A 94,031-nucleotide genomic window follows, 5' to 3' on the forward strand; every position below is an offset into this window, starting at 1 on the left:
GCGACAGCGCCGAGCTCGTGCTTTGCTGCGAGACGACGTCGGCATCGCCGTCCGTCACCGTCACCGTCGCCACCACGTTGATCAGAGTGCCGAGGTCGAGCGTGTTGTCCTCGTTTGCGCCTTGCGGCGCGTTCGAGTGCTCAAGCGCAACCAGCGACGTCAGCGTCACCGTCGTGCCCGACAGCGTCACCGTGAACGCCGTCGCATCGAGCGAGGCATTGCCGTCGCTGTCGTACTTGCCCGAGATCTGGGTGGCCGAGTCGACCACCAGCGTGATCGCATGGTTGCCGTCCGTCGTCACCAGTCCGGTCGCCGCTGCGCCCGCCAGGGCGAGTGCGTAGCCCACATCCGTCGTGTAGCCATCGACCGCGCTTGCCGTGAAGGACGGCGGCGTGATCGTCACCTGGCTATGCCCGCCAGCCCCGCTCGCCTCGACCACCTCGGCCGCGCCAACTGTCACCGGCGCCGTGATCTCAAGTGTCGGCCCGTCGTCGTCGAAGTTGATGAAGGAGCCGACCTCTTCGGTATGGGCGTTGGTGCTCGTCGTCAAGAAATGGAATTCGGAGATGTCGCACCCTTCATTTGAATCGACACCCTTGACCGTCAACCGGTCCATCGGGCTGCCGGTGGTGACATCGACGGTGGTGGTGTTATCGAGCCCGGTGATGGTAACGGCGTTCCCGGTCCCGCTGAGCCCAGTGATGGTGACGTTGCCGCTGCCTGTGGCATAGGTGCCATCGGCGGTGATGAGGGACGCATACCCCGATGTCCCCGTCAACTTGATGCCGGTGATGTCCACGGGGTTGGTCGTGGTGCCGTCATAGAAATTTGTGCCTTGATCGTTGCCCGTATTGTTGAAGGCGCTGATTTGGACGTCCACACGATCATTCGGATTGGAAGGCGTTACCTGGCTGATCGTGAACCCGGCCTGCGTGATGGTCTCGATATGGCTGCCGTACTGGATTTGCGCGGCACTGCCCGCGGCCAGAGTACCGCCGGTCACAAAATCGACCTGCAGTGTTTCGTTCGGATTGATGCTCTGGTTGCCGACGCCGAAGCCCTGGGTACTGACGTTGGCGGTGCCACCGTTCAAACCGATCACCAGAAGCTGCTTGGAAGCGTCATTGGCCGAATTGATCAGGTAGAAATCATTGTTGCCGGGCGCGGCCGCCGAGCCCAGGAAACTAGCCACGGAGGTCCCGGTGACCGAGGCGAACACCATGTCGGTCAGATCGATGCGGTCGTCCGGGTCGGTCGCGTCCGGATGGAGCAACGGCACATACTGGACCAGGTACAAATCCGCATTGGTGGCGCTCGTGGGATCCAGCCCGAACGAGAAGGCGAGCGCCCCGCCCTCATCGGGCTCGTCTGTCGGGTCGGAGGTACCAATGACGCCGATCACGACGTTTGGATCGGTTGAGTCCTGGAACAGCCAGACATAATTGCCGTCGACCGTCTGAATACCGCTGTTTACGCCGTCGGTGGTGGAAAACGGAGTCCCAGAGGCGCTCTGTGTGAGAACGAGCCCGGTGATGGTTTCCCCTGCGCTCGCTGTGGCATGCACGAAGTCGCCCTGGGAGGCGACCTCCAGCGCGGTGCCGAGAGTCAGGAGATATTGCAGCGTGGTGTTGGTGTTGCCAACCGGCTCAATATCGTCGTCCGTATGACCGATGCTTTCGTCGATGATGATGTCTTGAGCTGTGATGTCGAGTGACATGGAGATTCTCCCCTTTTTCAATACATCGAGAAAAGGGTATTCACCCCCCACCCGATGCCGGATGCACCTACCCCAGGGCATCCGCTGACGCGCAGAATTGCGGCCTTTTATCCTCCATTGTGCCGCTGACGCCGAGCACGCGTCCATTCGCGGTTCGATAGTGTTATGGTGAATGCCCCTACCTGATCGAACGATATACATCCTTCGATAGACCGGGCCGCGACAGGCGCTCGCGGGCAACCGTGTTGGTTTGGTGGATGGATCGATATGCCGTGGGTTTCCGGCCTGTTGCCGGTATCCTGTCGACGCAGTGCCAGCTGACCGAAGGGAGGGATCAAAGCCCGCTTTTGTGGCCTGGTCCCAGATGGTCGGCGCCGTCGCCAAAAGTCGCCCAGGCGAGTTCGGCCCTGCTGCCGAGGCGCAGCTTCTCGTAGACGTGATGCAGGTGCATCTTCACCGTGCCTTCGGATACATGCAGCCGCTGCGCGATGATCTTGTTGCGCAGGCCGCGTGAAACAAGGCCGGCGACTTCCGTCTCGCGTCCGGTAAGCTTCGGCGCGGGGTTAGGCAGCGGTCTTGGCGTCAGCATATGCTGAAGGATGTGGTTGTCGACCCACTTTCGGCCGGCTGCCACCGCATTGACGCATTCGACAAGGTAACCGTGGCTGACGCCGTCCATCAGCAGGCCGTCGGCATCGAGCCCGGGGATTTCGTTGAAGTCGAATCCGCCGTTTGGCTGCAGGATGTAGATGATGCCCAGAGGGCTGCTGGTGGCTCTCAGCCTTGCGGAAAGACCGGCTGCCTGCCGGTCCGCAGCATCCAACCCAATGATGACAAGATCAGGCCGGTGGCGCTCCACCAAGGGGAGAACCTCAATCGTGTGGTGGCATTCTGCGACAACGCTATGTCCCGCCTTACGCAAAACCCACTCAAGACCGGCGAGATAGACCCCCCGCGGGTCCGCTACAACCAGGGCAGACATGTGAACACCGTCCGTAAAAAACGCAACGAACTTTGTTTAATATGTCAAGAAACCAGAGCTTCGGTCGATTGTCAAGGAGTTGCTAATATTGTAGTATATTCAAGGCTATGAATGGCATTTTTTCTGCGTTCGACAGGCCCGCCGAAGCGCTCGTGATCACGCAAGGCGCCTCTGGATTTGCTGGCATCACTGCGTTCGACAGCCGTGATCGGAACTGAGGTCTGTTGTCCTGAGGCGGGGCATCAATGTTCGAGGTCGGCGGATTTTTTCGGCAACGAATGCCGTTCTCAAAGGGCCGGCGCATCGTCGGCGCCCTTGCTCTCGTCGCCGCTGTATTCGGGCTGTTGCTGCTCGCACCGGAAGTGGCGAACGCGCAGCTGAACTGGACGCTCGATCCGGCGAATTCGACACTCACCTATCAATCGGTGAAGAAGAACACCATTGTCGAAACCAACAAGATCAGGAACCTCTCGGGCACGCTGACATCGGATGGCGCCGCCAAGGTCACGTTCGACCTCAACTCGGTCGACACCGGCATAGACCTTCGCAATGTCCGCATGCGCTTCCTGTTCTTCGAAACCTTCAAATTCCCGACGGCGGAAGTGACGGCGAAAGTCGATCCCGCCGCTTTTGCCGATCTCGCCACCAAACGGCGCATGAGCGCGCATATCCCGTTTCGCCTGAGCCTGCACGGCGTCGACAAGGACCTTGAGGCCAATGTCGTGGTCACCATGATCACCGACAGCATGGTGTCGATCGCCTCGGAGGCGCCGGTCGCCGTGCATGTCGAGGATTTCGGCCTGTTGCCCAACATCGAAAAACTCCAGCAGGCGGCCAATGTCAGCAGCATCGTCCCGACGGCTTCGGTGTCGTTCGACTTCGTCTTCACCGCTGATGGGGCCAAGCCGGCGGCGGCGCCTGCCGTCGCGGCCGCAGCCCCAGCCGATGCCGGGCCGGTCGCCACAGATGCAGGCAAGACGTCCTTCAGCGACGATGAATGCCTGAACAGGTTCGAGGTGCTGTCGCGCACCGGCGCCGTCTATTTTCGCCCAGCCAGCGCTCGGCTCGATGAAAAGAGCCGCCCACTGCTGGCCGAGGTGGTCGGCGTCGTCGGCAAATGTCCGAAACTGAAGGTCGAGGTTTCGGGCCATACCGATTCCGACGGGTCGCCGACGGCCAACAAGAACCTGTCGGAACGGCGCGCCAAGGCGGTCGCCGACGCGATCATCGCTGCGGGCATTCCATCGGCGCAGATCACGGCTTCCGGCTATGGCGAGGAAAAGCCGGTGGCGCCGAACGATACGCCGAAGAACAAGGCGCTGAACCGGCGGATCGAGTTCTCCGCCACGCCGCTCGCCAACTGAGCCGGTCCTTAACTGAAAAGGCCCGTCAACCGAAAAGGAATCCGGTGCGTTTGGACATGATTGCAAGTTGCGGCAACTTCATGCGCGGCATCGGCCTCGCGGTGCTGGCGCTTGCGTTGACCATGACCATTACCATGACCGCGGCCAGTGCCGAACGCCGCATCGCCCTGGTGCTCGGCAATTCCCATTACCGGAACGCGCCGGTGCTGCCCAATCCGGTGAACGATGCGCAGGCAATGTCCGATCGCCTGAAGGGGCTGGGCTTCGAAATCGTCTCCGGCCTCGATCTCACCAAGGCGCAGACGCAGGAAAAGATCGCGCAATTCGCCAGGCAGGTGCGTGGCGCCGATATCGCGCTGTTCTTCTATGCCGGTCATGGCCTGCAGGTCTCGGGCAGGAATTACCTGCTGCCTGTCGATGCGGCGCTGGAGGACGAGGCCTCGCTCGACTTCGAAGCCGTGCAGGTGGATTTCATCCTGCGGCAGATGTCGCGCGAGACCAGCATCAGGCTGGTGTTCCTCGACGCCTGCCGCGACAACCCGCTCGCCGATGTGCTTGCCAAGGAGACTGGCGGCGACAGCACGGCAAGCAGCGGCCTTGCCGAAATACCGATCGAGAATGGCGGCGCCGGCACGCTGGTCGCCTTCGCTGCCAGTCCCAACCAGCTCGCCTATGACGGACCGGGCGAGCACTCGCCATTTTCGGCGGCGCTGCTTGCCCATATCGGCGAGGTCAACGTCTCGATCACCGAGGCGATGAACCGGGTTACGTCGGATGTGTTCAAGGCCACAGCCGGACGCCAGCGGCCCTGGATCAACGTTTCGCTGACCACCGATGTCGTGCTTCACAAGGTCGATCTCAAGGCGCCGCTGATCGTCGGCGATTCCGGCGCGGCTGCGCCCGAAGGCGATACGCAGGCGCGCACCGGCGCGGCCGCCAATCCGCCGGGTGCGGACGCCGGCGAGCAGGCGCTGGAACAGCTGCGTGAGGAAATTCCGAAGCTGGGCTCGGACGCGCCAGTCCTTTTCGACGTTCCGGTCAATTTTGGAGACCCGGCGATCGACGGCAAGAGCATCGCCCAGCTCATCCAGGGAAAGCCGCACTTCAGTCCCGTCGAGGGCCTGGAAAAATCCGTCTGGGACAACCAGTGCAGCAACTGTCATCAATGGACCGAGGAGCGGCTGTGCGACCAGGCCAAGACCCACGTCACCAATGACGTCTCGGTGTTGCGCCTGCAACACCCGCTGGGCACGCGCTTCAAGGTGGCGCTCGGCAAATGGGCGCAAAACGGCTGCAAATGAGGCCGCCAACAATGGGTTGGATCAGATTTCAATGAAATCTCATCACGATCCAGAGCAATCAGGCTCGGCGCAGCGCCTCGGTTTCGGCCAGATGGATGCCCATTTCGACAAAGGCGGTGAGCACGGAGAAGCGGTCCGCCACCGCAACCCGCGCCAGTCCGGCCAGTATGCCGGTATTGACGGCATGCGCAGCCGGCAGCGGCCGCAGCCCCGACCCGTTCTGCGCAGCCAGGCCGCTGATATGCCGTTGCGCCGCGAGCGCGATCCAGCCGGCAGGCGTGTGCTGCTGCGTCATCGCCGCCCCGGCGACAGCCTCCCGGCGGGTTGCATTGTTGGGGTCGCCGACCCAGTCCTGGATCAGTGCCAGCGTTGCGAGATCCTGCTCTTCGAGCAGTTCGGTCAGATGCCCAAGGCACTCGTGGCCCCACCAGATTGCGGCCCGGTCAGGCAGGAGATAGGCGCAAAAGGTAATCGCTTCCTCGGGGATGCGCCCGGCCATCAGCCGGCGGCAGAACTCGAGCGAGGGTTGGTCGGTCGGAACGGCCGTCATGTCCCGGGCGACAGCCGTGTTCGCGGCGAAGAGATCGCGTGCGGTCTGGAATCGAAGCCCGTTGGCCATCGCTGCTGTTGTCCTCCCCCAGGCCTCACTCAACCCGCCTGCGAGGCGCGGGTCAAGTCTGTCGACCACCACATGTCCATGACGTTGTTCACAGACAAACGCCTCACGGTTTGGTATATTCCACAGCCGACCGTGATCTCGACAGATCATTGTCGAACAGGAAGAGTTGGCCCGGATCCATGGATCGGGCCTGAGTGAAAATCGGATGCTCGAAACGGGAGTAACCGTTATGCAGCGGCACATTTCAGTCTTGGCATTGGCGACCGTGCTTTTCTCGACTCACGTCTATGCCGACCCACTTCAGAAATCGGAAGACATTGTGAAGTTCTTTGCCGGCGCGATCGATCACGGCGCGGCACGCGGGATCTGCGTCGGCACCGAGGACGAGTGCAAGAGCAAGACCGGCCAGAAAGACAAGCCGCCGGAGAAGACCGGCCTCGACATGCTGATCAATTTCGGCCTGGATTCGTCCGAGCTCGACGCCAAGGCGCGCAGCGAACTCGACGAGTTCGCCAAGGCGCTGAAGGACGATCGGCTGAGCAAGCTGTCCTTCGTCGTCGAAGGCTATACCGACGCATCCGGCTCGGCGACCTACAATGAGGGGCTGTCGCAGCGCAGGGCGCAATCGGTCACCGCCTTCCTCGAATCCAACGGCATCGAATCCACCCGCATCAAGGCGGTCGGTCTCGGCGAGGCCAATCCACGCAATCCCGATCCCTACGATCCCGTCAACCGGCGGGTCGAGATGCGGATCAAGGCGCAGTAGCTTCGCCGGCTGCGTCTTCCGGCCGTCGTCAAACACAACGCCGCGCGTCCAACGGACACGCGGCGCTTTTATTGTTTGACATGATCGATCAGTTCTTGAGCACGCCGCCGACCGCTACGCCGGTGCCGAAGATCAGCGCCTTGGTCAGGAAATCATTATTGTCCCGCGGCGGCGGCTCATCCTCGCGCACGACCTCGCGGTTGCGCCTTTTCTGCACGAACTGCTGTTGTCGGCGCGGCTTCTGGGCGTACTGCTTCTTGCGTGGCTTTTCCGCCACCGGCTTCAGCGTGCGGGCCTTCTGCACCACCTGTTTTTTCGGCTTGTCCACGCCGGCCTGGTCGGCCTCATGCTTGGCACGCACGGCCTCCATCATCGGATCCGTCTGGATAACCAGGAACGCCAGTTGCTCGCGCGTCAGGAAAGTGGTCGGAGGCAGCCCGTTCCCCTCTTGCCAGTCGCCGATCGCTTGCCGGGTCTTGGCGCCGATATTGCCGTCGACGCGGCCAAGCTCGTTGCCCAGCGCCTCGACGCGCAATTGCAGGTCGATGCGGCCCTGGCGATCGAGACCGATCGCGTTCTCCGTCGCCTCGGTGCCCAGCACCTTCTTCATGTCGTCCGAAATGCCTACCGAGGTGCGCACGGCAGAACCCGAGTTCGCTTCTTCGGCAGCAAGCGCGGCGACTTCCCGTTCCTGGGCTTTCGGATCGTTCAGCGCATCGATGTTGAGCCGCGCCACCGTGGCGAAGCGGCCATTCGGGAACTGTTCGAGATAGGCTTCGTAGAATGGCGCGGTGTTGCGCTTCGAGGCCTCGTCCCAAAGCCGCTGCTCGACTTCCCACGAAGGCGGTTCGCTGGTGACGGGGGCAGGGGCGGGCGCTGTCGCGGCGTTCGCGTCATCGGCGGCCGGTCTTACCATCGGCGCGGCTTGGGCGGCCGGTTTGCCAAGGAAGACCTCGCGGCCCAGCGATGCGTTGTGCCATGGCCGCTGGCGGCCTTGCGTGGTCTCGGCCACTTCGCCGCGCACCCGCGTCAGCGCGCTCTGGATCTCGACGCCGGGTTCGGTCAGGTGCCTGGCGAGCGCGGTCGAGTAGGGGCTGTCGACGCCGTTGCCGTCAAAGGCGATGGCGCCCGGGTCGGTGGCATAGGCAATCAGGATGCCGCCGGTGCCGACGCCCTCTGATTTAGGGTCGATCGGCGCCAGGCCGGTGCCCAGCGCGGTGGAGCGGGTCTTCGGCATCGCGACCGCCAGCGTCCGTGCCAGCGGATTGTCGCGGCAGGCATCGAGGATGATGACGCCGACCGCCGGGTCGGGCGGCAGTGCGGCCATGAAGTCGTCGATCTGGACGGTGCGGGTCTTGAGATAGGCAGGTGACGTCAGTTGGGCGTCGACCGGGATCAAAAAGTTCTTGCCGTCCACCTGCATGCCGTGGCCGGCATAGAAAATGACGGCGAGGTCGGCATCGTAGGACTGCTCGGTGAATTTGCTGATCAGGCTGTGCATGCCGGCATTGTCCTGGTCGACGCCCTCGATCACCTCGAAGCCGGCATTGCGCAGCGTCGATGCGATGAGATGCGCGTCATTGGCCGGATTGGGCAATTCGACGGCATGGACGTATTTGCTGTTGCCGATGACCAGCGCGACGCGTTTGACGCCACCGGCATCCGGCGCCGCCGCCTGGACGGTGCCAAGCGCGGTCAGCATTAACAGAAAAAATCCGCTCAAAAGAACGGCAAACGCTTTCATGGGATCGGCCCTCCGCCCCAATGGGGCGCGTTATTGATGGCTGCGCATGCTAAATTTCACCAGCGACTGTATCGCTTCTGCCAAAATGGCTGTTGGGCGTATGTGATCCCAGCCACAGTTTTGGTTCACAAGGACCCAAAAACCTTCCCAAATATCCGCAAACATACCATTCGCCGGCCTCAGAACCAATCGGCTTGGCGAAAGCCGGGGCGAACTGCCAGCTCTAGCCCGGCTCAAGAGTATTTTGGATCGAGCCGACCAGTGCCGTTATCGCCTGCTTGTATTTTTCGAACTCCGGCGATGTCTGGCGGACTTCCGTCGTCGTCTGCTGGCCCGCATCGGTGGTGGTGGGCGTCGGCAATTTGCGGCCCATCTTCCGTTCCGCCCAGTCGACGACGTAGCTGGCGGTCTTGCCGGCAAGAAACGGGTTGGCCTGGATAACGGACGAGCCGAGCACGGCGCTCAACTGCGCCGATCCCGGCGACGCCAGCACCTGATGGGCGCCTTCCATACCGAGGAAATGGCAGAGATAGAGCCGGCCGGCGGTGATCTGGTGGCCACGCGCCTTGAGATAGGCTTCGCCCTCGCGCGCCAGATTGCGCACCATCTCACGCGAGATGGTGGCGTCGTAGCGCAAAGCGAGCAGGTCTGCGGTCGACAGCGAGCGCGCCAGTTCGGGACGATAGGTGTTCATCATCCGGATCCAGGTCTTGGATATGAACTGGCCGGCGCCTGTCGCCGAAGACAGCGGGTTCTTGGCCCGCGCGCTACCGCCCGATTCGACGTGGACGATACGGTCGGTCAGGGTTTCGACGGCGGGATCGCTGGAAGTGACGGCGATTGCAGCGGTCACTGTTCCGAGCGGATCGATCGCCTGACCGCTTTGATAGAGTTCGAAATGCAAATGTGGCCCGGTCGACAGGCCGGTGGTGCCGATATAGCCGATGATGTCGCCGGCCTTCACCTTGGTGCCGACACCGCTGGCGATGGCGAATTTCGACATATGCGCGTAGCGCGTCTCGCGGCCGCCGCCATGGGCGATCTTGACCACATTGCCGTAGCCGCCGCCGTCGCCCTGGAAGATGATCTCGCCGTCGAAGGCTGCGGCGATCGGGGTCCCCACGGGTGCTGCCCAGTCGACGCCTTTGTGGATGCGAACAACGCCCAGGATCGGATGCTTGCGTGGCCCGAAGGTCGACGTCATGACACCGTTGACCGGCGTCACCATGCCGTTGGCCACCGTCAGCGAGCGCACCTGGTCGTCGCCCGAGACGCAGGAAAACTGGCCGTCGCTCTGCTGGAAAACGAAACAATCCAAGCTCTTTTGCGTGCCTTGGATACCGACATAGAGTACCCGTCCGTCGGTCTCGTTCTTGCCGCGCGGCGTCTGCGAATAGATCAGCACAAGACGCTGGTCCTCGCTGGCGAAAGCATCCAGATCCTGTCCCCGCGACAGATACATGATGGCTTCGCCGATGATGCCGCTCGGCACATTGTTGCGGGCCGCCGTCGAATAGATCGCGTCGAGCAGGCGGTATTGCCGTTTCTGCGTGCCTTCGGTCTCGGCGCCCGAATAATTGAACAGGTCCTCGCGCACCCACGGGTCGACGCCCGACACGAAGGCACCGGCCGCGTTGCGTGTCAGCGTGCCGACAAAGACGTTCCTGGCGTAGATCGAGACCTGCATCAGCGACATCGTCGTGGTCTCGCGCGTCGGCCTAAAGCCGCGCATCGCCACGACATAACCAGGCTGCAGGCCGTCCTTGTCGAACAGCGCCTTCAGCGCCTCGCCGGCAAGCTTTGCGTCGTCGGCGGAAAAATGCGCATCGAGCGCCACGCTGTCCAGGCTGCGGTCGTTGAGGATTTTCACGAAAATGTCCTGGGTCGCCTCGAAGCGCTGGTATTCCGAGCTGACGTTGGCAACGCTGGTGTTGTTTTCGACCGGTGTCTTCTGAAAGGCGGGGAGTGCTGCTTCGCCCTCATCGATGGTCTCGCCCCAGCCGGCCTCGGGGTCATCGGCCGCCGCCGATGCACCCGGAGCGACCTGCGGGTCAGGAGCTGGGCCGGAGGCCGCCGGAGCCCCGTCCGCGCCGGGCGATGGTTGAAGATCGTTCTGCAGGTCATTCTGCGGATCGCTGGGTTCGGCGGGTGGCGCGACCGCGGTCTTCCGCTGCGCCTGAAAGAAAGCGAAATCCTCTTGCGTCGAGGGGATCGTCGTCATGAATTTTTCGCTGGCGCTCAGCATCACGTCGGAGAGAACCATGATCTGAGGGGAGATGCCGGCCTGGTCGAGCTCCGCCGGGCGCGGCATCCCGCGGCTCTTGGCAGCGCCCGCCTCCGGCGCCAGTGTGATCCACATCGGGTCGCCGGCAAGGTCGATGATGGCCGGCACGTAGACCGATGCGTCGGCCGGCACGTCGTCCGAGCCTTCGACGGCGTGCAGTTCCTCGTCTTCGTCGCCGAACGACCAGTAGTCGGCGGTAAGATAAAAGCCGGTGGCAATCGCGGCGAGGACGATTGTCGCCAGGCCAGCCGCCAGCCCGAGCCAGATCCTGCGCCTGCGCAGCGCGGCGCGCGCCTGCTTCTTTGCCTTGAAGCTGGTGTCGATGCTGTGCGTCACGGCGCGCTTCCGGTCAGGAAGAAGGTCCAGCGCACCTGTTCCTGGGTGTCGACTTCGAGAAACTTCGCCGCGATATGGCCGCGCTGCCAGCATTCATCGATGCCGCGGATCGAGAACCGCCGCCGCTCGATGCACATGTCGGTGGAGCCTGCCAGAATGGCGTGGCCGAACACATCCGTCGCGTAGATGTAGATGTAGCGGTTGGTCAGCTCCTCGCGGATGACGTTGACGCATTGATTGGCGCCGATGGTCCACCAGCCATCGGTCTGGTCGGCATCGTCGACCTTCTGGCCGACGGCAAGATTGACGACGTCGAGCGTCTGGTTGCAGACGGTGAATTCGGCGCGCGCTTGCCCGGTGGAAAGAATTGCCAGCAACAGCGCCGCGACCGCGCTCGCGGCGAGCTTCACCCGCACGTTCCGGGCAAGCAGGACGGGATCTCGGCGACGACGTTGCATCGGCGTCGGTGCTAGCCGCCGAGGCGGAAATATTTGGCGGTCGCCGAAAATGCCGAACTCCTGGCGCCGATCTCGTCGAGGATCCTGGGCAACAGCACCGAGGCCGGCGTCGGCGTTGTGAAGTCCGCCGCCTTTATGTCCTGCGGCCCGGTGATCACCATGATGATCTGCGGCAACGCCTTGCCTGCCGCCTTGTCGGCGGCGCCGAGCCCGATCGGGATCGAGAAGGTCGCCTTGTCGGCTTGTACGACAACATGATCGTCGAGGTTGAACGCGATGCCCCTGTGGTCGATCAGGAACACGCTCGACACCAGCCCGCCATGCGTCATCAGCGTGCCGTCGATCGGCGAGCCGTCCGGCACCGATGTCTGGTCGAGGACAAGCTGCGGCCTGTCGGCCGTGCTCGCGCCCATGAAACGCAGGAAGCCGGTGATCCCGCATTGCGAGGGCTGGATAAGGCGGACGCTGATATCCGGCTCGACATGGAACTTCGCCTGGAATTCCCCAAGCAACTGTTCGAAGGGTGGCACCGACGTGCCGAAGCCCTCGATCGCGACACCCTTGTCGGCGGCCGACGTCACCGTCGCAAAAAAACAATCACCACCATTGAAGGCGCGTACCCAGGTGACCCGCTCCGCGGCCGCATCGGCCGGTGGCGGCACCTCCGGCTTGGGCACGTTCATGGCAATGTCGGGCTCTGCCGGCTTGTCGGCCTGCTCACCGCTGGCGATATCGGGCTGGCTCGGCTTAGGCTCCGCGGTCGGTTCAGGCGCCCGCGCCTTGGGCTCGGGCGCTTGAGCGGTGGGTTCCAGCGTCGGTGCTGTGGGTTTGGGGGCCTCGGCCGTCGGTTCAGGTGTTTGCGTGGCTGGCGCTGTCGCCTTGGGCTCTACCGGCGGACTGACAGGCTCGGGGTTCTTCGCGGCATCGGGCTTCGACGGGCCGGATGGCGGTTGCAGCGCAACGGTCTTGTCGGTTGGTTCGGCCGGCTGCGGGGCCGTAGCGCTCGACGCGACTGGCGGCGTCGGCTGCGGCTCGACCGGCGCTTTGGCCTGATCTTCAGCCGCAGTCTCCGCTGGTTGCGGCTTTGGCACCGTCTTCTCGACCGGCGGAGTGGCCGGAGCGGGCTTGTCAGCGACGATCGGCTTTGTCAGTTCGGGTTGGAGCGGCTTGCCGGTGTCGGTGACGCGAGGCCGGTCTCCGAATCCCACGATACCCGATGCATAGAGCCCTCCAAGCGATACCATGACCACCGCCGCCAGCACCGCGATCGTCAGATTTCTGCCTGTAGTAGCACGCTTCGGCGGTGTGCTTGCTCGCTTGGGAGTTTCAGCAGCCGGTTTCGGCTGCGACAGGTGCGCCGGGCGCACGTGCGGCACGAAAGACGGCTCCGCCGTGCCGCTTGGCGGGGCCGAACCGAAGCCTTGGGCCGGCGAGTCCCCGATCTTCGAGACAGGCCCTGCGGTCTGCCCGGTTCGCGGCAGACCGGGCCGGGGCGCGAGCGATGCCGGCGGCAAGGTCGCCTCGCTGTCGTCGCGCGTCAACCGGGCGATTTCGGCCATGCTGGCCGGTCGATCATCCGGGTCAGGCTGCAGCATCGCTTCGACGATGTCCCTGAAATCGGCATCGATGCCGGAGAGATCAGGGACGGTCCGCCGTTTTTCGACGATCTCGTATTGCGAGCCGCCCATGTCGATCGGCTTGCCGCGCAGCGCCGCCGCCAGCACCAGCCCCAGGCTGTAGATGTCGGACTGTTCGCTGACCTCGCCGCCATAGAGCCCGAGCTGCTCGGGAGAAACATAGTTGTATTTTCCGGCGAACTTGCCGCCGATCAGCGTCTCGCCACCGACCGCGGCCGATCGCGCAATGCCGAAATCGATGATTTTTGCCCGCTCGACCCGGCCTCCCGGCAGGATGATGTTGTCGGGCGAAAGATCGCGGTGGATGGCGCCGGCCTGGTGCACGGCGCTCAGGCCCGAGGCCAGCCGGTGGCACAGTTTGCGCACATCCGGAGTCGCCATCGCCCCGCCGCGCATGATGTCGTAGAGCGACTGGCCGTCGACGAATTCCATCGCCAGATAGGGCCGCCCGATGCCGGGATCTATGGTGAAGACGTGGTAGCGCACGACCGCGTCATGCGACAGATGGTTGAGGATCGAGGCTTCCTTGCGAAACAGCGACAGGATCGTCTGATCGCGGGCGAATTCCGGCAGCACGATCTTGATCGCGACATGATCGCCGGTCTGGATGTTGTGGCCGCGATAGACTTCGCCCATGCCGCCCGACGCGATGCGTTCGTCGAGCTCGTAGATGCCGCTGAGCTGCGTGCCGACGCTGGTATCCGCCATGTTGGGCAATAGCCGGGTCTTGTCGTCGGAGCTCATCGGTCGTGGCCTCCTGCTCGGGACAGGCCATTGCCTTTGTCTCTGATCTTGACCAGAACGATGGTGACGTTGTCGGTGCCGCCGCGCTCAAGCACCATGGAAAGCAGCTTTTCGCAGGCAGCCTGCGGCGCTGCCGAGAGCACTGCTGCCGCAATTTCCGCGTCGCTGACATGCGCCGTCAGCCCGTCCGTGCTGAGGATGAAGATGTCGCCGGCAAGGGTCTCTCCCTGCTGGAAGTCTATGGCGATTTCGTCGTTGACGCCGATGGCGCGGGTGATGACGTTGCGGCGCGGCCAGTTCTCCGCTTCGGCTGCGCTGATCGCGCCGCTGTCGAGCAGTTCCTGCACCTCGGTGTGGTCGCGCGAAATCTGCGAGATCGCGGCGTTGCGCACGAGATAGACGCGGCTGTCGCCCGACCACAGGCAGGCGAACCTGCCGTCCATGGCCAGCAGTGCGGCAACGGTGGAGCCGATGGTCACGCCGCGTGAGCGCGAAATCCGGCGAATCTCGGCATGCGCCCGGTTCAGCCGATCCTCAAAGCGGGCGCGCAGATCCGGCGCCGAACTGGCGATGCCGATCGTCGCCAGATGCTCGACAATGCTTGCCGAAGCGACTTCTCCGGCCTCGTGCCCGCCCATGCCGTCGGCCACCACCCAGAGGCCGATCCGCGGCTCGACCAGAAAGCTGTCCTCATTGTGGTCGCGCACGCAGCCCTTGTGGCTCACGCCGTAGCTCTCAAAGGCGGCATCGTTCACTTGCCTACGCTCCGCGACGCCTTGGCTGACGTGCCTGGCCAGTCTGCCACAGCCCCATTCATTAGAGTATCGAAATCTAAGCCGCTGATGACGGACGGTGTGGTGCCGCCGCTGTCTCTGCGTCCTGCAATCTTTGGTCCTGCCATGCAATTCCCCATCAGAAAGCCTTCGGACAGCTGAACGCGGAGAGCGCCGGCAGCGTGAACGGATTACCGTCCTTCCCGGTCTTGATCGTGTAGGCGACATCGCGCCCGCCGATGAGGAAATGCGCTTCGAGACTGTCGCCATTGGCGGTGACCTGCCCCTTGTCCAGCAATCGTTTCAACGCCCAGGGACCGTCGAACTTGATTGCGGACTCGCGGCCGGGCAGCTCCGGCGTCAGGCTGAGACTGGCCGAACCGGTCTTGCCCGGCCACGGAATCAGGCCCGGCGTGTTGCCGGCTTGGGTGGCCTGCAGCACCTGGCCGTCGATATTGAGCAGCGCCATGTCGGCATCGCCATGCAGCGACAGCGGCGTGAAGGTGATGTTGATCGACGGCACCGGCCCGCCGAGCGGAAAGAAAGCCGCGCGGATTTGTGCCGCGAGCTGAAAGTTCTTCAGCGTCGATTTCGCCAGATTGCGGCCGAACCTGGTGTCCTGTTTCCAGTCCCAGTCCTGGCCGCTCATGTCGACCAGCGACGCCAGGTTCTGCGCGAAAAACCGGTCGAGAACCCCGCCCGGAGAAAACAATCTGGCAAAATCCGCCATGGCGACATCGTCGGTGCCGGCGGGGGCGAATGGAAAGCGCCCGGCAATCACCTCTTCGCACGGACGGCCGACGGTCTCCTCCAGCATCTCGTTGAGACGCGTGGTCGATGTTTCGGCGACGGTGCCCTCGAAATCGTCCGCCGCCGCGCTCACCATCCTGGCCAGCGCCTTCGGCAGCCGCGAAGCATTGGCGCGCAACGTCGAGATCTGCAGCTGCAGATTGGCGTTGGCCTGGTCCGTCTGGGCGGGGACATCGGCGGCCAGCCGCACGCTCTGATAGATTTCGCGGAAATTCTGGGTGAGGGCGTCGAGCGGCCGCTGCCCCGGCGCCCCGGCCACCAAAGCCTGGAAAGACCGGAACTGGGCTTCGATGTTGGCGCCGGGATCCTGGTTCTGCGTACTGACAAAGGCGGTCCCGGCCCTGCTCTGCGATTTGCGCGCTGCAAGCTCGATGCCGATGCGGGCGAGGCCCTTGGCGCGTGCCGCGATTTCCTGGCCGCTGTCTTGAGACGGCGCAGCCGGATTGCGCTCTTGCGTCAAAGCTGTTTCGCGCGCGATCGCCTCGAACAGCTGCATCAGCGGCGAACTCGGTGATCCCGCTGCGGACAGCGCCAGATATTGCGGTTTGTCGGCGGCCATTGCCTTGAACTTCAACCTGTCGAGCACCTCGTTCCACGCCGCCGCAAAGCCCTTGCCATAGCGATCGAGCAGCTCCGGGCCGAGCTTGAGCAATTCCTGGTCGAAACCGCCTTGCTCGCCGCTCGAGCCGATCACCCATTGATCGTCGACCAGCGCCTGCGCGCTCCTGGCAAGTTGCGTCAGATAGAAGTCGAAGCCGGCATGGGTGTAGAGACCGGGGACGCGAAGGCCGGCGAGATCGTTTCCGTCATTGCGCTCGAACAGCATCGGCGCCTCCGCGCCGGCTTGCGATGACACCGAAAAATCGTCCAGCGCCGCCGCATAGGTGGCCGACTGGATGAGCGCGGTGGCGCGATCGGCAAGGCTCATGCGGCCGAGCGAGCGCTGGGCGGATTCGACCAGCGTGCGGTTGAGTTCGAACGAGGGATCCTGGTCGTTGTCGAGCGCCAGCATGGCGCGCAAATGCTTCTCCAATTGCGCCCGGCCGTCGCGATTGTGGGCGCCGGGATAGCGGTTCTGTTCCCAGTCCCGTTTCAGCCAGGTGACGACCAGCTCGTCATCCACTTTCGGCGCCTTGCCGCCTAGCATCAGGTAAATCTTCAGCGGCTCGTACAGCGCCATCGGATCGGCCATCCTGGCCTCGATCGTGCGTTCGAGCTGGAACAGCAGGCGCGAGCGGAACATCCGCTCCAGCCCCTGCCGGTAGGCGGTCTCGGAGGCCGAAAGGATACGCTCACGCTGGCTGAGGCCGAACGTCGCCGTGGCCGGGGTGGGCTGGTCTCTCGTATCGTAGCCGGCCGGCAGGCCGCGCAGCGCATCGAGCGCGCCGATGACGGTTTCGAGGTCGGCATCCAACACCGTCGTGCTGGCCAGCAGCGGCGCGGCTGTCGCGCGGTATTGGCCTGCCGCCTGGCCGGTCGCGGCGACCAGCGATTTGTTGGTCGTAAAGCTCAGGCCGAGAACGCCAAGCGCGGCGATCGCTATGGCCGCGATCGCTGTCAGGCCGGCGTAGCGGGCGATCGCAACGCGCCTGTCGGCCGCCCTGTCATAGGACACCCAGCCGGACTCGGCGAAAATGACGCGGCTCAACAGATCGTGCAGGAAGAAGCTTTTGCCGGTGCCGGAAAGATGCGCCTGGGCATTCCTGCCGAAACTGCGGCCTATGCTGCCCAGCAACTGGTCGATCGGCGTGCCTTCCTGCGTGCCGGAAGAAAAATACAGGCCGCGCAGGGGGGCGTTCAGCTGCTTGCGCGTCGGCTCGAAAACGCCCTCGAGGAAATTCACGATCCGGCCTTTCAGCGCACCGAGCTGCGCGGCGAAGCCGAAAATGGCGATGCGCGCGACCGGATCGGTCTCCGCCTGCAGCCGCTCGCTCATCTCTTCGGTCAGGCGCTTCACCAGCGCGTCGAATTCGGCTGGCGCTTCTGCGACCATGTTCAGGCCGCGCTCGGCGGTCTGGAAGGTCGCGCCCCACACCTTGCGCCGGCGTGCTTCGTCGAAACCGCCGAAATATTCCATGAATCCGGAGACCAGGTCGGCCTTGGTGAACAGCACGTAGACGGGAAAGCGGACCTTCAGGACCTCGTGGATTTCCTGCAGGCGGCTGCGGATCTCGGCGACACGGGCCGCCTGCTCTCCGTCCGCCATCAGATCGGCAAGGCTGATCGCCAGGATGACGCCATTGATCGGCTGACGCGTCCGGTGCCGCTTGAGCAGCGACAGGAACGCCAGCCAGCTTTTGCTGTCGGTCCGTGCATGGGAATCCTGCGTCGTGTAGCGCCCGGCCGTGTCGATCAGCACCGCCTCGTCGGTGAACCACCAGTCGCAATTGCGCGTACCGCCGACACCCGCCACCGGCTGCGCCTGGCCCGACCCGGCAAGCGGAAAGTTCAGGCCGGAATTGACCAGCGCGGTGGTCTTGCCGGCGCCCGGCGGGCCGATGACGATGTACCAGGGGACGTCGTAGAGGAAGTTGCGCTTGCCGCTCGACTGCCTGAGCGTCGCGACTGCTTCGTTCATGCGAGCTTCCAGCACCTTTGCATCGCTGCCGTCATCCTCGGCGCTGGCCATGGCGGCCTCCAGCGCCTTCTGCGCCTTGCGCCTGCGCCAGAACCGGATTGCATAGATGATCGCCACCGTTCCGACGACGATGCCGATGATCGCTGCCCGCAGCCAGATGGGATCCAACGGCCGGGCGCCGGCAAAGCGGATTAACGGGCCGGCGTACCAGACCGCGGCGGCAAAGCCGGCGAGCGCGAGCGCGCTGAAGATGCGCAGCAGCCAGCCGGTCACAGCATCTCCTCCCGCGGGATCATTACATCGACACGGCGGTTTTTGGCGCGGCCGTCCGGCGTTGCATTGTCGGCGATGGGCTCGTCCTCGCCCTTGCCCTCGACCTTTGTCCGCGACGGATCGCTGAAATGCGCTGCGATCATCTTTTCCACCGACTGGGCACGTGCGACGGAGAGGTCGAAATTCGATTTGAAGGCGCTGGTCTTCTTCGGTTTGACGTTGTCGGTGTGGCCGACGATCCGGATCGGCCCGCGCTCCGCGTCGAGAGCCGCCGCGATGCTGGCGGCCACCGGCTCGAACTCCGGCTTGACCTCGGCTCGTCCCGACTGGAACAGCAGGGCGTTGCTGATTTCCACGATGATGAAATCACCCTTGGTGCCGACGCTGACGCCGCCGCCTTCGATCTCCTTGGCCAAGGCAGTGCGGATGCGATCGACCTGCGCAATCGTCGTTGGCGCTGCGACGACTTTCACCTCCTCGGTCAGCGGCACGAAACCGGTGCGCTCGATGGTGACCGGCGTCGCCGGATTGAGCGCCAGCAACTCGCCGGCAACAGCCTCGCCATCATTGGTGATGAGGACCCGCAGCGTGAAAAAGGCTGCGGTCAAAGCCGCCGCGCTTGCAGCGGCTATGGCCCAGAGCGGAACCCGCCTGGAGCCTTGCGCTGATGTGACCGACAAGCCTTGCCAGCGCGGCGAGATGTCGTCGTCACCGGGGACGCGGAAATAGGCTGATGTCTCGTAGACGTCGCGGCGGACCCGTTCGAGGCTCTCGCGCGGCTGGCCGCGATACTGGCCTTCGAAGCCAAGCGACAGGCAGGCATGCATCAGCTCGATGAGATTGCGGTGAGGTTCCGGCGTCGCCAGCACCGTGTTCAGCGCCTGGAAGAAACCTGCGCCGGTGGGTTTGAGCTGGAAGAAGCGCTGCAGCATGGCGTGCTGCGCCCACGCATCCCGGCTGGAACCGGGCAGATTGGCGATGATATCGTCGGCGGTTTCGCAAAGCACATAGCTGGCGATGCGCGCATCCTCTTCCGAAGTATCGGTCCTGACGATCTTGCGGTCGAAATCCTCGATCAGGCCGGCGACATGCTGCGCCAGCGGCTCGGCCGGTCTTTCGACGGCCACCAGCCGCAGATGCCCAAGCAGCATCAGCAAGGGCGCCGCGGCAGCGACGATCGGGTTGGCCGCGCCATAGTCGACGCCATCGCTGGCACCGAGCAGCGCATCCAGCGGCGTTTTCCCAGCCGTCCCGGCTGAACCGTGAACGGACCGATCGGCCGGCGCCTCAGTGAAGGGGGTACCCTGACAGATCACCGTCCCCGTGACGTCGGACGGCGGCTGGCGGCCGGCGTTGGGATCGAAAACCGTGGGTTCCGGGACGCTGGCAGGGGCGATCACCGTACTGCCGGGGGCCGGCGCATCGCGGGCGAGAACCGTCTTTTGCTTGCGGCCGGGATTGGGGCGGCTGGGGCGGATGACGGTTTTGCCGGTCGGATCGAAAGGATCATCCTTCGAGCTCATCGCCGATCCCTGCCTCTACGCCCGCGCGCCGCGACGCACAGCGCCATGTCCGCGCAAACGCGGACCGCAGGACGCTATCTCGCCGTGACATGACATGTGCCGCAGACCCCCGAGGTCGACCAACCGTACCCGCGTGCTCAATCGTCGTATGTGATCGTAGTCTCAGAAGGTTGCGATGGAAACCCGGCGCAATTTTGGTGGCCGGCCCGTGCTCGGGTCGCCTTCACGGTGTCTTCAGCGGTGCGCGGGCTTAGCCCTTGCCGGTCTTCTGTTTGGCGGCCTTGGCATAGGCTTCACTGAAATAGGTGAGGAATATGTCCAGCATGCCGTTCTCGTGCGCTTCCTCCTTGGCCCGCCAGGTCGCGACCAGCGCGTCCCAGGCGCGCGTCTTCTTCGAGGCAAAGGAGGATGGCGGCAGTTTTTTCGCAATCGCCTCGGGCGACAGATCGTCAAGCAACCGCGACAGCGCTGCCTGCATGGCGGCGAAGGTGGCGAATTCATGTGTTTTGAGGTCGTGGAAAGCGTCTTCGATGCTGTGCCTGGCATCGAGATAGCCGGCCCTGCGCCGCGCGAACATGATGTCGAGGATTTCGTCTGTCCCGGGCACGAACTTCAGCGGATTGTTGTCGGCGGAATTGATCATGGTCCGGTCGCTGGTCTTGGCCAGGACTTTTGCAGCGGCGCGCGCCTTCAACAGCAACACCAGCTCGTCGACGACGATGCGCAGCACCGCGCCGATCTCGCCGGCTACCTCCTGCGGTTGGCGCAGCAAAAGCACCTCTGGCGGAATGCCGGCGCCGGCGGCAATCGCGCGCAGGATCTCGTCGGCTTGCTGCGGCCGGCTGGAGACCGAAGCGGGTGGCGCGGTCGGTGACCGTGGCGATGCGACATGGTCTGGAAAGGATCCGGCAACGGGCATCTGCCGTTGCGTCGAACCATGGCCACCGAAGGCTGGGTTCCCGTCATCGATCGACACCGAGACGATATAGCGGCCGATCCGGAGCCGGTCACCTTGCGCCAACCGATGCGGGCCGGTCAGGCGCTGGCTCGACCCGTTGACGAATGTGCCGTTGCGCGAGACGTCGTGGAGAAAAAAGGCGCCGCCTTCGTAGCGGATTTCGCAATGTCGGCCGGAGATGAACTTGTCCGGATCGGGCAAGGTCCAGGCGCAGTTCTCCCGCCCGATCTCGAAGCCGCGGTCGCGCGATGCGTAGCCGGGCGGCAGCCCGGCAGGCAGGACATCGACATTGCTGATCTGCAGACTGATGAACATGCGCTATGGACCGTCGACCGCTGCCGTTTCCATTGATCCGATGTGCCACAGTCTAGCAGCTTGCGGGCACAGCGGGAGAGCGGCGTTTCACACTGGCGAAAGCGGCGCAAACAGCAACGGCCTGCCGCTTGTCCTCTTTGGTCTGCCATAGAACATGTGGTAGGCTCAACATGGCTTGGGTGGCAAGTTGCGAAATATCCCTGAACGTGAGGTCGTTAACACAAGAAGGGCTTCGAACCTGCCACACTAGCGCTCAGGAGGGGCACGACCCATGCCGAGTGAACAACGCGCCGCGCTTGTGCAGACGCCGGTCGGCGCCGAACTGTTGACTTTCACGCATCTCGTCGGCCGCGACGAGATCAGCCGCTGCCTTGCCTACACCGTTGGATTTGTTTCGACCAATGCCGATATCGACCCGCTGAAGATGCTGGGCGGCGCCGTTTCGATCGAAGGCGAGGCCGACCCCAAGCGCTGGTTCAGCGGCCTCATCGCCGAGTTTCGCCTTACCCGCATCGAAGATCGGCTGGCTCACTATGAGGCGGTCGTCAGGCCGTGGCTGTGGTTCCTCGGCAATACCACCGACTGCCGCATTTTCCAGGACAAGACCGCCGTCGAGATCGTGGAGGAGATTTTCTCCAAATATGGCGGCATCGCCAAGTTCGAGAAGCGCTTGCAAGGCTCCTATCCGCCGCGCGAATATTGCGTGCAGTACGACGAGAGCGACCTCGATTTCGTGCAGCGGTTGCTCGAGCATGAAGGCATAATGTACTTCTTCGAGCATGCCGAGGGTGAGCACACACTGATCCTGGCCGACGCCATGAGCAAGCTCAAGCCGGCGCCGGGCTATGAGACGGTGCTATATCAGTTCGAAGGGCAGGGCTCGCGCCGCGACGTCGAATACATCACCGACTGGATTCCAGGCAGCGCGGTGCGCCCCGGCGCCTATGCCCACACCGATTATGACTTCGAAAAACCCGCCGCCGATTTGATGGCGAAGTCGGCGCAGCCCTTCGGCCACAAGCAGGCCGCGGGCGAGAACTATCGCCACCCCGGCGCGCATCTGGAAGTCGGGCGCGGCGACAGCCTGGCGGCGATCAGGCGCGAAGAAATCCAGGCGCCACACCTGCGCATTGCCGCCGTCGGCACGGTGCGCGGCCTGTTCTCCGGCTGCACCTTCAAGCTCGACGGCTTTCCGCGCGACGACCAGAACAAGGAGTATCTGGTGATCAGCGCCGAGTACCGGCTGTTCGATCCGGGCTATCGCGCCGGCGTCGACACCGATGGCGAGAATTTCAAGGTGGTGCTCGGTGTGGCGCCGACCTCAGTTGCTTATCGGCCGCCGCGCATCACGCCAAGGCCGATCATGCGCGGCCCGCAGACGGCGACCGTGGTCGGTCCGTCCGGCGAGGAGATCTTCACCGACAAATATGCCAGGGTGAAGGTGCAGTTCCACTGGGACCGCCTCGGCAAGAAGGACCAGAAGAGCTCCTGCTTCGTGCGGGTGTCGCAGACCTGGGCCGGCAGCGGCTGGGGCTTCATCCAGATCCCGCGCATCGGGCAGGAAGTCATCGTCGATTTCATCGAAGGCAATCCCGACCTGCCGATCATCACCGGCAGGGTCTACAACGCCTCGCAGATGCCGCCCTACGGACTGCCCGGCAACGCCACGCAGTCGGGCTGGAAGTCCAACTCGTCGAAGGGCGGTGGCGGCTACAACGAGCTGATGTTCGAGGACAAGGCCGGCTCGGAGCTGGTCAACTTCCAGGCGCAGAAGGACCACCACCTTCTGATCAAGAATGATCGCCAGAAGCTGGTCCAGCACGACCAGTCCGACCGCATCGACCACGACGCCAAGCACTCCGTCGGCCACAACCTCGACGAGGACGTCGGCAACAACAAGACGGTCAAGGTCGGCGTCGACCAGACGACGAATATCGGGTCGAACGACACCGAGACGGTCGGCAAGAACCGCTCGCTGACGGTGGGCATCGACGAGACGATCGGCATCGGTTCGAACTCCACCGAGACGATCGGCGCCAACCACACCCAGACCGTGGCGATCGTGCAGACCATCACGGTCGGTGCGGCGCGGGTCGATACCGTTGGGGCCTCCGAGACCCGAACCGTGGGTGCGGTGCAGACCAATACCATCGGCGCGACACGCTCAATGACCGTGGGCATCAGCCAGACGCACAGCATAGGCACGAGCGATACATGGACCATAGGCGCGGGACAGAGCATCAGCATCGGTGCCGGACAGTCGGTTGCGATCGCTACATCCCAGACGACGGACGTAGGCGCCTCGCGCGCCGCCAACATCAAGTCGAACGACAGCACCGACGTCGGCGGCGGTTACATCCTGAAGGTAGCGAAGGGCAGCCTTACCGACGTGAAGGAGAATACCGGCATCAAGGTCGGTAAGAGCCTGTCAGTGGAAGCAGCTGACGACATTACCCTCAAGTGCGGCAGCTCCAAGATAGTGATGAAGAAGGACGGTACGATCATCATCGAGGGCAAGGATATCACGGTGAAGGGTTCAGGGAAAATCAACGTCAAGGCGTCGAGCGATGTCATCATCAAAGGCTCGAAGATCAACGAGAATTGAGGGACGTGATGGGCAGGGTCAAGAGCACGATCGATGGCGTTGTGATCGGAGTTTTCATGGGGTTCGGCGAACAAGGCGTACCCCTCGTGGTCTTTGCCGGCAATCCCGAGGAAACGGCGCAGCCTGCGCGCAGCCTCAGCGAATTGTCTTCCGATATGGTCGGCAAGGAGGTGGCGCTGCTTTTCCAGGAGGGCGATCCGCGCAAGCCGCTGATCGTCGGTCGCATCGTCGAGCCGGCGCGCAGGCCCGGCGTCGAGGTTATCCGCGACGGCAAGCGTGTGCGCATCCGCGCCAATGACCGGCTCGAACTGCGTTGCGGCAAGGCATCCATCGTGATGGATAGTGATGGCCAGATCGTCATCCGCGGTACATACTTGGTCAGCCACTCCAGCGGGCCGAATCATATCCGTGGCGGCTCGATCAATCTGAACTGATGTCGCCCGTCGAAAGTTTCCATCGCCCACGCATCGCTAGCCTTGTGGTTAGGCAGCACGCGGAACTGGTAGCCTTTCTTTGGGTGCAGCGTGAGAGCCTTCTTGCGCAAGAGCCACCCGCGGCGGTGGCGGCTAAGGATATCGACGACCGTATCGAAGCCAACATGGACGGACTGCGCATCGCAGGCCAGGCCGCGTGGCCGAGCCTGCTCCAGCAACTGCAAGACTATCCTTACAGTGGGGAACTGTTTGCCTTTGCCTGGACCGCGATCGAGTTCAACGATCCAGTCAGGCTTTCAGAAGCGGTGGGGCATGCCCGCGAGCTGACACCGAGCCCGGACGGGTTCATCGGCGCGCTGCGGTGGCACGCGGCCGACCGAATCGGACCGCATGTGAGGGACTGGATCACCGATGCCGACGCCTTCAAACGCTTTCTCGGCGTTTCGGCATGTCTGGTGCATTCGGTCGATCCAAAGAACCTGCTGCCGCGGCTAGCCCGCGATCCCGATCCCCGCGTTCGTGCGGCGGGCTTACGGCTGGTGGGCGTTCTCAAACGAACCGATCTTGCCGGCGAGGCGAACGCTGCGCTCAACGATTCCGACGAAGATGCGCGATTCTGGTCGGCATGGTCGCTGGTTGAACTGGGTCATGCCCGGTTGGCGCAAAACGCATTGAGGGCAGCGGTTGAAGCGCCGGGGAAGGACAGGCTGATAGCGCTCCGTGCCGCGATCAAGAGCGGGCCTGAAACGGAAGTTCGGGCATGGCTCGGCGGATTAATGCAGTCGCCCCAGACCGCCTCAATCGCGGTTCGCAGCATCGGCATGTTGGGCGATCGCGGCCGGCTTGCCTGGCTTGTTGAGAGGATGCGCGAGCCGCCGGTATCGATCGCAGCGGGCGCATCATTTGCGGAATTGTTTCCAGAAGCTCCCTGGGATGAACTGTCTTCCGCCTACATGGAAGAGGTTGGCCCGGACTTCATCGACTACTTCAGCGACAGCATTGTACGGGTGCCGCTCGCCGATAAGGTTGCTGAATGGGGCAAGACGGCCGGTGTCCTGCGCGACTGAAACGATGTTACAGCTCTCATTTCCGGTCGGATCAGGCGCCGACGGGATGGCCAAAGAAATACCTCTGCCCCGGGACAAATCTTTTGACGTCGTCGCTATCGAGGAACGTCTCCAGTATTGCCGTCGCCTGAAGCGAATTGAGTTTGACCGGGCTGTCAAAGAAGGCGGCACAGTTCACGCCGGTGGCGGCCTCGAAAATGAGACGATGACGGTGGATGCGGCCTATCTCCGGCGATGCGCTGCCCACCCGTTCAAGCAGCCGCCTTGCAAGCTTGACCACATCGAAAACCTTGCCGCCGAGGATGGGGGTATTGGGGACCGGAAGCTGCGCTCGCACCAGCGACAACGCCGCCGTCACCTTGGGAAAGTAGTCCTGCCGATTGATGATGTGAACAGTCTCTTCATCCTCGGACTCGATGGACTCGTCTGCGCCCCTGATTATCGGTCCGTTGGTGTCCTCGAGCAGATACGACAACTCCCTCTCAATCTGATAGCGGGTCTCTTCGTCCGATGCATCATTGTGCAGCGTCAGCAACATCTCGATCGCGTCAGGGTCCAGCGTCTGGCCCAACGCAATTGTCATGAAATATTCCGTACCAGAGCCGTCTTTTTCGAACGGCTTGAAGACGTCCTTTACAGAACTGAGGTTGCCAGCCAGTCCAGCTAGATTGGTGCCCGCCTGCCAGACGAGATAGGCATCGCTTTCCTTTATGATTGAGGGAATGCGGTGCAGCGCGGACAAGTCGCCCACTTCGCAGGCCAGAAAAAGACCAGCGATCTGTTCCCATATCTCGTCGCTTTGAAGAAGACGCGCTGGATCATAAGAGCTCAAGTCTACACCAGGAACATAGAATCCCAGAGAGAGCTGTTTGAGTTTGGTATCGGGAATTGATGTGTATCTTGCCATAGAAAGACCTTACGGGATTGAGTCATTGACCTTCTCAAGGTCGCTCTGCAAATCTTCGATTTCCTGGCATTCTCCCGAATCCATAATGTCTTGGGGGACTACATTTGACGGCTCATTGCACCCACCGGCCATGTGAGGCGTTGTATGGTTCAAGGAATGGTAGGGCTTCTTGGCGGGGTTAGCGTTTGGCCCTCTTCTGATGGCTGAACCACTTGCCGTTTCCCAGGCCAGAATACAACCGGCCTTCACTCCAGAGTCGAAGGCCAACTTGGCTTCTTGCGCCGGAGTATTGACTCCGCCAGAGGTTCTCGCGCCCTTTGGAATGTCGAAATACATGGCGCAGCCCTGATTGTCATTGTTGTGGACGTTTGGGCACGCCGGCTTGCCAGCCTTTCGCAAGCGCCGATGCTTCGCCTTCAGCTTGAGCATCTTTTTTAGCTTGACCTCGAACTCACCCTTTTTGGCGATCTGGTCGGCGGTCCCAGTCTTCATTTGCTTGATCTTGTTCGTCCAGAACGTCTTTTCCTTAACCACGGGATATGGCTTGCCGGAAGCATCCTTCTGCCATTCGTGCAGCGGGCCACCGCAGCACGGGCACTTCCCGGCCTTCACGGCCGCCTTGGCATCCTTTGCATTCAGCGACTCGAGCGCCGGCGCCGGCGGGGTCGCGCCAACGTAGGACGTGTGGTTGCTTGTCGTGATGTCAAAATGCCGGCAGACGTTCTTGCCTTCGAACTTCACCGACATGCACCAGGCCTGAAAGTATGTTTTGCCGGTGATCTGGTGGGTCACGACCGAAGATCCGAACGTGCGGGTTGCGGCCTCGTTTCCGAGCATCGGCTCCTTGTAGTAGGATTTCTGCGCCAGCGCGGCGGGCTTGCCGCCGATCAGCACGGTCTCGGAGCCTTCCTTCAGATTGTTGGAGAACGACGTGTCCGGGTAGGGAATTGGGATGGGCCCGGCCGGTGGGGATGGCGGCGAAAGGCAGACATCCGGAAACCGCGCGATCGACTTGTTCATGCCGTTATTTCCGGCAATCTCCCATTTTTCCGCGAAGACGTTCTTGGTCATCTCTCTCGACCCTATGCTGTAACGATCGCCGCTGCGCGGTTACCAAACGTCGAACTGCCGTAGAGCACCGCGGAAGGCCCCGGTGCATAGCCGCGCCGGAAGGCTTGCTCGGCCCATGCGAACTGGATGGAACCGGCAGCCGCTCCGCAGTCGCCGATGCAGCCCGCCGCCAGCCAGACCAGTTGTTGCGGCCTGACTGTGCGCATCACCCGCATTTGCGCCACCACCAACTCCTCGAAAGCATAGGATTCGCCGGCGACGTCGGACAGGCGGAAGGCAACATCGTGAATCTCTACCCTGGCTTCCGCCAGGGCCGTCCGCAGCGCAGAGGCCAGGCCATCTGCGCGAAACGGCTCCTCGTTGAGCACTGTCGCGGTCTCGCGCGCCAAGCCGAGGCCATGCACCGTCACATGTGATTCGAGCAGCGGACGAGCGCTGACGACGGAGATGCTCGCCGCCTCGCCAGGAATGAGGCCATCCGTGACGATGCTCGTTTTTAGACGGCCCGCCTTGTCGAGCCAGCCGAGGGTGCGCGAATCGATGAGCGTATCCACGGCCACGATGATACAGGCGGGAACTTTGCGTTCGGCGAGCAGTTTGCGCGCGTGCCAGATGCCGACGAAGGTGGACACTGCCCCTTCCGTCACATGCACGGAATGCGGTCCGACAAGAGATGCCCCATTGGGCAGCGCCAGCCCGCCCACAATGCCGTTGAGGCGCGCGCCCGGAAACTGCGGTTCACGCGTACACAAGATGATCGGCATCTCGCCCCAGGGCAGCCGGTCCGCCTGTTTTGGGTCAACCTGATCGGCGGCCAGACGCGTCAGGGCGGCAACGCGATCGCGGCCGCGCATCGTCGCCGGCAGGGCATCCACTGACGCGCCACGTATTGGCTCGCCGTCGGCGTCGCGATAGGAGAGTTCGGCGAACGCCGCTATATTTGCCCGCATCGCGGCCGCCGTACTCCCCGCCGAATAGCCGACCGGCGACACGAGGCTGAGGCAGGAAATGACCGTCATTTTAGCCGCCTTATTTCCTTCAGGGCGGCAACTGCGACTTTCAGCCCCGCATAGTGCGGCTTCTCGCCGTCGCGGGGGATGAGGTCGTTGCCGACTTGAACCTCCTCAAGTCTCACGAACTTGCGCGGCAGCTTCGTGCTTACCCGGCCCACCAGCACGATTCTGCTCTCGTGCGGAACGATGATGAGCGTATCAGGCACCATCGTTTTTCGTTCCAAATGGTCGTCGAACACGAAGCGCACCGGCACGGACAGTCTCGGCAGTTTTACCCCGAACCGACCTCTTTCGTTCATGCCGATGCAGCCGAAGACCATGCCCTCGTCCAATCTGTCGAGCCATTGGTCCTGGGGCGCCGCCTGGAAGTAGCGGTCGTCGAAATCCTGCGGCAGGAAGGGCAGCACGTTGTCCATCCAATGCTTGTCATAGGTGCCGGCATATCTCGCCCGCTCCTTGGCGAAGCGTGGTACAGGACCAAAGCCGATCGGCCTGGGCCTGTCGTTCCAGATCGCCATGCGCGATTGCGGGTGCTCGACACAAGGCAGCGGCGTGCCGTCAATATTACCCTGGCCGACAAGGTAGCCGCTGCCGATCGGGTTGACGGCGTCGCCACGATGCTTAGCAGGATCAGGATCGGATCGGTCAGTGCCGCCAAATGCGAGATGCCACGCCAACGGCATTGAAACAAAGGGGGTCGGGCGCGAGGGCTGGATACCTAAGCCACCTCTGAACCAGCGCCTTTGGCCAGTGACCACCGCGCGCTTGTCCAGTCCCGGCCCAACCAGGCGCACTTCGATTGCTTCCACCTGCCGCCCCTTCGGCGCGACCGCCATGGCATCGAGCAGAACCTCGCATTTCGGTTTGACAGGGGCAAAGTCGGTCTCGACGCGGATGGAGGTGACTTCCGGATCGCCGTAGTGGGTATCGGCGTAGACGAAAGGTGACTGTTCCTTGCTGGGAGTGCAGTTGCCTTGTTCATCGACGTCGTACGTCGCCCTGATCACGGCCACGCAATGCTTCACGCAATGCTTGTCCTGATATGGAAAAGTCTCGGCGAGAAACGGAGTGGTGTTCTGGCTGACGAACATCAGAGTTGCTCCCCCATCAGCTGGTCTCCCAACTGGCGGCGAGCATCTGCTCCAGCGTCGCTTGCGGTGACTGCGGATCGATGTCGAAAATGTCGGAGTGCTTGGTCCACATCACCATGTCGGCGATCAGCTCTTCGCCCGGCTCGATCGGCGGCATTGGCAGGGCCGCCAGTGCAATATCCAGTTCATCGGGCGTCAGCGCGCCCTGCTGGGCGCTGATCGCCGCTTCTTCGATTCCCGCAAACCAGGCTTCGGCATGCGTCAGCATGGCAGATGCTTCAGGCAGCTGCGCAACGACGCTCAGCGGGAACTGCCGGCCGACCTTGTCGGCGCTCTGCAGGATGATGCCGGCCGACGCGCCGAAGGCATTCGGGCCTGCCACAAACCGCAGCGCCATGGCGGGCGGCCAGATATCCTGGCCAAACAGCGGCACCAGATGCTGCGCCAGCCAGCGGTCCCACAGACGCACGAACTCGCCCGTCAGCCGCCGGCTGACGAAGTCGCCGGTGGCGGGCATTTTGCCGTAGAAGCCGGGCAGGATCATATCTGCGGCGGACATGAGAATTTCTTGAACATCTGGAGGTTGTAGGGGTTCTCGACACTTGCCGCCTTGAGCTTGAAATCGGCGTACATGCCTTTCGTCCCCAGCCGCAGGCTGTAGACATCGGACAGCGACGTCCCGGTAAAGCGGCCGCCGCGCAGCATCCTCAGCCACGCCCAGCTACCCGTCTCGTTGAGCATGATTTCGGGCGAGCCGTCGATCGGCTGGAAGGCGAGCGAGATGACGCCGGTGCCGTCCTTGCCGGGCCAGGTCATCGGTTGCGGTCGCGTCGCATTGTTGAAATAGACCAGGTTCTGGCCGTCGAGGTTGAGCGTGACGCGGGTCACGTTGGGCGACAGGTCGGTCGGCTCGAGCGTGAAGGCCATCACCGGGCCCTGACCGCCGGGAAAGAGATCGTCGCGGATGCGCCGCGCCTGCTCGAAGGCGGCAAGTGCGGATGGGTCGAGGCCGAAATCGGCACGCCATTTCCAAGGCTGCGCCGAGGTGTCGACATAGCTGATCAGATGGTCGTTGATGAAGCCGTCGATCATGCCTGCCGGTCCGAACAGGCGGGCGAAGTCGCGCACATTGACGTCGACCGCGCTGTCGGGGCTGAACGGATAGCGGTCGTTGAGCGCGGCCTGGCAGAAGGGCAGGATGTCGGCGCGCCAGATGGCGTTGAGCTCGGAAGCGACGGCCTTCTGCGTCAACCCGCTGGTGTCGCCGGCAATGCCGCTCAGCCAGGTGTTCACGGGGTCGGGCAGGATCTGTGCCTGGCGGGCGACGGCGCCGGTCAGTTCGGCCAGCCCGCCCTGTTTCTTGATCGCGTCCTGCGGGTCGGGATTGGCGGTCACCGTCTGCAGCACATTGGACAGCGCCGTCAGCGCAACGACCGCGGCATCGAGCGCCGGCGGCTGGCCGTCGACCTCCGCAATCGTGCTCTTGAGCGGCTTGAAGTGCTCGGCCACCAACGTGCCGGTCAGGTCGACTTCGCTGGCCGATCCTGCGCGCGGCAGCAGCTTGGCGCCGGTCTTGACGATCTTGCCAAGCTTGCCGAGTTTGCCCAGCAGTTTCGAGCCGCCCTTCGCCGCCGCCTTGTCGTCACCGACCGGCGCGTCGTCCGAGCGGGTGAGGTCGACCTCCTGGACCACCGCCGTCAACAGCCGCTTCAACGCGGAATCGGCACTGGAAAGGTCTTTCAGATTCTCGCTGGCAATGTTGAGGTCGCTGAGCGGCGCCAGCCGCATGTCGCGCAAAAAACTGTCCCACTGCGCGATATAGTCGTCATAGTAGAGCTTCAGGATATCTTCCGACAGCGCCGACACCGACGTCTCGGAATTTTCCGAGCAGCCGCCGGCAAACACGGCGCGGTCGAGTGCCGCCTGGGCGGCGACATCCTCGACCCGGTCGAGGATCGCATCGTGGAAGCCGTCATAGGTGAAGGCGCCTGATATGCCGACGCGCAGCGTCTTGTCGGAGCGTCGCGAAAACACCTTGGCGCCGTTCGGCCCGGCGAAATTGGCGGGGATCCATTCCTTCAATCCGGCCACCGCCGGATCGGCCAGCAATTGCTTGTAGGCCCGCGCCGGCAGCGAGATCGTGCAGACCGTTTTCAGCGCTTCGGCGACCAGCGCCTGGTCGGGCGCGATGTAGCTGTCGTCGACCGCCATGCGCCGGATCGCGGCCAACTGGTGTTCTTCCGCATCGGCGGTCGGGAAGGGCGCGGCCGGCGCGAATTCGGGCAGGTCGTTCACCCACCAATTCTCGACGAAATCCGAATCCATCTGAGACAGGCCGGTCATCATGCGGTAGGTCTTGAGTGCGCCCAGCATGAAGTCCGGATCGCGGATCTGCCGCCACATGGTCGCTTCGAGCAGCGCCACCATCCGCGGCTCCAGCACGTTGCGCAGAGCGTGGTCATAGGTGTCGGTCTGCGCCCGCATCATCTCGGCCGAAGCCGATGGTCCGAGCAGGTCCTGTGCCTTGTTCGGAGGCGCAGTCCTGGCATTGACGACTTCGTCCATGGCGGTCAGGGCAACGTCCATCGCCGGCTGCAGCACCGAGGCGGGCGTCGCCGCGGTCGACGTCAGCGGCGCCTGCAGCGCTTCGAACTGGCCGGCTTGCGCGGCGATGGCGTTGCGATTGTCGTAGTAGGACCAGGTGAACAGGCCGCCGGCGAGTATGGCCGCAGCCGCGCTGGCAGCGGCGGCACCGCGCCAGATCCAGCTGCGGCGGCGCTGCGCCAGCGGATCGAAGGTGCCGAGCCCGGCCTCCTTGAAGATCACCTCGGTCAAAAGGTTCTTGAGGAAGAAGCTGCGCTTCTCGAAGCGCTGCGCCGGCATCGTGCGTCGTGCCGGCAGGCAGAAGGAGGAGGCGAGCGCCGCGGTCAGCCGGTCGATCGGCGCGCCTTCCTGGGTGGCCGAGGTCAGATAGAGGCCGCGCAGCCAGGCCGCCTCCTCGTAGCGGCTCTCGCCGAACATCGCCTCGACCAGCACCTGGATCGGCTCGGACAGGCTTTGCAGCTGTGCGGGAAAGCGGAAGATCTCGGCCCGTTCGGCCAGCTTGTCTTCGTCTTCCAGCCGCGGCACCAGTCGCTTTTCCAGCTCCCTCGACAGCGTCGTGATTTCGCCCGCGATCGTCTTGGCGTCGACGCGTGCATCGAGCGGGAAGGTCGTCCCCCATACCTGTTCGCGCGCCGCCGTCGACAGGCCGCCGAAGAAAGCCTCGAAGCCTCTGATCAGATCGGCCTTGGTCAGCATGAGATAGACCGGCAGGCGGATCTCCAGCCGCTCCTCGAGCTCGGCCAGGCGCCTGCGGATCTTGCGGCCATGCGCCTTGACGGCTTCGTCGCCCTCGGACAGCGCGTCGATCCCAAGCGCAACGATGACGCCGTTGAGCGCACGACGGCCACGATGCTTCTTCAACAGATCGAGGAAACCCAGCCATTCCACGGCGTCGACATCGGGCTGGCTTTCCTGCTGGACATAGCGCCCGGCGGTGTCGATCATCACTGCGTTTTCGGAGAAGAACCAGTCGCAGTTGCGGGTACCGCCGATGCCCTGCAGATCGTCGGTCAGGTCGATCGGAAAGTTGAGGCCGGATTGGCGCAAGGCCGTCGTCTTGCCGGTCGCCGGGGGGCCGACGATCACATACCACGGCATCTCGCGCAGGAATTTGCGGCCGCCGAGCTTGCGGCGCTTCAGCTCGACCATGACGTCCTGGAACTTGGCGCCGACCGCGGCGACGTTTTCCTCGCCCGGGCTGAGCCGCTTTTCCTCGACCGGGGCGGAAATCTCGGCGACGAACATGCGGTTGGCGCGGATTGCCCGGCGCTGCGCGACGATCAGCCAGATCAGCCAGAGGATCACCAAAAGAGCGATGATGACGATGCGCACCGTCTCCGACGCCATCGGCACATAGTCGCCGACCCGTACGATCGGGCCGAATACCCAGATGATCAGCGACAGCAGCGCCAGGCCGATCAGCGTCCACAGGAAACGCGAAGTCAGGACCGCCCAGAGGAAGCGCAGGATGAACATGTCACAGCCTCTTTTCGACCAGCACTTCGACGCGGCGGTTCAAGGCCCGGCCTTCGCGTGTGCCGTCGTCGGCGACCGGATCGGTGGCGGCCCGGCCTTCGGAGCGCACGCGCTCCTTCGGCACGCCGTTCTGAATCAGGATATCGGCAATTTCCGCGGCGCGGGCTTCCGACAGCCGCTGGTTGGTGGACAGTGGGTTGGTCTTCTGCAACGGAACGCCGTCGGTGTGGCCGACCACGGTGATATCGCCGATCAGCTCCTGGTTCTCGAGGATCACCTTGGCGACCGAGGCGATGAGCGGATCGAAGCCGTCTGTCAGCTGCGCGCGCGACGACTGGAAGAGTTCGGGATTGGAGGCCTGGATGACCAGCCGCGCCAGCGACACGCTCTCCGTGCCGCTCAGCGCTCTCTTGAGCTCGTCCGGCGCCGCGGCCTGGAATTCCGGCAGCAGCGCGAAATCCACCGCCACCGGCGGCGGCGCGTCGACCTTCGGCGAAGCGCGGGTTACATCCGTACGCGTCGGCGGCGGCAGTGCGCGCACCAGCGCCGAAAGCTCGACCGCCTGGCTGCTCAGGCTCATCGACAGGCCGATATGGATGGCCGTCGCGATCACCGCCGCTGCCGCAACCATCACCCAGATCGGCACGATGAAACGTTGTGGTTCATCGGACGCGATCACGCCTTTCCAGTTGGGCGACAGCGGTGCGCCTTCGCCGTCGCTGTCGCGCAGGAAACGCGCGGCCGCCACACGCACGGCATTGAGCGAACGGTCGCCCGAGCGGCCCGGCACGCGATATTTGCCGCGGAAGCCGAGCGCCATGCAGTGATATTGCAGCTCCAGCATTTCGCGGTCGCGGTTGGGGTGGCGCTCCAGCTCTTCAAGACGGGCGAAGAATTGCGCGCCGGCGTCGACGTCGCCGCGCAGCATCACCACCAGCGGCTGGCGCGGCCAGGCGCTGGCCCCGCCCCATGGCGTGTTCAGCGCCAGATCGTCGAGCAACGCAGCCACCAGCCACGCGGCCTGGTCGGCTCGCTCAAGCGAGGAGCCCTGCGCCATGGTGGCGTCGCGGCAGCGCACGAGTTCCTCCAGCAGTCTGGTGCGCAGGGCTTCCGGGTTCTCCGGCGGCTGCGCGTTTTCCAGTTCGGGTGCAAATTCCAGCAGCGGCGAGAAGGCATTGACGAGCACGTTCGGATGCGCCCGCCCGGAGCGCTTCGCGGTGACGCCGCCCGACGCCGGCAGCGGCATGGCGCGCGGCGTTGGCGCTCCGCTCAGCCGAATGCGCGTCCGCTCCCGATCCTCGGACAGTCCGAATGGATCGTCCCTGCTCATCATCTCACCTGTTGACCGAGTAGCAGTCGACCTGCGGTTCGCTGGGCAGCACGCCCGAAACGCCGATCACGAAACCCGGCGCTTCGAGCAGCGAGGCCCAGTGCTCGCTTTTCTGGTCCAGTTCGAGACACAGCCGGTCGCCGTCATAGGGAATTTCGCGCGGCTGCGAATGAAGGGGCTTCAGCGGAATGCCGGGCAGGCGTGATTTCCACAGCCCTTCGAATTCGCTGGCCGAGCCGACCGTCGCCTGGTTGACGAAAATCTTGCGCAAGGCATCCTCCGACAGTTCGGAGCCGATCCGCACCACGATGCGGCTCGCCACCAGAAGTTTCGGGTTGTCGATGCGGATCTTCCACACATTGGTTGCATGGCGCATGACCGGCAGGGCGCGCGATTTCGGCTCGATGTAGCGCAGGCTGAGGATCAGCGAGCGCAGCGCATCGGCCAGCGCCGAATAGGCGGGTCCGGGCGCCATGTGGTCGTAGACAGGCAGTTCGCCGAGCCGCCTTGCGCTCGAACCGTAGGTCGCCATCGAGCCGGCAAGGCCGGCAAGTTCCATGTAGACCTCAGCCGGATGGAAGACATCCTGCGCCAGCATGTGCGCCAGCCGCGGCCGCGCGGCGTTGACCAAATTGAGGATCAGAAGATCCTCGACGCTGCGCCCGGGGCCGCCCAGCACCATCTTGCCATGCGCCTCGGCGATCTGGTCAAGGCCGGTGACCACTTCCTGCAGCAGGCGGCTGTACCAGGACGCCGCGCCGATGACCAAGGTCGGCGGCAGGAAGGTGTCGTCCAGGGCAACGCCGCCATCGGCGCGCACGCCCTTGAGTTCGGCCACCGGCAGCGCGGTGTAGCCGCCGACGGCCGTGCCCGGCGCCAGCAACAGCGCCTGCGGCCGTGCGATCTCGATTTCCTCAGGATCGGAGCCGCCATGCACGGCGTCGCGCACCGAGACGATCCGGCCGCGATAGCGTGCGCCGGACGGCTCGGCGTGAGCCGGGTCGAAGCCGACGCCGCCGGGCGGTTCGAGCGGCAGTGCGATCAGCACTGGCCCCGCGCCCATCTCCGGCGTCACCGCCAGCGGCCGCGGCGCATCCATCGTCTCAGGGATCGCGAACGGCGTCCCGTCGGGAAAGATGCCGCGCGCCGAAAGCACCGAGATCTGGCCGGCATCGAGCTGTGCCTGATCGAGCATCAGCGTTCGAAAGCCGAACGTATGCAGATGCCCGGCCTGCAAGGCGCCGCGCACCGTCGCTTCGAAGAAGCGGTCCTGTTGCTGGAAATGCTGGGTGCGGAGGAACAGTCCCTCCGACCACAGCACCCTGTTTGCATCGCTCATGCCGACACTCTCTGCTTCCTGCTCATCGCCTCGCGCGGCTTTGCGGATTTCGCCGCCCAATGCATGTCGCTCAAAAGTGGTCACGGTTTTGAGAGAACGACATGCATAAAAACAAAGACCTAAAGCGCGTCGCCTGGATCGCGTTCAAACGCGACGCGCTTTAGGCGGAAATGCCGCCGCTGCCGAGCTTCACATTGACGGTGAACTTCGATCCCGGCGAAACCGATTTGGTCGTACGCCAGTTGCGCCCGCCGGGTTCCCTGATCAGCGCGACGAAGCCAAGTGCTGCCACTTCCGGCTCGACCGTGATGGTCTTCGATGCGGTCTTGCCGGGTCCGACGGAAACCGTGTCGGAGCCGATGAGATCGCCGCCAAGTGCCGCGCCGGCACCGCCCTGCAGGGCGAAATAGTCGGCCGAGTTGAAGGCGCCGGTGCTCTTCAGGCGCAAGATCATCACCGTCACCGGCCTGTCGCCGCCGCCCGGTCCCGGGTTCATGCCGGCGCCGCCGGCAAGATTCACTGTGATGACGGATGGTTTCGGCGGGCCGCTCTGGCAAGCCGTCAGCAGTCCCGTCGCCCCGATGGCAAGGATAAATTCGCGTCTGTCGATCATGTCTCAGTCCTCCTCATATGCATCACGAAAATCAGCGCCGATCTCGCCCAGAAAACGCGTCTCGGCGCTGCGAGCGATTTCACGGTGGCGTTTCTGGTACAACTCCCAGAGCTTGGCTCCGCGCCCGCCGGTCAGCAGATTGCCGATCGCCGAACTCGACTTCAGTTCCTGCTCGATCGCCGCCGGATCGAAGCGGTCGATCATGCGCTTGAGCGCGCCTTGCACGCCGCGCCAGGCGCGAACGTGATGCTGCGCCAGATCGCGCACCGCGTCCTTGATCGCCGCCTCGGCGCCGAGGAAACCGGGGCTGCGCTCGGCCAGGATGGTTACCAGCGCATCGTCGACCGAGGGCAGGAATTTGAGCGGGTTGACTTCGGATGCGCCAACCACCGTTTGAGCGACGCGAGCGTTGCCCTTCTCTTCGGCGCGCTTGCGCAAAAGCTGCATCAGCCCTTCCATCATCAGCCGGTACTCGCGGCCGAATTTTTCCATGTCGGCCACCGGATCGCCGCCGGGAAAATCGGCCTCGTCCATGCCCATGCCGCGCAGGAAAGCGGCGCGCAATTCCGCGTCCGACGGTCCGGCTGACGGCCGCGCCGCGGATTGGCGGACAGGAGCGCGTGGTGGCGGTGGAGACGGGGGAGGCGGTGGCTGCGGTGGCGATGGCTCGACCGCGCGGACTGGCAGATCCCAGGGCGCTGCAGAGGGGGCAGGCGAGGGCGCATCGGTTGCACCGCCATCCGTCACGCCGGCGTCGAGGCTGGTGGACCCGGCAGGGCCGAAACCAAACCCGTCATCGTAGGCCGGCAGCTTCTCAGGATTGGATCTGCTCGGCTCTCTCGACCGCGGCGCGGAGTCGAGGCCGAAGGGATCGTCGAACGATGGCTTGGCGCCGTTTCTGTCAGTGGGCTCGGCCACCGGCGTTGCCACAGGGTCGAGGCTGAACGGATCGTCGAACGCCTGCGAGCTGCGTTCATCGGACCGCGCACGCGCGAATGCGCCGGGCACCGGCTTTTCGAATGGATCGGGCAGGTTGGCAGGGCGTGGCCGTCCCGGCTCTTCTTCCGTGGTGGACGAAAAGAAATCGTCGCCGCCGAGGCTGACCGGCGCCCGCGACGCCGCCGGCTTACTGGCAGGCGCTGAAGGCCTGGAGGCCGGCGCCTCGGTCTTCGCCGTCTGCAAATCGACCCACACCACATAGTCGCCCAGTCGCAGTCGCATGCCGCTTTGCAGGCGCGCGGTATTTCCCGCGCCGAGCGGGCTGGCGGCATCGTCGATGAACAACCCGCTGCTGGAGGTATCGGTGACGAAATAGCCGCCCTGCTTGCTGGTGATCTTGCAGTGGGCGCGCGAGACGAACATGTCGGGATCGTTGATCTGCCAGTCGGCGTCGGCGCTGCGGCCGATTACCAGCTCGCCCTCGTCCAGCCGCGCCTGCCGCGTGACTTGCGCGCGTGGTCCCTGTTCGAGAATCAGAAGCAGGCTCATGCCGCCACCTCTTCCCGCCAGCCGACGATGGTCCGCAACCGCATGTCGTCGGCGTCCCCCTTTTCGACCGGTCGCGCCAGCCAGGTGGTGCGGGCAAGCTGGACGGTGCCGAGCTTCGCCGGCGGCACTGCCTTTGCCGCAAGCACGATCCTGAGATCGACATCGATGGTCTCGCCGATCAGGTCGCGCACCGCCTGCTTCAACAGCTTCAGCCGCTCACCGCCCGGCAGGAAGGCCTTGTAATCGATATAGCTGAGCGCGCCGATGCGCAGCTCGATGCGGCTCTGCCGGCTGAAGCTGCGCGGGCCGATGGTGGCGCTGCGGCCGAGCGTGGCATAGCTGCCGGCAAGCCGCGTCTGCAGCGCCTTGGGGATGGTCATCCAGGCCGCGACGAACTCCTTCAGCACCACCGGCACTTTGAAGGCTTCGGCCAGGAACAGCGTCAGTCGCTCGGGGCCGTCGACTTGGGCAGCGAGCGAGGCGGCCTGGCGAAGTTTTACTGTATCGAGTTCGGCATCCTGCGTGCCCGGCAGCCCGATGCCGGCCATCGCTTCCAGCATGGAACGGACGCGGCCGCCGACACCGCGTTCGACCTGCACAGCCGGATGCGCATCCGCCCAGGCCCGATAGTAGAGCGCGATCATCCTGTGCTGCAGGATATTGACAAAATCGACGAAGGTCGTGTCGCTCGTCTGCCGCGCCTCGGCGCCGGCATACCAGCGTTGCGACAGGCGATCGAGCACCCAGCGCGTCAGATGCAGTGGCATCGGCCCTTCGGGTCCGAGCAGGCCGAGATTGTTGACCGTGACGCGTGCCGGCGACTTGTCCGTCGGCTCGCGGAAATCCACCACGTCCTGCACTGCGAAGGACAGCCGCACATTCTGGCCGAGCCTTGCCGGCTCGCGGTCCGGCCGGCCGGAATGGCCGAACAGGCCGCCTTGCCGTTCGAGCCGGCGCAGCAGTTCGAAAAAGTCGAAACTCTCGGACAGGGTTGCGGCTCGCTCTAGATCAGGTAGCGATTGCCGGGCGTCATCGGCCATGGCACATCCTCCTGTTTCTGGAGCAACCGCGTGCGCGTGCGCACGAACCCGTTAATGCCGGCATGGCGGGCAAACAGCCGCGACAGCAGGCCCGACAGCAGCAGAGTGCTCTGTCCCGCCAGCACCGACTGGTCGACATGCAGCGTCACTTCCGTGCCGCGGCCGAAGCACATCGGCCCTTCGATCGCCAGCCTTTCGATCACCGCGCGCGAGTCGATGCGCACGATCGAGCGCACATTGCGGGCGAGCCCGGGGTCGCCGCGCTCGGCATAGAGATCGAGCAGCGCGTGCAGCGGATCGACGCCGCGGCCTTCCTTGGCCAGGCTGAGGAAGTTGAGCGCCAGCTGTGACACCAGCCGCCAGGCCAGGTCGTCGGCGCGCGACTCGCCGTCGGCGCCGGTCGGCAGCGCTGCCGGGATCGCCGGCTGCGGCGAACGCAATGCGCCGAGCAGCCGGACCGTCTCCACAGGGTCGCCGGCTTCCAGCGTCAGGGTCGGCGTGTCGTCGAGGATGGCCAGGTCGCGATTGGTGCAAAGCGCCATGATATCGACGCGCTTGAGCGGCCGGTTGGCCTGACTGTTGACTGGGCGCGACACCGCCAGGAAGACGTCGTCGCCGGCATAGGAGGTCCGCGTCACGCCCTGGCGCCGCTCGTCCTCGGTCGGCCGGCGCGGCCGCCGCTCCGTCGAATAGACCCAGCCGCTGCCGCGATTTTGCCCAAGGCTGAAGAGTTCCGGTATCTCCGCGTCGGGTCCCTCGGCATCGGCGTCTTCGACGCGGATGACGCGGTAGATTTCAAAGTCGCGCGCCCGCGTGCGGTCGGCATGCAGCACCTGGCGTGTCTTGCGCTGGTCGAGCTCGACGATGTTGCACTCGCGCTCGAAGAGATTGATGATCGGGGTGGCGAAGAGATCGAAATCCGCCGGCGTCAGATCGGCGAGTTCGGGCACCGGACGCCGGAACAGGAAGATGATTTCGAGCCCGGCCTGGCATTTGCGCACGACCGGCAGCAAGCCGGTGACGCGCCCATAATGGAAGCGCTCGGGCATCATGAAATATTCGCGCAGCAGGCGGTAGCCTTCGAAGGTCGGCCGCGTGCGCGGCATCAGCGCCTCGGCATCGGCAATGCCGACCATCTCCGGCGGCGGTAGCGGCGACAATGGATTGGTCTTGCCTTCCGGTCGAGCGCCGACACCAGAGCAGACTCCGAAGATGGCGTCGAAGATTAGCGGCGCCTTGGTGCGGTTGGCGAAATAGAAGTCGAGCCGGTCGAGCGCCAGTTCGTCGAGCTTGCCTTTGCCGGTCCGCGCCAGCGTGATGCGAAGTGCCGCTTCGCCGGCCTTGCCGGCGATCGGGCCGATGCCGGCGGCGGCAAGCGCGCTGCGGTCCTGGAAATAGCCGACCGAACTGATCGCGATCGGAAACAGCGTCATGTCCTGCGCGGTGGTGAAGGTGCAGCGTGTCGACAGGCCGGCCTGCAGGCTGGAGACCAGCCGCGTGCCGCGCTTGACGACGTGGCCGGCAAGCATTGTCTGCACCTGCTGGCCGGGCTTCAGCACCACCATGGCGGTTGCCGGCACCGGCGTGACGAGATCGGGATAAAGCACGTCGAGGATGCTGCGCGAAAACCGCGAGCGCTCGGCATCCACCTTCAGGCGCGTGCGCGCGGCGAGGAAGGCGACGCCGTCGAGCAGCCGCTCGACATAGGGGTCGGGACACGGCACCGTATCCAGCGACAAATTGCGGGCAACCGCCGGATGCATGTCGGCGAACTCCGCCGCCAGCCCGCGTATGTGGGACAGTTCCTCCTCGTAATATTCTACGAAGACCCGGTCCATCTCTCAGGCTTCCCTGAACTCGGTGCGCGCCAGTCCGTTGTCGAGATTGATCGTCGTGCGCAGGCGCATGCGCTCGGGCGTCGGCGTCATGATCAGCACGGCGTCGATCTCGATCTTCAGGCCGGTCTTGTCGCCGAGGTTGACCGTGACTTTCGTCGCGCTCTCCTTCAGCCGCGGCTCGAATGCGGCGAGCACGGCGCGGATCTCGCGTGCCAGAACATCGCGATCGAAGTCGCGCGACGACCGGCCGGAGAAGGACGGCACGCCATAATTGACAACGCTGCGGCGCACCTCCGGAAAGTCGGCCAGCGATGTCGGACTGTCGGTCATCTGCTCGGCCTCGAGATCGGATAGCAGCGGCGCGGATTCGAAACGCTCGGTGTTGAACAGCGCCTCGATGTCGCGCCGCACGGCCTCGCGCAGCACATCGGGCGACACCACGATGCCTCGGCTTTCAAGCTCGCCACGGTGCCGGTTCTGAAACGCCAGCCGGTGCAGCCGGCGCTTCTGATCGGGGTTCAATGCGTCATCGGCGTCGATGCGCCTCGGTCCGTCTGCCAGCAGCTCGTCCAGGCGCTCTGCGCCAAGCTCCTCCTGCAGAGCCTGCCTGAGCCCGTCTATCTCCGAGCTCAGGCCCGGCAGGTCGTTGACGAGGCGGTCCCACAGCGAAGGCTGTACCGCCTCGCGCTTGGCCCGTGAACCGCCCGCCTGTACCTTGTCGGCGGCAGGGCGCTTTGCTCGCCCCTCACTTGCCGACATAGACATCCATTTCGGCTTCGTCATTGTCGTCATAGACGAACTTGATCTTCTTGTAGGCGAAGGAGACTTCCTCCTGGATCAGGTCGGCTTCATCATCGGCCTGCGACATGTCGTATTCCATGATCGAGGCGTCGGTCAGGGTAACGACCAGATAGTCCTTGCTCTCGCCGTCGATGGTCCGCCGAGCGGAGAATTTGACCTCGTCCAGCGCCTTGTTTTCGAACAGGGCCTTGGCCAGATAGGGTGAGGCCTTGTCGTAGTGCTTGGTGAACTTGATCATGCCCATCGACACGCGGCCTCGGCGCGAGAGGGAATTGGGGTCGTAGGGCGCGACCATCTTGTAATCGACGCCATGGATTTCGATCTCGTCGTCATGGCCGTCGCGCGTGCTGGGCCCCTTGATATCCGGAACTTTCAGAAAACCGTCGATCTTCATTGTGGGCATTTTCGTTCTCCACGCTTTCAAACAAAGGTTTGGTTGCTGCAATCAGGTCTTCACGGACGGCAATTCCGACACCAGCCTGAGCGAGGCATTGATGCCCTCCAGCTGGTAGTGCGGGCGCAGATAGAAGCGGGCGTTGTAGTAGCCCGGCCGGCCCTCCACGCTGTCGACCTGCACCTCGGCGGCGGCAAGCGGACGCTTGGCGCGCGCCTTGTCGTCGGCGAAGGCCGGGTTGGCCAGCACGTACCGGTTGATCCATTCGGTCAACCAGATCTGCATGTCGGTGCGTTCCTTGAACGAGCCGACCTTGTCGCGCGCAATCGCCTTGAGGTAGTGGGCGAAGCGCGAGACCGGGAACAGATAGGGCAGGTTGGCGGAGAGCCGCTCGTTGGACTGGGCGTCGGGGTCGACCAGGCGGCCCGCCCGCGTCTCGTCATCCTGCAGCGAATGGGCGCCGATAAAGGCCGCGAGATCGGTGTTCTTGCGGTGCAGGATCGGCATCAGCCCGAGCTTGGCCAGTTCCGCCTCGCGCCGGTCGTCGATGGCGACTTCCGTCGGGCATTTCATCGCGATCGAGCCGTCATCGGTCGGGAAGGAGTGCACCGGCAGGTTAAGCACAGTGCCGCCATTTTCGACGCCGCGGATCTGGGTGCCCCAGCCATAGAGCTTGTGGCTGCGGTTGATGTTGACGCCCATCGGGAAGGCAGCGTTCATCCAGACATATTTGTTGTGATCGCCCTGCACTTCCTCCTCGAAGGAGAAGCCCTTGACCGGGACTGTCTCCGAGCCGTAGGGCAGCCGCGCCAGCACGCGCGGCATGGTCAGCCCGATATAGCGCGCATCCTCGCTCTCGCGCAGCGATTGCCACGAGGCGTAGGCCGGGTTGGAGACGATCTGCTGCAGGTCCTGCGGGTTGGGCAGTTCCTGCCAGCTGTCCATGCGGAACAGCCGTGGCGAGGCGGCGGCGATGAACGGCGTGTGCGCCGAGGCGCAGATGCCGGAGATGTTGCGCAACAGGCCGACGTCGCGCGGGTGGTTGGAGAACTCGTAGGCGCCGATGACGCAGCCGATCGGTTCGCCGCCGAGCATCGAATACTCGTCGGTGTAGACTTTCTTGAAGATCGGGCTCTGGTCCCACATCTGGCCTTCATAGTCTTCGAGCGTATCGGCCAGCTGCTCCTTGGAAATGTTCATCACCCGGATCTTCAGCTTCTGATCCGTCTCGGTGTTGTTGATGAGGTACCAGAGGCCGCGCCAGGTGCCTTCCATCTGCCGCACTTCCGGCGCGTGCAGGATTTCGTTGACCTGGGTCGTCAGCATCTTGTCGATGCCGGCGATCAACGACTTGATCGACTTGATCGAGTTGGACGAAATCGTCGTCGTCTCGGAGCGCGACTGCGCCGCCAGAGCCAGGTTGCGAACCAGCTGCTGCAGCTTCTCGCTGTCGTCCTTCTTGACCTTGAAGTCCTTCTCCAAGAGCTGGCTGAATTCACCGAGATCGACGGCCTCGGCCTCGGCGACGGATGCTGCGGTCTTTTGCTGTTCGGCCATGATCTATTCCTCACCCTTGTCGTCGGACAGCGCCTGGGCGGCGATCTGGCCAAGCAACGGCTGGTTGTTCAGCAATTGGGCTATGCGCTTTTCGGCATCGACGCGGCCGTCCATGAAGCCGAGCAGCTCCTCGAGCTGGCGCCGCATCTTGAGGATTTCGGCCAGTTGCGGGACCTGTTCGGCGATCTTGTCGGGGGCGAAATCGCCCATCTTGGTGAAGGTCAGGTCGAGCGCCAGTTCTTCGTCGCGCTCCTGTCCCTCGGCCTGCGGCAGCGTGTTCTTCACCCGCGCCTTGACCCTGGGTCCCAGCGCTTCCATGAATTTGGGGAAGCGGTTGGCATCGGTCTCGACAAAGGAACGGTCGAGCACCGTCTTGGACGCTTCCCTGGTCTGCGATGCGCCCGACAGGTCGGCCATCACGCCCATGACGAACGGCAGTTCGATCGTCGTCGGGCTGCCGTAGGTTTCGACATCGTAGGCGATCTGCACGCGCGGGGCGCGATTTCGCTCGATGACCTTCGCTTTGCTTTCGGCTGGCATGTGTTGCTACCTTTCATCCTTCTGGGCAGTCTTCTTGGCGTCGGGAACGCCGGCGAGCAGCCGGAATTCCTTGAGCCCCGACGGGGCGAGGTCTTCCATCAGTTCAACGAAATCCATGTGCACCATCCTGCGCACCCGGCGGGCGAGATGCGGGATCGGACTCGACGGCTCGGTGCGGTCGTAGAACGCGACCACAAGGTCGAGGCACCTCACCACATCGTCGCGCGAGGAAATCCTGTCCGGGAGCCCCGCACCGGTCTCCGCGTAGCTTGCCATCGTCTCGGCTCCATGACCGTTTCTGACCGGCGCGGCCGGGCTTGCCGGGGGAGCAGCCGGGCTGGCCGCCCCCTTCGTCGCTGCCTCTTCCGTGGTCTCGACCGCCGTGTTGCGTTCCAGCGTCGTCAGCACGCGCTGCAAAAATCGTTTCAGGTCCGGGACGGCAGCCCCGTTGCTGTCAAGACGGGCATTCAGGGCCGTATCGACCGCGTCGAGCGCCTCGATCGCTGCGTGCGCCCCGGCGATGAGCGCTGTCATCTGTTCACCGGCCTGGTCCTGATGGGCGGCACAACCGCTGCCCACCCGGTTCAGGAGCTGTCCGTGCGCGCTGACCAGCGCTGCCTTCTCCGTGGCATTCAATCCCGACGCCGCTTCCTGAAGCATGACGCGATCGTCGAGCGCACCCTGTTCGAGATCGCGTCCGCTGATCGGCCCGATGGGACGCGGCGCGAAGAAGACCATTTGCCTGAGGTTCGCCAGCAGGCCTTCCTGGCCGTTCTGCAGGTCGGCCAGCGCGTTGAGGCGGCGCAGGGCGGCCTCGCGTGGTTGGGGGCTGGCCCGCAGCGCCGGGTGCATCGTCTCCCAATGCGTCTCGAAGGTCCTTGCAATCAGGGTCAGGCCCTGTGCCAGTCCGGCCAATCCCTCTTCATTGGCCAGCGCCCGGGCGACAATGACAAGCAGGCGCAGGTCGCGGCCATGCGAACGCAACTCCTCGGCCTTGCCGAGCACGGCAGGCCAGTCGACCGGAATGGTCGATTGCGCGGCTGGCTTGTTGCGCCCGTCATGGACGACCTTGACCTGCGGCTCCGTGAGCCGCTCCAGCTCATGAAAAGCCGGATCGTTGCGCAAGTCTTCGCCTGACGGATTTTCACCGTCCAGCGGAGCAAGCCAGAGTGCGAGATCGATCACAGATACCCCCGGCGACCGGCTCTAAAACCGTACGTGACCCAACGTTAGCACACGGTTGCATATTCCCACAATTCGCCATCCGCTCAAAAGTTAACGAGCGCTAATGAATGTCGGTGCAACTGCGTCTCGGATGGCGCAATTCATGGCGTGCTTGGCCAACCTCGTATGTGAAGCGCATCGCATAGGATTAGAAAAAATCGTGGTTGTCTGCATTTGGCGGCGCGGGACTCTCCACAAAGGGAAAAGGCCGGCTGCATCAAGCGCTTTGTCAAGCGGCTGCTTATGTGGCAGGCTGTCGACGGGCAGATTGCAGGAGCACGTTCGATGGAACAGCGCCGGTCGTCGCAGGGTTTCAAACGCAAGGAACTGGTTGGCAAGCTCAATCCGGTCTGCCTGCGCGCCTTCAAGGCCGCCGCCGACAGCGCCAAGCTGCGCGGCAATCCTTACGTCGAACTCGTCCATTTCATCGAGCAGCTGGTGCTGTCCGAGCGCTCGGATGTGCAGATGATCCTTGCCGATGCCGGGCTGGATGCCAGCCGGCTTACCAGCGACATGACCCGCGCCGTCGACAAGCTGCCCTACGGCGCCACCTCGATCGAGGAGTTTTCCGACCACATCTTCCACGCCATCCAGGAAGCCTGGAACCTGGCGACGCTGGAATTCCGCATGGAGGAGGTCCGCAGCGCCTATATCGTGCTCGCCTGCCTGAAGACGCCGGTGCTGGAAGGCCTGGTGTCGAAGATCAGCGGCGAATTCGACAAGATCGACGCCGACGCGGTCATCGCCCGCTTTGCCGAGGTGGTGGAGGGCTCGCTCGAAGCCGGCGCCACTGCCGCCGCGGCTCCCACTGCCGAGGCGCCGCGGCGGGTTCCGGGCGGGGATTCGGCCCTCGCCAAATACGCCACCGACCTGACCCAGCGCGCCCATGACGGCAAGATCGATCCGGTCGTCGGCCGCGATCCGGAAATCCGGCAGATCATCGATATCCTGATGCGGCGCCGGCAGAACAACCCGATCCTGACCGGCGAGGCCGGCGTCGGCAAGACTGCGGTGGTCGAGGGCTTTGCCCTGCGCATCGCCCAGGGCGACGTGCCGCCGCCACTCCAGGGTATCAGCGTACGCATGCTCGACATCGGCCTGATGCAGGCCGGCGCCAGCGTCAAAGGCGAGTTCGAAAAGCGCCTGAAGGCGGTCATCGACGAAGTTCAGTCGTCCGAAACGCCGGTCATCCTGTTCATCGACGAGGCACACACGCTGATCGGCGCCGGCGGTGCGGCGGGAACCGGCGATGCCGCCAATCTCTTGAAGCCGGCGCTGGCGCGCGGCGAACTGCGCACCATCGCGGCAACGACCTGGGCCGAGTACAAGCAGCACATCGAAAAGGACCCGGCGCTGACCCGCCGTTTCCAGGTGGTCAAGATCGACGAGCCGTCGGAAGCGGTCGCCGTGCTCATGCTGCGCGGTGTCGCCGGCGTGCTCGAACAGCATCACGAGGTGCAGATTCTGGACGAGGCGATCGAGGCGGCGGTCGGCCTGTCGCATCGCTACATCCCGGCGCGGCAATTGCCCGACAAGGCGGTCAGCCTGCTCGACACCGCTTGCGCCAGGGTCGCGATCTCGCAGCATGCGACGCCGGCCGAGGTCGAGGACATTTTGCGGCGCCGCCAGGCGTTGGAAGTCGAAAGCGGCATCATCGGCCGCGAGGCCGCGATCGGCATCGAAGTAACTGACCGGCAGGCGCGGGTCGAGGCCGGGCTCACTGAGGCCGGGACCATGCTCGCCGCCGCCGAGGAGCGCTGGGAGCGCGAAAAGGCGCTGGTTGCCGAGATCCTCGAACTGCGCGCGCGGCTGCGCGGCGACGGCGTGCCGCTCGATGCGGTGGCGACAGCCGAGACCGATGCCGAACCAGCAGCGCCGGACGAAGAAAAGACCAAGGTGCCCAAGGCTGAACCGCCCAAGGCCGAAACGTCCGAGCCTGAAACGCCGAAGGCCAAAGCGTTCGAGACCGAAGCGCCGGCTGCCGAAGCTGCGCCGTCAGATCCTGTCGCCGATCTGGCGCGGCTGCGTGAACTCATGGCCGAGCTTGCCACCGCGCAAGGCGAGACGCCGCTGATCCTGCCGTCGGTCGACCGCAATGCGGTCGCTGCCGTGGTCCAGGACTGGACCGGCATCCCGACGGGACGGATGCTGTCCAGCCAGACCGAAAAGGCGCTCAAGCTGGCCACCACGCTGTCCGAACGTGTCGTCGGCCAGGATCACGCCATGGAGATGATTGCCAAGCGCGTGCAGACCAGCCGCGCCGGGCTCGGAGCGCCGGAAAAGCCGGTCGGCGTGTTCCTGCTCTGCGGCCCCTCGGGAGTCGGCAAGACCGAGACGGCCCTGGCGCTGGCCGAGACGCTCTATGGCGGCGAGCAGAACCTGATCTCGATCAACATGTCCGAATTCCAGGAGGCGCACACCGTCTCGACGCTCAAGGGCGCACCGCCCGGCTATGTCGGCTACGGCAAGGGTGGCATTCTCACCGAGGCCGTGCGCCGAAAACCCTATTCGGTGATCCTGCTCGACGAGGTCGAGAAGGCCCATCCCGACGTCCACGAGATCTTTTTCCAGGTCTTCGACAAGGGCATGATGGATGACAGCGAGGGTAGGCGCATCGACTTCAAGAACACGCTGATCCTGCTGACATCGAATGTCGGGTCCGAAGTCATCATGGAGCGGACGCAAAACGGCACGGTGAGGGCGGGGCTCGACGGCCTCGATGCAGCCTTGCGCGCTCCACTGCTGAAAGTCTTTCCGGCAGCGTTCCTCGGCCGCGTCGTGACCATCCCTTACTATCCGCTCTCGGATTCGATGATCGAGGCCATCACGCGCCATCAGTTCGGCAAGATCGCGCGGCGGCTGCGCGCCAGCCACGACGCCGAACTGGTGATCGGCGACGGCGTCATGGCGCTGGTCAAGGCGCGCTGCACCGAAATCGAGTCCGGTGGCCGCATGATCGACGCCATCCTCACCAACACGCTGTTGCCGGAACTCAGCCGCGGCGTGCTGAACCGGTCGCTCGACGGCGAGAAGATGACCAAGGTGACCGTCAGCGCTTCCACTGACGGGTTTGCCTATTCGTTCGAATAGTCAGGCCTGACTGCTCGGCTCCGTCTCGGCGCGGATCAGCTTGATGTCGGCGCCGGCTGCCCAGGCGCCGATATCCTCGCGCCGCAACGCCGCCGCCATCATGTCGGGAAACAGGTCCGGCGTGCAGGCGAAGACCGGTATGCCAAGTGCCGCAACCGAAGCCGACATCGCCGGATCATAGCCCGGCCGGCCCTGATCGGTCAGCGCCAACAGCACGATGACATTGACGCCGGACCGGACCAGCGCCGCAAGCCGCCGCAGCAAGTCCTGGCCGTTGCCGCCCTCATAGAGGTCGGTGATCAGCACGAAGTGGGATTTGGTCGGCCGCTCGATGCGGTCGGCGCAATAGGCGACCGCCTGGTTGATGTCGGTGCCGCCGCCGAGCTGCACGCCAAACAGCACCTCGACCGGGTCGCTGAGCTCTTCGGTCAGGTCGACGATGGCCGTGTCGAAACAGACCAGCTTGGTGCGCACGACCGGCAGCGACGCCGTCACCGCGGCGAAAATCGAGGCGTAGATCACCGAGCTCGCCATCGAGCCGGACTGGTCGACGCACAGCACCACTTCGTCGAGATCGACCAGCCGGCGTTGCTTGCGCATGAAGCCGACCAGTTTTTCCGGCACGACGGTTTTGTGCCCAGGCTGGTAGTGGCGAAGATTGGCCGAGATGGTGCGCGGCCAGTCGATGTCGCGTTGGCGCGGCCGGTTGGTGCGTCGCGACTTGTCGAGCGCGCCACGGATCGCCTCGGCGGTCTTCTGCTCCAGCCGCTGCATCAGCTTGGCAACGATGTCGGCGATGATGGTGCGGGCGATGTCCTTGGTCTTGGCCGGCATCACCGAACGCAGCGAGATCAGGTCGGCGACGAGGTTGACGTCGGCCTCGATCGCCTTGAGGAATTCCGGCTCCATCAGCATCTGCTTCAGGTTCAGCCGCTCAAAGGCATCCTTCTGGACGATCTGGACCACCTGGGCGGGAAAGAAGGAGCGGATATCGCCCATCCATTGCGCCACGCGTGGCGCCGAGCGGCCGAGCCCGCCGCGCCGCTTGCGCGGGTCGGCATCGGCATTGGCGCCGTCGCCGTAAAGCGCATCGAGCGCCGAAGACAGTTTTTTGTCATCACTGGAAAGGGCGGAGGAAGCCTCGTCATCGGCGCCGATCGCCAGCCGCCAGCGGCGCTCGCGCCCGCTATCGGAGGATGCCGGGCCGGGTTCGGGCACTTCGGCTTCGTCATCCATTGTCACACTCCGCCCGCCAGCAATGGCCCAAGCCGCTCCAGGTGACGGCGCCAGCCCTCGCCGCCATCCGGCGCCGGCGTCAGGCCGGCCGGCAACCTTGCGGTGCGGCCGAGCACGGCCTCGATCAACCGCCGCCGCTCCATCGAGTCCAGATTGGAGAAGACGCGGCGCAGCAATGGCAGATGCGCGATGAAAGCGTCCTCGTCGAGCGATTTCAGCCACCCATCGACGGCGCCGCGCAGGCCCTCGTCATAGATCAGCCGCTGGCCGGCAGTGCTGAAGAAACCTTCGAAGAACCCCGCTGCCTGGGCGACCGGCGTCCCCGGCGACAGCCTGCGTCCGAGCAGCCCGGCGGCGTCCTCTGCCGACAGTTGGCCGGCTTCATAGAGCAGATGCGCGGCGCAGCCGGCGAGCAGCGCCGTCGAGCGCGGACCTTCCAGCACGCCGGTCAGGCCGTTGCGCCAGGCATCGAGCACGCCTTCGCCGGGCTCGACCAGCCGGATCGCCGTGTCGGCCTTGCGCACAGCACCGACCAGCGTGGTGGCGGCCTGCTCGTCCAGGTCGCGCACCGCATAGGGCAGCGCGATCGCGCCCTCGACGATCAACCGTTCCAACAAACCGGACAGCCGGTTGGTTTCGGTCTTGCGCGCCTCGCCGTAACGGATGATGTCGGCAAGCGGCGGCACCGAGGCCAGCATCTCCAGGCATTCGCTGCTGTGCGCTGCGCGCGCCTCCAACGCTACAAGGCCGGCGCTCGCGGCCTCCGACAGATCCGCCGTAATGGCGCTCTGGACAAGGGCGGCAAGCGTGTCGAGGCTCGCGGCCGCACCGAGCATCTGGATCAGGCGGCCATTGGCGGCCTTTTCGATAGTCGGGCCGTAGATCAGGTTCTCGACCAGGCGCACGGCATATTCCGGCTCCCAGGCCAGCGTCCATTTTTCGCGAAAGGTGCCGCGGCTGCGGCCGGCGTCGGCCAGCCTGCCCCATTGCACGCCAAGCACGTTCAGCCGGTGCAGCAATGTCGAACGAAACAGTCCGCTTTCGCTGCGCAGATCGACCGACAGCTCGCGTTCCAGCGCCTCCGGCTTCAGCCGCGCCGCCTTCTGGTTGCGCTGCAGGTCCTCGATCAGCGGCGCCAGCGGCGTGTCGGGCGGAATCTCGCCGACATCCGCGCCCAAAAGCAGCTCGGCCTCGACCAGCGCCCACAGCACCGCTTCGCCGTTGAACAGCGCCGCGATCGCGGCATCGCGCAATTCCTCGAAGCCGGGCTTCGGCCGCTCGCGAATGGCAGCCAGTGTGCGCGCAAGCCGCTCGGCCTCGATCAGCGACGCGGTCGACACCAGATGGCCCTTCGCCCGCAGCACCGCCGCGATCGTCGCCAGCCACAGCGTCGCGGCGTCGCGCCGCCCTCGTGTGCGCCACAGATGTTTGCACCAGCCGGGCGCGACGACGCCAGCGCCATAACCATAGCCCAGCGCAAGACGCGGCCCGGTCCATGGCGCCCATGTCATGATGCTTTTGCGCCGGGCAATTCCCTTGATCAGCGCCTGGTCGTTCTTCTGCGTGTGCGCGGCCTGCAGGGCCGGCACATGCCATGCGCCGCAGACGACGGCGATCGGTCCGGCGAATTCCTTGCGCGCGGCGGCGATTTCCAATCGCATATGCGCTTCACGCTTGGCCTCGAACGGCGCGATCGCACCTTCGCCGTCGCGCAGCGTCGTCATCGCATCGGTGATGGCAGCGAAGATTGGACCCGGCTGCGGATTCTGCTCGATAATGTCGGCCCACCAGCTTTCGCCATCTTCATAGCCGGCGGCCGCAGCCAGCGTGCCGATCGGGTCGCGATGCGATGCGGGCTCGCCATCCTCACCGGTTTCGTCCTTGGGTTCGGGCTTGTCGGCGTCAGCCGTTTTGTCGGTGTCGTCGGTTGCCGGTGCCGCGAACCGTGCCGATGACGGCAGGTCGATGAACCGCAATGCCGCCTTGTTCTCCACCGCCCACACCGCCGCCTGGTATTCCGGCGAGAACTCGGCGAACGGCCTGAAACTTGTCGCGGCCGGATCGTCCTCGGGGTAGCAGAGCAGCGCCACCGGCGGCTGCATCTGCGGGCGCGCCAGCAATGGCAGCAGGGCGGACGCGTCGCTCGGCCCTTCGATCAGCACCGCGACCGGCTGCAAGTCCCGCAGCGCCTGCACCAGGCTGTCGGCGGAGCCCGGCCCGTGATGGCGGATGCCGAAATAGGCGACGTCGCTCATGACCTCAGATCGCTGCGTTCAGTGCCGCGTAATAGCCGGCATAGTCCGGCCGCTTCTTGAGCACCGTTTCGAGATATTCCTCCAGCACCACCTTGTCCTGCACCGGGTCCTTGACGATCGCTCCGACAAGGCTGGCGGCGAGGCCTTCGGCGCCGAGTTTGCCGCTGTCGAACCACGCCGCCTGGCTGAGGCCGCCGACCATGGTGGCGATCGCCTCGGCGGTCGACAATGAACCCGAAGGCGTCTTCAGCGTCACCTTGCCGTCAGCGGTTGCGCCCGAGCGCAGCTCGCGGAAAATGGTCAGCACGCGCGCAATCTCCTCGCCGACATTCTTCGGCACCGGCAGGTCGAGGCCGCCGGCCATCTCGTCGACCCGCTTGGAGACGATCGCCACCTCTTCGGCCATGTCTTCGGGCAGCGGCAGAACCACCACATTGAAGCGGCGCTTGAGCGCCGAGGACAGTTCGTTGACGCCCTTGTCGCGATTGTTGGCGGTGGCGATGATGTTGAAGCCGCGCTGGGCATAGAGCGAGGTGTTGAGCTCCGGGATCGGCATCATCTTTTCCGACAGCACGGTGATCAGCGTGTCCTGCACGTCCGAGCCCATGCGCGTCAGTTCCTCTAGCCGGCATAGCTTGCCGCTCTCCATGGCGCGGTAGAGCGGCGTCGGCACCAGCGCCTCCTGGCTCGGCCCTTTGGCCAAAAGCTGCGCATAGTTCCAGCCGTAGCGGATCTGGTTCTCGTCGGTGCCGGCCGTGCACTGCACGATCAGCGTCGAGTTGCCCATGATGGCGGCGGCGAGATGTTCCGACACCCAGGACTTGGCGGTGCCGGGAACGCCGAGCAACAGCAGCGCGCGGTCGGTAGCGAGTGTCGCCACCGCGGTTTCCATCAGCCGGCGGCGGCCGACATATTTTGGCGATATCACGGTGCCGTCGCTTGCCTTGCCGCCGAGCAGGTAGGTCAGAACGGCCTTTGGCGAGAGGCTCCATCCCGCAGGTTTTTGCTTGTCGTCATTGCGCGCCAGCGCCTGCAGTTCAGCGGCATAGGCCTGCTCGACGGGGAGGCGGATGGCTGCGTTCATGGTGCTGTTCTCCGGATTGTCATGGGTTGGTTCCCGTCAGGGCCGCGTTGAGGCGCAGGAAAGCGAGCGAGGCTGCCGCCGGCGGCATGCCGGCCGCAACGACATGCTCGATCAATTTTTCCGCTGTCGCCGCAGTGGCCAGAAAGCCCAAAGTTTCCAACAGGTCGTCGACGGTTCGCTTCATCGCGTCATCATTGCCGGCGACAGCCGAACGCAACACCGCCAAGCTCTGGCCGTTCGTCAGGTCGGGCCAATCCAGCCAGTTGGCTTCGAAGCCCTCGGCAAGGGTGAGCGTGCTAACATACTGCGGCGTATCTTTCAGGATCAATCTGACCAGGACACGCTTCCTGCGGCTATCCAGGCGCGGTGTCAGGTGCAGCACGAACAGTGCCGGCTTGCCACCCTCGGCGATCAGCGTGTCGGCCATCTGCGTTACTGCAGCGTCGCTGCCCGACGCGGCGACCATTCGTGAGATCTGGATGTCGGCATTGTTGTCGGCACCGAACTGCCAGGCTGCAATGAAATCGGGTTCGCTGACCCCAAATCGGGAAGCAAGGTCGACCAGATTGCAGGTCTCGAACAGTTCGGCGCGGCGCTTTTCCTGCGCCGGGGATTTGAGTTTTGCCGGGGTGTAGGTGGTGCGGCGGCGGATAAAGCCGGATTTGCCTTCTGCGATGAAGGCGGCAAGTTCGGCAACGGGATCGTCGGCACCGCCACCAACACGACCGTGCTCGCCCAACCTCGCCAGCAGCCGGCTCGCCAGTTCCTGCACCTTGCCGGAGCGGTCAGTGGCCAGGCTTTTCAGGAACGGCGCGTCCTCAGGCGTCAGGCCGAAATGCATGAGTTCGATCAGTGCCAGCCGGACTTCCGCCGGCTCGCCGGGCGCCTTCGCTTCCATCAGGCTGCGGGCCGTGGCCGGATCGCGACGGCGCATCTCGGTCAACGCGATACGGCGCGCGGCGGGGTAAAAGTCATCCCAGTTCTGCACCGTCAGTTGCTCCTGCGGCGCAATCTTCAGCCCCTCGACGCTGGCCTGCCAGTCGATCCACGGCGCATAGATGTCAGGGCTGTTCTGGTCTGATGCCGACGGCATCCAGTCCATCGGATGCAGCACGTAGCCACGGCCGGCGACGAGCGTCGCCACGCGCGCCTTGCGCCGCGCATCGGCGGCGTTCTTCAGGGCCGCCCGCAACAGCGGCCGCAACCGCTCCGGCAGCAGCGGCAGGCCAAGCCTCGGCAGCGGCGGGCGCCGCTTCAGCGTCTTCGGCGCCGACGGCCGCAGGCCGACATCGAGCGCCTGCGCCGCGATCGCCAGCAGACGTCGCTCCCGTTCGTCTGGGCTTGCGCCACCCGCGATCTCCTTCCATGCGGTTGGCGCCAGATCGAATGCGGTTCCGCCGGTGATCCAGCAGTCGCGCATCGTCGCCAGGCCGGTTAGTTCGAGCTCGTTCATGACAGATCGAGCCTCCCGAAGCCGCTTTGCGCGGCCAGCAGATCGAGCCGCGCGCCGTTCCAAAGCGCTGCCGTGGCCGCGAGGTCGAGGCCAAGCACGGTCTGATCGACGGTCCCGCTAACAGGCAGGGCGATCCCTTGCGGGTCGTGCGCCGCTTGCCACCAGGCGGTGCCGCGCTCATCGAGCAGGATCGCGCCGGCAGGCAGCATCAGCGGGCTATCGGTCGACCAGGGCGCTGCGTCCTGGTGCGCCGCATGCGCCGCGAGCGGGTCCTTGACAGCGTCGAGGCCGAAATCCGGCCAGGCGCCCGACACGACGTCGCCCTTGCGCTCCGCCACCAAGGCCCGCAGTGGCTGGCGCGACGGGTAGAATACCAGGCGGGCGTGGAACCGGTCACCGGGCGTGAACGCCGCCGAGCGGCGGCCGGCCGAAGCCGGAAAGAAATCGAGCAGCAGCGCAAACTGCGGCGTCGGGCTTTTCAGATCGAGCAGCCAGGTCGAATGGCTGACGAGACCGTCGCGGCGGGTCTCGATCTTCTCGCCTACGACCTCCCAATGGCTGTCGACCTGCTTCGCGTCGGGACTGGACAGAACCTGGTCGCGGGTTTCGGACGCCGACACCAGTCGCTTCAGCTCGGGATCGTCGGGCGCCGAGCGCCAGGCTTTGGCCAGCAGCACCAGCTTGCCGAGTTCGCGGATCGCCGCGTCCGGCCGTTCCTCGCTGCGCAGCGCCATTAGCCGGGCCGGGATTTCGTCGATGCGTCCGGCAAGCGCCGTCGCCTTCATGTCGACAAGCCGCGCCGCAATGCGGCGGCAGCGCTCGCTGCTGGCGTCGGCAAAGGCGGAAAGGCCGAGCCGCAGCTGGTCGGCAATCCACTGGTCGAGTTCGTCCAGCGCGCCTGCCACCGCGGTGCGCGTATCTTCCGCCCGCTTGCGCTGCGCCGTCTCGCGGCGCTCCGTCGCGGCGGCGTCATCGACGGTGCTTTCCTCTGCCTGCGAGGCCTCGCCAATGCTCTTGCCAGACGCGCCCCTGCCAGACTTTGCGTCGACCGGCGGGGGCGCACTCTTCCTGCGCCGGCCAAGCCAGTCATTGACCCATTCCGGCGTTGTTTCGGCTGATGTGAAGCTGGCCGGCGCCGTGGCGGCGATCCACATCAGCGCCAGCGTGTGCTTGCAGGGAAATTTTCGCGACGGGCAGGTGCATTTGTAGCCGTGGTCGCCGGTGTCGACGACGGTGCGATAGGGGTTGGATCCCGAGCCCTGGCATTCGCCCCAGATCAGCGCCTGCTGCTCGTTCTTCTCCAGCCGCGGCCAGTTCGAGCGCTTGGTGAGCTTCGAGGCGGCGCTTAGCGACGCCTGATCGGGGGCCAGCGCCTCGATGGTTTTCAGTTCGAATTCCAAGCCGCGCCTCTCGTCACCCCAAATCAATGCCTGGCATCAATATAGGGTGCCGTTTGTGAAGGATTGTTGTGGCCCCGGCAAGACGAAGATAGCGCAGATCAGTACAACGGCGTGGCCATATGCCGGGGCGTCGGCCATTGCGCCGTGATCTCGGGCTGCACCGGGCGCTCGAGATAGGTCGACAGCACGACATAGCTTCGCGTCGAGGTGACGCCGGGCGTTTCGTAGAGACGCGCCAGCAGGCCTTCGAGCGCCCTGGTGTCCTCGGTGCGGACCTTGAGAAGCATGCAGGTGTCGCCGGCCACCGAATGGATTTCCTCGACCTCAGGATATTGGGAGACGGCCATCAGCTCCGGTGTCTTGCCCCAGCCCTTGGTATCGATATGCACGAAGGTGAGCAGCGGCTTCTTCACCGCCTTCGGGTCGATGATCACAGCCGTGCCGCGGATGGCGCCGCTGCGCCGCAGGCGCTTGACCCGCTCATGCGCCGCCGGCGGCGAAAGGCAGACGCGTTCGCCAAGTTCGGCGTAGCTGATCGTCGCATCCTCGACCAGCACGCCTAATATTTTTCGGTCGATTGCGTCGAGCTCGCGGGGAGCTACCTTGTTCTGCAGAACCCCATCTGTTTCTTCGTCCATATCGAAATTCCTTGTTGTCGCGGAATCCAGTTCGGCCATTATGACCCGATGACGAACGCGCATCAAGCTGCAACGCTCCATCAGCCGATCCCGGCGCTGGCCTACCTCCTGACCGGCTGCATCGCCGTCATCGGCTCGAACTCGCTGGTCCTGGGTCCAATTGCTCCGGCAGTCGCCGCATCCTTCGGCACCAGCGTGCCGGCGGTGATGGCCGCGTCGGCTGCCTTCGGTCTCGGCACTTCCGCCAGCGCTTTGTTCCTCGCCCGCTATATCGACGGCGTCGGCGCCCGCCGCATGCTGCAGGGCGCTCTGCTGTTGCTGGCGGTCGGGCTTCTCGCCCGCGCGCTGGCGCCGACGGTGATCATGCTGGTCGCGGCCCAGGCCGTCGCCGGCATCGCCGCCGGCGTCGCCATGCCGGCCATCTATGCCAGTGCAGCGGCAATTGCGCCGCCCGGCCGCGAAAGCGGCACGATCGGCGTCGTGCTGACCGGCTGGACGGTCTCCATGGTGGCCGGCGTGTCGCTGTCGGCCGTGCTTGCCGATCTCGTGCACTGGCGCGCCGTCTTCGCCGCCGTCGCGGTGCTTTCCGCCATTGCGCTTGCTGCCTTGTCGATGACCTCGCTCAGCGACGTCAGGAAGAGCGGCCCGGCGCCGTCGCCGTTCGTTGCGCTGGCCATTCCGGGCATCGTGCCGCTGCTCATCGCCTGCACCGCCTTCATGACCGCTTTTTACGGCGTCTACGGCTATCTCGGCGATCATCTGCACCAGGATCTGGGCGAGCCCGTCAGCGCCAATGCGCTGGCCGCACTCGCCTACGGCGCCGGCTTCGGCGCCGCGGCCTTCCTCGACGGCGTCATCGACCGCATCGGCGCACGGCGCGTCATGCCTTTCGCCTATCTGCTGGTCGCCGTCGTCTATGTCGCGATCGCGCTCGCAAGCAGCAATTTCGTGCTGATCCTGGCTATGATCGCCATCTGGGGCCTTGCCAATCATTTCGGCCTGAACGTGCTGGTGATGCGCCTTACCGCGCTCGATCCGTCGCGCCGTGGCACCATCATGGGCCTGAACAGTTCGGTCACCTACCTCGCCGTCTTCATCGGCACCACCAGCTTCGGGCCGCTTTATTCATCGTTCGGCTTTGCCATCTGCGCGATCGTCGCCGCCGTGCTGATGCTGGTTGCGGCAGCAGCGGGGTCATGGCGGTCGCCTCCGCCCATCAAGCCGTAAAGCTTGCGTCCTCATCCCGTCCTTCGCTAGAGCTTGGCTTGCCATGCGAGCCCCGCCCGGATGAAGACGACGCTTGAAACCACTGCCGACCCCTCGTCAGACGACCTCGCCTTCCTGGCCGAGCGGCTGACGGCGTTCAATGACGGCGATGTCGGCCCCTCCGGCCGCAAGCCGATCGCGGTCTTCGTTCGTGACGAGCACGGCGCTGTCGTCGCCGGCATTTCGGGATACACCGCCTGGGGCTGGCTCTATGTGCAATGGCTGTGGGTCGACGAACGCCTGCGCGGCCAGCATATGGCCGGCGACATGCTGGACGCTGCCGAGCGCGAAGCAGTCGCCCGGGGCTGCCAGACCGCCTGGATCGACACGTTCAATCCGACAGCGGCCAAAGTCTATGAGCGGCAAGGCTACCGGCGTTTCGGCGAGCTGCCTGACTTTCCCATCGGCCGCAGCCGCATCTTCCTGCAGAAGAAGCTCTAACCTGCCAGCCGCCCGCCTTGCATCGGCCGCGGCACGCCGGTGGTGCTGGGAAAGCTGATCGGCAGGCCGCGCAGCACGCGCACGGCAAGGAAGGCAAAGCATTCGGCCTCCACCGCATCGCCTTTCCAGCCCAGTGTCTCGGCCTGCACCACCTCGACGTTGGCGCGCCTCGCCAGCATCGCCATCATCGTCGGGTTGCGGCGGCCGCCGCCACTGACCGCTAGGCGCTTCGGCCGGCGCGGCAACAAATCGAGCGCCTTGCCGACGGCCGAGACGGTGAAGGCCGTCAGCGTCGCCGCCCCATCCTCTGCGCTGAGGCCGTCGGCCATGGCGGCGCCGAAGTCGAAACGGTCGAGCGATTTCGGATAGGGCTTGGTCAGATACGGATGCTGGAGCAATTTGGCCAGCCGCACTTCATCGACGGTGCCGGCCGCGCCTAGTGCGCCGTCGCGGTCCATCTCGCCGAGGCCGTTTGCCTTGATGAAATCGTTGAGCGGCGCGTTGGCCGGGCCAGTGTCGAAGGCGACGATGTTGTCCTTGCCGTCCCACCAAGTGACGTTGCCGACACCGCCGAGATTGAGCACAGCGGTGTCCCCGCTGGCGTCGGCTTCCCTCAAAAGCGCCGCGTGGTAGGCAGCCGCCAGTGGTGCGCCCTGGCCGCCGCCGCGCACATCGTCCGAGCGGAAATCATAGGCGACCTTGGCGCCCAGGATCGAATGCATCAGCTCGCCGTCGCCCAACTGGCGCGTATCGCCGCGCCGCCCGGGTTGCGGGGCACGATGCAGCACGGTTTGGCCGTGAAAGCCGACCACGCCGATATCGCCCATGGTCAGGCCGTTGCTTTCGACAAGGTCCTTCACCGCCGCCGACTGCGCCCGCGTCAGCGCCTCCTCGGCTTCGGCAAAGATCGCCGGCTCCGGCCCGTCGAAATTCCACACCCGGGCCTGACGCAGCGTCTCCTCCAGCAAGGCACGGATCGCTGCGGGGTAGGGGGCCAGCGTATAGGTGCCGAAATCGGCGATCCGCTCGCCATCGGTCTTGATCAGCGCCACGTCGATATTGCCGTCAAGCACGGTGCCGGTCATCAGGCCGACGGCCCAGATTGGTTCCACGGTCGACTCCCTTGCGACACCGTTTGCGATTCCAACGCAATCACCTGTCGGACGGATTGTCTCGCCAGGCAAGACCCTGGCCGCGGTCGATTGCTCCGAACCTGCCGGCAGAGTTTTTCACCGAACAGCGAAAATCGAGCAACGCCGTTCTTGCCTCTTGCCGTTCAAGACGCCAGCTATGGAACAAGCACATCAATCGCCAGGGAGAAACGGCATGGCATCCGAAGTCGCAGTGATCGCGGGCGCGGGCGCGGGCCTGAGCGGCTCGCTGGCCCGTCTTCTCACCAAGGAAGGCTTCCGCGTGGTGCTGGCCGCCCGCAACACGGCCAAGCTCGCGGCGCTGGTCGGGGAAACCGGCGCACTGGCCGTCGAAACCGACGTCGCCGACCCGGCCTCCGTCGCCGGCCTGTTCGACACCGCCGACAAGCAAGGTCCGCTGGCGCTTGCGGTCTTCAACGCCAGCGGCCGCACGCGCGGCCCGATCGCCGAGGTCGATCCCGATGCGGTCAAACAGGCGCTGCTGGTTGGCGCCTATGGCGGCTTCCTGGTCGGCCAGCAGGCGGCGCGGCGGCTGCTTTCGCGCGGCTCCGGCTCGATCCTGTTCACCGGCGCTTCGGCCAGCACCAAGGGCTTTCCCAACTCCGCCGGCTTTGCCATGCCGAAATTCGGCCTGCGCGGTCTGGCTCAGTCGATGGCGCGCGAACTCTTCCCGAAGAACATCCATGTCGCCCATTTCATTATCGACGGCCAGATCGAGCCGGTCGGGACGAAGCCCGAGCGACCGGACAGCCAGCTGTCGCCCGATGCGATCGCGCAGACCTATCTCGCGACCCATCGCCAGCATCGCAGCGCCTGGAGCTTCGAGGTCGAGCTGCGGCCCTTTGTCGAGACATTCTGACCGGTCCGGCGTGAGCGTTCTCGCAATCGCGAAATCTTTGAGAGAATATTCCCGGCTTCGTGTTTGAGAAGAAATGCGGTTCTTTGATCCGGCAAGCAGCATTGCCGATGATGTCGTCAAGGCTTGGTATTCCACCTCGCCGCAATGACTTCAGGATTACGAGGGATCGACAATGTCCGAACGCGGAAACGCTTCCAGCTCTCTTCTTTTTTCAGCCATCAGCCGGCGAGCTGCCCTTGCGGCACTTTTTGCCTCGGCCATCACGCTTGTTGGTCTGGCTCAGCCGACGCCGTCCTTCGCCGAGGACAAGAAGTCTATCAAGGTCGGCATCATCAGCGGCGAGGATGAGGATGTCTGGCGCGTCGTCGTCGCCCAGGCCGCCGAAAAAGGCCTGACCGTCGAGACCGTGGTGTTCAACGACTACACCCAGCCCAACGAGGCGCTCGAGCGCGGCGAGATCGACGCCAACGCCTTCCAGCACCAGCCCTATCTCGACAACCAGATCAAGACCCAAGGGTACCACATCGTGCGCGTCGGCTACACCGGCGTCTGGCCGATCGGCCTCTACTCCAAGAAATACACCAAGGTTGCCGACCTGCCCGAAGGCGCCGTCATCGGCTTGCCCAACGACCCCTCGAATGAGGGCCGCGCGTTGCGCGTTCTGCAGAACGAAGGCGTGATCAAGCTGAAGGACGGCACCGGCATCCTGGCGACTACCGCCGACATTGCCGAGAACCCGAAGAAGGTCGTCATCAAGGAACTGGACGCCGGCATTGTCGGCCGCTCGGTCGAGGATCTCGACGCGGCTGTCGTCAACACCGACTGGGCGCTGAAGAGCGGTCTCGGCCCGGACAACCGCATCGCCCAGGAGCCGGTGGCCGACAACCCCTACCGCAACTTCATCGCCGTGAAATCCGGCAACGAGAACGAGGCGTGGGTGAAGACGCTGGTCGCGTCCTACCAGAACGAGGCGGTCAAGGCCGAGTTCGACAAGGTCTACAAGGGCACCGGGATCAGCGCCTATTGATTGGCGCCTGGTTGTCAGGAGCAGGCGGCCCGCTGTTGAGCGGGCCGCTGTCGCATTTGTCGAGCCTTGAAACGGACAGTGAGATGAACCAGCACGTCACGGCCGAAGCATCCGGTCCGGTCAATATATCGGCCGGGCAGGAAGATGTCGTACGCCTGGTCGACCTCAAGCGCCGCTTCGGCGCGACGCCTGCGCTCGACGGCGTCTCGCTGACGGTGCGCAAGGGCGAGATCCTCGGCATCATCGGCCGCAGCGGCGCCGGCAAGTCGACGCTGATCCGCTGCCTCAACGGGCTGGAGCGGCCGGACTCCGGCGACGTCTTCATCGAGGGCCGCGAGATCGGCCGGCTCGGCGAGCGTGAATTGCAGCCGCTGCGGCGTCGCATCGGCATGATCTTCCAGCACTTCAATCTGCTGTCGGCCAAGACCGTGGAGGACAATGTCGCGCTGCCGCTGAAGATCGAGGGCCGCCCAAAGGCCGAACGGCTGGCGCGCGCCGCCGAATTGCTCCATCTCGTCGGCCTGTCGGAGAAGGCGAAGGCCTATCCGTCCTCGCTGTCGGGCGGCCAGAAGCAGCGCGTCGGCATCGCCAGGGCGCTGGCCGCGCGGCCGGCGCTGCTGCTGTCCGACGAGGCGACCTCAGCGCTCGATCCGGAGACGACGCGCTCCATCCTGGCCTTGCTGAAAGACATCAACCGGCAGCTCGGCCTCACCATCCTGCTCATCACCCACGAGATGGAGGTGATCCGCTCGATCGCCGACCGCGTCGCGGTGATCGATGCCGGGCGCATCGTCGAACAAGGCCCGGTGTGGTCGGTCTTTGCCGAGCCGCGTTCCGAAATCACCAGGAGCCTGCTCGGCGGCATCCGCCCGCAACTGCCGGCCGAGATTGCCGGCCGGCTTGCTCCCGGAGGCGGCGCCGAGCTCATCCTCAGGGTCGACGTCGCAGGTGAGGCCGCGCGCGGTCCGCTGCTGTCCGATCTTGCGGTGGCCGTGCCGGGACGGTTCCGCCTCGTCCATGGTGGCATCGACCATGTCCAGCAGCAGCCGGTCGGCACGCTGTTCCTTGCGGTCGCGGGCAACGATCCGAAACATCTGTCCAAAGTAATCGCATTCCTGAAGGCCCGCGACGCACGGGTGGAGGTGCTTGGCCATGTCGCCGGTTCTGTTTGAACTTCTGCTGCGCTCGATCTGGGAGACGGTCCTGATGACGGCGGCATCGGGCCTCATCTCGCTCGTCTTCGGGCTGCCGCTCGGCCTGGCATTGATTGCCACCGAGCGCGGCGGCATTGCCGAAAGCCTGTGGGTGAACCGCGCGCTCGGCGCCGTCATCAACGGCTTCCGCTCGGTGCCTTTCATCATCCTTCTGGTGGCGCTGATCCCGGTGACGCGGCTGATCGTCGGCACCGCGATCGGCACCTGGGCGGCGATCGTGCCGTTGTCGATTGCGGCGACGCCCTACTATGCCCGCATCGCCGAAGTGTCGCTGCGCGAGGTCGATCGCGGCCTGATCGAGGCGGCACGCGCCATGGGCGGCAATCGCTGGACGATCATCCGCGAGGTGCTGGTGCCCGAAGCTTTGCCCGGCATCGTTGCTGGTTTCACGGTGACGCTGGTAACGCTGATCGGCGCCTCGGCCATGGCCGGCGCCATCGGTGCCGGCGGGCTTGGCGACCTCGCCATCCGCTACGGCTACCAGCGTTTTGAGACCAGCGTCATGGTCGCCGTGGTCATTGTGCTGATCATCCTCGTTTGCGGCATCCAGTGGGTCGGCGACCGGCTGGTCGCCAGGCTGGACCGGCGCGGATAAGCGGCCACGAACGTTATTTGCCGGCAGGCTGCCAAACGCAGCGCCGGCTTTCTCCTATCGGCGCCGAGATTGGATTGCGCGTTGCTTTGATCGGACCGGCCTGCGTGCCACCGTGACAGCGAAACAAGGAGCTTGACCATGCCCAGGATCGTACCCGTGCTTGATCTCGGCCGCCTCGAACAGGGCGCTTCCGAGCGGCGAACGTTTCTCTTCGACCTGCGCACGGCCGCGCGCGATGTCGGCTTCTTCTATTTGACCGGCCACGGCATATCGGCTGCGGATACCGCAGAAGTGCTCGACGCCTCGCGCCGGTTCTTTGCCTTGCCGGAAGCCGACAAACTGGCGATCGAAATGGTGAAGTCCTCGCAGTTCCGCGGCTATACGCGCGCCGGCGGCGAGCTGACCAAAGGCAAGGCCGACTGGCGCGAACAGCTGGACATCGGCGTCGAACGCCCGGCGATCGAACAAGGCCCCGGCGTGCCCGCTTGGACGCGGCTGCAAGGGCCCAACCAGTGGCCGGCCACGCTGCCCGAGCTGAAGCCGGCGCTACTCGCATGGCAGGCCAAGGCGACGGCGGTGGCGATCCGGCTGCTCCGGGCCTTCGCTTTGTCGCTCGATCAGGCCGAGGACGCCTTCGATCCCGTCTACCGGGCCGAGCCCAACCATCGCATGAAGATCGTGCGCTACCCCGGCCGCGACGCCACCGGCGACAACCAGGGCGTCGGCGCGCACAAGGATGGCGGTTTCCTGACGCTTCTGTTTCAGGACGAGAGCAAGGGGCTGCAGGTCGAATATGACGGTGCCTGGGTCGACGTCGATCCGCTGCCCGACACGCTGGTGGTCAACATCGGCGAACTGCTCGAGCTGGCCTCCAACGGGTATCTGAGAGCAACGGTCCACCGCGTGGTAACGCCACCGGCCGGTGTCGAGCGGATTTCGGTGCCCTTCTTCTTCAGCGCCCGGCTCGACGCCACGATCCCGCTGCTCAACCTGCCCGAGGAACTGGCGGCCGAGGCGCGGGGTCCGGCCAGCGATCCCGACAATCCGCTGTTTCGCAATGTCGGTACCAATGTGCTGAAGAGCCGCCTGCGCTCGCATCCCGACGTGGCGCGCCGGCACTACGCCGATCTCCTGGAAACCGGCGCCTCAGCCGGCTGAAATCTTCGAAGACGAGCACGAAATTTCTGAATCCTACGTTGTTTTAGAAAGCCGTTCGTCGCCAACCGCAGCGAATGCGCGCATATAGGAATTATCGTCCGGCGGTTTCCTCCCATTCCGCTGGACGGTGTTCCCCTCTGAAGGTTCTTGACCTTCTTTTGGCCGGGCCGCTTTCGCGCCCGGCCTTTTTTATCCATTAAGAGCCCTAGCCAAACTTCGGATCAAGGCTCCCCGACTTGTAGCGCTTGGCCATCTCGGCCACCGGCAGCGGCTTGATCTTCTGCGCGTTGCCGGCGGTGCCGAACTGCTCGAAGCGCTCCTTGCACAGCTTGCGCATCGCAGCCATGGCCGGCGTCAAATATTTGCGCGGATCGAACTCCGACGGGTTTTCGGTAAGCACCTTGCGGATGGCGCCGGTCAGCGCCATGCGGTTGTCGGTGTCGATGTTGATCTTACGCACGCCGTGCTTGATGCCGCGCTGGATCTCTTCCACCGGCACGCCCCAGGTCGGCTTCATCTGGCCGCCATATCTATTGATGATTTCCTGCAGGTCATCGGGCACCGAGGACGAGCCGTGCATCACCAGATGCATGTTGGGCAGGCGGCGGTGGATTTCCTCGATGACGTTCATCGCCAGCACCGCGCCGTCCGGCTTGCGCGAGAATTTGTAGGCGCCGTGGCTGGTGCCCATGGCGACAGCCAGCGCATCGACATGGGTGTCCTTGACGAACTCGACCGCCTGTTCCGGATCGGTCAAGAGCTGGTCGTGGCTGATGGCGCCTTCGACGCCGTGGCCGTCCTCCTGCTCGCCGCCGCCGCTCTCAAGCGAACCGAGCACACCGATCTCGCCTTCCACCGACACGCCGCCCCAATGCGCCATGTCGACGACGCGCCGGGTGATGCCGGAATTGTAGGCATAGTCGGCCGGCGTCTTGCCGTCCTCTTTCAGCGAGCCGTCCATCATCACCGAGGTGAAGCCGTACTGGATGGCGGTGACGCAGGTGGCTTCGTTGTTGCCATGGTCGAGATGCATGCACACCGGGATGTCGGGGTGGATTTCGACCAGCGCGTCGATCAGCTTGGCCAGCACCACGTCATTGGCGTAGGCGCGGGCGCCGCGGCTTGCCTGCAGGATGACCGGCGACTTGGTCTCCTCGGCCGCCTCCATGATGGCGAGGCCCTGTTCCATATTGTTCATGTTGAAAGCGGGTACGCCGTAGCCGTACTCGGCGGCGTGATCGAGCAATTGTCTCAGTGTTATGCGAGCCACCCAATAGTCTCCCGTATCTGGTTTCAAGCGCAACGTCGCGGGCCGGCCGGTTGCCGGCCAGATGCTTCTGGCCGGATTTCGCCAGAACCGCAACCGTCAGCGGCCATCGTGGCCGCAATTCTTGTTGCAGGGCTGAAATCCGGTAGCCAGCCGGTGAGGCGCTAATCTACCCATTGAGGGGGAGATGGACGGCAGGCCAGAGGGGGTCGGTTCGACTGGAGCGCTAGCGTCCATCTGTCGGTGCTGGGAGGTCGCGTCAGGACGCGCCGACCCCCTCTGTCGCCTTTGGCGACATCTCCCCCTCAAGGGACCCTCAAAGGGGGGAGATTATCCGCGTTCGGGGAACATCGCCTTCAACCCTTCGCGCGAAGCCTTGGCCACACCGCGCTCGGTGATCAGCCCTGTCACGAGCCGTGCCGGCGTCACATCGAACGCCGGATTGGCCGCCGGCGTCGCTTCGGGCGAAACCCGCACCTGCGCAATCTTGCCGTCCGCCGTCTTGCCCCAGACCAGCGACACCTCGTCACCGGAGCGTTCCTCGATCGGGATTTCGGTCAGCCCATCACCCACCGTCCAGTCGATGGTCGGCGAGGGCAGAGCGACGTAGAAGGGCACCTCATTATCGGAGGCGGCGAGCGCCTTGAGATAGGTGCCGATCTTGTTGCAGACGTCGCCATTGGCCGTGGTGCGGTCGGTGCCCACGATCACCATGTCGACCGCGCCACGCTGCATCAGATGGCCGCCGGCATTGTCGACGATCAGCGTGTGCGGCACGCCGTGGCCGGCCATCTCCCAGGCGGTCAGCTGGGCGCCCTGGTTGCGCGGGCGCGTCTCGTCGACATAGACATGGACCGGAATGCCGGCCTCGACGGCGAGATAGATCGGCGACGTGGCGGTGCCGTAATCGACCGTCGCCAGCCAACCGGCGTTGCAGTGGGTGAGGATGTTGACCGGCTCGCCCGGCTTCTTGCGTGCCGCGATCTCCTTGATGATGGCAAGCCCGTTCTCGCCGATGGCGCGATTGAGATCGACATCCTCGTCTGCGATTTCGGCAGCGCGCTTATAGGCCGCCTCCGCGCGCTGTCCCAATACGATCGGCCTGAGGAACCGCCGCATCTCGTCCAGTGCCCAGCGCAGATTGATCGCCGTCGGCCGCGTCTTGTGCAGCGTCTCCCAGACCGCGTCGAGCGCTTCGTCAGACGGATCGTCCGCCATCTGGATGGCGACGCCATAGGCTGCGGTGACGCCGATCAGCGGCGCGCCACGAACCCACATGTCACGGATCGCGGTGGCGATGCCGGCAACGCTCCCGATCGTCTCGACCCGGAACTCGTGCGGCAGCCAGCGCTGGTCGATGATCTCGACCGAACGCTGGTCGTCGCTCAGCCAGATGGTGCGGTAGTGGCGCTCGCCGACGTTCAAATCCTGCTCTCCCGTTCGATCAAAGCGGCCAGATTATTGACCTCGTCCATGCCGTGAATCTGGTGCCGGTTGACGGCGATGTGGCGGCCGAATTTCAGCGCCTTGGCCTCGCAGGAGGCTCGCAGATCCTCGTCTTCAATGGTCTCGAAATCGGCATTGTGGGCGAGGCCGAGGATGCGCCGGTGCACCTCGATGCCGGCAAAGCCCAAGAGGTCGGTCCAGATCTGGTGCAGCACATGGTCGAGCGCCTGCTCCGAGGCGAGAATGTCGCCCTGATCCTCGAACAGGCTCTTCTGGTAAAGCATGCCGGTGCGCTCGGTGCGCCATAGATGCGAGAACTCGGCGCGGAACACCGTCCAGGTGTCATTGGTCACCCCGAGCAGATAGGCACGCATGGCGTCACGCTTGCCCTTGTGTTCATGGCCGCGCTGCGAGAAGTAGGACATCCAGAAATTGGCGAGCAGCATGCCGACGTCGAAGGCCATCGGACCGTAGAAGGCGAATTCCGGATCGATCATCCGCGTCTCGGTGTCGGTGACCATGATCGAGCCCGAATGCAGGTCGCCATGCAGCAGCGTCTCGGCGTTGGCGGCGAAGATATGCTTCAGCCGCTGCGCCTCGACCTTGAGGTCGCGGTCGGCGCGCAGCTCGGCGACCAGGCCGTCGAGCTGCGGCGAGGTGTGCCGGTTCAGCTTGGCGTCGAAATAGGGATCGGAAAACACCAGGTCTTCCGTGATGCCGCAGAGCTCGACATTGTCGGCGAACAGCGCCAGGTCGGCCTTGCGGTCCTTGGTCGGCATGGAGAGATCGGAGCCGCGGAACAAAGTGCGGGCCATGAACAGGCCGATGTCGCGGGCGATATTTGGCAACTCGCGGCCGCCGATCAGGGCACGGCGCAGGATGATGTGCGGCGGCGCCAGATATTCCATGATGATCAGCGCCTGGGCTTCGTCGAAATGGAGGATCGCCGGCACCGAACCCGGCGCGCGCGCCTCTTGCCGCGTCAGCGCGTGATACTCGAAGAAGGAGCGTTTGAGCGGCAGCGGCCAGCTGTCGCCGACGAGGCGAACATAGGGCAGGGCCTGCTTGACCACGGCCGCACCCGACACGCCCTCGACGATGAAGACGAGGTTGAGATTGCCGTCGCCGACCTCGCGCACCTTCCAGGCACCGGTATCGGGGCCGATTTTTGCGCACAGCGCTTCGTTCGTGCCGAGGCGCGTTGCAAGCGTCTCCACCGACAGTGCTTCGAACGGCAATTTCGCAGTCATTCCTCACCCTCCCGCTTGCTCGCTCAATCATAGTGGAGCGATGGCGGTGAGGCCAAGCTAGGAAGCTGACTGGCAATTGTCAATCGAGTTGACAATTGATGACGTAGCCCATAGCGTCATGGTCAGGGAGGAAACGAATGGGCAATGATGCCGTGTTCCGCGTGGACGGGCTGAGGAAGTCCTTCGGCCATATCGAGGTGCTTGGCGGCGTCTCGCTCGAACTGCATGCCGGTGAGATCACCGTGCTGATGGGCGCCAATGGCGCCGGTAAGTCCACCCTCGTGAAAATTATCAGCGGCGTCTACGACCATGCCGGCGGCACCATGCACCTGGCCGGTCATGATTTCGCGCCGAACACGCCGGCCGAGGCGATCCGTGCAGGCGTCGTCACCGTGCATCAAAACATCAATGACGGCGTCGTCGCCGATCTCGATGTCGCCACCAATCTGACGCTGGATAGGTTGAGCGGCAAGGGCGCGCCGCTGCTGTTCAACCCCGGCCGGGTGCGCCGCGAAGCCAAAGCGGTGGCCGACCGCATGGGGCTCGCCATCGACCTCAAGGCCCGCATCAGCGATCTGTCGCTGGCCGATCGCCAGATGGTGGCCATCGCGCGCGCCATGGCGCACCAGCCGAAAGTGCTGATCCTCGACGAGCCGACCTCCTCACTGTCCAGCGCCGAGGCGGACCGGCTGTTCGCCCTGCTCGACCGGCTGCGCGAGCAAGGCGTCGCCATCCTCTACATCTCGCACCGCATGTCGGATATCAGGCGGCTTGCCGACCGCATCGTCTCGATGCGCGATGGCGTCATCTCAGGCGTCTTCGACAGCGAGCCTCTCGACTATGAGGGTGCCGTTAACGCCATGCTCGGCCGCAAGATCCATCTTGACCGCATCGAAGCCAGGAGTTCTGCCAAGCCGATCCTGACCGTCGATGCCTTGCGCATCGCCCCTGGTGCCCGGCCATTCTCGCTGACGCTCGGCGACGGCGAGGTCGTTGCCATCACCGGCCTCGTCGGCGTCGGCAAGACGGCGCTCGCCGAGACGCTGTTCGGCCTGCGCAAGCCGCTGTCCGGCACGATGACTTTATATGGCAAGCCCTATGCGCCCGCGTCGACCGGCGAAGCCATCGCCGCCGGCGTGTTTCTGGTCGCCAAGGACCGTGGCGAAAACGGCATCGTCGGCGACTTCAACATCCAGGAAAACATCAGCCTGCCCTTCCACAAGCGCATGTCGCGTTTTTCAGTTCTCAAACGCGGCCTTGAACGCACTATTGCCCGCCGGCAGATCGAGGATCTCGGCATCGTCTGCCGCTCGGAGAAGGACGAGATGACCACTCTCTCGGGCGGCAACCAGCAGAAGGTGATGGTGGCCCGCTGGATGGCGCAGGACGCCCGATTGTTCATTCTCGACGAACCGTTCCAGGGCGTCGATATCTCCGCCAGGCGCGACATCGCCGCCAAGCTGAGGGCCAGCGCCAATGGCCGCGCCACGCTGCTGTTCGTCACCGAACTCGACGAGGCACTGGAGACGGCCGATCGCATATTGGTGATGTCCGAGCAGACCATCGTCGGCGAACACCGCAACGCCGATGTCGATCTCGACCGTCTGCTGGCCGAAGTCGCGGGCGGGCCGTTGCACAGTGCGGCCTGAGCCACGATGATTGAAGAACTGAGGGTTGGAATGGAGTGCACGGGTTTGAGTTGGGTATTGACGGCGGGCGCTGAATGACGCTGCGCGATTACGCCATCCGCTATGGGTTCATCGTGCTTCTGTTCGGGCTGATCGCGTATTTCGCCATCGCCGCCGACGGGTTCGTCTCGCCGCAAAGTGCCGTCTTCATTTTCCAGTCGGTCGCCATCACCGGCGTGCTGGCGCTGGGCGTCACCGCCACACTGGTTGTCGGCGGCTTCGATCTCTCGATCGGCTCGGTTGCCACATCGGCCATGATGGCGGCTGCCTATGTCATGGTGGTGCTGGAGCAGAACGTTGTCGTCGCTGTCCTCATCTGCCTGCTCATCGGCGCCCTTGTCGGCCTCATCAATGGCTGGCTGATCGTCTATATGCGCGTGCCCGATCTGCTGGCGACGCTCGGCATGATGTTCCTGCTCGTCGGCCTCCAGCGCATCCCGACTGAAGGACGCTCCATCGCCACCGGTATGACAATGCCGGACGGCTCGGTCGCCAACGGCAAATTCTCCGACGCCTTCCTGGCGCTCGGCCGCCACCGCTTCGACTTCTTCATCCCGAACCTCATTCCGGTCTCGGTGGTCGTGCTGATCGTGCTCGCCGTGCTGATCTGGTTCTTCCTCGAATACACACGCTTCGGCCGCATGATGTATGCCGTGGGCAGCAATGAACGGGCCGCCGAACTCGCCGGCGCGCCTGTCAAGGCATACAAAATCTGGGCCTACGTCATTTCAGGAGTTTTTGCCTCGATCGGCGGGATTTTGCTGGCCGCACGGCTTGGACGCGGTGACATCGCGTCGGGTAATAATCTGCTGCTCGATGCGGTTGCCGCGGCGCTGATCGGCTACGCGGTGCTCGGCGCCGCCAAGCCGAACGCCTTCGGCACCGCCATCGGCGCGCTGTTCGTCGGCATCCTGCTGCAAGGCCTGACGATGATGAACGCGCCTTACTACACGCAGGATTTCGTCAAGGGCGTGGTTCTCGTCGTCGCCCTTGTCTTTACCTTCGCCCTTTCCGGCCGGGGCAGGAGATAGAATGGCTGCCGGGACAGTTTTGGGTTCAACAAACGGAGGAAAGAACGTGAACATCACAAGACGACTTTTGGGGAAGGTCGCGCTCGGATTGGCCGGCGCAACAATGCTGATGCAGGTCCCGGCCTTTGCCGCCGACAAGCCGGCGCCGTTCGACAAGCCCGGCGTCAAGATCGCGCTGGTGCGCTATCTCTCGACCGGCGATTTCTTCCAGGCCTATCTCTCGGGCGTCGAGTCCCAGTCCAAGGCGCTCGGCATCGATCTGCGCGTGCTCGACAGCCGCCAGGACGCCGCCCTTCAATCCGACATGGTCGACCAGGCCATCGCACTCGGCGTGCAGGGCATCATCATCCAGCACGGCCTGACGGAATCGATGAAGGACGCCGCCCAGCGCGCGGTCGATGCCGGCATCAAGGTCGTCGCCTTCGACGTCAATGTCGAAAACCCCAAGATCCCGCAGATCGAACAGTCCGACAAGGACCTTGCGCGCCTGGCGCTCGAGCAGGCGGTCAAGGACAATGGCGAGAGCTGGAATGCCGGCTATGTCTATGTCGCTGGCATCGCGCCGCTCGACCGCCGCAACGAGACCTGGGTCGACGTGAAGAAGAAACATGCCGGCATCAAGGAAGTCGCGATGTTCGGCACGCTCGACAACCCGATCGCCAACTCGGTCGCCAACCAGGCGCGCTCGGTGCTGCAGGCGCATCCCGACATCAATGTGATGTTCGCGCCCTATGACGAGTTCGCCAAGGGTGTGAAGATCGCCGTCGACGAGGCGGGGCTGAACAAGAAGATCAAGATCTACTCCGCCGACATCTCTACCTCGGACATCGCGGCCATGCGCGAGACCGACAGCGCCTGGGCCGCCACCGCCGCCACCAACCCTGCCGTCGTCGGCCAGGTCTCGGTGCGCGCGCTGGCGCAGCTGCTCGCCGGTGAAGATCCCGGCCACAACGTCATCGTGCCGCCGACGCTGATCACCCAGAAGGACCTGATCGACAAGGACATCAAGAACATGGAGGACCTGTCGGCCAAGCTGCCGCAATTCGCCCATGCCGATGTCGCCATGCCGGCCTGGATGCCGAACCCGAACGCGAAGTAGGATCGGTCGTCTGATAGATGCGAAGGGCGGCATGGGCCGCTCTTTTCATATTGATCGTAAGCCTGCCGGCCTACAACCAATGGTCTGGATCGCGCATCCCGTGGACAATCGCCACAGACACCATCGGGCTGCGGCTCGTAGATGATGATATAACGGCCTTCGACGAGCACGCGGGCCGTTGCGCTTAACTCGGGCCGTGCGCTGCCCATCTTGGGGTGCTGCGCCGCCAGCTCCAGTCTTTCGAAAATGCGCATCAACAGTCTGTCTGCTGCCTTTTCATTGTCGGCGGCGATGGTGTGCCAGATGTCTCGCAAATCCTGCGAAGCGCGCGGTGTGAGCCTATAGCTAGCCACGGGCGCGGCGTTCTGCCTTCAGGCTGCCGATGAACTCGGTGGGGTCGACAGCCACTGGCTTGCCGCTGCCCATCCCGTCGGCATAGGCCCGCTTCAAGTGCTGGAGTTCGAGCGTGCGCAATTCCTCGCGCTGCTCCCATAAGCGCAGGGCGTCGCGGACAATCTCGCTGTTGGAAGCATAACCGCCACCTTCGATAGCGCTTTGCAGGCGAGCTATCTGCTGCGCGGTGAGGGATATGGTGAGGGTGCGCATAGGTTCATTTTTCATACCCACATTATAATGCATCCAACAAGGTCTAACATATCTGTTAGGAATCTGCCCCTGCATCATGACCGCCCGACTCGCACCAGCCCACCGCGCCGTCCTCGCCATGCAGGCGTGCAGTACCGGAACACCATATTCGATGGCAGGCAGGTCGTGCGGCGCACCCTTGGCGGGGATCGCCAGCATCCGCCCATGCCCGCCCGGCGCCAGGCAAAGCTGCGTCCCATCAGACGGTGTCGCCAGCGCGCCGTCCTTGAAATTGCTCAGCAGCCATTGGCCTTCGCGGGTGACGAAGATGGGAACGGCGTCGGATTTCGCCGGGTCCAGCAGGGCTATGACATTGGTTGCCGAAAGCAGCGACACCTCATGCTCGGCGGAGCGCCCGCCGAACAGCAAGCCGACACGAAGTCTCTTCGCAGCCATCGACAACTCCACCAAGGATCAGGGTCGGAGCTCGCATGCGAAACACAAGGCGCGCCCTAAAGTGGTCGAGCAATAGGCCAAGGATTGGAGTGGATTTTGACCGGTTCGAGCAGTTTTTCAGCACGACCTGCAAAAGCAGTTCTCCGCCTGGAGTCCTTCAGGTGGGAGAGCGGTTCGTCGTTTTGGTGAACGATGAACCGCTCCAGGTCTATGTCTAGCGCAGCGCTGCGGCGATGTTGCCACCGTCGACCGTCGTCACATCGGCGGTGGTGCGTTCGGCCAATGCTTGGTGCAGGAAGGCCTGCGCCACGTCTTCTGCCGTCACCTCCTGTCCGAGCAGATTGCCCGACATGTATTCCTTCTCCGACACGCCGCGCGCGCCGGAACGGCTGGCGATCATGGCGTCGGTCAACAGGCCGGAGCGGATGCGGTCGGCGTTGACCGCATTGGAGCGGATGCCGTGCGCGCCGTAGTCGAGCGCATATTGCCGGGACAGGAATAGCGTCGCCGCCTTCGGCACACCATAGGCGCCGAATTTCGGACCCGGGTTGACCGCCTGCTTGGAGGTGTTGAACAACAACACACCGCCGGTGCCCTGTTCCAGCATGATGCGCACCGCGTTCTGCGCCGCCGACTGGTGGGCGAAGAAGTTGAGCTCGAAACTCTTGCGCAGCAGGGCATCGTCGAGCTCGCCGATGCGGCCTTCCCAGGCGGCACCGGCGTTGGAGACCAGAATGTCGACGCCGCCATAGACAGCGACAGCTTTGTCGAAGGCGGCGCGCAGCTCGGCCGGGTTGGTGATGTCGGCGCCGACGCCGATCGAATTGTTGCCGGCTGCCTTTGCCGCCTCGGCCGCCCTGGCCGCATCGAGATCGACGACGACGGCATGCGCGCCATTGGCGGCGAACAGTTTTGCCGTCGCAGCACCGATCGCGCCGGCGCCGCCAGTGATCAGCACCACCTGGCCGGTCAGCGGCTTCGGCTTGTTGGAGGCGAGCTTGGCCTGCTCAAGCGACCAGTACTCCAGCGGGAAGAGGTCGGCCTTCGATAGAGGATGGAAGCTGCCGACGGCCTCGGCGCCGCGCACCGCCTCGATCCACATCTCGCCGACATCAGATGCGATCTTCGCATCCTTCAGCGTGCGGCCATGGCCGAACATGCCGAGACCCGGCACCAGCGTCAGCCGCGGCATCGGGTCGAGCATGGTGCGCTGGACGTCGTCCAGCGCATCGTTGGTTTCGAAATAGGCGCGATAGTCGTTGGCGAAGGCGTCGACATGGCTCTTGATGACGGCCTTGTAGTCGCCAATCTTGTCGGCGTCTGGCGCCGGAACCGCCATCGGTCCGGTCTTGATGCGGATCGACAGGTCGGGCGTCGACACGCCGCGTCCGGCATAGTCTGCAATGCCGGCTGAGTTGATGAAATCGACGATGGCGTCCGAAGTGCGGAAATCGCTGATCATGCGGTCGAAGCGGCCTTCGCCACGCGCCACCGCCACCGCGCCACGCAGCATCGGCGCGATCGCTGCCGGCGTTGCGAGCTTGGCCGGCAGTGCGGCTTTCGCTGCCTTCGGCTTGCCGTTCTTCGCCACATAGTCTTCGGCCACGTTCACATAATGGATCATGCGGTCATAGGCCTGCTTCGCAGCGTCGCCGAAGGTGAAGATGCCATGCTTGTCGAGGATCAGGCCTTCGACGCTGGGGTCGGCGTCGTAGACATCGGCGGCCACCTTGGCGAGGTCGAAGCCCGGCTTGATGTAGGGCACGTACCCCATCTTGTCGCCGAACACGGTCTTGATCAGCGGCTTGCTGTCCGCCTGGTCGACGATGGCGAGGATCGCGGTCGAATGCGTGTGGTCGACGAATTTATGCGGCAGGAAGGCGTGCAGCAGCGTCTCGACCGATGGATTGGGGGAGGCGGGGTCGATGAGGTTCGCCCGCTGCAGCGCCACCATGTCCTCGTCGGCGAGGCTGGCCAGCGCACGCGCCTTCAGCAGCGCGCCGAGCTTGACCGCCGGCAGGCCTTGCGGCTCGATCACACCCATGTCCCAGCCGCTGCCCTTGACGCACAGCACATCCCATTCGTCGCCGACGAGATCGGTGGCCTTGGTCTTGCAGGAGGTGTTGCCGCCGCCATGCAGCACCAGCCGCGGCTCGCCGCCGAGCAGCCGGGTCGTGTAGACGCGCAGCGCGAGGTCGCGGGCAACGCCCTTTTTCGCATAGTCGGCAACCAGTCTTTCCGCGTCGCCGTCATTCCAAAGGTTCTTCATGTCGCTATGTCCGCTTTGCTGTCTTTGATGTTGCTGTGAACAGGAGTGCCGCGACGCCTTGATGACAATGCGCCTGCTGCTGGGATTTCGTTGGTCAGGAAGCCTTTTTTGCCCCCGCACTGGCTCCGGCATGGTCGAGCAGCCGCCGCGCCATGCTGGCGCCGACGACGAGATGCGTGCAGAGTCCGCCGGCGAGTGCTGCGAGCAGCGGTTCGAACTTGCTGTCTTCCTGCACCACCATCAGCCGCTTTTCGATCTGGCGCAGTGACGACAGCGAGGCCGAGATGACGCGGCGGTTGTAGCTGCAGTCGAGCGCCTTGCCGGTGGCATCGATGATCTGGCCGGCGACGACGCCGGCGGCGCCCGCTTCGCGCAACAGCCCCATCTCGCCGGGGCTGAGCGCGCCGCATTTGACGACATGGCTGTCGCCATCGACGGTGCCGACCGAATAGAGCGCCAGATCGCAGTTGGCAATATCGGCCAGTTGTTCGCGGATCACCGGTTCGGCGCGCAGCCCATGCGCCAGCAATTCCGTCGTCAGCACCAGCGGCGCGTAGAAATTGAGGCCCTTGGCGTTGAGCCGCCGGGCGATCTCCATCGTGCACTGGTCGGGACGGTAGGAGTAGGGCGCGCCGAGATTGCCGCAGAGCTGCACAACGGTGACGTCCTGCAGGTCGGCATAGGACATGACGTCGGCGATGGTGTAGACGGTGCGGCCCCAGGCGACGCCGATCCGGTCGCCCTTCTTGACCAGTTCGAGAAAGACGCCCGCCGCCAGCACCGCAACGTCCGTCGAAGGGTCGACGACATAGGCATTCTCCGGCGCGATCCACACCGCATCAAGCTTGAGCGCGTCCTCGAGCTGGCGCGCAAGCACGTCGTCGGTGAACAGCTGCGTCGAGGTCGAGATGTTGACGATGCCGGTCTCGCGCGCCTTGCGCAAATACATGGCGACCGAGGCGCGGGAGATGTTAAGCTGGCTGGCGACCTGGTCCTGGCGCAGGCCATGGGCATAATAGAGCCATGCGGCCTTGTGGATAAGCTGTTCTGCCGGTCGGATCGCCATGCCGTCTCCTCGGCTGACATTATTCACGGCTCTCGACAAAAGTCAAACTGGCGTGGGTACACGATACCTCTTTGCCCATCGAATCTGGACGATCATTGCGCCAAATGTGCCCGGTCGGGAATCGCCGATGGTGACGTGGCGGGAACCTGTGGTTAGAAGTTCTCAACAATGAAAATTCGGGGAGCACGGGATGGGCAGTCCCTACGAGCAGGATCTCGGCAAGAACGCCGCCAACCATCAGCCGCTGACGCCGCTCACTTATCTGGAGCGGGCGGCAAGCACCTATCCCGATCATGTCGCCATCATCCATGGCAGCCAGCGCATCACCTATCGCACCTTTTGGCGGCGCTCGCTGAAGCTGGCCTCGGCGCTGTCGAAGCGCGGCATCGGCAAGGGTGATACGGTGACCGTCATGCTGTCCAACACGCCCCCCATGCTGGAGGCGCATTTCGGCGTGCCGATGGCCAAAGCGGTGCTGCATTCGCTCAACACAAGGCTCGATGCCGCCGTCATCGCGTTCCAGCTCGACCATGCCGAGACCAAGGTGCTCATCGTCGACCGCGAATTCGCTGCTGTCGTCAAACAGGCACTGGCACTGGCCAAGGTGAAGCCGCTGGTCATCGACTATGACGATCCCGACTATGCCGCCGATGCACCCTATCCCAAGGGCGAGCGCATCGGCGCGATCGACTATGAGGCGTTCGTCGCCGGCGGTGACCAGGGCTACGCCTGGTCGATGCCCGACGACGAATGGGACGCCATCTCGCTCAACTACACCTCCGGCACGACAGGCAATCCGAAGGGCGTCGTCTACCACCATCGCGGCGCTGCACTGATGGCTTACACCAACACCATCCATGCCGGCATGGCCAAGCACGCCGTCTATCTGTGGACGCTGCCGATGTTCCACTGCAATGGTTGGTGCTTCCCATGGACAATGGCCGTCCAGGCCGGCACCCATGTCTGCCTGCGCTGGGTGCGGCCGAAGCCGATCTACGATGCCATCGCCGACCACGGCGTCACACATCTTTGCGGTGCGCCGGTCGTCATGTCGGTGCTCATCAACGCCAGCGATGAGGACAAGCGCCACTTCCCGCAGACCGTTACCTTCAACACCGCTGCCGCGCCGCCGCCGGAAGCCGTGCTGTCAGGCATGGCCGATGCCGGCTTTGCCGTCACCCATCTCTACGGCCTGACCGAGACCTATGGCCCGGCGGTCGTCAACGAATGGCACACCGCCTGGGACGGTCTCGACAAGGGCGAACGCAGCGCCAGAAAGGCCAGGCAGGGCGTGCGCTATGCCGCACTCGAAGGCCTGACGGTGATGGACGCGGAGACGATGCAGAAGACGCCGGCCGACGGCGAGACCATCGGCGAGGTCATGTTCCGCGGCAACATTGTCATGAAGGGCTATCTGAAGAACAGGAAGGCGACCGACGAGGCTTTCGCCGGCGGCTGGTTCCACTCCGGCGACCTCGGCGTCATGCATCCCGACGGCTACATCCAGCTCAAGGACCGCTCCAAGGACATCATCATCTCCGGCGGCGAGAACATTTCATCGATCGAGGTCGAGGAAGCCCTCTACAAACACCCGTCCGTGGCGTCCTGCGGCGTCGTCGCCAAGGCAGACGACAAATGGGGCGAGGTGCCGGTCGCCTATGTCGAGCTGAAGCCCGGCAAGGTGGCAAGCGAGGCCGAGATCATCGAACACTGCCGCGCGCTGCTCGCCCGCTTCAAGGTGCCGAAGGCGGTGATTTTTGCCGAGATCCCGAAGACATCGACGGGGAAGATCCAGAAGTTTCAGCTGCGGGAAATGGCGAAGGGATCTTAGTTCCAGAGCGCAACGGCACGCGCAAGGTCGAGTTCGCGCACACCCTCTGTCACCAAATTATACGCGTACGTCGAATTCGCATTGACAATTCCCTCTTTTCGATTTACGACTGACGAAAGTTGAAATTCGTCACTCATAAATCGACAGAGAGCCATGTCCGAAGCCGCCAGCATAATGGCCGACTCCACCCGCCAGGAGAATGTCACCCGCATTCTCGACTGTGCCGAACGCCTGTTCCGGCACTATGGTTACGGCAAGACCAATGTCGCCGACATCGCCCGCGAACTCGGCATGTCGCCGGCCAATATCTACCGTTTCTTCGCCTCCAAGGTCGAAATCCACCAGGCCGTCTGCGGCCGCATGCTCCTCGCCAGCTACAACATGGCCTACGAGATTTCCCGGTTGCCGATCAGCGCCGAGGAGCGGCTGCGCCGCTACGTGCATGCGCAGTACAAGATGACGCTGGAAGTCATGCTCGACGACCAGAAGGTCCACGAAATGGTCATCGTCGCGCTCGAGCGCGACTGGGGCGTCATCGACAAGCATATCGACAGCATTCACGACCTGTTTGCCGAGGTCATCCGCGAGGGCATCGAGGCCGGCGAGTTTGCCGACCAGGATCCGGTCATCGCATCGCGCTGCTTCGGCGCCGCCACCGTCATTCTGTGCCACCCGCAAATGGTGGCGCAGTGCCTTGCCAAGACCAATCGGGCGATGCCCGACGATCTCATCGATTACGCGATCAAGGCTCTGAAGTAATAGCCGCCGCCCGCCGGGCGCCGGTGTCGACCGTTCATCTCCAGTCGGGAGTACGAAAGTGTCTTTGTCCAGTTCCATCATCCGCAAGCTGCCGGTCGCCGGCCTGATCGTCGCCACGCTCGGGCTCGCCGCCTGCAGCCAGGAGAAGACCGAGGTCCAGGACATCATCCGTCCGGTCAAGGTGGTCGAGATCGGCCAGGCCGAAAAGAGTCGCGAACTCACCTATTCCGGCTCGGTGCGAGCCCGTACCGAAATGAACCTCGGCTTTCGCATCTCGGGCAAGGTCACTGAGCGCCTGGTCGACATCGGCCAGCATGTGACGACAGGCGATGTGCTAGCCCGTATCGATCCCACGGACTATGAGTTGTCGGTCAAGAGCGCCAAGGCCAGCCTCGACGCCGCCGAGCGGCAGGTCGAGACGGTCGATCTGTCCCGCAAGCGCGCTGAACAGCTTTTTGCCAAGAACTTCACCTCCAAGTCGCAGCTCGAACAGGCGACGCTGAGCTACAACCAGGCGGTAGCGACGCGCGATGCTGCCCGCTCTACCCTTGCCCAGGCGCAGAACCAGGTCGTCTACACCGATCTCAAGGCGAGCGAGAACGGCATCGTCACGGCGGTCTCGGCCGATGTCGGCCAGGTGGTCGGCGCCGGAACGCCTGTGATGACCGTTGCCGTCGACGGCGAAAAGGAAGTGCTGATCGCGGTTCCCGAAATGGACATCGCCGCCTTCAAGCCGGGAAAGGACGTCAAGGCCAGCTTCTGGTCCGATGACGCGCTGGCGCTCTCCGGCAAAGTGCGTGAAGTCGCCGGCAGCGCCGACCAGCAGTCTCGCACCTTTGCCGTCCGCGTCTCGCTGCCCGACGACCCGCGCGTGCTGCTCGGCATGACCGCCAACATCGAGGCCTCGGTGGCCAAGAAGCAGGAGATGGTGTCGATCCCGCTCAGCGCGCTTGCGGAAAAGGATGGTCGCAAGATTGTCTGGACCGTCGACCGCGCCGGCGAGACGGTGCACGAGCGCCTGGTCAAGGTTGCGGAGTTCACCGCCGACGGCGTCAGCGTCGCCGACGGGCTCAAGCCGGGGGATGTCGTCGTTGCCGCCGGCACCCAGTTCATGACCGAGAATCTCAAGGTCAAGCTGACCGGCGATGCGGTCCAGGCCGCCTCTGCGGAAGGCGATGCCGCAAAGGCCCTGCGCTGACCGCAGGCATGAAGCCGGCTTGATCGTCGCTTCGGCGAAAGGGCTGGGCAAGCGAATTCAGGGTTTCCGGGCGGCGAGCGCCCGATGGTCGAGACGCCAAGATCGAGTTCCCCCGCATCGATCCGCGCGTCCCACCGCGATGAGTGTCTCTCCGCTCGGAAAGCCTCGCCGCCCGGAAGCCAGCATCGGAATATTTTAGCTGCATGCAAAGCGCATGCGCGCACGATCAACGAATTGGACTGACGCCGATGACCACCACCGACAGCACTGAAAAGCAGCCTTTCAATCTTTCGCGCTGGGCCATCGGCCATCCCTCGATCGCGCGCTTCCTGTTCGGTCTGATCATCATTGCCGGCGCGCTCGGCCTGATGCGCATGGGCCAGAAGGAAGACCCCGATTTCACTTTCCGCGTCATGGTCGTCCAGGCGATCTGGCCGGGCTCCTCGATCCAGGAGATGGAAGACCAGGTCGTCAACAAGATCGAGCGCAAGCTGCAGGAAACGCCGCACCTCGACTTCGTCCGTTCCTATACCCGCGCCGGCAGCGCCATCATCACCGTCCAGATCAAGGGCGACACCAATGCAGAGGAGGTGAAGGACGCCTTCTACCAGGTGCGCAAGAAGGTTGGCGACATCTCCGGCGACCTGCCGCAAGGCCTGCTCGGGCCCTATTTCAACGACGAGTTCGGCGACACCTTCATCACCCTGCACTCGATCGGCGGCGATGGCTACAGCTATCCGGAGCTGAAGAAATTCGCCACCCAGGCTCGCGACATGCTGCTGACGACGCCGGGCGTCGAGAAGGCCGTCATCATCGGCGACCAGCCGGAGAAGCTTTATATCGACGTCTCGTCCAAGGCCCTGGCCGAACGCGGCCTGACGCTGACCGACCTGCAGAACGCCATCAAGGGCCAGAACAATGTCGATCCGGCGGGCTCCGTCGACACCGGCCTGCGCTCGGTGCGCATCTCGGTCGAGGGCGATGTCACCAGGGCTGCCGACATCAGGGAATTGCGCCTGCGCGCCGGTGGTCAGGTGACACGTCTTGGCGACATCGCCACCGTGAGTTCCGGTCTCGAAGATCCCTATCAGCGCAAGTACCGCTTCAACGGCCACGAAAGCGTCCAGGTCGGCGTCGTCATGGCCAAGGGTTTTAACGTCAGGGACGTCGGCACGGATGTCGAGGCGACCTACAAGCGCTTTGAGGAAGCGCTGCCCTACGGCGTTGCGGTTGACCAGATCTCCAACCAGCCCGAGGTTGTCAAGGACGCCGTCAACGAGTTCATGGAGGCGCTCGGCGAGGCGCTGCTGATCGTGCTTGCTGTCTCGCTGCTGTCGATCGGCTGGCGTTCCGGCCTGGTCATCGCCATTGCCATTCCGCTGGTGCTGGCCGCCACCTTCGCCATCATGTACGAGCTCGGCATCGATCTGCAGCGCATTTCGCTCGGCGCCCTGATCATCGCGCTCGGGCTGTTGGTCGACGACGCCATGATCGTCGTCGAGATGATGGAGCGCAAGCTGGAGGAGGGGCTGGTCAAGATCGAGGCGGCGAGCTTCGCCTATTCCTCGACCGCCTTCCCGATGCTGAGCGGCACGCTGATCACTATCGCCGGCTTCATCCCGGTTGGCTTCGCCGCCTCGACCGCAGGCGAATATGTGCGCACGCTGTTCTATGTCGTCGGCATCGCGCTCGTCGTGTCGTGGTTCGTCGCCGTCTATTTCACGCCGTGGCTGGGCTACATGATCCTCAAGCAGCGCAAGCATGCCGGCAACCATCATGACGCCTTCGACACCGGCTTCTACCGGCGGCTGCGCGCCACGGTCGGCTGGGCGGTGCGCCACCGCATCATCGTTCTGGTGATGACGCTGGTCACCTTCGCCACCAGCCTGTGGGCGTTCCAGTTCATCCCACAAAACTTCTTCCCGCAATCCTCGCGGCCGGAAATCCTCGTCGATCTCTGGTTGCCTGAGGGAACCTCGATCAAGGAAGTCGAGACGCAGGCCAAGGCGCTGGAAGCCCGGATGATGGACAACAAGGACAAGCGCTTCATCGCCACCTATATCGGCGAAGGCGCGCCGCGCTTCTTCCTGCCGCTCGACCAGCAATTGCGCAATCCGAACTATGCGCAGCTTCTGGTGATGGCCAATGACGAGCCGGCGCGTGAGCGGCTGATCCTCAAGCTGCGCTCAGTCCTGGCGCAGGATTTCCCTTCGATCCGCTCCAAGGTCGACCGTCTGTTCCTCGGCCCGCCGACCGGCTGGCCGGTGCAGATGCGCATCATGGGTCCGGACCGCCAGGAGGTGCGCCGCATCGCCGACCAGGTGAAGGCGAAATTCGCCGAAAATCCGCTGCTCGGCGCCCTCCATGACGACTGGCTGGAGCCGGTACCGGCGATGAAGCTGGTCATCGACCAGGACCGCGCCCGTGCGCTTGGCGTCACCTCGCAGCGCATCCGCCAGATGCTGCAGGCAGCGATGTCCGGCGCGCCGCTCGATGACTTCCGTGATGGCGAGGAGACGGTTTCCATCGTCGCCCGCGAACCGGACGCCAGCCGCAGCCTGCTGTCCTCGGTCGACTCGGTCTATATCCCGACCGATTTCGGCGGCTTCGTGCCGCTGTCGCAGGTGGCCAAGGTGGTGCCGGTGCTCGAGCAGGGCGTCGAATGGCGGCGCGATCGCCTGCCGACCATCTCGGTGCGCGCCACGCTGCCGGATGGCGTGCAGTCGAACGACGTCGTCACCAAGCTCTACAATGACATGCAGGGCATGCGCGCCGGCCTGGCGCCCGGCTACAAGATCGAGATCCAGGGCGGTGCGGAAGATTCCGCCGAAAGCCAGGCCTCGATTGCCGCCAAGGCGCCGATCATGCTGGCCGTCATCGTCGTGCTCCTGATGATCCAGCTGCAGCATTTCGGCAAGGCGATGCTCGTGCTGGCCACCGGTCCGCTCGGCATCATCGGTGCGGCGGCGGCTCTGTTGATCAGCGGCGCGCCGTTCGGCTTCGTCGCCATCCTCGGTGTCATCGCGCTGCTCGGCATCATCATGCGCAACTCGATCATCCTGGTCGACCAGATCGATCAGGACATCGCCAGGGGGATGGACCGATCGGAGGCCATCATCGGCTCGGCCGTGCGCCGTTTCCGGCCGATCGTGCTGACGGCGATGACGGCGGTGCTGGCGCTGATCCCGATCTCGCGTGCGGTGTTCTGGGGACCGCTCGCCTACGCCATGATGGGCGGCATCCTCGTCGCCACCGTACTCACCATCCTGGTGCTGCCGGCAGGCTACGCGCTGTTCTTCGGCCGCGAGCCGAAGAAAGGCAGGAAGCCGGCTGATGAGGCCGTGCAGGACAATGACAGGCCGCCACTGGCCCTGGCCGCCGAGTAGGCGCTGCCGGCGCACAGGATGCACCTTGGAAAAGGCTGGAACGCCGTACGCTTGACGTGCGGCGTTCTGGCTTTCTCCTTGCCGGTGGCACCGAGCACCCAGGCAAGTATCTCAACACCAGGCGGGTTCATCAAAATAGGTTGAACGGCCACCTGTATGAAAATGCTTCGCGGCGCCGGTTTTCCAAAACAGAATTCCTTTCCAGGACGGCAAAGCCGTCCGATCCTGCTTACATATCGGAGCGGCAACGCTCATTCGCATCAGGTGATCATCCCATGGTAGACAATAAGCAATTGCGGCTCGGCGCCTTCATGCGTCCGGTCAGTCTTCACACCGGGGCCTGGCGCTATCCCGGCTCATATCCCGATGCCAACTTCAACTTCGCCCATCTGAAGCGCTTCGCGCAGACGCTTGAGGCGGCGAAGTTCGACGCCTTCTTCATGGCCGACCATCTGGCCGTTCTCAACATGCCGATCGAGGCGCTACGGCGCAGCCACACGGTGACCTCGTTCGAGCCGTTCACGCTGCTGTCGGCGCTCGCCGCCGTCACTGATCATATCGGCCTTGTCGCCACCGCATCGACGACCTTCGACGCGCCCTATCACATTGCCCGTCGCTTCGCCTCGCTCGACCATATCAGCGGCGGCCGCGCCGGCTGGAACATCGTCACCACATCCAATCCCGACGCCGCGCTGAACTTCGGCCTCGACGAGCATGTCGAGCACGACGAGCGCTATCACAATGCGCGGGAATTCTACGATGTGGTGACCGGCCTCTGGGACAGCTTTGCCGACGACGCCTTCATCCGCGACGCCGAGAGCGGGCTCTATTTCGATCCCGCGAAGCTGCATGTGCTCGACCATAAGGGTGAGCATCTCTCGGTGCGCGGCCCGCTCAACATTGCGCGGCCGGTGCAGGGCTGGCCGGTCATCGTCCAGGCCGGCGCATCTGAGGCCGGGCGGCAGCTGGCAGCCGAAACGGCGGAGGTGATCTTCGCCGCCCATTCCGATCTGGCGGCCGGGCAGCGCTTCTTTGCCGATGTCAAAAGCCGGGCCGAGAAGCTCGGCCGTTCGCGCGACGACATCAAGATCCTGCCCGGCGCCTTCGTCATCGTCGGCGACAGTGTCGAGGAAGCACAGGCCAAACGCGCCAAGCTCGACAGCCTGGTCTATTACGAGAGCGGCATTGCCTCGCTGTCGATCGCGCTGGGGCACGACGCATCCGGCTTCGATCCCGACGCGCCCTTGCCCGAAATCCCCGAGACCAATGCCTCCAAGAGCGGCCGTGAGCGCGTCATCGAGCTGGCGCGCCGGGAAACTTTGACCGTCCGCCAGCTGGCGCAGCGGCTCGGCGGCTATTCCGGCCTTGCTTTCGTCGGCACGCCGAAAACCATCGCCGATTCGATGGAGGAATGGCTGTTTGCCGAAGGGTCAGACGGCTTCAACGTCATGTTCCCCTATCTGCCAGCCGGGCTCGACGACTTCGCCGAGAAGGTGGTGCCCGAGCTGCAGCGGCGAAAGCTCTTCCGGCGCGAGTATGAGGGCACCACCTTGCGCGAGAATCTCGGCCTGAAGCGTCCGCCGAACCGGTTCTTCGAAGGCTCCGAAGCGGTCATCCGCAAGGCCGGCTGACGTCTGCCACAAAAAGAAACGGGCGCGCCGAAGCGCGCCCATTCTTTTCAAGCCATCACTTTCAGATGACGAAGTACCAGTTGGCGAGCAGCATCACCACCAGGCCGGCGACCAGCGTCAGGTAGGGCAGCATGCCTGCCTTTTTGACCGAGAGGTCTGCGCCCGCCATGCCGAGGTCGGCCAGCATGTGGTCGGGGAACTTGCCCTTGTCTTGGACGTAGTGCCGGTAGCAGAACACCGGGATGATCAAGGCGGCTGTGATCAGGCCGGCCCAGAGCGCCATCGGGTTCCACACCTTGGCGCCGGCGCCCATGAAGATGGCGTTTACATAGGCGAAGATGGCGCCGAGGCCGAGCAGCCAGCTCGGCGCCTTCCAAGGCCGGTTGATGTGGCCGTTGTCGATGCGGTGGATCCAGCCGGCATTGAGGTTGAGGAAGTTGAAGATGATGTAGCCGCAGTTCGACACGGCGAGGATGAAGAAGAAGCTCGTCGCGTCGGCCGAGGCGATGGCCAGCACGATCAGGTTGAAGACGAGATCGGTCCACATGGCGCGCGTCGGCGCGCCATGCTCGTTGACGTGGCTGAGATAGCGCGGCAGCCAGCCATCGACCGAGCCCTGGTAGAGCGTGCGCGACGAGCCGGCCATTGCCGTCATGATGCACAGCACCAGCGCCAGGATCATCAGCATCACCAAGAGGCTGTGGATCAATGCGCCACCCCCGACCATGCCGGCCAGTGCATCGGCAACACCGGAGCCGTCGACGATCGGCGTCGCCAGCATGCCGTTGAGGCCCAACACGCCCTGGAAGGTGAAGGGCACCAGGATGAACAGAAGCATGCAGAGCAGGCCGGAATAGAAGATCGCCTTGAACGTGTCGGTGCCGGGGTTCTTGAACTCCGATGTGTAGCAGACGGCGGTCTCGAAGCCGTAGGTCGACCACGCCGCGATGAACATGCCGCCCAGCACCAGCGTCCAGCCGGCAATGTTCCACGAGCCGGGCTCCGGCGCGTAAGCCGCCGCCAGCGGCACCAGCGGCGAAAAGTTCGCCCAGTTGATCTGGCCGGTGACGATCGGCACGACACCGACGATCAGCATCGGGATGATGACCAGGAGGCCGATATACTTCTGCACATTGGCGGTGCCGAGAATGCCGCGATGCTGGATCGAGAAGATGATCAGCATCAGCACCGCGCCGATGAAGAAAGTGGCATTGAGGGTGAAGGAGACAGGACCTAGCGTGTGGCTGAACAGCGTCCAGTTGCGGATCGCCGGCGTGGCCGCCGCGGTCACCGCGGCGATGGCGTCGGCAGGCACCGTTCCGGCATGCGCCGCGATATAGGCGACGACGTCCGGCGACGCCTCGGTGAACAGCGGCACCGGCGCCAGCGCGTTGAGAATATAGGCGGCGGCGATCGAGCAGCCCAGCGACAGCACCGGCGACCAGGCGAACCAGTTGCACCACACCGACAGCGGCGCGATGAACTTGGAATAACGCAGCCAGGCGGTGGCGCCGTAGATCGAGGCGCCGCCCGACTTGTTCGGGAACAGGCCGGCGATCTCGGCATAGGTGAAGGATTGCAGGAAGCCCATGATCATGGAAGCGATCCAGATCCCGAAGGCCAGCGTTCCCGTCGTTCCGGCAATGCCGCCGATCGAAAACAGGACAAGGGCAGGAACGCCGCTCGCCACCCAGAAGGCGCCGCGCCAGTCGATGTTGCGGAGCAGCTTGCCTTCAGCGGGCTGCTCCAGGGCAGTGGTAATCGTGCTCATCTGTCTGAATTCCCCATTTTGTGTTCCCGGCCGGTGATGCCTCGGCTTCGCGAAGCTTGTTCCCCGGTACATGACCGCACGACTCCAGTGTTTCCACTCAGTCGTATTTTTTTCTTAACAGTGAAGATTGATCCGGCGCGCTTTCACGTCAAGTGATTTGTGGCGTCGTGCACATCACGGTTGCGAAACGCTCGCTTTGTCCTTCTCCCCTTGTGGGGTGAGAAGCGGTCCGCGGTAGCGGACGGAAAGCCAATTGCTTTCGAGCTTCGAACGCCCTGAGCCTGCGAAGGGCCGGGGGTGCAACCCTCAGGATCGCGGCCTGGTCTTTTGCGGATCGTAGTGGGCGAAGGCCACGACGCGCGCCGGCAGCCGCTTGGCATGACCGTCGAGCTTGCCGATCTCCACCTCTGTGCCGATTGCCGCGTGGGTGACGTCAAGCCTCGCCAGAGCGATGTTTTTGTTCAGCACCGGCGAGCGCATGCCCGAGGTGACGACACCGATCTGGGCGCGGCCCATATGGACGCAATCCCCATGGCCGACGGCGACATTGCTGTCGATGTCGAGGCCAACGAGCTTGTGCTGCGGATGTTCCTTGCGCCTTATCAGAGCCTCGCGGCCGATGAAATCGTCGGTCTTGGCCTTCAACGGTACGGTGAAGCCAATGCCCGCCTCGAACGGGTCGGTCTGGTCGGAGAATTCGTAACCGGCGAAGATCAGCCCGGCTTCGATGCGCACCATGTCGAGTGCCTGCAGGCCCATCGGCTTCAGCCCGTGCGGCTGGCCGGCCTCCCAGATGGCATCGAACACTTTTTCGGCGTCGCGTGGGTGGCACCAGATTTCGTAGCCGAGCTCGCCGGTATAACCGGTGCGCGACACCACGACCGGAATGCCATTGCCGCCGCCGATGCGCGCGACAGCGAAGCGGAACCATTCGAGTTCGTCGATCGACGGTTGCAGCGGCGAGGTCCAGACCACCTCTCGCAAAATGTCACGGCTCTTCGGCCCTTGGACAGCGACATTGTGCATCTGGTCGGTGGACGAGCGCACCAGCACGTTGAGGCCAAGCTTCTTTGCCGTCTCGCGCAGCCATTCGCCGGACAGGTCGTCGCCGCCGACCCAACGGAAATTGTCCTTGCCGAGCCGCAGCAGCGTGCCGTCGTCGATCATGCCGCCATGCTCGTAGCACATGGCGGAATAGACGACCTGGCCGACGCCGAGCTTCTTGACGTCGCGGGTCAGCGTGTATTGCAGCAGCGCCTCGGAATCCGGGCCGGTGACGTCGAACTTGCGCAACGGCGACAGGTCCATGATCACGGCATCCTGCCGGCAGGCCCAGTATTCGGCGATGGCGCCTTCCTTGGCGAAGGAATTGGCCAGCCAATAACCCCGGTATTCCACGAAGTTGCGGGTGTGCTTGGCGAAGCTTGAATGGAAGGCGGTCTCGCGGGTCATTTTCGGTTCCGAATCGGGCGTCATGCGTCTGGCGATCGCTCGCGAGAATTTGTGTTGGCCGGAATAGGTTCGCACATGGATGTCGGTCGGGTTCCAGCCATTGGCCGGTGTCGTGTCGTCGGGACAGGCGGAGGAGACGCAGACGATGTCGGTGAGCGCCCTGAGCAGGACATAGTCGCCGGCGCGCGACCACGGCTCATCCGACACCATGACGCCATGGGCGTCGATCGCCGTGTTGAAGAAGAAGTTGATCGCCATCCAGCCGGCACGTGGGGTGACACCCTTGTCGGCCAGCGTGCGGTTGAAATTCTCCGAGCAGTTGGTGTGGCCGGGATAGCCGATGTCATCGTAATATTTGGCGGCACACGCCAGCGCGAATGCGTCGTGTCGCCCGCATGTGTCCTGGATAACCTCGACCAGCGGCTCCATGTCCTGGTCGTAATATTTCGAATGCAGGCCCGGCATCGGGTAGCTCGACCCCATCAGCGTGCGCGTGGTCGTTACGTCGAGCGGATGGTCCAGCCCCTTGTCCAGCTTGCGCGCCGAGAAGCACTGGAAATCGGTGCACTGGCGGCCGTCGACATCGATGATCTGCAGGTAGTCGCCCGCCTTGACGAAATAGGATTCGGCTGTCGCCGAATGGACGCGCAGATCGAGCACCGGATCGGCAAGCGGATCGGCCAGCTGCGACTTTGTCTTCAGGCGCACGGTGGCGCGGCGCACCATGACGGTGAGCGGCGTTGCCGTATCATGGCTGTCGACGAGCATCGGCCCGCCGGGTGCGGCAATCAGCATCGCGCCGTCGCGCCTGACCGTGAATGCCTGCTCGGTGCCGGCAGGCGTTGCGCCGCCGAACACACGCACCGCCTTGGGCTCGTCGAGCTGCACCTGGCGGCGCTCAAGGCCACGACGGACGGAAGCCAGGCTGTCATCGCCCTCGGCCAGAAGCGCCTTGATCCCGGCGGCATTGCTGTTGGACTTTTCGCCGAGGATGGAAGGATCGGTGGCGCCGGTCCTGTCCCAGGCCAGCAACTCGCAAGCCTGCCCGCCCTCGACATTGCGCACGGTGAACGTATCGCCGGCCTCGACCTCGATCAGCACCGCGCCATTCCCCAGGATAGTATGGCGCTCCATGCCCGGCGGCAGCGCGATCTGGCCGGGCCTCAGGATGAGGCTCGGCCGCGGCGGTCCGGCTGCGACAGAGGGGTAGGGCGACTGGCTCATCTCAGCCTTGCGGTTCGAGAAACAAGTTTGCCTGTGTGTAAAATTATTTTAGCAGCAAGAATAGCAGCGCGGTTGGGTTTGGCAAGGTGGAGGGTGGCGTTCTCGCCGCGGTCGCTAAGGCCGAACCTTGCCGATCAGCCCTATCTTCCGAACGTCAGCGCTGCCCCTCATCTGGCTGCCGCCATCTTCTCCCCGTAAACGGGCGAAGCTGTCGTCGCCGGTTTCGCCAATCGCCAACGTTGCAGGACGAGCGCCGAGGCTGCGACCAGCTTCTTTCTCCCCGTCACTATACGGGGAGAAATGCCCGGCAGGGCGATGAGGGGCGGCGCCAACATCTGAAACTATCGAGCTAAAGCTCCTCGGAATGCCCGATAGCCACACCATACTCCGCAGCCGAATCCAACATCGTGTGCCACAGACTTTCGGCAAACGTCGCAAACATCAGGAGGTTGAACACCGCCTGCCCATCCGCCTTGTCACCACCACGCCAGAGCGTGACGCTGGTGTGATCCATCGAGGTCGCGGCAGCAGCGCCAACCGGAAACGCATCGGGATGCAAATCAATCGACGACAGTTTCGCCAGCATGGCGCGCGCCTTGGGGCCGCAGATGCTGATCAGCACGCGTGCATGCGATTGGTCGGATAGCGAAGCGGAAGATGCAAAGGTCTGAGCGAGCACCTCAGTCCTGCCACCCTTCGACAGGACAAAAAACTGATCCGGTCCCGACCAGATCAGCGTCGCATCCGCGGTGCCAACCGCCTTCGGCGTTTCCGGAGCCGCGACGCCGAAACGAGCGTTCGCGGCCTTGGCCAAATCACCCGCCTTGCCGCGCCGTGCCATCACCTGGACGAGGTCGAAATTGCGGATCTCGGTCAGCGACACACCGGCATCGCCTTGCGGGCCGTAAGCGCCAGGAGCGAGCGCGCGCTCGAGCGGGCTACGAACATCCCAGGAAAAATCAGCCACGCTGGCGCCCTCCATCGGGATCGTAGAAGACGGGATTGCAGAGCTCGACATCATAGTCTTCACCGCGCAGCGGATCATGCGCGTGGACGATCTCGCCGATGCGTTCGCGGCCGCGCTCGACAAGGCCGAGACCGATCCACTGGTCGAGCGTCGGCGAGAAGCAGACCGAGGTGACGTAGCCTTGGTCGTTATCAGGCCCGGGCGTCTGGCCCTTCGGGATGATGTGCGCGCCGGAGCGCAGGCGGCGCGCCTTGTCGATCGGCTTGATGCCGACCACGACCTGCCGGTCCGGCGCCACCAGCGCCTCGCGGCCGGCCATGACGCGACCGATGAAATCCTTCTTGGTCGACATCATCTTGCCGAGGCCGAGATCGGCGGCGGTCGTCGTGCCGCTCAGTTCCGGTCCGGCGACATGGCCCTTTTCAACGCGCATGACGCCGAGGGCTTCTGTGCCATACGGCGTCACGCCGAACGGTTTTCCCGCCAGCATCAAATTGCGTGCCATCGCTTCACCGTAACGCGCCGGCACCGAAATCTCGAACGCCATCTCGCCGGAGAAGGAGATGCGGAACAGCCGCGCCTTGATGCCGCCGCGCAAAGCGACTTCGCGCACGCCCATGAATGGAAAACCTTCGTTCGAAAGGTCCTCGGCAGGGTCGACGATTTCCTTCAACAGGTCTCGCGTCCTTGGCCCGGCAATCGAGAATTGCGCCCACTGGTCGGAGACCGAGGTGAGTTGCACGTCGAGTTCGGGGAATAGCACCTGCCGGCAGAATTCGAGATGCTGCATCACCAGCCCGGCCTTCGCCGTGGTCGTGGTGAGGAAATAATGGTCATCGGCCAGCCGCGAGGTCGTGCCGTCATCATAGACGAGGCCGTCCTCGCGCAGCATCAGCCCGTAGCGGGCTTTTCCCACGGCAAGGTTTGAGAAGGTGTTGATGTAGACGCGGTCGAGGAAGGCGCCGGCATCGGGGCCGTGCACATCGATCTTGCCCAGCGTCGACACATCGCAGAAGCCGACGCCGCCGCGCACCGCCTTGACCTCGCGGGTGACCGATTCCAGCCAGTCTTTCTCGCCGGCGCGCGGATACCATTGCGCGCGCTTCCACAGGCCGGTGTCGACAAAGATCGCGCCTTGTTCGGCCGCCCAGTGATGCGACGGCGTCAGCCGCGTCGCATGGAAATTTTCGTCGCGATGGTGGCCGGCAAAAGCGCCGATGGCGACCGGCACGTAGGGCGGGCGATAGATGGTCGTGCCCGTCTCGGGAATGGATTTGCCCGTCACCGCCGCCATGATGGCGAGGCCGGCGACGTTGGATGTCTTGCCCTGGTCGGTCGCCATGCCGAGCGTGGTGTAGCGCTTCAGATGCTCGACCGATTCAAAACCCTCGCGCTGCGCCAACTCGATGTCGGACGCGGTGACGTCATGCTGCTGGTCTACAAAGGCCTTGCCTTTGCCGGCGACGTGCCAGAGCGGGGTCAGTGAGAAGGACTCGTCGCCGGCAACAGCTGCAGAGCCCGGATTGCCATTGCGTCCCGCGTCCCGCGCCGCTGCGGCGCCGGCCTCGAAACCTGCGCGCAGGCAGGCGCCTAGCCCGAAGTCGCCGTTAGCCGCACCTGCGGCGACCATACCGGGCGGCGCGCCGTCCGGCACGAAGGCGGCGATGTCGTCTCGCCATTTCGGCCGGCCGCGATGGTAAGAGGTGAGCCCGACCGCCGGATTCCAGCCGCCGGAAACGGCAAGCCCGTCGGCCTCGACCTCGGCGCGCGCGCCGCCGGTCAGCGACACCGCTATTTTTCTTACGCCGTCCTTGCCGCCGTCGACGCCGCTGACCGAACCATGCAGCACGGTGAAGCCGTTCCTGGAAGCGAGAGAACGATGGGCAGGCGAGACGTCAGGCCGCGCATCGATCACCGCCGCGATCTGCAGCCCGGCGCCGAGTCCCGTCTCGACCGTGCGCCAGCCATCCTCATTGTTGGTGAACAGCGCGATCCGCTTTGCCGGCGTCGCCGCATAACGTGTGACGTAGGTGCGGATGGCGGACGCCATCATCACGCCGGGCGTGTCATTGCCGGCAAAGACGATGGGACGCTCAATCGCGCCGGCGGCGACGACGCAGCGCTTGGCCACGATGCGCCACAGGCGCTGCCGCACCTGATGCTCGGGCGGCACCGGCAGATGATCGTTGACCCGCTCGATCGCGCCATAGGTACCGCCGTCATAGACGCCGAACAGGGTCGTGCGGGTCATGATGCGGACATCCGGCATCGAGCTGAGCTCGGCCAGTGTGCGCGACAGCCACTCCGCGGCCGGCAGACCGTCGATCGTGCCGCCATCCGACAACAGACGGCCCCCGGTCGCAAAATCTTCTTCGCACAGGATGACGCGCGCACCGCTGCGGCCTGCAGCGAGTGCGGCGGCGAGACCGGCCGGACCGGAGCCGGCGATCACCACATCGCAATGCGCCCAGGCCTTGTCGTAGTGATCCGGATCGGGGGTGACCGCCGCGCGACCCAGACCCGCGGCGCGTCGGATCGCCGGCTCGTAGACCATTTCCCAGAATTTTGCCGGCCACATGAAGGTTTTGTAGTAGAAGCCGGCGACGAAGATCGGTGCGAACAGCTGGTTCACCGACATCACATCGTGGCGCAGCGACGGCCAGCGGTTCTGGCTGGCCGCTTCGAGGCCTTCATAGAGTTCGGCCGTCGTGGCCTTGGTGTTGGCCTCGCGCCGTGCACCGGTGCGCAGTTCGACCAGCGCGTTGGGTTCTTCCGAGCCCGCAGTCAGAATGCCGCGCGGACGATGGTATTTGAACGAGCGGCCGACCAGCTTGACGCCATTGGCGACCAGCGCCGACGCCAGCGTGTCGCCCTGGAAGCCGGAAAATGTCGTGCCGTCGAAGCGGAAGGTGAGGGGGGTGGAACGGTCGATGAGACCGCCGGATGAGAGACGATGAGAGGTCACGATGTCCAGCCTCTGATCCATATGGTGTCATGGCGAAGGATGGCGCCGCCCCTTACCCTCCCCCTTGTGGGGAGGGTCGCTGCGCAGCAGCGGGGTGGGGGTGCGGCACCGGCCCCCCCCCCCCCGGGGGGGGCGGCCGCACCCCAACGGGGGGGGGGGGGGGGGGGGGGGGTTGTGGGGGCGGGGGGGGGGGTGGAGTAGGGGTTGGT

At 64.3% G+C, this 94,031-nt stretch carries 66 protein-coding genes and 3 pseudogenes; 22 read left to right on the plus strand and 47 right to left on the minus strand.

Annotation, left to right across the window (positions count from 1 at the left end; genetic code table 11):
- Together NKJ75_RS28300 and NKJ75_RS28305 are read right to left on the minus strand one after the other, a co-directional pair.
- Positions 1–1,717 (minus strand): annotated as a pseudogene (locus tag NKJ75_RS28300) (DUF5801 repeats-in-toxin domain-containing protein); the annotation flags it as partial.
- Between the two features lie 334 nt (positions 1,718–2,051).
- Entirely contained in the window at positions 2,052–2,576 is a 525-nt protein-coding gene (locus NKJ75_RS28305; protein WP_245265818.1) for a response regulator transcription factor, read from the minus strand.
- 401 nt (positions 2,577–2,977) lie between these two features.
- Here NKJ75_RS28305 and NKJ75_RS28310 point away from each other — a divergent pair, with 401 nt between their 5' ends.
- Both NKJ75_RS28310 and NKJ75_RS28315 read left to right on the plus strand, forming a co-directional pair.
- On the plus strand, positions 2,978–4,063 hold the full coding sequence (locus NKJ75_RS28310) for an OmpA family protein (protein ID WP_245265813.1): 1,086 nt from the start codon (positions 2,978–2,980) through the stop codon (positions 4,061–4,063).
- Between the two features lie 56 nt (positions 4,064–4,119).
- A complete protein-coding gene (locus tag NKJ75_RS28315; RefSeq protein ID WP_352500475.1) occupies positions 4,120–5,364 on the plus strand; it encodes a caspase family protein in 1,245 nt (414 codons plus the stop codon).
- 58 nt (positions 5,365–5,422) lie between these two features.
- On the opposite strand, the gene NKJ75_RS28320 is transcribed toward NKJ75_RS28315, so the two are convergent.
- Positions 5,423–5,983: a DUF6931 family protein gene (locus tag NKJ75_RS28320; RefSeq protein ID WP_023745594.1), complete on the minus strand. Its 561-nt coding sequence runs from the start codon at positions 5,981–5,983 to the stop codon at positions 5,423–5,425.
- 229 nt (positions 5,984–6,212) lie between these two features.
- On the opposite strand from NKJ75_RS28320, the gene NKJ75_RS28325 reads away from it, so the two are divergent.
- Entirely contained in the window at positions 6,213–6,749 is a 537-nt protein-coding gene (locus NKJ75_RS28325) for an OmpA family protein (protein WP_023745593.1), read from the plus strand.
- 88 nt (positions 6,750–6,837) lie between these two features.
- Here the strand turns inward: NKJ75_RS28325 and NKJ75_RS28330 are convergent, their stop codons facing one another.
- From NKJ75_RS28330 to tagH (NKJ75_RS28365), 8 genes are all read right to left on the minus strand, one after another.
- On the minus strand, positions 6,838–8,451 hold the full coding sequence (locus NKJ75_RS28330) for a caspase family protein (protein WP_352500458.1): 1,614 nt from the start codon (positions 8,449–8,451) through the stop codon (positions 6,838–6,840).
- A 265-nt stretch (positions 8,452–8,716) separates the two neighbouring features.
- Positions 8,717–11,113 (minus strand): M23 family metallopeptidase, encoded by a 2,397-nt coding sequence (locus tag NKJ75_RS28335; RefSeq protein ID WP_352500459.1) that lies wholly within the window; start codon positions 11,111–11,113, stop codon positions 8,717–8,719.
- Positions 11,110–11,571, minus strand: a complete 462-nt coding sequence (locus tag NKJ75_RS28340; RefSeq protein WP_050592389.1) for a DUF1036 domain-containing protein — start codon at positions 11,569–11,571, stop codon at positions 11,110–11,112. Before NKJ75_RS28340 ends, NKJ75_RS28335 begins: the two co-directional genes overlap by 4 nt.
- Before the next feature lie 11 nt (positions 11,572–11,582).
- Positions 11,583–13,952, minus strand: a complete 2,370-nt coding sequence (locus NKJ75_RS28345) for a serine/threonine-protein kinase (RefSeq protein WP_023745589.1) — start codon at positions 13,950–13,952, stop codon at positions 11,583–11,585.
- Positions 13,949–14,707 carry a PP2C family protein-serine/threonine phosphatase gene (locus NKJ75_RS28350; protein WP_023699767.1) on the minus strand — a complete coding sequence of 253 codons (759 nt, stop codon included), beginning with the start codon at positions 14,705–14,707 and terminating at the stop codon, positions 13,949–13,951. The genes NKJ75_RS28345 and NKJ75_RS28350 overlap by 4 nt, the downstream gene beginning before the upstream one ends.
- Positions 14,708–14,864: 157 nt before the next feature.
- Entirely contained in the window at positions 14,865–18,386 is a 3,522-nt protein-coding gene (gene tssM / locus NKJ75_RS28355) for a type VI secretion system membrane subunit TssM (protein WP_352500460.1), read from the minus strand.
- Positions 18,383–19,909, minus strand: coding sequence for a type VI secretion system protein TssL, long form (gene tssL / locus NKJ75_RS28360; protein ID WP_352500461.1), 1,527 nt, complete (start codon positions 19,907–19,909; stop codon positions 18,383–18,385). Before tssL ends, tssM (NKJ75_RS28355) begins: the two co-directional genes overlap by 4 nt.
- A gap of 250 nt (positions 19,910–20,159) precedes the next feature.
- A complete protein-coding gene (tagH, locus tag NKJ75_RS28365; RefSeq protein WP_023692193.1) occupies positions 20,160–21,182 on the minus strand; it encodes a type VI secretion system-associated FHA domain protein TagH in 1,023 nt (340 codons plus the stop codon).
- 271 nt (positions 21,183–21,453) lie between these two features.
- Here tagH (NKJ75_RS28365) and NKJ75_RS28370 point away from each other — a divergent pair, with 271 nt between their 5' ends.
- The 3 genes from NKJ75_RS28370 to NKJ75_RS28380 are packed head-to-tail and all read left to right on the plus strand — an operon-like array spanning position 21,454 to position 25,288.
- Positions 21,454–23,787 (plus strand): type VI secretion system Vgr family protein, encoded by a 2,334-nt coding sequence (locus NKJ75_RS28370; RefSeq protein ID WP_352500462.1) that lies wholly within the window; start codon positions 21,454–21,456, stop codon positions 23,785–23,787.
- A gap of 8 nt (positions 23,788–23,795) precedes the next feature.
- Entirely contained in the window at positions 23,796–24,221 is a 426-nt protein-coding gene (locus NKJ75_RS28375; protein WP_023726332.1) for a DUF6484 domain-containing protein, read from the plus strand.
- Complete coding sequence (locus NKJ75_RS28380; protein WP_352500463.1) at positions 24,221–25,288, plus strand: HEAT repeat domain-containing protein; 1,068 nt, start codon at positions 24,221–24,223, stop codon at positions 25,286–25,288. Before NKJ75_RS28375 ends, NKJ75_RS28380 begins: the two co-directional genes overlap by 1 nt.
- Before the next feature lie 31 nt (positions 25,289–25,319).
- Here the strand turns inward: NKJ75_RS28380 and NKJ75_RS28385 are convergent, their stop codons facing one another.
- From NKJ75_RS28385 to tssA, 17 genes are all read right to left on the minus strand, one after another.
- The gene (locus NKJ75_RS28385) at positions 25,320–26,195 is read right to left on the minus strand and encodes a hypothetical protein (protein ID WP_352500464.1); all 876 of its coding nucleotides are present in this window, start codon (positions 26,193–26,195) and stop codon (positions 25,320–25,322) included.
- 9 nt (positions 26,196–26,204) lie between these two features.
- A complete protein-coding gene (locus NKJ75_RS28390; protein ID WP_023726335.1) occupies positions 26,205–27,266 on the minus strand; it encodes a PAAR-like domain-containing protein in 1,062 nt (353 codons plus the stop codon).
- Positions 27,267–27,277: 11 nt separating this feature from the next.
- Complete coding sequence (locus NKJ75_RS28395; protein ID WP_023709964.1) at positions 27,278–28,285, minus strand: hypothetical protein; 1,008 nt, start codon at positions 28,283–28,285, stop codon at positions 27,278–27,280.
- A complete protein-coding gene (locus NKJ75_RS28400) occupies positions 28,282–29,370 on the minus strand; it encodes a DUF2169 family type VI secretion system accessory protein (protein ID WP_023695286.1) in 1,089 nt (362 codons plus the stop codon). The genes NKJ75_RS28395 and NKJ75_RS28400 overlap by 4 nt, the downstream gene beginning before the upstream one ends.
- A gap of 16 nt (positions 29,371–29,386) precedes the next feature.
- Complete coding sequence (gene tagF, locus NKJ75_RS28405) at positions 29,387–29,929, minus strand: type VI secretion system-associated protein TagF (protein ID WP_352500465.1); 543 nt, start codon at positions 29,927–29,929, stop codon at positions 29,387–29,389.
- Complete coding sequence (tssM, locus tag NKJ75_RS28410) at positions 29,911–33,450, minus strand: type VI secretion system membrane subunit TssM (RefSeq protein ID WP_352500466.1); 3,540 nt, start codon at positions 33,448–33,450, stop codon at positions 29,911–29,913. Before tssM (NKJ75_RS28410) ends, tagF begins: the two co-directional genes overlap by 19 nt.
- 1 nt (position 33,451) lies before the next feature.
- Positions 33,452–34,780, minus strand: coding sequence for a type IVB secretion system protein IcmH/DotU (gene icmH / locus NKJ75_RS28415; protein ID WP_352500467.1), 1,329 nt, complete (start codon positions 34,778–34,780; stop codon positions 33,452–33,454).
- Between the two features lie 4 nt (positions 34,781–34,784).
- Positions 34,785–36,119, minus strand: coding sequence for a type VI secretion system baseplate subunit TssK (tssK, locus tag NKJ75_RS28420; RefSeq protein ID WP_023825972.1), 1,335 nt, complete (start codon positions 36,117–36,119; stop codon positions 34,785–34,787).
- Positions 36,120–36,279: 160 nt separating this feature from the next.
- A complete protein-coding gene (gene tssJ / locus NKJ75_RS28425; protein WP_023673710.1) occupies positions 36,280–36,732 on the minus strand; it encodes a type VI secretion system lipoprotein TssJ in 453 nt (150 codons plus the stop codon).
- 3 nt (positions 36,733–36,735) lie between these two features.
- Positions 36,736–38,220 carry a type VI secretion system-associated FHA domain protein TagH gene (gene tagH, locus NKJ75_RS28430; RefSeq protein ID WP_023834860.1) on the minus strand — a complete coding sequence of 495 codons (1,485 nt, stop codon included), beginning with the start codon at positions 38,218–38,220 and terminating at the stop codon, positions 36,736–36,738.
- The gene (gene tssG, locus NKJ75_RS28435; RefSeq protein WP_023673712.1) at positions 38,217–39,260 is read right to left on the minus strand and encodes a type VI secretion system baseplate subunit TssG; all 1,044 of its coding nucleotides are present in this window, start codon (positions 39,258–39,260) and stop codon (positions 38,217–38,219) included. The genes tagH (NKJ75_RS28430) and tssG overlap by 4 nt, the downstream gene beginning before the upstream one ends.
- The gene (tssF, locus tag NKJ75_RS28440; RefSeq protein ID WP_023682613.1) at positions 39,224–41,098 is read right to left on the minus strand and encodes a type VI secretion system baseplate subunit TssF; all 1,875 of its coding nucleotides are present in this window, start codon (positions 41,096–41,098) and stop codon (positions 39,224–39,226) included. Before tssF ends, tssG begins: the two co-directional genes overlap by 37 nt.
- Before the next feature lie 3 nt (positions 41,099–41,101).
- A complete protein-coding gene (gene tssE / locus NKJ75_RS28445) occupies positions 41,102–41,857 on the minus strand; it encodes a type VI secretion system baseplate subunit TssE (RefSeq protein ID WP_023673715.1) in 756 nt (251 codons plus the stop codon).
- On the minus strand, positions 41,844–42,293 hold the full coding sequence (locus tag NKJ75_RS28450; RefSeq protein ID WP_023673716.1) for an Hcp family type VI secretion system effector: 450 nt from the start codon (positions 42,291–42,293) through the stop codon (positions 41,844–41,846). The genes tssE and NKJ75_RS28450 overlap by 14 nt, the downstream gene beginning before the upstream one ends.
- 51 nt (positions 42,294–42,344) lie before the next feature.
- A complete protein-coding gene (tssC, locus tag NKJ75_RS28455; protein ID WP_023682611.1) occupies positions 42,345–43,850 on the minus strand; it encodes a type VI secretion system contractile sheath large subunit in 1,506 nt (501 codons plus the stop codon).
- A 3-nt stretch (positions 43,851–43,853) separates the two neighbouring features.
- Entirely contained in the window at positions 43,854–44,390 is a 537-nt protein-coding gene (gene tssB / locus NKJ75_RS28460; protein WP_023673718.1) for a type VI secretion system contractile sheath small subunit, read from the minus strand.
- Positions 44,391–44,396: 6 nt separating this feature from the next.
- Positions 44,397–45,575 carry a type VI secretion system protein TssA gene (gene tssA, locus NKJ75_RS28465; RefSeq protein ID WP_023834858.1) on the minus strand — a complete coding sequence of 393 codons (1,179 nt, stop codon included), beginning with the start codon at positions 45,573–45,575 and terminating at the stop codon, positions 44,397–44,399.
- A gap of 324 nt (positions 45,576–45,899) precedes the next feature.
- Here tssA and tssH point away from each other — a divergent pair, with 324 nt between their 5' ends.
- The gene (gene tssH / locus NKJ75_RS28470; RefSeq protein ID WP_023823513.1) at positions 45,900–48,704 is read left to right on the plus strand and encodes a type VI secretion system ATPase TssH; all 2,805 of its coding nucleotides are present in this window, start codon (positions 45,900–45,902) and stop codon (positions 48,702–48,704) included.
- On the opposite strand, the gene NKJ75_RS28475 is transcribed toward tssH, so the two are convergent.
- The 6 genes from NKJ75_RS28475 to NKJ75_RS28500 all read right to left on the minus strand — a co-directional run bounded on the left by NKJ75_RS28475 (position 48,705) and on the right by NKJ75_RS28500 (position 56,770).
- Positions 48,705–49,940 carry a VWA domain-containing protein gene (locus tag NKJ75_RS28475; RefSeq protein WP_023834855.1) on the minus strand — a complete coding sequence of 412 codons (1,236 nt, stop codon included), beginning with the start codon at positions 49,938–49,940 and terminating at the stop codon, positions 48,705–48,707. It lies immediately after the preceding gene.
- 2 nt (positions 49,941–49,942) lie between these two features.
- Positions 49,943–52,195, minus strand: a complete 2,253-nt coding sequence (locus NKJ75_RS28480; protein ID WP_352500468.1) for a DUF5682 family protein — start codon at positions 52,193–52,195, stop codon at positions 49,943–49,945.
- Between the two features lie 4 nt (positions 52,196–52,199).
- Positions 52,200–53,279, minus strand: a complete 1,080-nt coding sequence (locus NKJ75_RS28485) for an ATP-binding protein (RefSeq protein WP_023834853.1) — start codon at positions 53,277–53,279, stop codon at positions 52,200–52,202.
- A gap of 19 nt (positions 53,280–53,298) precedes the next feature.
- The gene (locus tag NKJ75_RS28490) at positions 53,299–54,732 is read right to left on the minus strand and encodes a DUF5691 domain-containing protein (RefSeq protein ID WP_352500469.1); all 1,434 of its coding nucleotides are present in this window, start codon (positions 54,730–54,732) and stop codon (positions 53,299–53,301) included.
- On the minus strand, positions 54,729–56,132 hold the full coding sequence (locus tag NKJ75_RS28495; protein WP_023687040.1) for an SWIM zinc finger family protein: 1,404 nt from the start codon (positions 56,130–56,132) through the stop codon (positions 54,729–54,731). The genes NKJ75_RS28490 and NKJ75_RS28495 overlap by 4 nt, the downstream gene beginning before the upstream one ends.
- 98 nt (positions 56,133–56,230) lie before the next feature.
- Positions 56,231–56,770 (minus strand): Lrp/AsnC family transcriptional regulator, encoded by a 540-nt coding sequence (locus NKJ75_RS28500; RefSeq protein WP_023687041.1) that lies wholly within the window; start codon positions 56,768–56,770, stop codon positions 56,231–56,233.
- 48 nt (positions 56,771–56,818) lie between these two features.
- Between NKJ75_RS28500 and NKJ75_RS28505 the strand changes: the two genes are divergently transcribed.
- Both NKJ75_RS28505 and NKJ75_RS28510 read left to right on the plus strand, forming a co-directional pair.
- Complete coding sequence (locus NKJ75_RS28505) at positions 56,819–57,997, plus strand: MFS transporter (protein WP_352500470.1); 1,179 nt, start codon at positions 56,819–56,821, stop codon at positions 57,995–57,997.
- Between the two features lie 60 nt (positions 57,998–58,057).
- The gene (locus NKJ75_RS28510) at positions 58,058–58,477 is read left to right on the plus strand and encodes a GNAT family N-acetyltransferase (RefSeq protein ID WP_023692175.1); all 420 of its coding nucleotides are present in this window, start codon (positions 58,058–58,060) and stop codon (positions 58,475–58,477) included.
- Here NKJ75_RS28510 and NKJ75_RS28515 read toward each other — a convergent pair.
- On the minus strand, positions 58,474–59,589 hold the full coding sequence (locus NKJ75_RS28515) for an anhydro-N-acetylmuramic acid kinase (protein WP_023745560.1): 1,116 nt from the start codon (positions 59,587–59,589) through the stop codon (positions 58,474–58,476). The two genes, NKJ75_RS28510 and NKJ75_RS28515, sit on opposite strands and share 4 nt — an antisense overlap.
- Before the next feature lie 214 nt (positions 59,590–59,803).
- Here NKJ75_RS28515 and NKJ75_RS28520 point away from each other — a divergent pair, with 214 nt between their 5' ends.
- The 5 genes from NKJ75_RS28520 (at position 59,804) to NKJ75_RS28540 (ending at position 64,481) form a co-directional block, all read left to right on the plus strand.
- A complete protein-coding gene (locus tag NKJ75_RS28520) occupies positions 59,804–60,487 on the plus strand; it encodes an SDR family NAD(P)-dependent oxidoreductase (protein ID WP_023745559.1) in 684 nt (227 codons plus the stop codon).
- Between the two features lie 172 nt (positions 60,488–60,659).
- Complete coding sequence (locus NKJ75_RS28525; RefSeq protein ID WP_023745558.1) at positions 60,660–61,514, plus strand: MetQ/NlpA family lipoprotein; 855 nt, start codon at positions 60,660–60,662, stop codon at positions 61,512–61,514.
- An 83-nt stretch (positions 61,515–61,597) separates the two neighbouring features.
- Entirely contained in the window at positions 61,598–62,686 is a 1,089-nt protein-coding gene (locus NKJ75_RS28530; RefSeq protein ID WP_023834850.1) for a methionine ABC transporter ATP-binding protein, read from the plus strand.
- Positions 62,667–63,323 (plus strand): methionine ABC transporter permease, encoded by a 657-nt coding sequence (locus tag NKJ75_RS28535; RefSeq protein ID WP_023834849.1) that lies wholly within the window; start codon positions 62,667–62,669, stop codon positions 63,321–63,323. Before NKJ75_RS28530 ends, NKJ75_RS28535 begins: the two co-directional genes overlap by 20 nt.
- A 138-nt stretch (positions 63,324–63,461) precedes the next feature.
- Entirely contained in the window at positions 63,462–64,481 is a 1,020-nt protein-coding gene (locus tag NKJ75_RS28540) for an isopenicillin N synthase family dioxygenase (RefSeq protein WP_023834848.1), read from the plus strand.
- A 205-nt stretch (positions 64,482–64,686) separates the two neighbouring features.
- Here the strand turns inward: NKJ75_RS28540 and fba are convergent, their stop codons facing one another.
- The 3 genes from fba to mtnK all read right to left on the minus strand — a co-directional run bounded on the left by fba (position 64,687) and on the right by mtnK (position 68,444).
- The gene (gene fba / locus NKJ75_RS28545; protein WP_031204580.1) at positions 64,687–65,751 is read right to left on the minus strand and encodes a class II fructose-bisphosphate aldolase; all 1,065 of its coding nucleotides are present in this window, start codon (positions 65,749–65,751) and stop codon (positions 64,687–64,689) included.
- Between the two features lie 327 nt (positions 65,752–66,078).
- Positions 66,079–67,173, minus strand: coding sequence for an S-methyl-5-thioribose-1-phosphate isomerase (gene mtnA, locus NKJ75_RS28550; RefSeq protein WP_023668575.1), 1,095 nt, complete (start codon positions 67,171–67,173; stop codon positions 66,079–66,081).
- Positions 67,170–68,444, minus strand: a complete 1,275-nt coding sequence (gene mtnK / locus NKJ75_RS28555; RefSeq protein WP_023834846.1) for an S-methyl-5-thioribose kinase — start codon at positions 68,442–68,444, stop codon at positions 67,170–67,172. The genes mtnA and mtnK overlap by 4 nt, the downstream gene beginning before the upstream one ends.
- Positions 68,445–68,581: 137 nt before the next feature.
- On the opposite strand from mtnK, the gene NKJ75_RS28560 reads away from it, so the two are divergent.
- The 3 genes from NKJ75_RS28560 (at position 68,582) to NKJ75_RS28570 (ending at position 72,262) form a co-directional block, all read left to right on the plus strand.
- Positions 68,582–70,093: a sugar ABC transporter ATP-binding protein gene (locus NKJ75_RS28560; protein ID WP_023745554.1), complete on the plus strand. Its 1,512-nt coding sequence runs from the start codon at positions 68,582–68,584 to the stop codon at positions 70,091–70,093.
- Between the two features lie 74 nt (positions 70,094–70,167).
- The gene (locus NKJ75_RS28565) at positions 70,168–71,163 is read left to right on the plus strand and encodes an ABC transporter permease (protein ID WP_023668572.1); all 996 of its coding nucleotides are present in this window, start codon (positions 70,168–70,170) and stop codon (positions 71,161–71,163) included.
- 46 nt (positions 71,164–71,209) lie between these two features.
- A complete protein-coding gene (locus NKJ75_RS28570) occupies positions 71,210–72,262 on the plus strand; it encodes a substrate-binding domain-containing protein (protein WP_023692173.1) in 1,053 nt (350 codons plus the stop codon).
- Positions 72,263–72,444: 182 nt separating this feature from the next.
- On the opposite strand, the pseudogene NKJ75_RS28575 reads toward NKJ75_RS28570, so the two are convergent.
- The 5 genes and pseudogenes from NKJ75_RS28575 to NKJ75_RS28595 form a co-directional block, all read right to left on the minus strand.
- Positions 72,445–72,615 (minus strand): annotated as a pseudogene (locus NKJ75_RS28575) (type II toxin-antitoxin system RelE/ParE family toxin); the annotation flags it as partial.
- Positions 72,608–72,988 carry a ribbon-helix-helix domain-containing protein gene (locus NKJ75_RS28580; RefSeq protein ID WP_502903934.1) on the minus strand — a complete coding sequence of 127 codons (381 nt, stop codon included), beginning with the start codon at positions 72,986–72,988 and terminating at the stop codon, positions 72,608–72,610. The gene NKJ75_RS28580 and the pseudogene NKJ75_RS28575, both read right to left, overlap by 8 nt.
- A pseudogene (locus NKJ75_RS28585) lies at positions 72,969–73,303 on the minus strand (D-alanine--D-alanine ligase A); the annotation flags it as partial. The pseudogene NKJ75_RS28585 and the gene NKJ75_RS28580, both read right to left, overlap by 20 nt.
- Before the next feature lie 214 nt (positions 73,304–73,517).
- The gene (locus tag NKJ75_RS28590) at positions 73,518–75,572 is read right to left on the minus strand and encodes a bifunctional aldolase/short-chain dehydrogenase (protein ID WP_023709180.1); all 2,055 of its coding nucleotides are present in this window, start codon (positions 75,570–75,572) and stop codon (positions 73,518–73,520) included.
- Positions 75,573–75,666: 94 nt separating this feature from the next.
- Positions 75,667–76,638: a sugar-binding transcriptional regulator gene (locus NKJ75_RS28595; protein ID WP_023684445.1), complete on the minus strand. Its 972-nt coding sequence runs from the start codon at positions 76,636–76,638 to the stop codon at positions 75,667–75,669.
- A gap of 190 nt (positions 76,639–76,828) precedes the next feature.
- On the opposite strand from NKJ75_RS28595, the gene NKJ75_RS28600 reads away from it, so the two are divergent.
- From NKJ75_RS28600 to NKJ75_RS28620, 5 genes are all read left to right on the plus strand, one after another.
- Positions 76,829–78,469 (plus strand): acyl-CoA synthetase, encoded by a 1,641-nt coding sequence (locus NKJ75_RS28600; protein ID WP_023687054.1) that lies wholly within the window; start codon positions 76,829–76,831, stop codon positions 78,467–78,469.
- A 153-nt stretch (positions 78,470–78,622) separates the two neighbouring features.
- Positions 78,623–79,228, plus strand: coding sequence for a TetR/AcrR family transcriptional regulator (locus NKJ75_RS28605; RefSeq protein ID WP_023668564.1), 606 nt, complete (start codon positions 78,623–78,625; stop codon positions 79,226–79,228).
- A 58-nt stretch (positions 79,229–79,286) separates the two neighbouring features.
- Positions 79,287–80,426 (plus strand): efflux RND transporter periplasmic adaptor subunit, encoded by a 1,140-nt coding sequence (locus NKJ75_RS28610; RefSeq protein ID WP_023692166.1) that lies wholly within the window; start codon positions 79,287–79,289, stop codon positions 80,424–80,426.
- Between the two features lie 248 nt (positions 80,427–80,674).
- Entirely contained in the window at positions 80,675–83,812 is a 3,138-nt protein-coding gene (locus NKJ75_RS28615; RefSeq protein WP_023704835.1) for an efflux RND transporter permease subunit, read from the plus strand.
- A gap of 275 nt (positions 83,813–84,087) precedes the next feature.
- The gene (locus NKJ75_RS28620) at positions 84,088–85,443 is read left to right on the plus strand and encodes an LLM class flavin-dependent oxidoreductase (RefSeq protein ID WP_352500471.1); all 1,356 of its coding nucleotides are present in this window, start codon (positions 84,088–84,090) and stop codon (positions 85,441–85,443) included.
- A gap of 61 nt (positions 85,444–85,504) precedes the next feature.
- On the opposite strand, the gene NKJ75_RS28625 is transcribed toward NKJ75_RS28620, so the two are convergent.
- The 4 genes from NKJ75_RS28625 to NKJ75_RS28640 all read right to left on the minus strand — a co-directional run bounded on the left by NKJ75_RS28625 (position 85,505) and on the right by NKJ75_RS28640 (position 93,843).
- Positions 85,505–87,214 (minus strand): trimethylamine N-oxide permease, encoded by a 1,710-nt coding sequence (locus NKJ75_RS28625; RefSeq protein ID WP_023668560.1) that lies wholly within the window; start codon positions 87,212–87,214, stop codon positions 85,505–85,507.
- A 306-nt stretch (positions 87,215–87,520) separates the two neighbouring features.
- The gene (locus tag NKJ75_RS28630; protein WP_352500472.1) at positions 87,521–89,890 is read right to left on the minus strand and encodes a trimethylamine N-oxide demethylase; all 2,370 of its coding nucleotides are present in this window, start codon (positions 89,888–89,890) and stop codon (positions 87,521–87,523) included.
- Positions 89,891–90,239: 349 nt separating this feature from the next.
- Entirely contained in the window at positions 90,240–90,857 is a 618-nt protein-coding gene (locus NKJ75_RS28635; RefSeq protein WP_352500473.1) for a sarcosine oxidase subunit gamma, read from the minus strand.
- On the minus strand, positions 90,850–93,843 hold the full coding sequence (locus NKJ75_RS28640; RefSeq protein WP_352500474.1) for a sarcosine oxidase subunit alpha: 2,994 nt from the start codon (positions 93,841–93,843) through the stop codon (positions 90,850–90,852). The genes NKJ75_RS28635 and NKJ75_RS28640 overlap by 8 nt, the downstream gene beginning before the upstream one ends.
- Between the last annotated feature and the right edge of the window lie 188 nt (positions 93,844–94,031).

It is taken from the genome of Mesorhizobium sp. M0058 (assembly GCF_040323095.1).
GTDB lineage: Bacteria > Pseudomonadota > Alphaproteobacteria > Rhizobiales > Rhizobiaceae > Mesorhizobium.

Excerpts from the sequence above, each read along its gene's own strand:
- tssK (WP_023825972.1), bottom strand. The coding sequence starts at position 36,119 with ATGAGCGATGCAAACAGGGTGCTGTGGTCGGAGGGACTGTTCCTCCGC.
- NKJ75_RS28630 (WP_352500472.1), bottom strand. The coding sequence starts at position 89,890 with ATGAGCCAGTCGCCCTACCCCTCTGTCGCAGCCGGACCGCCGCGGCCG.
- tagH (WP_023692193.1), bottom strand. The coding sequence starts at position 21,182 with ATGTTCATCAGTCTGCAGATCAGCAATGTCGATGTCCTGCCTGCCGGG.
- NKJ75_RS28475 (WP_023834855.1), bottom strand. The coding sequence starts at position 49,940 with ATGGATGACGAAGCCGAAGTGCCCGAACCCGGCCCGGCATCCTCCGAT.
- NKJ75_RS28395 (WP_023709964.1), bottom strand. The coding sequence starts at position 28,285 with ATGACGGTCATTTCCTGCCTCAGCCTCGTGTCGCCGGTCGGCTATTCG.
- NKJ75_RS28505 (WP_352500470.1), top strand. The coding sequence starts at position 56,819 with ATGACGAACGCGCATCAAGCTGCAACGCTCCATCAGCCGATCCCGGCG.
- NKJ75_RS28530 (WP_023834850.1), top strand. The coding sequence starts at position 61,598 with ATGAACCAGCACGTCACGGCCGAAGCATCCGGTCCGGTCAATATATCG.
- NKJ75_RS28315 (WP_352500475.1), top strand. The coding sequence starts at position 4,120 with ATGATTGCAAGTTGCGGCAACTTCATGCGCGGCATCGGCCTCGCGGTG.
- tssG (WP_023673712.1), bottom strand. The coding sequence starts at position 39,260 with ATGGCCGATGACGCCCGGCAATCGCTACCTGATCTAGAGCGAGCCGCA.
- tssL (WP_352500461.1), bottom strand. The coding sequence starts at position 19,909 with ATGAGCTCGAAGGATGATCCTTTCGATCCGACCGGCAAAACCGTCATC.
- NKJ75_RS28580 (WP_502903934.1), bottom strand. The coding sequence starts at position 72,988 with ATGGCGAGGACGGCGCGGTGGGCTGGTGCGAGTCGGGCGGTCATGATG.
- NKJ75_RS28590 (WP_023709180.1), bottom strand. The coding sequence starts at position 75,572 with ATGAAGAACCTTTGGAATGACGGCGACGCGGAAAGACTGGTTGCCGAC.
- tssC (WP_023682611.1), bottom strand. The coding sequence starts at position 43,850 with ATGGCCGAACAGCAAAAGACCGCAGCATCCGTCGCCGAGGCCGAGGCC.
- NKJ75_RS28600 (WP_023687054.1), top strand. The coding sequence starts at position 76,829 with ATGGGCAGTCCCTACGAGCAGGATCTCGGCAAGAACGCCGCCAACCAT.
- tssB (WP_023673718.1), bottom strand. The coding sequence starts at position 44,390 with ATGCCAGCCGAAAGCAAAGCGAAGGTCATCGAGCGAAATCGCGCCCCG.
- NKJ75_RS28510 (WP_023692175.1), top strand. The coding sequence starts at position 58,058 with ATGAAGACGACGCTTGAAACCACTGCCGACCCCTCGTCAGACGACCTC.
- NKJ75_RS28540 (WP_023834848.1), top strand. The coding sequence starts at position 63,462 with ATGCCCAGGATCGTACCCGTGCTTGATCTCGGCCGCCTCGAACAGGGC.
- NKJ75_RS28485 (WP_023834853.1), bottom strand. The coding sequence starts at position 53,279 with ATGAACGCAGCCATCCGCCTCCCCGTCGAGCAGGCCTATGCCGCTGAA.
- tagF (WP_352500465.1), bottom strand. The coding sequence starts at position 29,929 with ATGTCCGCCGCAGATATGATCCTGCCCGGCTTCTACGGCAAAATGCCC.
- NKJ75_RS28525 (WP_023745558.1), top strand. The coding sequence starts at position 60,660 with ATGTCCGAACGCGGAAACGCTTCCAGCTCTCTTCTTTTTTCAGCCATC.
- NKJ75_RS28330 (WP_352500458.1), bottom strand. The coding sequence starts at position 8,451 with ATGCTGACCGCGCTTGGCACCGTCCAGGCGGCGGCGCCGGATGCCGGT.
- NKJ75_RS28320 (WP_023745594.1), bottom strand. The coding sequence starts at position 5,983 with ATGGCCAACGGGCTTCGATTCCAGACCGCACGCGATCTCTTCGCCGCG.
- NKJ75_RS28385 (WP_352500464.1), bottom strand. The coding sequence starts at position 26,195 with ATGGCAAGATACACATCAATTCCCGATACCAAACTCAAACAGCTCTCT.
- NKJ75_RS28370 (WP_352500462.1), top strand. The coding sequence starts at position 21,454 with ATGCCGAGTGAACAACGCGCCGCGCTTGTGCAGACGCCGGTCGGCGCC.
- mtnK (WP_023834846.1), bottom strand. The coding sequence starts at position 68,444 with ATGACTGCGAAATTGCCGTTCGAAGCACTGTCGGTGGAGACGCTTGCA.
- NKJ75_RS28595 (WP_023684445.1), bottom strand. The coding sequence starts at position 76,638 with ATGGCGATCCGACCGGCAGAACAGCTTATCCACAAGGCCGCATGGCTC.
- NKJ75_RS28615 (WP_023704835.1), top strand. The coding sequence starts at position 80,675 with ATGACCACCACCGACAGCACTGAAAAGCAGCCTTTCAATCTTTCGCGC.
- tssM (WP_352500466.1), bottom strand. The coding sequence starts at position 33,450 with ATGTTCATCCTGCGCTTCCTCTGGGCGGTCCTGACTTCGCGTTTCCTG.
- NKJ75_RS28625 (WP_023668560.1), bottom strand. The coding sequence starts at position 87,214 with ATGAGCACGATTACCACTGCCCTGGAGCAGCCCGCTGAAGGCAAGCTG.
- tssE (WP_023673715.1), bottom strand. The coding sequence starts at position 41,857 with ATGTCGGCAAGTGAGGGGCGAGCAAAGCGCCCTGCCGCCGACAAGGTA.
- NKJ75_RS28375 (WP_023726332.1), top strand. The coding sequence starts at position 23,796 with ATGGGCAGGGTCAAGAGCACGATCGATGGCGTTGTGATCGGAGTTTTC.
- tssH (WP_023823513.1), top strand. The coding sequence starts at position 45,900 with ATGGAACAGCGCCGGTCGTCGCAGGGTTTCAAACGCAAGGAACTGGTT.
- NKJ75_RS28450 (WP_023673716.1), bottom strand. The coding sequence starts at position 42,293 with ATGAAGATCGACGGTTTTCTGAAAGTTCCGGATATCAAGGGGCCCAGC.
- NKJ75_RS28560 (WP_023745554.1), top strand. The coding sequence starts at position 68,582 with ATGGGCAATGATGCCGTGTTCCGCGTGGACGGGCTGAGGAAGTCCTTC.
- NKJ75_RS28390 (WP_023726335.1), bottom strand. The coding sequence starts at position 27,266 with ATGACCAAGAACGTCTTCGCGGAAAAATGGGAGATTGCCGGAAATAAC.
- NKJ75_RS28400 (WP_023695286.1), bottom strand. The coding sequence starts at position 29,370 with ATGTTCGTCAGCCAGAACACCACTCCGTTTCTCGCCGAGACTTTTCCA.
- NKJ75_RS28535 (WP_023834849.1), top strand. The coding sequence starts at position 62,667 with ATGTCGCCGGTTCTGTTTGAACTTCTGCTGCGCTCGATCTGGGAGACG.
- icmH (WP_352500467.1), bottom strand. The coding sequence starts at position 34,780 with ATGAGCAGGGACGATCCATTCGGACTGTCCGAGGATCGGGAGCGGACG.
- NKJ75_RS28500 (WP_023687041.1), bottom strand. The coding sequence starts at position 56,770 with ATGGACGAAGAAACAGATGGGGTTCTGCAGAACAAGGTAGCTCCCCGC.
- tssF (WP_023682613.1), bottom strand. The coding sequence starts at position 41,098 with ATGGACCGGGTCTTCGTAGAATATTACGAGGAGGAACTGTCCCACATA.
- NKJ75_RS28620 (WP_352500471.1), top strand. The coding sequence starts at position 84,088 with ATGGTAGACAATAAGCAATTGCGGCTCGGCGCCTTCATGCGTCCGGTC.
- NKJ75_RS28605 (WP_023668564.1), top strand. The coding sequence starts at position 78,623 with ATGTCCGAAGCCGCCAGCATAATGGCCGACTCCACCCGCCAGGAGAAT.
- NKJ75_RS28325 (WP_023745593.1), top strand. The coding sequence starts at position 6,213 with ATGCAGCGGCACATTTCAGTCTTGGCATTGGCGACCGTGCTTTTCTCG.
- NKJ75_RS28480 (WP_352500468.1), bottom strand. The coding sequence starts at position 52,195 with ATGAGCGACGTCGCCTATTTCGGCATCCGCCATCACGGGCCGGGCTCC.
- NKJ75_RS28490 (WP_352500469.1), bottom strand. The coding sequence starts at position 54,732 with ATGAACGAGCTCGAACTAACCGGCCTGGCGACGATGCGCGACTGCTGG.
- NKJ75_RS28345 (WP_023745589.1), bottom strand. The coding sequence starts at position 13,952 with ATGAGCTCCGACGACAAGACCCGGCTATTGCCCAACATGGCGGATACC.
- NKJ75_RS28640 (WP_352500474.1), bottom strand. The coding sequence starts at position 93,843 with ATGGATCAGAGGCTGGACATCGTGACCTCTCATCGTCTCTCATCCGGC.
- NKJ75_RS28340 (WP_050592389.1), bottom strand. The coding sequence starts at position 11,571 with ATGCAACGTCGTCGCCGAGATCCCGTCCTGCTTGCCCGGAACGTGCGG.
- NKJ75_RS28565 (WP_023668572.1), top strand. The coding sequence starts at position 70,168 with ATGACGCTGCGCGATTACGCCATCCGCTATGGGTTCATCGTGCTTCTG.
- NKJ75_RS28310 (WP_245265813.1), top strand. The coding sequence starts at position 2,978 with ATGCCGTTCTCAAAGGGCCGGCGCATCGTCGGCGCCCTTGCTCTCGTC.
- NKJ75_RS28520 (WP_023745559.1), top strand. The coding sequence starts at position 59,804 with ATGGCATCCGAAGTCGCAGTGATCGCGGGCGCGGGCGCGGGCCTGAGC.
- NKJ75_RS28380 (WP_352500463.1), top strand. The coding sequence starts at position 24,221 with ATGTCGCCCGTCGAAAGTTTCCATCGCCCACGCATCGCTAGCCTTGTG.
- tssJ (WP_023673710.1), bottom strand. The coding sequence starts at position 36,732 with ATGATCGACAGACGCGAATTTATCCTTGCCATCGGGGCGACGGGACTG.
- tagH (WP_023834860.1), bottom strand. The coding sequence starts at position 38,220 with ATGAGCCTGCTTCTGATTCTCGAACAGGGACCACGCGCGCAAGTCACG.